Origin of the sequence: Desertihabitans brevis (assembly GCF_003327535.1) — a bacterium.
Lineage (GTDB): Bacteria > Actinomycetota > Actinomycetes > Propionibacteriales > Propionibacteriaceae > Desertihabitans > Desertihabitans brevis.
In genome coordinates this window covers 1-111,753 of sequence record NZ_QOUI01000009.1, presented here as the reverse complement: position 1 = coordinate 111,753, position 111,753 = coordinate 1, and the positions used below count along the sequence as shown (strand labels likewise).

Genomic DNA, 111,753 nt, shown 5'->3' with positions numbered 1-111,753 from the left:
GAGCCTGCGGGACGCCGTCCAGCCAGAGCGTGTTCTCGATGTGGGGGAGGGTGTCGTTGAGGCCCACGATGAGGCTCCAGGCCGCCAGCCGCCCGTCGGTCAGCCGCCCGGTGCCACCCGACCACCACCAGCGGGTCAGCCGCGGGTGGTAGCCGGCGTTGTCGTCGATGAGCGCCACCCCGTCGACGGCCAGCCGGCGGCCGTCCAGCCGGATCGACCCGTGTCCGCGGACCACCTGCTTGCGGGTCCAGGTCCAGGCCCGACCGACGGGGGTGACGACCTCCACGGCGGTGCGCGGGTCCTCCTCCAGGACCAGGTCGAGCTCGGCCCGGCGGGCGGCGTCGCGGACGCGGACCCGGCCGGGGGAGACGTCGACCCGCCCGGCCAGCAGCCGGGTGTGCTCGGTCATCCGCCCTTCGGCGCGGTGCCAGACGCCCCAGAACTCCTGGCGCAGCGGACCGACGGCGACGCTGGCCGCGCAGACCGAGACCGCGGGGCTCCAGATCCCGACGTAGCGCCAGGTCTTGCGCAGCCGCAGCCCCCGCACCATCGGCGCGCGGGCCGGCGGAAGGGGCAGGTGGGCCGGACGTCCGGTGCCGTCGCCGCGGTAGGCCACCGGCGGCGGCGCGCTCACGCCCGCCCCCGGTAGGCGGGCTGGCAGCGCGGGCACCAGTAGAGGTTGCGCCCGACCAGCTCCTCGGTGAGCACCGTGCGCCCGCACAGCCGGCACGGCTCGCCGGCGCGGCGGTAGACGTAGGCGGGACGCTCACCGGGGCCGACCAGGTGCAGGTGCTCGGGCCGCACGGTCTCGATCCGGCCCACCCGGACGCCGTCGGCCATCAGCTCCGCCAGGTCGACCCACAGCGCCAGGAACTGGCCGCGGCGCACCGCGAGCCCGGGCCGCAGCGGGTGCAGCCCGTGGCGGAAGAGGATCTCGGCGCGGTAGACGTTGCCGATCCCGGCGATGACCGACTGGTCCATCAGCAGCGCACCGACCGGCGTGCGGCTGCGCCGGATCCGCTCCCAGGCCCGCAGCGGGTCGGCGTCGGGGCGCAGCGGGTCGGGCCCGAGCCGGGCCAGCAGCTCGACCTTCTGCTCCGGGGTGTAGAGCTCGCAGGCGGTGGGCCCGCGCAGGTCGGCCCAGGCGTCCTCGCTCACCAGACGCAGCCGCACCTGCCCGACCGGCGGGGTGACCGGCGGGCGGTGCACCAGGAACGTGCCGTAGAGCCCGAGGTGGACGTGCAGCAGCCGGTCGCCCTCGAAGTCGACCAGCAGGTGCTTGCCGGCGGCGTCCGCGCGCAGCAACCGGGTGCCGTCGAGCAGCGCCGCCGACCCGGCGAAGCGGCCCTGCGGGCTGGACGTCCGCACCGCCGAGCCGGCGAAGGTGGCGTCCAGCTCGTCGGCCAGCCGGCGCAGCGAATGTCCCTCGGGCATGCAGAGATCCTGCCAGCGCGCTCCAGCGCGGCTCCGCAGCGGCCCGACCGGCGTAGGCTCGCTCCCGTGGCAGCGCAGCCCGCCGACCCACCGACCCCGGTGCTGGAGGCCGTCGACCGGCTCGGGTTGGACGCCGCCACGCTGCGTCCCACCGAGGGCCGCTCCGGTCTGACCTGGTACTGCGGGGAGGACGTCCTGCGGGTGCTGCCGACCGCCCACGCCGACGCCGAGATCGACGCCCGGGGCGCCGCGGGCCGGGTGCTGCCGGTGCCGCGGATCCGGCGGCAGGTCCGGCTGGGCGGGCACGTGGCGTTGCTCGAGGAACGGCTGCCGGGTCGGCCCGGCCTCCTCGCCGGCCCGGGTCCGGTGGTCGACCCGGGAAGGGCCCGACGCCGGGGGCTGACCTGCGGGCGGGTGCACGGCGTCCTCGCCCGGGTCGCCGCCCCGGCCGGGGTGCGGGGCGTCGAGCGGGCCCCGACGACCGGCCGGACGGCGCTGCTGCACCTCGACCTGCACCCCCTCAACGTGCTGGTCGGTGACGACGACGAGGTCAGCGCGGTGCTCGACTGGGCCAACGCCCGGGCCGGCGACCCCGCCCTGGACGTCGCCCGCACCTGGGCGCTGCTCGCCGCCCACCCGGCCGTCGCCGGGTGGCGCGGGTCTCCCGTGGGGGCGGCCTTCCTCGACGGCTGGGCCGAGGCGGCCGGGTTCTCCGCACTCGACGACGACGCCCGACGCTGGGGGCTCGAGTTCTTCCTCACCGACCAGGCGGGAGCGCTGTCCGAGCAGGAGCTGGGGTCGGCCCGACGGCTGCTGGCCGACCTGGGGGCCGACGGGGACGCAGCCGGCTGACCACGTCCGCGGCCGTCAGCGCAGCACCGAGCTGAGCAGCAGGCTCGTCTCGGTGTTGCGCACCCCCGGCACCCGCCGGATCCGGCCGAGCACCCGGTCGAACTCGCCGAGGTCGGCCACCTGCAGCTCGGCGACCAGGTCCCAGCCGCCGTTGGTGGTGTGCAGCGAGGTGATCTCGGGCCAGCCGCGGATCACCTTGATCACCGCGTCGGTGTCGCGACCGATCACCTCGATCAGCGAGATCGCCCGGACGCTCAGCGGGTCGGTCTCGTCGCGCACCCGGGCGGTGAACCCGATCACGGTGCCGTCGGCGACCAGCCGGTCGAGCCGGGCGGTCACGGTGGAGCGGGTCACCCCGAGCTCGCGGGCCAGCGCGGCCACCGGAGCCCGTCCGTCGGCCCGCAGCAGCGAGAGCAGCCGACGGTCGAGGTCGTCCAGCGTCGCCATGCGCAGATCGTACGCTGGACTTGCGCAGATCGACCACTGCGGCGACGGAAGTCAGGCAGGACGCTCATTGAGTGACCACATCGCCCGTTCCTAGGCTCGCTCGCATGGTGATGTTCCTGGACGTGACGCAGACGGCGCGGTGGATCCGGACCCGGGGTGCGGAGCCGCTGCTGCGCGGGCTGGTCGACTACCTCGAGCACGACCTCGGGCGCTGGGAGCACTTCGACAAGACGCCGCGGGTGGCCAGCCACACCCCGTTCGGGGTGATCGAGCTGATGCCCACCTCCGACGGCACCGAGTACGCCTACAAGTACGTCAACGGCCACCCCTCCAACCCGGCCCGCGGCTACCAGACCGTCACCGCCTACGGCGCGCTGGCCGACGTGCACAACGGCTACCCCACCTTCCTCTCGGAGATGACGCTGCTCACCGCGCTGCGGACCGCCGCCACCTCCGCGCTCGCCGCCCGGCTGCTGGCCCGTCCGGACGCCGAGGTGCTGGCCCTCGTCGGCGCCGGCAGCCAGGCGGAGTTCCAGGCGCTGGGGATGCGGGCGGTGCTCGGCATCGAACGCCTGCGCGTGTTCGACGTCGACCCCCTCGCGGTGGCCAAGGTCGTCCGCAACCTCGTCCCGCTCGGCTTCGAGGTCGAGGTGTGCCCCGATGCGGCCACCGCCGCCCGTGGCGCCGACGTCATCACCACCTGCACCGCCGACAAGACGCTGGCCACCGTGCTCCGCGACGCCGACGTCGGTCCCGGCGTCCACCTCAACGCCATCGGCGGGGACTGCCCGGGCAAGACCGAGCTCGACCCGGCGATCCTCGACCGCGCCGCCGTCTTCGTGGAGTACCCGCCGCAGACCCGGGTGGAGGGCGAGATCCAGGCCCGCCCGGCCGACTTCCCGGTCACCGAGCTGGCCGCGGTGGTGGCCGGTACCGCGCCGGGACGCACGTCGGCGGAGCAGATCACCGTGTTCGACTCGGTCGGCTTCGCCGTCGAGGACTTCTCCGCGCTGCGCTTCGCCCGCGACCAGGTGCGCGGCACCGACCTCGTCACCGAGCTCGACCTGGTCGCCGCCCCGGCCGACCCGAAGGACCTCTTCGCCCTCGTCGCCCCGGTGCCGGACGCGGCCACCGGCTCGGCCCGCGTGCTGGCGGGCTGACCCGTGACCCTCCTCGCCGAGCCGACGCTCGGCCCGTCCGGCGACCCCACCTCCGTCCGGGCCCCCGGCGCCGTGGTGATGATCCGGCCGCACCACTTCCGGCCGAACCCGCAGACAGCCGCCGACAACGCCTTCCAGCTGCCGGTCCCCGGCCACCCCGAGCTCGCCGCCCGCGCCTTCGCCGAGGTGACGGCCGTGGCCGGGCGGCTGACCGCGGCCGGCGTCCGGGTGCACCTCTTCGACGACCCGGACACCCGGCGTCCCGACAGCGTCTTCTGCAACAACTGGATCACCACCCACGCCGACGGACGGGTGGTGCTGCACTCCATGCACGCGCCCAACCGCCGCCGCGAGCCCCGCGCCGACGTGGTCGACGCGCTGCGGGCGGCCTACCGGGTCACCGAGGTGATCGACCTCACGGCCGGCCCGCCGCTGGAGGGCACCGGTGCGATGGTCCTCGACCCCGACCGCCGGACGGCCTACGTCTCCCGTTCGCTGCGCGCCGACGACACCGCGCTGGCGACGTTCTGCGCCCGCCTCGGCTACCGGGCGCACGCCTTCGACACCGCCGACCGGACCGGCCGGGCGGTCTACCACACCAACGTCATGCTGTGCCTCGCCACCGGGCTCTCCCTGGTCGGGCTCGACCTGGTGCCCGACCCCCGGCAGCGCCGCCGGCTGGCCGAGGCCCTGGCGCAGCGCGGGGAGGTCGTCGCCCTCAGCACCGCCCAGGTGGCCGAGTTCGCGGGCAACGCCCTCGAGCTCACGGGCACCGCGGGCCGGCTGCTGGCGATGTCGTCACGGGGCTGGCGCAGCCTCACCTCCCGGCAGCGCCGGGCGGTCGAGCGGCACCTGCCGGTGCTGGCCCTGGACGTCCCCACGCTCGAGCTGGCCGGCGGGTCGGTGCGCTGCATGCTGGCCGGGGTGCACCTGCCGGCCCGCTAACGTCCGGCGGTGCCCGCGCTCGACCTCAGGCCGCTCTCCCGTCCCTCCCCGCCGGACCTGCGCGCCCGGGTGCTGCGCGACCCCCGGCGCCACCCGACCGCGCACCGGGCCCGGAGCAGGGCCCGACGGCTCGGCGCCCTGCTGGTCGTCGGCGACGTCGTGATGGCGGGCGTGGTGGTGCTCTCGCTGCGCGAGGAGATCGGCCTGCCGCCGGCCCTCGGGGTGGCGGCCGTGGTGCTGGTGGGGATGCTGGTCGGCGCGCGCTCGATCACCCGCCGGCTCGGCACCGGGACGGTCGAGCAGTGGGCCCGGCTGGAGGCGCTGGCCCGCGCCAACGACCTGCAGCTGGCCGACGAGCCGCGCCGGTCCGACGTCGGCGGCCGCGTGCTGGACCACGCGGGGGCCACGATCACCCACCGGCTGCGCAGCGAGACGTCGCTGGACCGGGAGGTCGGGGTGGTCCGGCACGACCTCGGCGCCGGGGCGCCGCGGCTGACCCGCTACGTCGCCCTCCGGGTGCCGCCGGGCACGCCGCACCTCCTGGTGTCGGCCGCCGAACACCGGCAGGGACGTCCCGGCACGGTGCCGTACCGCGAGGTGCTGGCCGGGCGTCTCGCGAGGGTCTGACCCGGGGCCGGTCCCGACCTCCGGAGGCCACCCTCGGGGTCCCTGGTCGCGGGATGGCCCCGACCTACACTGTCGGCGTGTGGTCCCAGCGCCAGTACGTCGACTACGCCCTCCAGCGTCGCGCCACCCTGGAGGCGCTGAAGCGACCCCAGCGCACGCTGACGCGGGCCGACGCCTGCGACGCCGACCCGATGCTCATCCGCGCCGCGATGCACCACGGCGAGCGCAGCGACGTCGACTGCCCCATCTGCGGCTCCTCGGTCCTGGTCAACCTCAGCTACGTCTTCGGTGAGCAGCTGGGCCAGTACTCCGGCCGGATCAAGGCCCGCAAGGAGCTGGAGGAGATGCAGGACGAGTTCGGCGAGTTCAAGGTCTGCGTGGTCGAGGTGTGCACCGGCTGCGGGTGGAACCACATGATCCACTCCTTCGTTCTGGGCGACGGCAAGAAGCGGCGCCCGCCCAGGCGTCAACCGACCGTCGAGGACATCTATGGCTGAGCCCCCCACCCGCGGCACCCGATCCCGCAGCAGCACCCGGAAGAGGAAGACCCCCCAGACCCGGGGCCGGCGGATCGCCAGGCGCCTCGGTCTGGGCGTCGTGCTCACCCTGCTGCTCGCGATGATCGCCGGTCTCACCGCGGTGGGCGTCGCCTACGCCAACACCGAGCTGCCCGACCCGAACGCCGAGTTCAGCACCAACACCACCTTCGTCTACTACGACGACGGCAAGACGAAGCTCGGCAACCTCGCGGTGCAGAACCGGCAGTCGCTGGACTACGAGGAGATGCCGCAGGTCATCAAGGACGCGGTCGTCGCCGCGGAGAACCGCTCCTTCTGGGAGGACCCGGGCATCTCCATCCCCGGCATGGCCCGGGCCGCCTGGTCGATCGCCACCGGTGGTGAGCTGCAGGGCGGGTCGACGATCACCCAGCAGTACATCAAGATCACCTACCTGACGTCGGACCGCACGCTGACCCGCAAGCTCAAGGAGCTGATGCTGGCGGTGAAGATCAGCCGCGAGCAGTCCAAGGAGGAGATCCTCCAGGGCTACCTCAACGCGATCTACTTCGGCCGCGGCGCCTACGGGGTGCAGGCGGCGAGCCGCTCCTACTTCAACATCGACGCGAAGGACCTCAGCGTCCCGCAGGCGGCGGTGCTGGCCAGCGTGCTCAACAACGCGAGCCTCTACGACCCGTCGGTCGACCCCGGCAACGAGGAACGGCTGCTCGAGCGCTACCGCTACGTGATCGACGGGATGGCCGAGTCCGGGTCGATCACCGCCGCCGAGGCGGCCGAGTACCGCCAGGCGCTGCCGGAGCTGCCCGAGATCCCGGTCAACAACCGCTACGCGGGCCCGAACGGGTTCCTCATGAAGATGGTGGAGCAGGAGCTGGCCGCGGTCGGCTTCACCGAGGCCGAGATCAACGGCGGCGGGCTGCAGGTCACCACCACCTTCGACAAGGCGGCCCAGGACGCGGCGGTCGAGTCCGCCCAGGAGAACACCGAGGAGGCGGCGGAGGCGGCGGGGGAGGACCCGGACGACCTGCACGCCGCGATCGCCTCGGTGGACACCGAGACCGGTGGCGTCCTCGCCCTCTACGGCGGGCCCGACTTCATCGAGGACTCCCGCAACTGGGCCACCACGGCCCGCTCGACGGCGTCCACCTTCAAGACCTTCGCCCTCGTCGCCGGGCTGCAGGACGGGTTCAGCCTCAGCTCGACGTTCCGGGGCAACACCTTCACCCCGCCGGGTGACCCGGTGCCGGTGCGCAACGAGTTCAGCTACCAGTACGGGGCGGTCAACCTCATCCGCGCGACCGCGCAGTCGATCAACACCGCCTTCGTCGACCTCACCGCCCAGCTCACCGACGGCCCGCAGGCGGTGGCCGACGCCGCGGAGGCCGCCGGGGCCCCGCGCGGACCGGGCTGGGACCTCAACAACCGGATCGCCCTCGGCACCGCCGAGGTCAGCCCGCTCGACATGGCCGGCGCCTACAGCACCCTGGCCCGCGGCGGCGTCCAGGTCGGCCACCACGTGGTGAAGGAGGTCCGCGACGCCGACGGCGAGGTGCTCTTCACCGCCGACACCAAGGGCAAGCGGGTCTTCGAGGAGGACGTGACCCGCGACGCGGTCTACGCCCTGTCGAACGTGGTCGAGCAGGGCACCGGGGCGACCGTGCAGACGCTGGGCCGTCCGGTCGCCGGCAAGACCGGCACCGCCGGCATCGAGGACGACATCGTCTCGGCCTGGTTCGTCGCGTTCACCCCGCAGGTGTCGACCGCGGTGATGTACGTCGCCGGGGACGAGGGCAACTCCGACCTCGACCCCTACGCGCGTCCCGGTGACCAGACCTTCTTCGGTGGCACCTACCCGGCCCGCACCTGGACCGACTTCATGGAGGTCGTGGTCGAGGACATGGAGGTGGAGGACTTCCCCGATCCGGCCTGGAAGCCCGCCGACCGGCAGAGCGAGTACGTGCCGCCGCGGCGCACGGGCGGCTCCGGCTCGGGATCCGGCGGCGGCTCCGGCTCCGGTGGCGGGTCCGGGTCGGGCAGCGGCTCCTCCCGCGACGACTCCGACCGCTCCGACGAGGACTCCGACGACGAGGACTCCCAGGACGGCGACGACGGCGGCTCCGACGACGGCGACGGCTCGGGCTCGGACAGCGACGGATCGGACGGCGACGGCTCCGACGGCGACGGCTCGGAGGGGGGCTCGGGCTCCGACGGCGGCTCGGACGACGGCGACGGCTCGGGCGGTTCGGGCGGCTCCGACGACGGCAGCTCGGGAGGCTCCGGCGACGACGGCGGATCCGGCTCCGGCGGTTCCGGCAGCGGGTCGGGCGGCTCGGGCGACTCCGACGGCGGCTCCGGCTCCGGCGGGTCGGGCTCCGGCGGGTCGGGCTCCGACGGGTCGGGCTCCGGCGGCGACGACGGCGGCTCCGGCAGCTCGGGCTCGGGCGGATCCGGCTCGAGCGGCTCGAGCGGGTCGGGTGACTCGGGCTCGAGCGGGTCCAGCTCGAGCCGATCGGGCGGCTCGGGCTCGAGCGGGTCCGGGTCGAGGAGCTCCTCGGGCGACAGCTCGCAGGACGACTGAGCGAGCGGTGCCCCCGCCGGTCGTCAGCTCCCGGCCGACCGGCGGCGTCCCGGTCGAGCAGGACGCCCCCACCCGCGCCGACCCGGTGGCCCGCGCCACCAGCGGCTGGCTGGGCGGTCCCCTCGGACGGCACGCGAGGGCGGCGGCGTCCCCGACCACCGTCCGGGTGGTCGTGCTCGCCCTGGCCGTCGCGTCCTGGGTGGTGCTGGTGCTGCGCCAGCTGCCCTGCCGCCGGCTGCCCGGGGTGGAGGCGGCTGACCGCTACCAGGCGATGTGCTACTCCGACATCCCGCTGCTGTACACCGCCCGCGGGTTGGCCGACGGCTACCGGCCCTACCTCGACGCCGGCCCGCACCCGGTGCTGGAGTACCCGGTCCTCACCGGTGCGCTGCTCGAGCTCGAACGCCGGGTGGCCGTGCTGCTCGGGGCCCCGGTCGGCCCGGGGCTGAGCGGCGACGAGACGCTGCGCGCCACCGACCTCTTCCTCGGCGTCAACGTGGTGGTGCTCGGGGCGCTGTTCCTGCTCGTCGTGCTGGCCCAGCTCGGCACCGTCCGCGGCCGGCCCTGGGACGCGCTGATGGTGGCGGTCTCGCCGACGGTGATGGCGGCCGGGCTGATCAACTGGGACCTGCTCGCGGTCGCCTGCACCGCGCTCGCCGTGCTGGCCTGGAGTCGGTCCCGCCCCGGCTGGGCCGGGGTGCTGATCGGGCTGGGTGCGGCGGCCAAGCTCTACCCGCTGCTGCTGCTCGGGCCGCTGGTGCTGCTCTGCCTGCGGGCCCGCCGCCCGCGGGCCGCGGCGCTGCTCGTCGCGGGCGCGACGGCGTCCTGGCTGGCGGTCAACCTGCCGGTGGCGGTGCTGGCTCCGGACGCCTGGCTCGCCTTCTGGCAGTTCAACGCCGACCGTGGCGCGGAGTTCGGCTCGTTCTGGTACGTGCTCGCCCTCGCCGGCATCGAGGTGCCCGGGCTCAACCTCGTCAGCTTCGGCCTGCTGGCCCTGCTCTGCGCCGGCATCGCCGCCCTGGTCTGGCTGGCGCCCCGGCGTCCGCGGGTGGGACAGCTGGCCTACCTGGTGGTGCTGGCCTTCCTCGTCACCGGCAAGGTGTACTCCCCGCAGTACGTGCTGTGGCTGCTGCCGCTGCTGGTGCTGGCCCGGCCGCGGTGGCGGGAGTGGCTGGTGTTCACCACCGGCGAGCTGGTCTACTTCGCCGCGGTCTGGCTGCACCTCGGCGGCTGGCTCGCCCCCGGCAGCGGCGGCCCGGACGTCGGCTACTGGCTGGCCGTGCTGCTGCGGATCGGGGCCGAGCTGTGGGTGGCCGGGGTGGTGGTGCGCGACGTGCTGCACCCCGAGCACGACCCGGTCCGCGGGCCCGGCGTCGACGACCCGTCCGGTGGTGTGCTGGACGGATCGCAGCCCGCTACCCTCACCGCCGGCGGCCGGGGTGACGGGCCGCGCAGCGACGGGGTGCCGGAGGGAGAGGGAGTGCCGATCGAGCAGGTGCTGGCCCGGATCGAGGCCCGCCGCCACCACCCGGACCGGCCGGAGGGCTCCCGGTGAGCACCGCGACGTCGACCCGCCGCCGGCGGAAGCTCCCCGGGGCGCTGCCGGGGGTGGAGCACCTGGCCCGCTGGGACACCGAGTCGCTGCGCTGGGTGCTGCAGGCCTGGCTAGGCAGCCGCGGGCTGATCCTGCTGGTCGGCATCGCCGTCGGCATCACCACCGGCCGCGGGTTCGAGGACCTGGTCGCCAACTGGGACGTCCAGCACTTCCTCGGCGTGGCCCGCGACGGCTACCTGGCCGACCCCAAGACGATGGCCTTCTTCCCCGGCTGGCCGCTGCTGCTGCGCGGGGTCGCGCTGCTGGGCGTACCACCCGTGGTGGCCGGGGTGGCGCTGTCCTGCCTGTTCAGCCTGGTGGCCGCGGCGGCGCTGGTGCGGATGGGCGGGCCGTGGGCGGCGATCGGCTGGCTGTTCGCCCCGGTCGCCGTGTTCACCGCCGTCCCCTACACCGAGTCCGCCTTCTGCGCGGCCGCGTTCTGGGCCTGGCAGCGGGCCTCGGCCGACCGCTGGGGGAGCGCGGCCCTGCTCACCGCGCTGGCCTGCACCACCCGGGTCAGCGGGCTGTTCCTGGTCGGCGCGCTCGGGGTGATGGTGCTGACCTGGCCGCGGCTGCGGGTGGCCGAGCGGGTCCGCCGGGCGGCCTGGCTGCTGCTGCCGGTCGCGGTGCTGGCCGGCTACGTCGTCTACCTGTGGACGTTGACCGGCTCCTGGACGGCCTGGACCGAGGCGCAGGCCGCCGGCTGGGCCCGCGGCTTCCACTGGCCGTGGGAGTCCGCGCTCAACACGTGGCCGGTGATCCGCGGCGACTACGTCGACCACCCGGACTGGACCTGGGTGTTCCGCGGCGAGGCGGTCTCGATGCTGGTCGGCGTGGTCGTCACCGGCTGGTGCCTGAGCCGGCGGATGTGGGCCGAGGCCAGCTGGGTCGGCGTCCAGGTGCTGGCCTTCTCGATGTCCTACTGGTGGTTCTCGGTGAACCGGGCGGTGCTGCTGTGGTTCCCGCTCTGGCTGATGTTCGCGCACCTGGTCAGCCGCCGGCCCAAGCACCCGGTGGCCCAGGCGCTGCGGCACACCGTGATCGTCGGCTGGCTGCTGCTCTCGGCGGTGGCGATGCTCATCTGGACCTGGCTGTTCACCAACGGCCTGTGGGCCAGCTGACCGGCCCGCTCAGCGCTCGCGGCGCAGCCGCTCCTTCTCCTCGACCACCCCGGCCTGGGTGTGCCGCTCCCGGATCAGCCACTCCGGCGGGTCGGCCAGCAGCGCGCCGATCTGCTCGGCGTCCAGCGCATCGTCCACCCCGGCCCGGGCCAGCCCGGAGCGGGAGATGCCGAGCTTGGCCGCCACCACGTCACGCGGGAAGGGTCCGTTGCGACGCAGCTCCACCAGCCACTGCGGCGGGTCGGCCCGCAGCGCGTCGAGGTCCTCGCGGGTCAGTCCGCCCTGCTGGAACTCCGGCGGCGTCGCGGGCAGGTAGACGCCGAGCTTGGCCGCGGCGGTGATGGGCTTGAGGGTCTGGCTCACCGAGCCACGGTACTGCGCGTAGCCTGCCGGGGTGGACGATCGGGCCGGCACGAGCGCCGAGGACGCGCGCGGGCTGCGGATCGGCTTCGTGCCCGGGGTGACGCTGACCAAGTGGCGGCGGGTGTGGGCCGAGCGCTACCCGCGCACCCCGCTCGAGGTCGTCGAGGTGGCCGAGCGCGAGCAGCGCCGGGTGCTCGACGACGGCGCCGTCGACCTCTGCTTCGCCCGGCTGCCGCTGACGACCGACGGTCTGCACGTCATCCGCCTCTACGAGGAGGTGCCCGTGGTGCTCGTCCCCCGCGACCACCCGGTGACCGCCTACCCCGAGGTCGTGCGCGCCGACGTCGACGACGAGGAGGCGATCGAGCGCGAGGACGGCGAGGAGGTGGCCGACCTGGTGGCCGGTGGGGCCGGGGTGGCCTTCCTGCCGATGTCGGTGGCCCGTTCCCACAGCCGGCGTGACCTGGCCTACCGCCCGGTGGCCGACGCCGAGCCCACCACCATCGCGCTGTGCTGGCGGCGCGACGTCGAGGACACCCTGTTCGACGACTTCATCGGGGTCGTCCGCGGACGCACGGTCAACAGCTCCCGCACCGTCCAGGCCGGGGGAACGGCCCCCCGGGCCAAGACCACCCGGACGCCGCGAGCGCCGCGCACCACCCGCCGCCAGAAGCGCCGTCGCTAGCGTGCGGCTCAGGGTTCGATCAGCCCGGCCCGGATGGCGTAGCGGGTGAGCTGGGTGCGGTCGTGCAGCCCCAGCTTGGTGAGCACGTTGGCGCGGTGGCGCTCCACGGTCTTCACGCTGATCACCAGCGCCCGCGCGATCTCGCGGGAGGTGTGGCCCTCCGCGATCAGCTTGACCACCTCCTCCTCCCGCTCGGTCAGCGGCGTGCGCGGCACCCGTTCGCCGCGCCGCACCCGCTCCAGCACGTCGCGGACCAGCGCCCCGGCCACGCCGGCGTAGAGGAAGGACTCCCCGCGGATCGCCGCCCGGCAGGCCGCGACCAGGTCCTCATCGGCCGCCGACTTCAGCACGTAGCCCGAGGCGCCGGCCTGCAGCGCGGCGAAGAAGTACTGGTCGTCGTCGTACATCGACAGCATCAGCATCCGCACCGCGGGGCTGCGCCGGGCGATCTGGCGGGCGGCCTGCAACCCGGTCATCCGCGGCATCGACACGTCCAGCACGGCCAGGTCGGGGGTCAGGGTGCGGGTCAGCTCGACCGCCTCCACCCCGTCCCCGGCCTCGCCGACCACCGCCAGGTCCGGCTCGGCCTCGAGGATCCGGCGCAGCCCGGTGCGGACCAGCTGGTGGTCGTCGGCCAGCAGCACCCGCACGCTCACGACGTCCTCCCCACCGGCACCTCCAGCAGCACCTCGGTGCCGCCGCCGCCGCGGGGGCGCAGCTCCAGCGTCCCGCCGACGGTCTCCGCGCGTTCCCGCATCCCCTGGACGCCGGCGCCCGCCGCCTCACCCGCGCCCAGGCCGTCGTCGGCCACCCGCAGCACCAGCAGCCCGCCGCGGCGGGTCAGCCCGACCTCCACCGTGGACGCCCGGGCGTGCCGGGCCACGTTCGTCAGCGCCTCCTGCGCCACCCGGTAGACCACCAGCTCGACCTCCGGTGACAGCGCCGGCAGCCCGGGCAGGAAGCCACGCCGCACCGTCACCCCGGTCCGGGCGGCCAGGTCGCTGGCCAGGCTGGACAGCGCGTTGAGCAGCCCCAGGTCGGCGAGCACGCCGGGGCGCAGCCGCTGGGCGATCCGGCGCACCTCCTCCAGGCTGGTCCGGGTCGTCTCGCGCACCAGCTCCAGCTCGCGGGCCACCTCCGGGGAGGCGTCCCGCATCGCCTGGGTGAGCCCGAGCAGCACCGCGGTGAGGCTCTGGCCCACCTCGTCGTGCAGCTCCTGGGCGATCCGCTGCCGCTCGGCCTCCTGGGCCTGCAGGATCCGGGCGGTGCTGGCCGAGCGCTCCTGCTCGAGCCGGTCGAGCATCGCGTTGAACCCGGCGACCAGGGCGTGCGCCGGCTCCGACCCGGCCGCGGCGTGGCGGCGTCCGGGGTGCCGCAGGTCGACCGCGGCCATCACCGACCGCAGCTCGTCCAGCGGGCGCAGCACCGCACGCAGCAGCATCCCGTTGAGCACCACGATGACCACCAGCCCGACCGCGAGCACGAGCATCTCCGAGCCGAGCGTGCGGGCCGAGACGGTGGCCGGGGAGAGCACCAGGGCGAGCGTGCCCAGCGTGAACACGGCGCCGTTGATCGCGCACACCCGCCAGAACAGCGGCAACGAGAGCACCCGGTCCATGGTCGACAGCCTCCCAGAACGGCCCGCCGGCGACGCCGGCCCGCGGCCCAGGATGGGGTGCGGACTCCATGGTGGGGACGGTGCCGGCCGACCAGGATGGCGCGGTGGTCACCCAGGTCTCGCGCGCTGCCGGGCGCCGTCGCGTCCCCACCGGCGAGCGCGCGTGACCCCGGCCGAGCTCAACGTGGTGGTGCTGGCCGCCACCACGGTGGTGCTGCTCGGGGTGGCGGCGATCCGGATCTCGACCGGGGCGGGGCTGCCGAGTCTGCTGCTCTACCTGGTGATCGGCCTGGTGATCGGCGAGGCCGGGCTCGGGGTGGGCTTCGACGACGCCGCCCTCACCCAGACCCTCGGCACCCTGGCGCTGGCGGTGATCCTGGCCGAGGGCGGGCTGAGCACCCGGCTGTCGGTGCTGCGTCCGGTGGCGGCCCGGGCGGCGGTGCTGGCCACCGTCGGGGTGGCGGTCAGCGTGACCGTCACCTCCGCGCTGGCCTGGTGGCTGCTCGACGTCGACCCGCGCACCGCGGTCCTGCTCGGTGCGGTGGTCTCCTCCACCGACGCCGCCGCCGTCTTCGCCGTGCTCCGCACGCTGCGGCTGCGTCCCCGCACCCGGGCCACCCTGGAGGCGGAGTCGGGGTTCAACGACCCGCCGGTGATCATCCTCGTCACCCTGGTGGTCTCCGACCTGTGGCACGAGCTCGACGTCTGGACCGCCGTCCTCGGCTTCGCCCAGCAGATGGTGGTGGGGGCGGTCGCCGGGGTGGCGGTGGCCGTCGCCGGCCGCTGGATGCTGCGGCGGGTGGCGCTGCCGTCAGCCGGCCTCTACCCGCTGGCCACGCTGGCGTTCGCGCTGATGGCCTTCGGCGCGGCCGGGACCGTCGGCGGCAGCCCGTTCGTCGCGGTCTACCTGGGCGGGCTGCTGCTCGGCGGGGCCGACCTGCCGCACCGGCGGGCGACGCTGGGCTTCGCCGAGGGGCTGGCCTGGCTGTCCCAGATCGGGTTGTTCGTGCTGCTCGGGCTGCTGGCCTCCCCGGCCCGGCTGGTGGACGCCGTGCTGCCCGCGCTGGTCGTCGGGGTGGTGCTCACCCTGGTCGCGCGTCCGGTGTCGGTGTGGCTGAGCACGGTGCCGTTCCGCGTCCCGCTGCGCGAGCAGGCGTTCATCTCCTGGGCCGGGCTGCGCGGCGCCGTGCCGATCGTGCTGGCCACGTTCCCGATCACCGCCGGCCTGGCCGGGGCGGAGCGGATCTTCGACGTCACCTTCCTGCTGGTGGTCGTCTTCACCCTGGTGCAGGGCCCGACGCTGCCCTGGGCCGCTCGCCGGCTCGGCGTGCTCGAACCCGCCCAGACCGAGGAGCTGACCATCGAGCACGCCCCGCTGGAGGACCTCGGCGCCAGCATGCTGAGCTTCGACATCCCGGCGGGGTCGCGGCTGGCCGGGCTCAAGGTCGCCGAGCTGCGGCTGCCGGGGAACGCCGTGCTGGCGCTGGTGCTGCGCGACGGCCGTCTGTCCGCCCCGCCCCCGGACGCAGCCCTGCACGTCGGGGACCAGCTGCTGCTCGCCGGGCCCACCACGCACCGGGCGGCGGTGGAGCGACGACTCCGGGCGCTCAGCCGGGCGGGCCGGCTCGCCACCTGGTTCGGCGAGCGCGGGGACCAGCCGCGACGCTGAGCCGGGCACCGGTCTGCCGACGGGCGCCCGGCTCGGCGCCGGTGGGCGTCACTGCTGGGCCAGCAGCACGTCGATCTGGGCGATCGCCTCCCGGGCGCCCTCCTCCATGCCCATCTCCAGCACCTGCTGCAGCGCCTCGGCGGTGGCGTAGGTGGTGACGTAGGTGGCCCGGGTGCCGCCGTCGTGCTCGGCGAAGGCGTAGCTGTTCTGCGACACCGGCATCTCCGGGTTGGCGGTGAAGGTGTCGTCGGTGAAGGCGTCGTCGAAGCGGAACCCACGGGGCTCGGAGACCTCGGTGACGTCCCACCGGCCGTAGTACTTCTCGCCCTCCGGCGAGGTCATGTAGTAGGTCATCGCCCCGCCGGGGGTGAGCTCGTGCTCGACCACGGTGGCCGGGTACCCGGGCGGGCCCCACACCTTCTCCAGCTGGCGCGGGTCGGCGTAGACCTGCCAGACCCGCTCCAGCGGGGCGGCGAAGTCGGCCGTGATGGTCAGGGTGCGGCTGTCGAGGTCCTTGATGACGTCGGTGACGGGCATGGTCAGTCCTTTCGAGGGCCGTCCGGGTGGGACGGAAGAGGTTGGGTCGGGTGGTCGGCGGCGATCAGCGCGTCGATCCGGGCGATGCGGCCGCGCCAGACACCCTCGAGCTCGGTGAGCATCGAGGCGACGGACCGGACCGCGTCCACGTCCCCGCTGGCCAGCTGCTCGCGCCCCTGGCGGCGCTTGCTGAGCAGTCCGGCCTTCTCCAGCACGGCGACGTGCTTCTGCACGGCGGCGAAGCTCATGTCGTACTTCGCCGCGAGTGCGGAGACCGAGTGCTCCCCGGCCAGCACCCGGCGCACGATGTCGCGCCGGGTCCGGTCGGCGAGCGCGTGGAAGAGGGCGTCCGCCCTGTCCTCGTCGTCCTCGGCCATGACCCAAACCTACAACCATCTGGTTGTATGTCAACCCCCATTCCTCCCTCTCGTCGAGCGCGAGTGTGGCCTAGGCGTCGGGATCGGCAGCGGCTGAGCGACGATCAGCCCACACCCGCGGCGGGGATGGGGCCGGCGGGGGGAAGGGGTCGGCGACGAGCACGTCCCGTCGCTACACGTCCTCGCCGTCGAGCAGGCCGTTGCGCTGGGCCCAGAGGGCGGCCGAGGTCCGGTCGTAGACCCCGAGGGTGGCGAAGATCCGGGTGAGGTGGGCCTTGACGGTCTTCTCGCTGAGCTGGAGCCGGCGGGCGATGCTCTTGTTCGGCAACCCGACGGCGACCAGCGCCAGCACCTCCCGCTCCCGGGGGCTGAGCTCCTCCCCGCGACGAGGTCGGTCCCGCCCGCGCTGGGGCAGCAGGGCCAGCGCCGCGCGGGGCGAGATCGGGGCATGCCCTGCGACGGCCTCCCGGACTGCGTGGACGAGGTCGTCCGGCTCGGAGTCCTTGAGCAGGTAGCCCACCGCCCCGGCCTCCAACGCGGCCAGGACCCGCGCCTGCTCGGCGAAGGAGGTGAGCACGACGACGCGGGCGTCGGGGCAGCGGGTCACCACCTCGCCGGTGGCCTCCACACCGTCCATGCCGGGCATGGACAGGTCCATCAGCACGATGTCGGCCTGCCCGTCGGCCGCCGCGTCCGCGGCGAGGGCCCCGTCGGCCACCGCGCCGACGACCTCGATGTCGGGGACGCTGGCGAGCACGCCCGCCAGGCCCTGGCGGATCAGCGGGTGGTCGTCGACGATCAGGATCCGGATCACCGCAGCACCTCGGCCGTCGAGCGCTCGTCGCCGGCGTCGGGCGCGGCCTGCTCGGGGAGGAGGAGGGTGACGGTGGTGCCGTCGCCGACGGCTGACTCCACCGTCAGCCTGCCGCCGCGCTGGTGCACCAGGGCGGCCAGCAGGGTGAGACCGACGCTGCCGCGCCGCCGCGCCGACTCCGCAGACGGGTCGAAGCCCTGCCCGTCGTCGGTGAGCTGCAGCTGCAGCCAGCCGTCCTGCTCGGCCACGAGCAGCCGGACCCGCGAGGCGCCCGAGTGCCGGATGACGTTGCGGATCGCCTCCTGGGCGGCGCGGTAGACGAGCGACTCGCTGGTCTCGCTCAGCGTGTCACCCACCTCCACGTCCAGCTCGACGTCGATCCCGCGCGCCTCGAGCGTGGCGGTGAGGTCGGTCAGGGTGGCCCGCAGTCCCTCGCTGTGCAGGGCGGGCGGTGTCACGGTGACGATCAGGCTGCGCAGCTCGCGCACCCACCGGCGCAGGTTGCGGGCGGTCTCGGTGATGGTGTCGGCCAGCTCCGGCTGGCCTGCTGACCGGGTGCGGTTCGCCGCGTCGGTCAGGGTGTAGCTGGCGCCGGTGAGCCCCTGCACCACGCCGTCGTGGAGGTCGGAGGCGATCAGCGTGCGCTCCCGGTCCGCTGCCGCGAGCGCCGTGACGAGCAGCTGCTCGCGCTCCTCCTGGACGCCGTACAGGCTGCGGGTCAGGCGGTAGGCGAACCCGATCTTGGCCAGGTAGAGCAGGGTCAGGGCGAGCACGAAGCTGGGCAGCAGGGTCAGCCAGACCGTCCGGCCGGTGAACCAGACCGCCTCGTACGGCTGGCGGGTCTGCAGCAGGAGCGCCTGGTCCGAGGGCGAGCGGACCCCGACGCCGACCACCAGGGACTGACCCTCGCGGTCACCGAGCAGACGGGTGGGGTCGGAACCCTCGTCACCGTCGGCGGTGGCGACCGCGGTGCCGTCGTGCAGGGCGTCGAGCTCGCCCACGGTGAGCGGCTGCCGCTGGCCGAGGGAGGAGCTGTCGGTCGCGTAGACCACGATCCCCTCCTCGTCGACGATCCGCACCTGGTCGATCGGCGCCACGAGCACCCGCTCGCGGATGACCTGGTCCAGGGTCTCGTCGACGTCGGCCGGGTCCAGCGGGGTACGGGGGAGGGTGGGCTGCACGACCCGCGAGGCGAGCAACGTCGTCGTCACCTCGGCGTCCCGCACCGCCTCCTGGAGGGCGGCGTGGCGCTGGGCCAGCGCCAACCCCACCCCGCACAGGACGAAGGCGCCGAGAGCCACCAGCATGTACAGCACCACCACACGCGCGATGGAGCCCGGCCGCGACGACTCCCGTCGACCACCGAGGGCGCGGCGGGGACGTCGACGGGGCGGTCGAGGGAGCCCGGGCCGCTGCGTCGTCGTCGACGAGGTGGCGGCCGGGTCCCGGTCGCTCCCGTCCGCACCGGTCGTCATCGGCGAAGAGGTCGGTGTCGAGCAGGCGGTTCTGAGTTGAACACGATGGCCTCCGTCCAGTGGGGAGTCTACGAGGTCCGGCACCTGGGGACGGTGCGGTGCCGAGGGGCACGGAACATCGGCCGACGTGGGCGGCCGGTGGTCCTAGGACCACCACGACGTCGCCGTGCGAGCGAGGGAGGGTCGCGGACCGCGCATGCTGCCGGGGCGGCGGACGTCGCGGACGACGACCCGCTCGCCCCAGGTCCTAGGACCGTCGGGCCCAGATGGGTGGATCCAGCGTGGTGGCCCGGAAACACCTCCTCGGCCGGTCCCGATGGTCCAGTCGACCTGGGGGCCCCGCCCCTGTCACCTTCGATACAGGTCCCCGCTGCTGACAGCAGTCGGGAACCTCATGGCGAAGAAGTCGGGCACCGGCTCCGCCACCACCGCGACAGCAGTCGCGGTCTAGCAGAGGAGACCCCATGAGCACGCCCAACGCACCCCGCGGTCAGATGGACCTCGGCGTCGACCAGCCCCGCCGGCTGACGACCGAGACCAAGGCCGCCTTCAAGACCACCGAGTTCATCTTCTACGTCCTCGTCTCCGCGGCCGTGCTCATCGCCGCTGCGGTCACCGACAACGGCGACGGCGGCCAGGGCTTCGGCGTGGAGCAGGCGTGGCTGTACGTCACCCTGCTCACCATCGGCTACATGGTCAGCCGCGGTCTGGCCAAGTCGGGCAGCCGCGAGCGCTACGACTCCTGACCTCACGCAGCGCCTCCCCGCAGACAGCTGCGGGGAGGCGCTCCGTCGTCCGTGAGCGGCTCCGGATGCCGGAGGTCCAGCCGGTCGGTCAGCGGGTGACGCGCTCCCAGCCGTCGTCGGCCACCAGCCGCCAGGGGGCGTCCTCGGTGCCGACCTGGGCCTGTCCGCGGCCCAGGGTGAGCCGGATGTCGTCGAGGTGGACGCCGCGGCCGGAGAGCGAGGCGTCGGTGGTCTGGCGCCAGCGCACCTGCACCCGACCGCTCGGCAGCGCGGCCTCCGCGTGCTGCCACTGCCGCAGCCCGCTGGCCGCGTACGGGCCTGTCACCGGTGTCCCGTCCAGGGTCCACGGCAGCGGTGCCCAGGTCTCGCCGGAGTCGGTCGAGAGCTCCAGGTGCAGCGGGTCGGTGGACTCGACGTCGACCAGCGTCTCGAACTCCATCGGGCGCGAGTGTGGCCAAGACGTCGCAATGGGCAGCGGCTGAGCGACGATCAGGCCACACTCGCGGCGGGCTGCGGGGCTGCGGGGCTGCGGGGCTGCGGGGCTGCGGGGGCGCGGGCTCAGCGGGGGAAGAGGTCGGCGACGGCGGCGTCCAGCTCGGGCCAGCGGAAGGTGAAACCGGCCGCGGTGAGCCTCGCCGGGACGGCCCAGCGGCTCTTCAGCACCAGCTCGGACTCCTGGCGCAGCACGAACATCCCCGGTTCCAGCAGCCAGCGCGGGGCTGGCAGCCCGAACGGGACGCCGACGCTGCGTCGGAGCGCGGCCATGAAGGCCGCGTTGGTGCTGGCCCCCGGCGCGGCGAGGTTGACCGGACCCTCGACGTCGTGCTCGTCGAGGAAGGCGACCGCGGCGACCAGGTCGTCGACGTGGATCCAGCTGAACCGCTGCTGTCCGCGGGTGCGGGTGTCGTGCACGGCTGCCGGGGTGGGTGCGGACCCGGTCCCGCGGTAGCGGCGGTGGGGGAACCAGGGGCCGTCCAGCTGCGAGCCGCCGAGGCCGAACCGGGCGGCCCGGCGCAGCATGGTCAGGGCCGGGCCGTCCCCGAGCACGATGGCCATCCGCAGGGCCACCCGCCGGGTCCGGGGAAGCTCCCCGGCGAAGAGGGTCCGCTCCCATTCGCGGGCCACGTCGACGCTGAAACCCGAGCCGAGCTCACCGTCGTCCTCGGTCTGCGGCCGGTCGGTGGCGTGGCGGTAGATGGTGGCCGTGCTGGCATTGAGCCACACCCGCGGCGGCTCGGCGGCGCCCGCCACCGCCTCGTGCAGCAGCCGGGTGGTCTCGACCCGGGAGCGGAGGATCTCCTCGCGGTTGCGGTCGGTGTAGCGGCAGCCGACGCTGCGCCCGGCCAGGTTGAGCACCAGGTCGGCGCCGTCCACCAGCCGCCGGACGGCTGCCGGGTCGGCCCAGCTCGCGTCCGGTCCGCGCCGACCGATGCCGACCACCCGGTAGCCCCGGCCCTCGAGGTCGCGGCGCAGGTGCGGGCCGAGGAAGCCGGAGCCACCGGCGAGGACGGCGCGGGGTGCGGTCACGGCGCCCACCCTGGCGGGTCGGCGCGACGGGCGTCCACCCGGCCGGTCAGCGGGTGACGCGCTCCCAGCCGTCCTCGGCCACCAGCCGCCAGGGGGCGTCCTCGGTGCCGACCTGGGCCTGCCCGCGACCCAGCGTGAGCCGGATGTCGTCGAGGTGGACGCCCCGGCCGGAGAGCGAGGCGTCGGTGGTCTGGCGCCAGCGCACCTGCACCCGACCGCTGGGCAGCGCCGCCTCCCCGTGCTGCCACTGCCGCAGCCCGCTGGCCGCGTACGGGCCCGACACCGGTGCGCCGTCCAGGGTCCACGGCAGCGGCGCCCAGGTCTCGCCGGAGTCGGTCGAGACCTCCAGGTGCAGCGGGTCGGTGGACTCGACGTCGACCAGCGTCTCGAACTCCAGCTGCCCGCCGGTCCGCGGCACGACGAGCGACCAGGTCAGCGCGGCATCGGTGCGGGGCTCGGTGCCGGTGTGCCAGAAGTCCTCCCCGCGCTGCGGCCGGACGGCCATCGCCTCGGCCAGGCCCTGGGCCGCCGCGACGCGCACCGGGTTGGGGCTGCCCCAGCTGCGGCTGGGGTGCACCCGGTTGGTGAGCAGGATGACGAAGGAGCGGGACTGGAAGTCGAGCACCAGCGACGTCCCGGTGTAGCCGGTGTGGCCGGCGGTGCGGGGCGAGGCCAGCCCGCCCATGTACCAGCGCTGGTCGAGCTCGAAGCCCAACCCGTGGGCGTCCTCGGGGAACTCGGTGTTCTCGTTGGTGATCATCTGCTGCACCGACTGCTCGCTGAGCACCCGCTGGCCGTCGTAGCTGCCGCCGTTGAGCATCGCCTGGGCAAGCCGGGAGAGGTCGTCGGCGGTGGAGAACACCCCGGCGTGGCCGGCGACGCCGCCCAGGGACCAGGCGTTCTCGTCGTGCACCTCACCCCACACCACACCGCGGTCGGGGGTGGCCTGGAACTCGGTGGCGGCGATCCGCGGGCGCAGCGACGGGTCGGGGTTGTAGCCCGTGTCGTCCATGCCGAGCGGGTCGGTGATCCCGGTGCGGACCAGCTCGTCCAGCGGCTGCCCGCTGACCCGGCTGGCCACCTCGGCCAGGGTGATGAGGTTGAGGTCGCTGTAGGTGTAGGTGGTGCCCGGCTCGTCCACCAGTGCAGCGGTGAGCGCGGCGTGCAGCCGCGACTGCGGGTCGGGCTGGGTGCTCCACAGCGGCACCCAGGCGGGGAACCCGGAGGTGTGGGTGAGCAGCTGGCGGATGGTGATGCCCGACTTGTCGTGCTCGGCCGGCTCGTCGGGGTCGGCGCCGGGCGCGGGGTCGGTGAACTCGGGGATGTAGGTGGTGACCGGCTCGTCGAGCGCGACCCGGCCGGCCTCCACCTGCTGCATGACGACCACCGAGGTGAACAGCTTCGACACCGAGGCCAGGTCGTAGATGGTGTCGGTGGTGGTCGCGATCTGCTCGGCCTCCGGCAGCTCGGTGCCCTGGCCGTCGGCGAACAGCCGGGAGTGCCCGGTCGCCTCCTGCATCACCACGTGGCCGTCGTGGCCGTAGGTGAGCACCGCGCCGGGGAACAGCGGGTGGTCCCGCTCGCCCTCCGGGCCGGTGGCTGCCACCACCCGCTGCCACGCCTCCTGCAGTGGGGCCGGGTCGAGCCCGACGTCGGCGGGGGTGGCCTCGGTGAGGACGGTGCCGGCGGGGGCGAACCCGGGCTGCGGGTCGTCGAAGGCCAGGCCCGCGTCGTCGGCGGACGCCGAGACCGTCGCGGTGCTGACCATGGTGAGGGCGGCACCGCAGATCACGGCCGTCCGGAGGATGCGCTTCATCGGGTCTCCCGGGTGGGGGTGTCGGGGTTCCCGACGCTACCCCAGCGCCGACGAATGGACTAGACCTCGACGTGGGCCGGTGCGGGTGGCCTCAGGCGAGGTCGACCGAGTCGAGCCGGGCGCTGCCGCGGACGTGCTCCAGGTGCAGCGTGTGGGCGCCCACGGACAGCTCGAGGTCGACCGCCAGCTCCTGCCAGCCGCCGGCGTCGCGGGCCGGCAGCCCGACGGCCCGCGCCGGTCCGTCGTCGACGGCCAGGCCCTGCGCCACGGCGCCGTCGGCGGCGTAGCCGAGCCGCAGCGTGTAGCCACCGTCGGCCGGGGCGAACACCCGTACCGACACGCGGTCGCCCTCGGCGTCCAGCCCGGTCACCGCGGCACCGCCGGAGGCCGTGGCGTCGTCGACGGGCTGCACGCCGTGCAGCGTCGCGTCCTCGGCCTCGACGCGGACCGTGCTGCCGCGCACCACCGGGTGGTCGGCGTCCCAGCCGAGGTCGGCGGTGTACATGCCGCGACCGCCGGCGGGCAGGTGGCCGTGGAAGACGATGGTGTCGTCCAGGACGTCCTGCCCGCCCGGGCCGTCGACGGCGCCGCCGAGGCTGTCGGTGGTCATCAGCGGCTCCGGCGCCCGGGTCCAGGGCCCGTCCAGGCTGGGGGCGGTGGCGTAGCCGGTGTAGTAGCCGCCGCCGGTGTAGACGCCGGCGGAGAAGAACAGCACGTAGTGGGACGGACGCTTCACCAGCACCGGCGCCTCGATCACGCCCTGGTCGGCCGGCTGGTCGTTGCGTAGCAGCTCCCTCCGCTCGCCGAGCAGCGTGGTGCCGGCGGCGTCGGTGCGCTGCAGCCAGAGGATGCTCGGCTGGCCGATGGCGTTGCCGTCGTTCTTGTAGAGCAGGTAGTGCGTGCCGTCGGTGTCGACGAAGCTGGAGGCGTCGATGTTGCCGCCCTCCTCGGGGTTGCACACCAGCGGGTCGTCCTGCGGCACGAACGGTCCGGCCGGGTCGTCGGCGGTCGCGGCACCGAGGCACATTCGCCCGTTGTCGTCGTTGCGCGCGGTGAAGTACATGAGGAAGGTGCCGTCGGGGCGCTCGGAGACGTCGGGGGCCCAGAAGCCGTGGGTGGTGCGGATCCAGTCCGGCCAGGTCTCCTTGCCGACGAAGACGTCGCTCTGCACCGTCCACGGGCCGCGGACGTCCGGGGCGGTCGCGTGCGGTACCTGGCCCTTGCCGGGGCTGGACGTCGAGTAGGCGTGGTAGGTGCCGTCGACCTCGATCACGTCGGGGTCGGGGAAGTCGGAGTCGATCACCAGCTGGGGCGCCTGGGTGCCGGTGGTGGGCTCGGCGGTGGCGGCGGAGCCGGTGAAGAGGCCGAGCGCCAGCGCGAGGGGGAGGGTGAGCAGCAGGGTGCGGGTCCGCGTCATCGGGGACACCTTCCAGGGGTGGGGTCGGGGTCGCCCAGCAGTATGCCGCAGGTCGTTACAACGCTGTACCCCTGAAGTGCACCTTCTCGGCGCGGGTACCGCTCAGCCCAGCAGCCCCTGGCGGCGTGCCTTGGCCGCTGCCTCGCCGCGGGAGGACGCCTTGAGCTTGGCGAGGATGTTGGAGACGTGCACGCTGGCCGTCTTCACGCTGATGAACAGGTCGGCGCCGATCTCGGCGTTGGAGCGGCCCTCGGCCACCAGCCGCAGCACCTCGCTCTCGCGCGGGGTGAGCGGGCCGACCCCGCCCGCGCCGTCGGTGCCGGTGCGCCGGCGCAGCTCGCGCTGCCGGTCGAGCAGCGGGGCCAGCGCGAGCGCGCTGGCCGTGGCCACCCCCGCGTCCAGGCTCGCCGCCGCCGCGTGCCGCTGCCCGGCGGCGAGCTGGTGCTGGGCCAGCCGCCAGCGGGCGTAGGGCCGTAGCCAGGCCGGGCCGCGCTCCAGCGCCTCCACCGCCGGCTCCCAGGCCGGCACGGTGTCGGTCAGCTCGGCCTCCAGCAGGGGACCGGCCCAGCGGGCGACGGCGACGTCGGTGGGCAGGGCGGCGGCCCGTTCCCGCAGCAGCCGGGCCGCGGCAGCCGGGTCGGGAGCGCCGGACGCGCTGCGGGCGGCCTGGGCCAGCAGCTGCCAGCAGTCCTGCACCTTGAGCATCGCGTGGCGCTCGAGCAGCGGCTGCAGCTCGCGCCAGGCCAGCGCCGGGTCGCCGTCGCACCAGGCCCGGTCGGAGCGGGCGGTCCACCACAAGCGGGTGTACTGCGGCAACCGGCCCGCCGGGGTGCTCGACCCGGTGAGCTCCAGCGCGTCCCGGGCGGCCTCGCCCCGGCCCTGCCAGACGTCCATCCAGGCGCTGACCAGGGTGAGGTGCAGTGCGTGGTGGCCGATCGGCAGCAGCTCCTCACCGGTGCGGCGCAGCTGGGCGGCGCGCGTCCACTCGCCGACCTCGAGCAGCGCCTCCATCGCGTTGCCGATGAGCATGGCGCCGGTGGAGCGGGCGATGCCCTCCTGCCGCGCCCGCTCGATGCCCGCGACCGCCAGCTCGGCGGACTCGGCCGCGCGGTCAGCGCTGAGCAGGGCGTCGGACATGTTGATCGAGTAGCGCAGCTCCAGCCACGGGTTGCCGGCTGCCAGCGGGGCGCTGCGGCGCAGGAGCTCCAGCCCCGCCTCCTCCTCACCGCGGGAGACGAGCACGCAGCCCTGGGTGTTCATCGCGCTCGAGCGCAGGTGGTCCAGCCCGACCGCGACAGCCACCGACTCGGCCTCTCGGGCGGTCTGCAGCGCCTCGGCCAGGTTGCCGGTGAGCATCAGCTGGGTGGACAGCGCGTCCAGGGCGCGGGCCCGTTCCTCGGTGTCGCCGTGGCCGTCGGTCAGCTCGACCGCCCGGGTGGCGGTGCTGATCGCGTCGGTGTAGCTCTTGGTGAGGTCGTCCACCGACAACCCCTCGAGCAGGGCCTTGGTGACCATCCGGCGAGCCGCGACCAGTGGCTCGTCCTCGATGTCGGTCTCGGCCAGCGCGGCGGCGATGAGCGGCAGCCCGCGGCGGGAGTCGCCGGTGCGCCGGGCGGCGAAGGCGGCCGCCTCGAGGACGTCGGCGCGGCTGCGTCCGCCGTGCCGCTCGGGGTCGACCCGCTCCCACAGCTCGAGCACCCGGTCGTACATCTTCAGCCGCTCGTAGGGGCTGGCGGTGGACTCGGCCGCGGTGAGGGCGGCGGTGAAGGCGCGGTCGAGCTGGTGCCCGGCGTACCAGTGGTGGGCCAGCTCGGTGGCCGCCTCGGCGCACTGCAGCTCGGGGTGGGCGGTGAGCGCCTCGGCGAAGCGGACGTGGGCGCGGGCGTGCTCGCCGGGCAGCAGCTCCTCGTGCAGCACCTCGCGCAGCAGGGCGTGGCGGAAGGCGTAGCCGTCCTCGGTGGGCACCAGGACGCCGGCGTCGACCGCCTCCCGCAGCAGGTCGTCGGTGCCGGCCTCGCTGCCGTCACCGACCTCGCGGAGCAGGGCGTGGCTGATCGAGGTGCCGGCGGTCGACATCAGCCGGACCAGGGCCTGGGCGTCCTCGCTCATCCGCCCCGCGCGCACCAGCAGCGCGTCGCGCAAGGTGTCGGGCAGGTTGAGGCAGTCGCCGGTGACCGCCTGGGCCAGCTCGGCGACGAAGTAGGGGATGCCCTCGCTGCGCTCGTGCACCTGCCGGACCAGCTCGGGCGACGGCGGACGGTCGAGCCGGCTGGCCACCATCGCCGTCACCTGCGCCTGGTCCAGCCGCGGCAGCTCGACCCGGCTGACCATCGGCAGCCGCACCAGCTCGCCGAGGTAGGGCCGCAGCGGGTGGCGCCGGTGCAGCTCGTCGTTGCGGTAGGAGGCCAGCAGCAGCACCGGGGCGGACTGCAGGGCGTGCAGGGCGAAGCGCAGCAGGTGCCGGGTGCCCTCGTCCGACCAGTGCACGTCCTCCAGCACCACCAGCAGGGGTCGCTCGGCGGCGGCCTGCTCGAGCACCCGGGTGACCGCCTCGAACAGCCGCAGCCGGTCCGGCTCGGGCGGGTGCCGCCGAGCGAGGGCAGCAGCACGGTCAGCTCGTCCACACCCGCACCGGCCCAGCAGCGGATCGTGTCGACGTCGACGGAGGCGGCCAGCTGGCGCAGCACCCCCTGCACGGGCACGAACGCCAGGCCTTCGTCGCCCAGCGGCACCGACTGCCCGACGAGCACCAGCGGCCGCGTCGGCTCGGCGGCGATCCGGCGGCAGAGCTCCTGGATCACCGTCGTCTTGCCACCGCCGGCCTCGGCGGCGAGCAGGGTCAGCCGCGCCCCGGCCGCCGCCTCGCGCCAGTGCCCGAGCAGCAGCCCGAGCTCGGCGTCCCTGCCGACCAGGGGGGTCTCGATGGCCACGACGTCATCGTGGCACGGCCCACCGACAAGAGCCGCGGGATCGACCGGCGCCCGCTCGACCAGGTCGGCCGAGCTCACCAGTGGATGCCCAGCAGCAGCCGCTGGACGGCCAGCGGGCGCCGTCCGGCGCGCTCCCGTCGACGCAGCTCGCGCCGGGCGCGGCGTTCGGCGCGCTGCTGCTGCACCACCTCCTTCGCCAGGGCCGCCTCGGCCGCGCGGGCCAGCCGCTCGGCCTGCTCGTACTGCCAGGTCTTCTCGGTCCAGTAGCTGTTCATGACTCCACCGTCGGTCTGAGGCGGCGGCCGCCACATCGGTCGAACTCCCGGGATCTGGGTGTGGATGGTCTGAGGTGGCGTCTGAGGTACCTCAGACCGGCTCGGGAGGTCGGACGTCCGGGCTAGCGTGGCCCCGTCCCAGGGGAGGAGGTCGTGGTGGAGGGCTGCGTGTGCGGCAGCGGACGGCCGTCCGCGCGCTGCTGCGACCCGCTGCTGGCCGGACGCCCGGCGCCGACGGCGGAGCGGCTGATGCGCTCGCGCTACACCGCCTTCGTCCGCGGTGACGTCGACCACCTGCGCGCCAGCTGGCACCCGAGCACCCGCCCGGCGACGCTCAGCCTGGACTCCCACGTCGTGTGGGAGGGGCTGACCGTGCTGCGCACCGAGCGCGGCGGGCTGCTCGACGACGACGGCGTGGTCGAGTTCCGGGCCCGCTGCCGACGCGCGTCCGGACCGGAGGTGCTGCACGAGGTCAGCCGGTTCCGGCGTGAGGGCCGGGACTGGTTCTACCTCGACGGCGTGCACCCCTGAACGGCTGGGTGCCCCGGCGTGGGCGACCGGCAGCGGGGCGGCGGCCCGGGCTCCACTAGCGTGACGGCCCGTGAGGCACCTGCGCTGGATCGTCCCCGCGGTCATCGGGGTGGTGCTGTTCGTCGTTCCGCTGGCGGTCGCGGTCCGGCTCAACTCGGGTCCGGAGATGTCCTCGGACGAGTCGTTGCTGTTCCTCGGGATGGGGATCGTGTGGTTCGTGGGACCGCTGGTCTGCCTGATCGTCACCATCGTCCAGGCGGTCACGGTGCAGGCGGAGACCCGTCGGCGCCGGGCCTGGCAGCAGGAGCAGCAGACGCTGGGGCAGACGCCGGAGGGGATCGCGCACTGGCGCCGGGTGGCTGCCGACCTCCGCGCGCAGCTGCTCGCCGGACAGGCGCCGCCGTCCGTCGCGGTGTGGCCGGTCACGCTGCGTCCCGGCGAGAACGCCTGCTACGACGTCATCCTCCGCTACGCCCGCTTCTACGGCACCGACGTCAGCTACCAGCACGGCTCGACCTTCGCCTTCGGCCGTCCGGGATTCGTGGCGGCCGCGGTCGCCGCGACCGCGATCGGCAACCACCGCCGTCGCGCGGCGGCCCAGCGGATGGCGGCCGCGCAGTGGCGCGAGACCCAGCTCACCCGGGTGGTGGTCACCGACCAGCGGGTGGTGTGCGACCTGGGCGGGCGCTGGCTGACCTTCGACTACACGGCGATGAGCGCGGTCTGGCCGGACGTCTCCGGCGACGCCTTCGTGGCCGCCTTCCACGCGACGGAGCCGCTGCTGCTCGACGGGCCCGCGTCCGACGTCGTCTCGGTGCTGGCCCTCGCCGCCCTGCACGGGCCGCAGGGGTTGCGCGAGCACCCGGGGCTGCGCGAGCTGGACGTGGTGGGTTCCGCACCCGAGCTGGACCCGGGACCTGAGGCGGCTGGGGGACGGGGTGGAGGTCGTCCCGCGGGCCCGAGGGACGGTCAGGGCGGGACGCACCCGTCGATCTTCGACGCCTGAGGGGCGTCAGGCGACCGGTGCTGGTGTGCGGAGCAGCACGGTCGAGTCACTGCCGCCAGCAGAAGGGCGAGCTCGGTGCTCGTGCGCCTCGAGTGCGTGCTGCCGGCGCCGGGCGGGCGCGAGTTGTCCACAGCGGCGGGCGATCTGGAGCGTTGTGCACAGATGCCGATGCTCCGGTTCTCGAGGGACGCACCGCTTCCTAGAATCGAACACATGAGCGAAATGGTGGCCGGCTGGAGTGGCTCCGAGGTGGTGGCACCCGATGTGGTCGCGGGCTGGGTGCGGGCGCTGGCGACGGTGCCGGCCGAGCGCCTGCCCGGGGTGGCCGACGTCGAGCTGGTGGACCTGCTGCGCACGCTGGAAGAGCTGAAGGCCGCCGCGGAAGGTCTCCAGGCGGTGGCCGCGGTGGCGCTGAACCGGAGCGTGCGGGCCGCGGAGGGGCGTCGCGGTCTGCCCCGGGCACGGTGCGGTCGCGGAGTGGCGGCGCAGGTGGCGCTGGCGCGACGGGAGTCCCATGCGCGGGGTCGGCGTCACCTCGGGCTGGCGATGGTCCTGGATGCGGAGATGCCGGGCACCTTGGCGGCGCTGCGCGCGGGTCGGATCACCGAGTGGCGGGCGATGCTGCTCGCACGGGAGACGGCCTGCCTGTCCCGGGAGGACCGCGGGTCGGTCGATGCCGAGCTGGCGGGTGACCCGAAGCGGTTGGCGGGCATGGGTGACGCCGAGGCGGCAGCGGCCGCCCGGCGGCTGGCGCAGGAGCGGGATCCGGCATCGGTGGTGGCGAGGCGGTCGCGGGCGGAGTCGGAGCGGCGGGTGTCGCTGCGACCGGCGCCGGACGTGATGAGCCAGCTCTCGGTGCTGCTGCCGGTGCGGGACGGGGTGGCGGTGCTCGCCACGCTCGACCGGGTCGCGGACACGCTGGTCGCGGCCGGTGACGGCCGCAGCCGCGACCAGATCCGGGCGGACACGTTGGTGGACCGGGTGCTGGGCCGTGATCGGGGTCTCGCGGGCGCGGTGCCCACGCCGCTGACGTGGGCCGCTGTGCAAGCGGGACCGGCAGATGTGGCCCGAGGGACCGAGACCTTCCGAGCCGGCGCGGCGCAGACCGGCGGCGCGGGGAGGATGGCTGGTGGCGGTCGAGCGGCGGTCCCGCGGCCGGGTCCGGTCGAGGTGGGGTCGGATGGCTACGCACCCGCACCCTCCGTCCTTCCGCGTGAGCCAGCGGGGGAGACGGCGAGCGGGCTGGGCCCAGCGTGCTGCTCCGGTCCTCCGGAGCTCACTGCGTCGCTTCCGCCTCCACCCGATGGCAGCGGGGAGGTGGCGGTGTCGGCGTTGCCGGTGCTGCTGCACGTCGTGGTTGCCGACCGCGTGCTGCTGGGCGCGTCCGACGAGGCAGGGCACCTCGACGGGTACGGGCCGGTACCGGCTGACCTGGTGCGCGAGCTGGCCGCGGAGCGGGCGTGGGTGCGCCGGCTGTACGCCCGACCCGGGACGGGGGAGCTGGTGGCGGCGGACTCGTGGGCCCGTCGGTTCCCGGCCCGGCTGGCCCAGCTCGTGCGGCTGCGCGACCAGCGGTGCCGGATGCCGTGGTGCGGCGCGCCGGTGCGCCACGTCGACCACGTGGTGGCCGTCGAGCGCGGCGGGGCGACCGGTCTGGCCAACGGGCAGGGGCTGTGCGAGGCCTGCAACTACGCCAAGCAGGCGCCCGGCTGGGCGGCCAGATCGGTGCCGGGGCCGCGGCACACGGTCCGCACGGTCACCCCGACCGGCCACACCTACAGCTCGACGGCGCCGACGGCCTCGGGTGCACCGCGGCTCGCGGTGGCGACGCCATGACCACCGACCGCCCGCGAACCGCTCCGCCGCGCCGAGGGCGACGCGCTCCGCTCCGGCGCCCGTCCCAGCCCGCCGTGGCTACCGTGGAGGGGTGCGGCACCTGCGCTGGATCGTCCCCCTCGTCGTCGGGGCCGGTGTGGGCGCCGCCGGGTGGATCGCGCAGCTGCGGCTCGCCGAGCGCCCGGGCGACATCGGTGCGCCCGAGGTCCTGCTGCCGACCCTCCTCATGCTCACCGCCCTCTTCGGCGGACCGGTGGTCGGGGTCGCTCTCGCGGTCCACCAGGGCGGCCGGATGCTGCTGGAGCGGCGGCGGGCCCGGGCGGCCGAGCGGCGGGCGGTCTCGCCGGCCTTCCAGCCCCTCGACGGCTCAGCTCCCTCGCCGACGGTCCACGACACCGCCCCGGCGACGCCCGAGCCCGCCGACCCGCCGCAGGCCTCCGCGCCCCGCCACCCGTCGATCTTCGACGCCTGACGACCCCGGGTCAGCGCTCCGGCAGGTGCTGGCGCCGGGCGTCCACGAGCAGCCCGCGCAGCGCCGCCATCATCCGCTCCTTCAGGGTGTCGCGGACGTCGGTGCCGTGCAGCACCCCCTCGAGCAGGGTCGACTCGAACACCGCACCCAGCAGTCCGAGCTGGCCGGGCTCCAGCCGCAGCGGCAGCCCCTTGACCTCCAGCCCCGCCGAGAGCAGCCGGGCGAAGGTCGCCTTCTGCTGGTCCTCCAGCTCGGTGTAGTCGGCACGCAGCTCCGGCGTGCGGACGGCGTGCAGCCGCAGCTCGGCTGCCGCCACCACCGCCGCCGGGTCCGTGTCCTGCGCGCGGACGAACAGCTCGACCCCCTGCTCGATCAGCTCGTCCATGCTGAGATCGCCCACCGAGACCTGGCTGATCGTCTGCTCGGCCGCCGCCGCGTGCTCCTCGTGCCGGCGCCGGATCACCGCCAGGCAGAGGTCCTCCTTGGAGGTGAAGTTGGAGTAGAACGCGCCCCGCGTGAAGCCGGCCCGCTCGCAGATCTCCTCCACGCTCGCGCCGTTCACCCCGCGCTCGGCGAACACCTGGACGGCGGCGTCCAGCAGGCGCAGCCGCGTCCGCTCGCGCCGCGCGGTCGGTGCGCCGTCGCCGCGCGTCGTCGCCGTCGACGTCCCCTCGGTGGGGGTGAGAGCCATGTCACGTCCTCCCCGGTTGCTGCCTGCACCCTATCGGATACAGTTCCGTATCGGATGCACGACTGTATCGAGCTGGTCAGGGGTTCCGATGTCCTCGTTCCTGCACGCCCTGGGGCGCGCCGCCTACCGCCACAAGTGGCGCACCATCCTGGTCTGGGCGCTGGTGATGGGCGTCCTCGGCGGCACCGCCGGGCTGATCAGCCGGTCCTTCGACAACGAGTTCACGATCCCCGGCGCGCCGGCCCAGGTCGCGCTCGACCAGCTCAGCCGCACCTTCCCCGAGGTGGGTGGGACGTCGGCCAGCATGATCGTGATCGCCCCCGAGGGCAGCGACGTGGAGTCGCCCGACGTCCGTGAGGCGGTCGAGGCGCGGCTGGACGACTTCGAGGCCCTCGACTTCGTCGACACCGCCGCCAACCCCTACGACGACCTGGTCGAGGGCACCATCAGCGACGACGGCCGCGCCGTCATCGTCCAGGTGCAGATCCCCGGCGACGCCCAGGCGGTCACCGACGCCCAGCGCGAGCAGCTGGTCGCCGTCGCCGAGGAGCTGCAGGCCGACCTGCCCGGCTCGACGGCGAGCATGGGCGGGGAGATCTTCAACATGAGCGTCCCCGGCTTCAGCATCGTCGAGGTGATCGGCGTCGTGGTGGCGCTGGTCGTGCTCATCATCACCCTCGGCTCGCTGGTCGCCGCCGGCATGCCGCTGCTCACCGCGCTGCTCGGCGTCGGCGTCACCATGACGATCCTGCTCGGCTCCACCGCCTTCGCCGCCATCAACTCCACCACGCCCATGCTGGCGGTGATGCTCGGTCTGGCGGTCGGCATCGACTACGCCCTGTTCATCCTGTCCCGGCACCGCGAGCTGCTGGCCGACGGCCTGGACGCCGAGGAGTCCGCCGCCCGCTCGGTGGCCACCGCCGGCTCGGCCGTCGTCTTCGCCGGCGTCACCGTCATCATCGCCCTGGTCGGGCTGGCCATCGCCCAGATCCCCTTCCTCACCGTGATGGGCCTCTTCGCCGCCCTCGGCGTCGCGGTCGCGGTGGTGGTCGCCCTCACCCTGCTGCCGGCGCTGATGGCGCTGGCCGGGGAGCGGATGCGGCCCCGCAAGCCCAAGCCCGCCGCCGAGCGCGGACGTCCGTTCCGCGGCTGGGTCCGCCTGGTCACCCGGGTGCCGGCGCTCACCGTCGCCGTCGTGGTGGTCGGCTCGGTCCTGCTCAGCCTGCCCGCCCGCGACCTCACCCTCGCCCTGCCCAACGCCGGCGAGAACGAGATCGGCACCCCCGCCCGTACCACCTACGACCTGCAGAGCGAGTACTTCGGCCCCGGCTTCAACGGCCCGCTGATCGTCACCGCCGGCATCATCGGCAGCGACGACCCGCTGGGTGTGATGGACGGGCTGAAGGCCGACATCGAGGCCATGCCCGGCGTCCAGAGCGTCCCGCTCGCCACCCCCAACCAGAACGCCGACACCGGCATCGTCCAGATCGTCCCCACCACCGGGCCCTCCGACCCCGCCACCGCCGACCTGGTCGAGCGGCTGCGTGAGATGGAGGACGACTGGCTCGACGAGTACGACGTCCCGACCGCCGTCACCGGCGCCACCGCCATCCAGATCGACGTCTCCGACCGGCTCGGCGGCGCGCTGCTGCCCTTCGGCATCTTCGTGGTCGGCCTGTCGCTGGTGCTGCTGACCATGGTGTTCCGCTCCATCGCGGTGCCCATCAAGGCGACCCTGGGCTACCTGCTGAGCATCGGCGTCGCGTTCGGGCTCACCACGCTGGTGTTCAACGGCGGCCACGGGGCCGAGCTGATCGGCCTGGAGCGTCCCGGCCCGATCATCAGCTTCCTGCCGATCCTGCTGATGGGCATCCTCTTCGGCCTGGCGATGGACTACGAGGTCTTCCTCGTCTCCCGGATGCGGGAGGACCACGTCCACGGCCGTCCGGCCCGCGAGGCCGTGCAGAGCGGGTTCGTCGGCTCCGCGCCGGTGGTCACCGCCGCCGCGGTCATCATGTTCGCCGTCTTCGCCTTCTTCGTCCCCGAGGGCGAGGGCGCCATCAAGCCGATCGCCTTCGCGCTGGCCGTCGGCGTGGCCTTCGACGCCTTCGTCGTGCGGATGACGCTGGTGCCGGCGGTGATGGCCCTGCTCGGTGAGCGCGCCTGGTGGCTGCCGGGCTGGCTGGAACGCCGGCTGCCGGCCCTCGACGTCGAGGGCGAGCAGCTGCACCGCCAGCTCGAGCTCGCCGACTGGCCCGGCCCGGACGCCGGCCAGGTCGCCCACGTCGAGGGACTGGCCGTGGAGGGGCTGCTCGGACCGGTCGACCTCGACCTCGACCCCGGTGAGGTGCTGGTGGTGCAGGGCGCCCCGGCCCAGCGGGCGGCGCTGCTGATGGGCCTGGCCGGACGGCTGGCCCCCGACGCCGGTCGCGCCCGGATCGCCGGTGAGCTGCTGCCCGGAGCGGGCGGCGCGATCCGCCGGCGCAGCGGGTACGTCGACGCCACCCTGCAGCCGGATGTCGAGCGCGGGCTGGAGACGCTCTCGCGCCGACGCCCGCCGCTGGCCCTGGTCGACGGGGCGGATGCGCTCAGCACCCCCGGCGCCCGGCAGGCCCTGGACCGGCTGATCCGCTCCGCTCAGGAGCGACGCGACCAGGCGGTCGTCCTCGGCGTCGCGACCGCCTCGGTGGTGGCCGACCTGATCGCCGGACCGCACCAGTACCTCGAGCTCGATCCCGAACCCGCCCCCGCCCTGGCGACCGCGCCGGAGCAGACCACCAGCGACGCGCTGGCCACCCGGAAGGACCCCCGCTGATGCTCAGCTTCGAACGCGCCGACCGCTCCCGCGGCGTCACCTGGTGGTCGCTGGTCGGCCTGGTCCTGGTGCCGGTGATCGTCGCCGCCGGCTTCCTCTGGGCCACCTGGGGCTCCGACGACCGGCTCGACCGGGTGCAGGCCGCCGTCGTCAACCTCGACGAGGGCACCGAGGTGAACGGCCAGCGGGTGCCGCTCGGGCGCCAGCTCGCCGCCGGACTGGTCGACTCGGAGGAGGAGAACTTCACCTGGACCCTGACCGACAGCGAGGACGCCGAGAGCGGGCTCGCGTCCGGACGCTACGCCGCGGTGGTCACCATCCCGGAGAACTTCTCCGAGGCCGCCACCTCCTACGGTGGTGAGGCGGCCGAGGCCGAGCAGGCAGAGATCGACGTCCGGACCTCCGAGATCACCGGGATCGCCGACGGCGCCATCGGCCAGACCGTCGGCAACGTCGCCGTGGCCACCCTCAACACCGAGCTGACCAAGACCTACCTGGACAACATCTACCTCGGCTTCAACGACATCGCCGACCAGTTCGGCACCGTGGCCGACGGCGCCGGCGACCTTGCCGACGGTGCGGAACAGCTCGCCGAAGGCACCGAGCAGTCCGCGGAGGGCGCCGGGCAGCTCAGTGACGGGCTGTCCCAGCTCGGCACCGCCGGCGGCGAGCTGGCCACCGGCGGCCAGGAGCTGGCCAGCGGCGCGGCCCAGCTGGCGGCGGGTGGTCCCGCCCTGGCTGACGGTGCCAGCCAGCTCGCCGACGGCACCGGTCAGCTGGCCGCGGGCGGGCCGGCGCTGAGCGAGGGGGCGACCCAGCTGGCTGGCGGGGTGTCCCAGCTCGCCGGCGGCGGTCCGGCGCTGGCCGACGGCGCCACCCAGCTGGCCGGTGGCGTGTCCCGGCTGGCGGAGAACGGTCCGGCGCTGGCCGACGGCGCCACCCAGCTGGCCGACGGCGTCTCCCAGCTCGCCGAGAACGGCCCGGCGCTGAGCGACGGGGCGACCCAGCTCGCCGACGGCACCGGACAGCTGGCCGAGGGCGTCCCCGCGCTGACCGAGGGCGCCGCCCAGCTCGGCGAGGGTGCCACCGCCTACGCCCAGGGTGTCGAGCAGTACACCGACGGGGTCGGCCAGGCCGCGGCCGGGGTCGGCGAGCTCAACGACCAGCTCCAGGCCGGGCTCGGCGGGGCCGACGTGTCCGGCCCGAGCGAGGAGGAGCTGGAGCAGCTCACCGGCGGCGCGACCGAGATCGCCGAGGGGATCGGGGGGCTGGACGAGGGCCTGCGCCAGTACCAGTCCGGGTTCGCGGACCTGGCCGAGAACGGGCTGCCCGATGGCGCGGTCGAGTGCCCGGACCAGCTCGACGACGAGGCGTGCGAGGTCTTCCAGCAGGGGGTGCAGGCGGGTTCCCGGGCCACGGCCACCCAGGCCGTCGCCGGGCTGGGCGAGGCGGACGACCCGAGCAGCCTGCGGGGCGGTGTCGCCGCCCTCGCCGCCGGCTCCGACGAGTTCGCGGAAGGCATCGGCGAGCTGGGCACGCAGCTCGGCGCCCTCGGCGGCCTGGGCGAGCAGCTGCAGCAGCTCGTCGACGGCGTCGACCAGCTCAACCAGGGCCTGACCGAGCTCGACCAGAACGGAGCGCAGCTGGTGACCGGCGCCGAGGAGCTGGCCGGCGGGGCCACCGGCCTCAGCACGGGCATCGAGCAGCTCGGCACGGGCATCACCGAGCTGGACGCGGGTGCGGGTGAGCTGGCGTCGGGGATCACGCAGTACACCGACGGGGTGACCCAGCTGGACGCGGGTGCGGGTGAGCTGGCGTCGGGGATCACGCAGTACACCGACGGGATCACCCAGCTGGACGCGGGTGCGGGTCAGCTGGCCTCGGGGATCACGCAGTACACCGACGGGATCACCCAGCTCGACTCCGGTGCGGGTCAGCTGGCCTCGGGGATCACCCAGTACACCGACGGTGTCACCCAGCTCAGCACCGGCCTCGGCGGCTACGTGGCCGGCATCGTGCAGTACACCGACGGCGTCGCCCAGTCCGCGACCGGGGCGGGCCAGCTCGCCGAGGGCCTCGGCCAGCTCGACGACGGCGCCGGCCAGCTGGCCGACGGCTCCCGCGAGCTCGCCGACGGCCTGGCCGAGGGCGCCACCCAGATCCCCACCTACGACGACTCCGAGCGGGAGAACCTCGCCAGCGTGGTCGCCGAGCCGGTCACCACCGGCGACGAGTCGGTCGACCTGCTGCCGATCGCAGCCTCCACCAGCCTCCTCATGGTGCTGGCGCTGTGGCTCGGCGGGCTGGCCACCTTCCTGGTGGTGCAGGCGGTCTCGGCCCGCACCTGGATGTCCTCGCGGCCGTCCTGGCAGCTGGCGCTGCTGGCGATCGCCCCGGGCGCGGCGGTCGCCGCCGTGCAGGCGGTCGCGCTGACCATCGTCGGGCAGGTCGTCCTCGACCTCTCCGCAGGCCGGGTGGTGGGCCTGCTGCTCCTGCTGCTGCTCATCGGCTGGACCTTCGTCGGGCTCAACCACGCCCTGGTCGCCTGGCTCGGCGGCGTCGGCCGGGTCCTCTCGGTGACGGTGGCCGTGCTCACCGCGGCCGGCGCGATCACCTCGGCGGTGCCAGCGCTGTTCGACACCATCCGACCGCTGCTGCCGACGAGCCCCGCCCTGGACGCCATCCGGGCACTGCTCACCGACGGACCGGGGCTCGGCGGCAACGTGATGACGGTGGTGGTCTGGCTGCTCATCGCGGTCGCGGCCAGCGTGCTCGCGGTGCTGCGCCAGCGGACCGTCAAGCCGGTCACCCTGCTGCGGCCGCGGACGGCCTGAGCCGACCGGTCCGCCAGCGGCGCAGACCCCGGGTGGCAGCATGGCCGTCATGGACTGCGACGTGCTGGTGGTCGGCGCCGGCCTGGCCGGGCTGCGCGCCGCCGCCGGCCTGACCGACCGCCACACCGAGGTGCTGGAGGCCCGCCCCGAGGTCGGCGGGCGGGTGCGCACCGAGGTGGTCGACGGCTTCCGCTGCGACGTCGGGTTCCAGCTGGTCAACCCGTCCTACCCGCGGCTGCGCGCCGACGTCGACCTGGCCGCGCTGGGGCTGCAGCCCTTCGTCGCCGGCGTGTGCGCGCGCACCGAGGACGGCGACGTCACCGTGGCCGACCCGCGCCGCCACCCGGGCCTGCTGCCCACCACCCTGCGCTCGGGGTTCGTCCGCCCGGTCGAGCTGGCCCGGATCGCGCGCTGGGTGGCCCCGGTGCTCGTCGCGCCGCAGCGGATGCTCACCAGCCCGGACCGGGCCTGGGGCGAGGCGCTGGACCGGCTGGGCGCCACCGGGACGGTGCGCCACCGCCTGCTCGTGCGGTTCCTGGCGGGGGTGCTGCTGGAGGACGACGGGTCGAGCTCGGCCCACCTGGTCCGGCTGCTGCTGCGCTCCTTCGCCCTCGGCACGCCGTCGCTGCCGCGGGAGGGGGTGCAGGCGCTGCCGCGCCAGCTCGCCGACCGGCTGCCCCGGCCGGTCCGCTGCTCCGAGCCGGTCACCGCGATCACCCGGGCCGGCAGCGGCTGGCGGGTCACCACGGAGGCGGCCACGTGGACGGCCCGCGCCGTCGTGGTCGCCACCGACACCGCCGACGCCGGCGGCCTGCTCCCCGACCTGCCGCCGGCGCCGATGAAGGGCGTCACCACCTGGTGGTACGCCGTCGCGGCCGAGGAGGTCGCCGAGCTGGCCCTGCCCGACGCGTTGCGGGTGGACGGCCGGGAGCGCCGCGGCCCGCTGGTCAACGCCGCCGTCGTCAGCGCGGCCGCTCCCAGCTACGCCCCACCGGGTCGGGCGCTGCTGCAGGGCTCGGCGCTGCTCGGCCCCGGGCAGCGGGTCACCGACGAGGCCGCCCGCCGCCACCTCGAGGAGCTGTTGCAGCTCGCCCCCGGCCGGGCGGAGCTGCTGGTCCGCCACGACGTCGACCGCGGTCTGCCGGCCCAGCCACCACCGCTGCACGTCCGTCAGCCCCAGCAGCTGGCGCCGGGGCTGTTCGTCTGTGGTGACCACCGCGACACCGGCTCCCAGCAGGGCGCACTGGCCAGCGGCGCCCGGGTGGCCGAGCTGGTCCGGGCCCAGACGGCCTGAGCGGCGCGGCGACGGTGGCGCTCGCCCACCCGGAGCCGAGAGGTCACCCGCCGTCCACCGTCGTGTCGCCGGGACCGGCCTAGACTTCCCGCGTGCCGAACTGGATCGAGCTGGACGGACTGGTCAACGCGCGCGACCTCGGCGGGACGCCGGTCGCCGGAGGCGGAGAGGTGCTGCCCGGGCGGCTGCTGCGCTCGGACAACCTGCAGGACCTCACCCCCGCCGACATCGAGGAGCTGCGCCGCCGCGGGCTGACCGACGTCATCGACCTGCGCAGCGCCTACGAGGTGAACGCCACCGGCGACGGCCCGCTGCGGGCGCTGGAGGAGATCCGCCACCACCACTTCAGCTTCTTCGTCGAGGAGCACGGCGAGGCGACCTCCCCGGCCACCGGCGACGAGCTGCCCGAGAACGCGCTGCCCTGGGTCGAGAAGCAGATCGAGGAGCACCTCGACGACCACTTCGCCTCCACCTACTGGGGCTACCTGTCCGACCGACCCGACTCCGTCGTCGGCGCGCTGCGGGCGATCGCCCACGCCGACGGTGCGGCTCTGGTGCACTGCGCCGCCGGGAAGGACCGCACCGGGACCACGGTCGCCCTGGCGCTCTCCCTCGTCGGGGCCGAGCGGGACGCGGTGGTCGCCGACTACGCCGCCAGCGACGAGCGGGTCCCGCTGATCATGGAGCGGCTGATGGGGTCCCCGGTCTACGCCGCCAACCTGCGCGGACGCTCGCACGCCGCGCAGGCCACCAAGGCCGAGACCATGGACGCCTTCCTGCGCTACGTCGAGGAGTCCCACGGCGGGGTGGCCGCGATGCTGGGCCGTCTCGGCTGGACCGAGCGCGACACCGACGCGATGCGTCGCCACCTGCTCGGCTGAACCGGACGGCTCAGGGTCGCCGCTGACGGGCGGCGAGGATTGCCAGCTGGATCCGGTTGGCGACCCCCAGCGTCTCCAGCAGGGCCGACACCTCGGCCTTGACCGTGCCGAGCGACAGGTACAGCTCGGCGGCGATCTCGGCGTTGGACAACCCGCGCGCCACCGCCTCGGCGACCTGCCGCTCCCGCTCACCCAGGGACGCCCAGCGCTCGTCGGGCGCGTCGGCGTCGGCGGTGCTGTGCCGGATCAGGGTGCGCAGCACGCTGGCGCTGAACACCGGCTCCCCGGCCGCCGCCCGGTGCACGGCGTCGACGATCTGCTCCGGCGGGGCGTGCTTGAGCAGGTAGCCGTCGGCGCCGGCCCGCAGCGCCGAGAGCACCGTCTCGTCGGCGTCGAAGGTGGTCAGCATGATCACCGCGGGCGCGCGCGGCCCGGGCCGCCGGCGCAGCTCCGCCACCGCGGCCACCCCGTTCAGCCGCGGCATCCGGACGTCCACCAGGGCCACGTCGGGCCGGTGCTCGGCGACCGCCCGCCCCAGCTCGTCGCCGTCCTCGGCCTCGCCGACCACCACCACCCGGGCATCCCCGGCCAGCATCATCCGCAGCCCCGCCCGCACCAGCGGGTCGTCGTCGACCAGCAGCACCCGCACCACCGCGTCCGCGCTCATCCCCGCCACGGCAGCACCGCCCGCAGCCGGAAGTCGCCGTCGACCACCCCGTGCTGGAGGCGGCCGCCCTCCAGCCCGACCCGTTCGGCCAGCCCGGCCAGACCGGAGCCGGCGCCCGGGATCTGCGAGCCGGTGGTGCCCAGCGGCAGCGTGTTGCGCACCTCCACCTCCAGCGCCGGCCCGTCCACCCGGCGCAGCACCACCGTCACCGGCGCGCCCGGGCTGTGCTTGCGGGCGTTGGTCAGCCCCTCCTGCACGACCCGGTAGGCCGTCCGCTGGGTCTGCAGCCGCAGCCCGACCGGGCCCGCGATGTCGATCTCGGAGCGCAGCTCCACCGGCTGCCCGGACGCCGACACCTCCGCCACCAGGGCCGGCAGCGAGGGCAGGTCCACCGCCGGCCGCGCGGTGCCCAGCGCCGCCCCCTCCAGGCCGCGGCCCGGGCCGTCCTCGTCGTGCAGCACCGTCAGCACGTCGTGCAGCTCCTCCAGCGCGCGGTGGGCGGACTCGCGGATCACCGTCACCGCCGAGCGGAGCTCCTCCTCGGTCAGCGGGGCGCCCGGCCGACCGTCGGTCCCGGGCCGCACCCGGAACTCCAGGGCGCCGGCGTGCACCGACAGCAGCGAGATGCGGTGGGCCAGCACGTCGTGCATCTCGCGGGCGATCTGGGTGCGCTCGTCGCGGCGGGCCCGGCGCAGCTGCTCCTCGTGCTCGGCCCGGTCGCGCTCGGCGCTGGCCAGCAGCCCGTCCACCACCTGGCGGCGGGAGCGGACGGCCAGGCCCAGGCTGAGCGCGGTGGCGTACAGCATGAACATCAGCACGGTCCACACCGGCAGGGTCATCCCGCCCACCGGCACCACCAGGTAGTACGGCACCGCGATCGCCAGGTGCACCCCGGTGGCCAGCAGAGCCACCCACACCCGCGCCCGGACGGCCACCACGAACACCGACACCAGGGCCGGCAGCCCCGCGGTGAGGAACAGCCCGCCCACCGGCGCGAGGGCCAGCGCCAGCCCCACCGGGTGGCGGTGCCGCCACACCAGCGCCACCGCGGCCAGCACGCCGACCACCAGGTCGAGCCCGACCCACCACGTCGGCAGCAGCGCGAACAGCGCCCCGCTGGTCGCGACCGTGTAGGCCCAGTAGAGGAGCGCGGTCACCGGCAGCGCGACGTCGACCACCCGGGACGGGCGGGCCCGCGCCTGCGCCGCTGCCGGGGTCACCACGGCCGGGGTGCTCACCTGCCGGACTGTACGCGTCCGCGTGCTGGCCGACCGGCCAGGAGTTCTGGCCGGTCGGCGGGTGCCGCCGGCCGGTCCGTCCCGGCAGCCTGGACGCCGTGACGCAGACGGAGACGACGAGCCCGGCGCTGGAGCTGCGCGGGCTGCGCCGGCAGTTCGGGGACAAGGTGGCGGTCGACGACATCGACCTGGTGGTGCCACGGGGCAGCTTCTTCGGCCTCGTCGGGCCCAACGGGGCGGGCAAGACCACCAGCCTGTCGATGGCGGTCGGGCTGCTGCGCCCGACCGCTGGGCGGGCGATGGTGCTCGGCACCGACGTGTGGGCCGACCCGATCGGGGCCAAGACCGCGCTCGGCGTCCTGCCCGACGGGTTGGCGCTGCCCGAGCGGCTCACCGGCGGGGAGCTGCTCGACTACTGGGGACGCCTGCGCGGCATGCCGCGCGCCGTGGTCGAGGACCGGGCGGCGGAGCTGCTGCGCATCCTCGAGCTGGACGAGGCCGAACGGCTGGGCACGGTGGTGCTCGAGTACTCCACCGGCATGCGGAAGAAGATCGGGCTGGCCACCGCGCTGCTGCACTCGCCGCGGGTGCTGGTGCTGGACGAGCCCTACGAGGCGGTCGACCCGGTCTCGGCGCGGGTGCTCACCAGCATCCTGCGGCGGTTCGTCGCCGCCGGCGGCTCGGTGGTGATGTCCAGCCACGTGATGTCGCTGGTGGAGCAGCTGTGCGACCGGGTGGCGATCATCGCCCGCGGGCGGGTGCTGGCCGCCGGCACGCTGGCCGAGGTGCGCGGCGCCGGCACCCTGGAGGACCGGTTCGTCTCGCTGGTGGGTGAGCGCCGGCTCGAGGAGGAGGACCTGACGTGGTTGGGGTCCTGATCTCGCTGAAGCTGACCCTGCTGCGGCACTCCCCGAAGGGTCTGCGGCAGACCGGCTGGGTGCTCGGCGCGCTGCTGGTGCTCAGCACCTGGGCCGGGGTCCTGCTCGCCACCGCCGGTGCCGTCCGGGTGGAGGTGCAGGTGCTGACCGCGGTCGGGTGGGGGGTCGGTGCGGTGCTCGGTCCGGTGCTGATGTCGGGAGCCGGCGTGCTGCGCGCGGAGTACTTCACGCTGCTGCCCCTGGACCGCTCCCGGCTGGCGCTCGGGCTGCTCGCCGCCGTCTTCCCCTCGGTGGCCTCGGGCTACCTGCTGCTGGCCCTGCTGGCCGCGGTGGTGCCGGCGGTCGCGCTCGGCCCGCTCGCCGTGGCGGTCGCGGTGCTGGGCGCGCTGCTCGCCTGGGTGGTCGTCATCACGCTGGCCCGGCTGGTCTACGCCGCGCTCGGCTCGGCGATGCGGACCTGGCTCGGGGTGGAGATCGCCGGTCTGCAGTTCGGGCTGCTGATCGGGGCGATGCTGGCCGGCTGGATGGTGGTCGCGGCGGCGTTCCAGACCGTCCCGCTGCTGCTCGCCGAGGGCCTGCCCGATGACGTCACCGCCGTGCTCGCGGTGCTGCCCACCTCCTGGCCGGTGCGGGCGGCGGAGGCGGTCGGCACCGGACGCACCGGGACGGGGCTGGCCTGGCTGCTCGCACTGGCGCTGCTCGCCGCGCTGCTGCTCGCGCTGGCGGCGGTGCTGCTGCGCCCGAACCTGGACGGGCGCAGCCGGCGACGCAACCGTCGACCGCTCGGCTCGCGGCGGGGCCGCCGGCTGCTGCCCGACACCGCGCTCGGTGCGGTGCTCGGCAAGGAGCTGCGCCAGTGGTGGCGCGACCCGTGGCGGGCGCTGGAGCTGCGCAGCGGGTTCTACACCGGGGTGGTGTTCGGGGTGTTCAGCGCCGTCTCCGGCGACTTCGCGGTGGTGGCCCCGCTCTCGGGGCTGGTGATCGCCCTGATGATCTGCCTGGCCGCCTGCAACCTCTACGGCCAGGACGGGTCGGCGGTGTGGGTGAGCATCGTCAACCAGCGGCCCGACACGGTCACCGCCGACGTCCGCGGACGCCAGCTGGCCGTGCTGCTGCTGGTGCTGCCGCCGGCCGCCGTCGTCTCGGTGGTGCTGGTGCTGGTCTCGGACGCGGCGTGGGCCTGGCCCGTGGTGGCCGCCGGTCTGCCGGCACTGGCCGGGGTGGCCTCGGGGATCGCGGTGCTGGTCTCGGCCGTCGGGGTCTCGCCCGGGGTCGACCCGCGGGCGCGGACCGGACCCAACGACGCCGGCGGCGACATGGGCCTGCAGGCGCAGGTGGCGCTGTGGGGCACCCTGCTGCTGGTGCTGCCGACGGCCGTCGCACTCGTCGTCGGCTTCGTCGCCCTGCCCGGCTGGGGGCCCTGGGCGGCGGTGGCGGTCGGCGTGCTCAACGGCGCGCTCGGCTACGGGCTGCTGGGACGGCTGACCACCGGCTACCTCGCCACCCGGCTGCCGACCGTCTACACCCGGATCCGCTACGGCCGCAACGACGACACCGGCGCCCGGGGCACCCTCGGCTGGTTCGAGACCTCCTCCCAGCAGGCGGAGGAGAAGGCGCGGGAGGCCAAGCTGGCCGAGCGCCGGGCCCGGGCGGAGAGGCGGATGACCCCTACCGGCCGGCCCTGATCAGGTCCCCTCGCGGGTTGCGGCGCAGGTCGACCGCCGGATCAGCCGAAGGTGTAGCCCACCTCCGCCGCCCGGCCCAGTGGCACCCGCAGCACGGACAGCCGGCGGGAGGCATCGGCGAAGTAGGTGCGCGTCGTCGGCGTCAGCCGGGCGTCGGCCTCGGTGCCCCAGTCGATCGTCAGGGTGACGCCGCCGCGTGACACCGTCACCCCCGTGGTGCGGGCGGAGGTGAGCTCCCCGACGGCGGCCTGGCGGCCACCCACCCAGGTGACCACGTCGTCGTGGCGCAGCACGAGCGGGACCTGCTCGGTGCCGTCCATCGTGGTCGTGACCTCCCGGACGAGTCCGGTGTCCTGCAGGAGGACCGATCCGGTGACGTTGCCGCCCGTGGTGGTCCACGAGATCCCGAGGTCGTCGTGCACCCGGCCCACCCGACCGGGCTCGACGACCCGACCGTCGGACACCGGCCCCTGGTGGTACCGCGGGGTGAGGTCGGAGGCGCCGTCGGTGCCGCCGTTGGGCAGCACGGTCGCCCAGCACTCCGTGTTCGAGCTCTGCCCGCCGTGGACGAACGTGCCCGCGCGGGGGTGCCACAGCAGGCCGAGCCCGGCGCGGACCACCGCGTTCGGCCGGACCCCGAAGAAGGCCTGCAGGTAGTAGCCCGGCCGGCGCACGAACAGGTAGTGCTGGTCCTGCGGATCGACGCGCAGCTCGCTGAACCGCTCGTGTCGGACGGCCGGCAGCCGGCGCAGCGCGACGTCGCGCCGCCGGCGCCTGGGGTAGCCCTCGCCGTAGGGGATGTTGGCCGGGATCCGGGGGTTGGTGTCCCCCGGCGCCAGGGCCGGCACGGGCTCCGGTGACGCGGCCCAGGCCTCCCGTCCGGCCTCGCGGTCCTCCCGTGCGGGGTAGAAGACCGCCAGGTCCGGCACCTCGGAGCAGAACACCGAGCCCAGGTCGCGCTGCTGGCGGTCGACGGTCACGGCGTCCAGGTAGTACATCGGGGTCCGGGCCGCGCCCGAGGCGAAGGACACCAGTCCGGCTCCGTCGGGCTCGGGCACCACGGTGTACCTCAGCCACTCCGCCAGCCGGCGCACCAGTGGCAGCAGCACCGGCGCCCCGAGCTCGGTGTGCAGCTCGTGGATCTCGGTCAGCGTGACGTTGAGGTTGTAGGCGATGTCCATCCCGCGCGGCTCGTAGAGGAAGCCGGCCGGGCTCTGCGCGGAGGCGGCGAAGTGGCGCACCCGATCCCGCAGCAGCGCGTCGAGCACGGGGTCGGGGTCCAGGGCGAGCGCCTTGGCGGCTCCGGCGAGCCCTGCCGCCGGCTGGTTCGCGAACTCGACGATCCCGCCCGTCCAGACCCCGTCGTTGTCGGGGTCGAGGAACCACGTCGTCGCCCGCCGCAGGGCGGCGCTGATCGCGGCGCACCGCTGCGGCAGGAGATCGGCCCCGCGCAGGCGCTCCAGCGTCTTGCTGAGGTAGCCGAGCGCGAACGCGGTGGCGGCCCGCGAGTGCTCGTCGGGGGCGTACTCGGGCCAGGACCCGTCCTCGTGCTGGAGCCGCAGGTAGTAGTCGACGGCGGCGTCGAGGCGGGCCGCGAGCGCCGGGTCGCCACGGTAGGGGTTCCAGGGCCGCTCGGCGGTCAGGAACCAGGCGAAGGTCGCGACGTGCTCGCAGGTGCGGGCGTTGAAGGGTTCGCTGGGGGTGCGCCACCAGCCGCCGGCCTGGAATCCGCGCAGCGCGGTGTCGGAGTCGTCGATGTCGTTCACCATCGCGGCGAGGGTGACGAGGTAGGAGGCGTAGCGCTGCTCCGCCGGGGCGAACAGCCTCCGGTCCGGCGGGACGGCGGGGGCGGCCACCCGTGGCAGCGGCCCGGAGCCGGGCGGCACCCGGGGCGGGGTCAGCGGGGCCGGGGTCGCTGCGGCCGGGGCGCCACTCAGGGCGAGGGCCCCGGCGGCGAGGCTGCCGGCGAGCACGGTACGTCGTCGGACGGTGCCTGACATGGGTCTCTCCTCAGTCGGTCGGTGGTGGTGCCTCGGCCAGCCGGCGGTGGCTCATCCCTTCAGCCCGCTGGCGAAACCGCGGATGATGTACTTCTGGAGCAGGAAGTAGACGAGGAGGATGGGCACGATCGCGATGCCCATCCCGGCGAAGATGATCTGCCACTGGCTGGCGAACTCGCCGCGGAAGGCGAAGATCGCCACCGGCAGGGTCTGCTGGGCGCTGCCACCCACGTAGAGCAGCGGGGTTAGGAAGTCGTTCCAGACGTTGATCGACGTCAGGATGACCACGGTGCCCGTGATCGGGCGCAGCAGCGGGAAGACGATCGAGCCGAAGGCCCGCAGGGTCCCCGCGCCGTCGACCCGGGCGGCCTCCTCGTAGTCGGCCGGCAGCGCCCGGAGGAAGCCGGCGTACAGGAAGACCACGAGGGGCAGCTGGTGCCCGACCTCGAAGATGATCAGCGAGGTGTAGGTCTGCAGCAGGTCGGCGTCGCGCATCAGCTGGTACAGCGGGACCATCCCGAGCTGCAGCGGGATCATCAGCCCGAGCAGGAACAGCAGGTACACGCCGTAGGAGAGGCGGGACGCCCGCCGTGCCAGCGCGTAGGCGGCGATCGACCCGGTGCCGACGAGCAGGGCGACCGCCAGGGCGGTCACGACGACGGAGTTGCCCATCGCCTGCCCGAGGTCACCCCGCTGCCACGCCTCGGCGAAGTTGCCGAGCGCCGGATCGGTCGGGAACGACAGCGGCGAGGCCGCCAGGTCGGCCGGGGTCTTCAGGGCGACGCTGAGGAAGACGTAGAACGGGAAGGCGAACACCAGGGCCGCGAGCAGCATGCCGAGCTCGGCGGAGAACCGGCCGGCCAGCTGAGCGGCGCTCCGCCGCCGGGCGCTCACGCGTCCACCTCGAACCGTCGCAGCCCCCGCAGCTGTACGAAGGCGAAGGCGAACACGATCATCGTGAGCACCAGCGCGATCGCCGTCGAGTACCCGTAGCGGCCCGACACGAAGGCCTCCTTGTACATGACCACCGACAGCGTCTCGGTGGCGTAGCCCGGTCCGCCGCCGGTCATCACGTAGACCTGGTCGAAGAGCTTGAGACTGCCGATCAGCGTCAGCGACATGGCGATCGTCGTCGCCGGCACCAGCAGCGGCAGGGTCACCCGCCGCAGCCGCTGCCACCGTCCCGCGCCGTCGATGGCGGCGGCCTCGAGCAGCTCCTCCGGCACGCCCTGCAGACCCGCCAGGTAGATGACCATGGTCAGGCCGGCGTTCTGCCAGATGATGACGCCGATCACGCTGGCCAGGGCGATCGAGGGGTCGCCGAGCCAGTTCTGGGTCAACGCCCCGAGACCGACCGCCGACAACGCGTCGTTCATCGGTCCGGACGGGGTGAGCACGTACTGCCACAGGAACCCGATGATCACCGGCGGGAGCAGCGCGGGTGCGAAGAACAGCGTCCGCAGCACGTTCCGGCTGACGAGCGAGGTGTGCAGCGCGAGCGCCAGGGCGAGCCCCAGCAGCGTCTGCAGGAGCGTGGTCGAGACGGCGATCAGCAGCGTGTTGGCCAGCGCCGAGCGGGGCGCCGGGTCGGTGCCGAGCTGGACGAAGTTGTCGAGCCCGACGAACGTGGCGGCGCGGCGACCGTTCCAGTCGGTGAAGGCGTAGACGCCTCCGGCCACCGTCGGGTAGAGCACCACCACGGCGTAGAACAGCAGCGCCGGGACGATGAGCGCGTACGGGACGACCGCCCGCCGTCCCCGCCGGCGCCGCGGGCCCGGGTCGTCGGCCCGGCTCGCCGTCGCCCGGTCGAGGACCGTCGTCACGAGGTCCCCCTCGCGTACTCGGCGTCCATCTGCTCCAGCAGCGCGGGCGTGTCGATCGTCCCGTCCAGCCACTCCTGCCCGGACTGCAGCATCGTCTGCTGCACGTCACCGTTGGGCCACAGGTAGTTCGCGTAACCCGCGGTCCGGCCGGAGTCGAACATCGGCATGATCGGTTCGAGCGCGTCCGAGCTCAGCTCGGCGTCGACGGCGAGACCGGGCAGCACGCCCATCTCGTCGGCGTAGGCCTCGACGTTCTCCGGACGGGCCAGGAAGTCGAGGAAGGCGCGAGCGCCCTCGGGGTTCTCGGCCTCGGCGTTGACGGCCAGGAAGTCCGGTGCGATCGCCACGTGGGTCGAGGAGGCGTCCTCGTTGGCCGGCAGGGCGAAGACGTCGAACGCCTCCTCCCCGCCCTCGGCGTACCCGTAGAGCTGTGGCAGACCGGCCGAGACCAGCAGCACCATCGCTGACTCACCGGTGGCGACCGACTGCAGACCCTGGTCCGGCGGGATCCCGAGCATGCCGTCGGAGAAGTACCCGGCGTCGTTCAGCTGGGCGATCCGGGCGAAGGTCTCGTTCCAGCGGGCGTCACTGACGAAGGAGGTCTCGCCGGCGGCCATCTGGGCGTCGATCTCGGGGTTCTCGGCGTACACCAGGGTGGCCGCCAGCGCGTAGACCCAGAACTGGAGGTAGATGCCGCCCTGGAAGGGGGTGGAGATCGGGGTGACGCCGGCGGCGGAGAGCTGCTCGCACGCGGTCAGCAGCTCCGACCAGGTGGTCGGGACCTCGACCCCCGCCCGTTCGAAGACCTCGCGGTTGTACGCCATGACGATCGCGTTGCGGCTCACCGGGAACGCGACGACCTCGCCCTCGACCTCGGCGAGGGAGCGGGTGTCCTCGGAGAGCTCGGCCACCCACCCGGCGTCGGACAGGTCGGCGAGCTCGTCGGCCCGCCCGAGCACGCCGGCGGCGACCGGGCTGGAGCTCCCCGGGGAGACGCGGATCAGATCGGCCGCGGTGCCGGAGGTCAGCTGCACCCGCAGCTGCTGGTTGAGCTCGTCGGTGGTGGCCGACGAGACGTCCACGGTGGAGCCGGTCTCCTGCTCGAAGGCCTCCACCAGCGGCGCCAGGCCGGCGCTCTGCTCGGTGTTGACGTAGGCCGTCACGGTGCCGCTCGTGCCGTTCGTGCCGCCGTCGGAGCCGTCACCACCGCCGGTGTTGACGAATCCGCAACCGGCGAGCGTCGTGGCCAGGACCAGTGTGGCGGCCGCCGTGCGGGCAGTGCGGGTGCCCCGCGTCGGGTTCTCGCTGTGCTTGCTCATCTCGGGTCTCCTTCGACTCGGCTCATGCGGGGGAGGCGGTGCGCCTCGGGTGGTCCTGCTCCAGCGGCGGGACGACGACGTCGCCCGGGACGATGGCGCCGTGCCGGCGCAGCTGGGCCCAGACGTCCTCCAGCGGCACCTCGAGGACGTCCGCCCCGGTGGCCGCCGCGCGGGCGGCGAGTGCGCCGGCGGCCTGCCCCATGGCCATCGACGACGCCTGCACCCGGAACGCCGAGGCCGCCTCCTGGTCGCCGCTGATGGCCCGTCCGGCCACCAGCAGGCGCTGGCTCCCGCGGGGCACCAGCGCCCGCCGCGGGATCGTCGGGAGGGTGCCGTAGGGGAGCGGTCGGATGTCGATGCCGGCGCCGTCGGGGCGGTGCACGTCGATCGGGTAGAAGCTGTGGCTCAGCGCGTCGGGCCAGCGGCGACCGGTGACGTAGTCGTGGGAGGTGATGGTGACGTGGCCGTCGATCGACCAGCTCTCGCGGACACCTGTCTCGGTCGCCCACGCCGCCAGCCCCACCTCCTCCAGCCCGGGCTGGGCGCGGAGGAAGCGCAGCACCCGGAGCAGCAGCCGACGTCCGGCGAGCTCGGTGGCGGTGCGGTCGGCACTGGTGCCGCCCTGCACCCCGACCACGTGGGTGGCGTTCTCCCCGTGCGCCCGCAGGAACGCGGCGACGCTCTTGTGCGCCAGGTCGGCCGGCAGCAGGTCGCCCCGGGCCACCGCGGCGTCGTGGGCCCGCTGCAGGGCGTCGGTGTCGAGTGCGGCGAGGTCGTAGCCCTCGAGCCGGAACATGATCGTGCCGGGCTGACGGTGCTCGTTGGTGCGCCGCGGCACACCCGCCAGCGCGACGACGTCGGCCTCGCCGGTGCAGTCGACGACCACGTCGGCCGTCAGTGGCCGCAGGCCCTCCTTCGTGGCGAGGGTGAGGCGCCAGACCGAGCCGTCCCAGTGTGCCGCCCCGACCATCGTGTGCAGCAGGAGGTCGGCGCCCGACCCCACGACGGCGTCGTCGATCAGCGCGGCGAGGACCCCCGGCACGACCGGGACCTGGAGCCGCCAGTGGCGCTGCCGCCAGTCGGAGAAGTCGGGGAGCGCTCCACCGGCCTCCTGGACCGAACGGAGGACGACCTGCCAGCCGATGCCGCCGATGATCTGCCGGCCCCAGGCGTGGAAGAGACCCGGCAGCGCGACACCCGCCACCGTCGTGGTGCCGCCGAGCGCGCCGTTCTTCTCGACCAGGAGCGTGCTCGCCCCGAGCAGGGCCGCCTGGATCGCCGCCGGCCAGCCCGCCGGTCCGCCGCCGACGACGACGACGTCGTAGTGCTGCCTCATCCGCGGGCCCCTCCGTCACCACCGAGCAGCAGGGTCAGCTCGGCGGCGGCGCCCACCGCCTCCTCCCGCAGCCAGGTCGCGTGGGCGTCGGTGTGCCGGACGGCGGGGTAGCCGAGGCAGACGGCTGCGACGGTGCGTCCGGCCTGGTCCTGGACCGGGGCCGCGACACCGCACACACCGGCCATCTCCTCCTCGACGTTGGTGGCGTAGCCCTGGGCCGCGACATCGTCCATCGCGGCCATCAGCTCGTCCTCGCCGGGCCGGCCGCGTGAGTCCCAGGGGGCCTCGGCCAGCATCGCGAGCCGGCTGGCCCGGTCGAGCCCGGAGAACAGCATCTTGCCGGCAGCCGTGCGGTAGAGGGGCGTGCTGGTGGCGTCGGTGAAGCGGGCCGACGTCGGGCTGACCGTGAGCAGCTGCGGCCCGACCAGGACGGCGATGTCGACGCGTCGCAGGCCCTGCAGCACCGCGAGGTGCACGGTCTCCTCCGTGCGCTCCCACAGGGCCCGCAGTACCGGCGCCGCGACCGCGGAGAGGTCGGTCTGGGTGACGAAGCGGCGGTTGAGCTCGAAGAACCGGGCACCCAGCAGGTAGCGCCGTCGACCGCCCTGGGCCACCAGCCCGTGCTCCACGAGCGAGGAGAGCAGGGTGCGCGCCGTGGAGGTGGCCAACCCGGTCGTCTCGGCGAGCTCGCTGAGCGGGACCCCGGTCGGTCCGGCGTCGGCGATCGCGTCCAGCAGCGCGACGCTCCGGTCGATGGCCTGGATGGCGGTACGGGGCGTCGGGCTCTGGTGTGGTTCGGGCGTCATCGCTCGCGCTTCCTTGTTCGACAATGTCGAACACCGTTCGACTATATGACGAAGATTAGGCGGGTCGTCGGTCGCTGACAAGAGGTCGGACGGTGCGACCCACGGACCGGACGACGACTTGAGCCTGTCCCGAGGGCACGGTGTGCAGTGGATCCATGACCGGGAGCACGACTGACGTCACCACCTCGCGACCCCAGACCAAACCGTCCCGACCGCTCGGCTGGGCCGACCTCGGCATCGGCGTCGCCGCCGCCGTCGTCCTGCTCGGCCTCGGGATCCTGCTCCTGCGGGCGCTCCCGGAGGACCAGAGCATCCTCGTCGGCCTGGCCTCCTACGCGGTCTCCGGCCTGGGCCCGCTCGGGGCCGTCGCCGTCGTCACGCTGCTGCGGAGGCGGCGGTGGAGCGACTTCGGGATCCGTCGGGTGGCCGGGCGGTGGCTGGCCGTCGCGGTCGGCGTCGGCGTGGTGGTGATCGGGCTCAACGTCCTCGTCACCGCGGTCGTGGTGACCTACACCCAGCCCGAGAACATCCAGACCGACTACCAGGCCGCCGCCACCGGTGGGCTGGCCAGCTTCCTCGGCGCCATCCTGCTCGGCGCGCTGCTCACCCCGTTCGGGGAGGAGATGTTCTTCCGCGGGCTGGTGGCGAACGTCCTCGGCCGCTGGGGCTGGTGGTCCGGGGTGCTGCTCAGCTCGGCGGTCTTCGCCGTCGCCCACGGCATCAACGTGGTGACGCCGGTGGCCTTCCTCGTCGGTGTGGCGGCGGCCCTGCTGCTGCGCCGGACCGGGTCGATCTGGCCGGCGGTGGTCGTGCACGTGTGCAACAACGTGTTCTCCGTCGTGGTGCCCGCCGTCATCGCGCTCACCGCCTGAGGGTGCGGCCCGACTAGGCTGCGCCGACGTGAGCGGACTGACCCTGACGATCCAGACCGAGCGCTGGCGCGAGCACCTGGCCACCATGGTGGCGGCCGGCCCGGACGTGGTGCCGGTGGCCAAGGGCAACGGCTACGGGTTCGGCCTGCGCCAGCTGGCGGCCGAGGCCGAGCGGCTGGACGTCCCGGTGCTGGCGGTCGGCACCGCGGCCGAGGTGGGCGAGGTCCGCGAGACCTTCCACGGCGACCTGGTGGTGCTGCAGCCCTGGCGCCCCGCCGACCCCGACGCGGTGGCGCTGACCGGCGACCCGCGGGTGATCAGCACCGTCACCCGGGTCGAGGACGTGCCGGCGGTGGCCGCGGCCGGCGAGCGGCCCCGGGTGGTGCTGGAGCTGCGGACGTCCATGCGCCGCCACGGCCTGGACGTCGCCGAGGCGCGGGCCGCGGTCGAGGCCGCCGACGGCGCCGAGGTCGAGGGCTGGACCATCCACCTGCCGCTGCTCACCGAGGGCCGGATGGAGGAGGCCCGCGAGCTGGCCGCGCTGGCCCAGTCGGTGCGGCCCGGACCGCTGTGGATCTCCCACCTCACCCCGACCGAGGCCGGCACTCTGGCCTCCGAGCTCGACGTGCCGGTGCGGCTGCGGCTCGGGACCTCGCTGTGGCTGGGACGTCCCGGGCTGCTCACCACCACCGCGACCGTGCTCGACGTGCACCGCGTCCGCCGCGGCGAGCGCGTCGGCTACCGCCAGCGCCGGGTGCTCAAGGACGGCTGGGTGCTGGTGCTGGCCGGCGGGACCGCGCACGGGGTCGGGCTGGAGGCGCCGACCTCGGCCGCCAGCCCGCGGGCCCGCGCCGTCTCGCTCGCCACCGGCGGGCTGGCCGCGGTCGGCCGCGCGCTCTCGCCCTACACCGTGGCCGGGCGCAAGCGCTGGTTCCTCGAGCCCCCGCACATGCAGTCCTCGATGGTGCTGCTGCCCGCCGACGCCCAGCCGCCCGCGGTCGGTGACACGGTGCCGGTGCAGCTGCGGCTGACCACCGCCGTCGTCGACCGGGTGGTCGACGCCTGAGCCCGGTTCAGCCTTCCAGCACCGCGCCCAGCGTGCGGGCCAGCCGCGACATCGCCGGGTTGGTGTCCTCGTAGTAGGCCAGGCAGCCGGCCGCCTGGACCAGCGCCCAGGCCCGACCGCCCTGCCACTCCTGCTCCCGGTCGGCCACCACCGCCAGCGGTTCCGGCACCGGGACGCCGGTCAGCGCGGCCAGCTGGACCGCGGCCGCGGCCTCGGCCCCGAGCTCGGTCCGCACCTCGGGCAGCGGGGCTGGCTGCAGCGGGAAGCGCGCCACCACCTCCTCCCCGACGCGGAGCAGGAGGTTGACGGTGCCGTCGGAGGGGAGCGACCGCACCGGCAGCGCGGCCCAGGTCGGGAACCGCCCGGCGACCACCACGCGCCTGCCCGAGTGTGGGGCTGAGCTGGCTCTCATGCATGGCGTGTCTGGTCATCGCGGGCAGTCCGGTCGCCGCCGGGTGCAGCGGGCGAGCCCATTTCGTGGTCCGCCGGTCCGGTCCGGCTGCCGGCGTCAGCGTCACGACGGCGGGTCGCAGCAACGGTCCGCGGGTTGCGCCCTCCCGCGCTGGGTACCCCTCTGCGTGGGAGCCACGCTCGAGCACACGGGCACACACCGCTCCCGTTCACAAAGGAGGACACATGTCCCACACCGACAACCCCTCGCGGGGCACCACGACCGCCACGCCGGCCCGGGCGCGCACGACGGGACTGGTGGTGGCCGCCATCGGCATCGTCATCTTCAACGTCGCACCGTTCATCGCCTGGGTCAGCACGAGCGACGAGGGCACCGAGCGCACCGAGGTCACCGGGTACGAGACCGACTCCCTCATCCCCTTCATCGCCTACCTCGGCATCGGGCTGCTGCTGTCCATGATCTACGCCACCCGCCGGGCCTCCCGGGGCCAGCACCGCGGCCTGAGCCTGGTCTCGATGGCGGTCGCGCTGGCTGCCGTGCTGCAGTGCCTGGTGTTCGCCATCGACTCGATGGGCGGCCTGGAGCGCGGCTACGACCTGGACATCCAGGCCGGTGTCTTCGTCGGCCTCGTCGGCGCGATCGTGTGGTCGGTCGGCTCCGGCCTGCTGGCCAAGGAGGTCGAGGGCGACGACCGCCTCGACGACGACCGCGGCACCGACCGCGCGCACTGATCTCCGGCCCGCGGACGTCGCGCCACGCGGCGGCCGCGGGCTCGCCGTCGGGCTCAGAGCAGGGCGAGTGCGGCGTCCAGCATCGGTTCGGTCAGCCGACCGGTGAAGGTGTTCTGCTGACTGACGTGGTAGGAACCGACCAGCCGCACCAGGCCCTCGGGGCCACCCAGCTCGGCGACGGCGGCGTGGCCGAACCTCGGCTTGGGCCGGGGTACTCCCACCCGACCCGGCGGGCAGCCGCGAGCACGGCGTCCCAGGCGATCGACCCGAGGGCCAGCACGGAGCGGACGGTGGGGGCGGCGAGCTCCAGGTCGCGGTCCAGCCAGTGCCCGCAGGTGCGGCGCTCCTCGACGCTCGGCTTGTTGCCCGGAGGCGCGCAGCGGACCGACGCGACGATCCGCACCCGCCGCAGCTCGAGCCCGTCACCGGCGTGCACGCTCTCGGCCTGGTTCGCGAACCCGGCCCGGTGCAGTGCGGCGAAGATCCAGTCCCCGCTCCGGTCACCGGTGAAGATCCGCCCGGTGCGGTTGCCGCCGTTGGCGGCCGGAGCCAGGCCGACCACGAGGATCGACGGCGCGGGGTCGCCGAAGCCCACGGTGGGACGACCCCAGTAGGGCTGGTCGGCGAAGGAGGCCCGGCGCCCGGTGGTGGCCACCGCCTCCCGCCAGGCGACCAGACGCGGGCACGCCCGGCACACCGCGACCGCGGCGTCCAGCGCGGCCAGGTCCTCCGCAGCCGCGGCCAGCGCCCGCACCGACGCCTCGTCGGCAGCCACCGGCGTGTCGGCGGTCGCCGGGTCACCGGGCCAGCCCGTGCCGGGCGGGACGGGGGAGTCGAAGGGCTGGCCGGTCAGCGGGTGCGGGTCCACCGGTGCCACCTCCTGGAACATCGTGCTGCGACCTCGCAGCGGTACGTTCCGGCACTCACCCGAGCAGCTCCTCGACCACCGGCAGGATCGCCCGCAGCTGGCTGGCGCCACCGCCCCTGGCCATCATCTGGTGCCAGTACAGCCCGTCGCCGACCAGCAGCACCAGCCGGGCCCGCGCCGGGTCGCCGATCTCCTCGGTGAGCACCTCCAGCCAGCGGGCCTCCAGCCGCCGCAGCTGCGCCCGGGCCCGGGTGCCGGCGTCCTGGGTGAGCCGCATGGCCGCCATCACCAGGTCGGAGAACTCGTCGGAGGAGCTGACGTCGGAGGTGCGCAGGTAGTACTGCACCGGGCCCTCCGGGGCCGACCGCATCGCGGCGACGTCCTCCCGGCCCAGCTCCTCCAGCCGCTCCAGCAGCCCGTCGACCAGCGCCTCGCGGCTGGCGAAGTGGTAGAGCAGCCCGCCCTTGGTCACCCCGGCCCGCGCGGCCACGGCGTCGATGGTGGCGCTGCGCTCGCCGTCCTCGATCAGCACCCGGGCGAAGGCGTCGAGCACCTTGGCCCGGGCGGCGGGTGGCCGGGCCATCAGCCCCGCCGGCGCAGGTACAGGTCGAAGGCGGTGTACAGCAGCCGGTTGAGCGGCAGGTCCCACTCGCCGAGGTTCTCGTACGCCTCCCCGCCGGTGCCCACCTTGAACTGGATCAGCCCCAGGTGCGGGTCGTCGCCGGCCACCGAGTCGGTGATCCCGCGCAGGTCGTAGACGTCGGCGCCGGCCTCCAGCGCGTCGGTCATCATCCGCCACTGGATGGCGTTCGAGCCGCGGACGTCCCGCTTCTCGGAGGTGGAGGCGCCGTAGGCGTACCAGACGTGCCCGCCGACCCGGGTCCAGATCGTCGCCGCGACCAGGTCACCCTCGTGCTCGGCCAGGTAGAGCCGGATGCGGTCCTCGGCCTCGGGCTGCAGCGCGGCGAACATCGTCTCGAAGTAGGACAGCGGTCGCGGGGTGAACCCGTCGCGGACGGCCGTCTCGGCGTACACCCGGTGAAAGGCGGGCAGGTCGGAGACGTCGCCGACCCGCACCGTCACGCCGGCCTTGTCGGCCTTCTTGATGTTGCGCCGCCACAGCTGGTTCATGCCCTTGAGCAGCGACTCCGGGGTCTGGCCGGTCAGCCGCACCCAGAACCGGAAGGTCGGCTGCCCGGCCGCGAACCCCTCGCCCTCGGGCTCGGGCGGCAGCCAGCCCAGTGAGCGCAGCTGGTTGTGGGTGCGGGTGCCGACCGGGTCGACGACGTCCGGCTTCACCTCGGTGAGGGAGCGGACGTCCTCGTCGGCCACCGCCGCCTTGATGGTGGCCGCGTGCCAGGTGCGCCACACCACCGGCGGACCGATCCGGACGCCGAACGCCCCGCGCCGCTTCAGGTGACGAGCCATCGGCCGGAGCAGGGCGCCGAGGTCGTCGGTGTCCCAGTCCAGCACCGGGCCCTCCGGCAGGTAGGCCAGGTAGCGCCGCACCTTCGGCAGCTGGCGGTAGAGCACCAGCCCGGCCCCCACCAGCTGGTCGCCGTCGAACCACCCCAGCGACTCGCTCGTCCACTCCGGCTTGGCCCGGGCCCAGGCCGGGGTCTGCAGGTAGCTCGCCGAGGGCCGGCTGGCCAGGAAGGCCAGGTGCTCGGCCTCGGTGATGGTCCGCACGGTGGTGGTCACGAGCGACGAGGCTACCGGCCCCCGACCTCCGGCCGTCCCCGCTCGAGCGGGAGGGGCCACTGCGGTCCCGGTGGGCGCGGGCCCGGGTCAGAGGGTGGTGTCGGGCTGGCCCTGCAGGGCGGCGAGCACCGCGGCCAGCGCCTCGTCCGCGGTGGCGTCGGGGATGCCGCTGCCCGGGGTGAAGTAGCTCTCCAGCAGCCGGGCGGGGGACACCGCCGCCGGGTGGCCGAGGGTGCCGGAGGAGCCGGCCAGCTGGTGGGCCAGCCGGCGCGCCCGCTCGACCTGCTCCGGCTCCAGCCCGCCGTCCTGCACCCGGTCCAGGGCGTGGCGCAGCTGCTCGGCGCGGGAGAGGTTGGAGTGCCGGGCCGCCGCGGCGATCCGCGCCAGCTCGACGGAGAAGGCGTCCTGGCCGCTCACGAGCGCCACCCCAGCAGCGCCTCGACGTCACTCATCAGCCGGATCGGGTCGAACGGCTTGAGGATCATCCCGCGCACGATCGGCGGGCTCTGCTGCAGCACGCTGTCGGACTTCGCGGTGAGGTAGATGATCGGGATGTCGGAGGTGCGCTCGTCGTCGGACAGCAGCCGCTGGGTCGCCGGGCCGTCGGTGCCCGGCATCATCACGTCGAGCAGGATGACGTCGGGACGTTCCTCGGCGGCGGTCCGGCGGCACTCCTCGCCGGAGCCGGCGGTGAGCACCGTGCAGCCGCCGACCAGCTCCAGCGCCGCCTGCGCCACCTCGCGGATGGACGCGTCGTCGTCGACCACCAGCACGAGCGGCTCCGACGGCCGGGACGCGTCGGGACCAGGACGGTTCCCCACCTGCCCTCCCTCCGCCGGCACACCGGCGGCCGCCGGCCGTCCCAGGGTAGTGTGCGCGGGCCCCGCCGTGCCTCCCCGTCCCGGCGTCCGGCGCGCTCCGAGCCCGGGCCGGGGCGGCGGCCCGGTGGTAGCGTCTGGCCATGTCCGCGATGGCACCCTGGAGCTGGCGGCTCCGGACCGGTGTCATCCTCGGCACCACCGCCGTGGTGGTGCTGGTCGTGGTTGGGGTGCTGCTCAGCGACCTGCCGCTCGCCGTCCGCTCGGTGGTCTCCCAGGTCGCGCTCGTGCTCGGCGGGCTGCTGGCCGGGTTCACCGGGGCGCTGCGGGCGACCTGGACCCGCAACCACCGCCGTCGCCGCGCCTGGGTGCTGCTCTCGGCCGCCGGACCGACCGCCGCCGTCGGCAACCTCGTCGCCCTGGTCGCGGGCCCCGAGCCGCCGGCCCTGGCCACCCTGCTGGTCAACGTGCTGCTGCTGATCGCCATGGTCTTCGGGGTGGTGGGCCTGTCCACCTTCCCCTCCGCCCGCCACACCAGCGTGCAGCTGGCCCGGATGATGCTCGACGGCGTGGTGGTGGGCGGTGCCATCCTCTTCACCGTCAGCGTCGTGGTGCGCTCGAGGGTTAGCGGCGCGCAGTCCCTCGAGGTCGACCCCGCCCTGCTGCTGCTCCCGCTGCTGGACACCGTGGTGGCCACGGTGGCCGTGCTGCTCATCCTGCGCAGCAGCCCCGCCGACCGCCCCCGGCTCGCCCTGCTGGGGCTGGGTTTCGGGCTGTACGCCGTCTCCGACCTGCACTTCGTCACCGACCTCGCCCAGGGCGGCCACCAGTTCGGCACGGCCGGCGACCTGGGCTGGATCACCGGCTACCTGGTGCTGGCCGCCACCGCGCTGGTGCCCGACCGCGGGGCCGAGCGCGACCCCGCGGCCGTCCGCGTCAGCAGCCCGCTGGCCGGCACCATCCTGATGTTCAGCCTGTTCATCCTCGGCGCCGTGCTGGCCAACATCGCCGGTGCACAGGGCAGGCTCGACCTCGCCTCCCGGGTGATCTGGATGCTCACCCTGGTCGCGGTGGTGGCCCGCCAGATCCTGCTGGTGATCGACAACGACCGGCTGCGCGAGCGGCTGGCCCGCCGGGTCGACGAGCGCACCACCGCGCTCCGCCAGACCACCCAGCGCACCAGCCTCATGCTCAGCTCGGTCGACGACGGCATCTACGGGGTCGACCGGGACGGTGTCGTGGTCTCGGTGAACCCGGCCGCCACCCGGCTGCTGGGCTACCCGGCCGAGCAGCTGGTGGGCAGCCGTGCCCACGACACCTTCCACGCCTGGCAGGACGACGGTTCGCCGTTCCCGGACGAGCAGTGCTACATCACCGAGGCGATCCGCGACGGCCTGGTCACCACCGCCGAGCAGGACGTCTACGTCCGCTCCGACGGGCAGCGGATCCCGGTGGAGGTGACCGCCAGCCCGTTGCGCGACTCGGGCACCATCGAGGGCGCGGTGGTGGTCTTCCGCGACATGACCGAGCGGCAGGCCATCGACCGCATGAAGAACGAGTTCGTCTCGGTCGTCAGCCACGAGCTGCGCACCCCGCTCACCTCGATCCGCGGCACGCTCGGTCTGCTGGCCTCCGGGGCCCTCGGCGCGCTGCACCCGCGCGCTCAGCGGATGACCGGGACGGCGCTGGAGAGCAGCGAGCGGCTGACCCGGCTGATCAACGACATCCTCGACCTGGAGCGGCTCGGTACGGGCACCGTGCCGATGGAGCTGTCCGACGTCGAGGTTGCCGGCCTGCTCCGCGACGCCGCCGACCAGGTCGGCGTGCTGGCCGCCGAGGCCGGGCTGACGATCCGGGTGGGGGAGGCCTCGAGCGTGGTGCGGGGCGACCGCGACCGGCTCCTGCAGACCCTGCTCAACCTGCTGAGCAACGCCATCAAGTACTCCCCGCCCGGGGCGGCGATCGACGTGGACGCGGTCGAGGTGGGCTCCCTCGTCGAGTTCCGGGTGACCGACCGCGGCCGCGGCATCCCGGCCGACCGGCTCGAGCAGGTCTTCGACCGCTTCCAGCAGGTCGACTCCTCCGACGCCCGGGAGAAGGGGGGCACCGGCCTGGGGCTGGCGATCTCCAAGACCATCATCGAACGCCTGGGCGGGCGGATCTGGGCCGAGAGCGACCCGGGACGACGCACCAGCTTCCACTTCACCGTCCCGCTGGCCGAGGTCACGGAGCCGGCTGCCGGGCAGGAGCCGGTGGTGCTGCTGACCACCGACGAGTACCTCACCCAGACCGTCGTCGACGCGCTCCGGCTGCGGGGCCACCGGGTGCTGCCGGCTCCCGACCGGGGGGCCGCGCTGGAGCTGCTGCGCACCGAGCGCCCGGCCGCCCTGCTGGTCGACGCCGAGGTCGGCACCCGCACCGCCGTGGAGCTGCTCGACCAGCTGCGTCGCCGGGGCGGTGTCGAGGCCGCCCCGGTGCTCGTGCTGGCCGAGCGCTCCGCCGCCGACCCCGAGCTGGTGCGGCGGGCCGACGCCTGGCTGCCCCGGGGGTTCGACGAGGCCCTCCTCGCGCGGACGCTCTCCTCGGTGGTGCGGCGCCACACCGACCGTCGCACGGTGCTGGTGGTCGAGGGCGAGGCCGCACTGACGCCGCTCGTCGTCGCCGCGCTGGCCGGGCTCGGCCTGCCGGTGCGCCGGGTGGAGAGCCCGGCCCGCGCCATGGAGGAGCTCGACCGGACCACGCCGGCCGCGGTCGCGGTCGACATCGGCGGCACGGACCCGCTCGGCCGGGTGGCCGCCCGGCTGCGTCGGGAGTCCCGGCTGTCCGCGGTGCCGCTGGTCCTCTTCCGGCCTGACGACCCCGACGCCGACCCGCAGCGGTGCGCCGAGCTGGTCCGCGCGCGGGTGTTGGAGCGGTGGTCGGAGGCCGCTCCCGCGGAGCCGGTCGGGGGGACCCGGGCTGCGGTAGCGTCCGCGGTGACCGTCCCGGCGCCTGGAGAGAACGGCTGAATGACTGCATCGCACCCCGCCTCCGCTCTCGAACGTCCCCGCCTGCAGGCCCTCGAGATCCGCGTCAGCCGCGGCACCGGGAGTGGCCGCACGCGGCTGTCGGCCTTCGACGCCGCGTTGCGCGACGCGGGGGTGGCCAACTTCAACCTGGTCCGGCTGAGCTCGGTGGTGCCCCCGGGCAGCCACGTGCGTGAGGTGGGACGCGAGCACCAGCTGCAGGGCGGGCACGGCGACGTCCTCTTCTGCGTCTACGCCGACGCCTACGCCAGCATCCCCGGCACCTCGGCCTGGGCCGGGGTGGCGTGGTCGGAGCACCACGACGGTTCCCGCTCCGGGCTGTTCGTCGAGCACGGCTCGCACGACGAGCACGTCCTGCGCCACCACCTCGAGTCGAGCCTGGCCGACCTGTCGGAGGGCCGCGGGGGTGACTTCCGGCCCGCGGGGCAGGTGGTCGCCTCGCGCCGGTGCGTGGACGAGGACCGTCCGGTCTGCGCGGTGGTGGTCGCCAGCTACGCCACGCGCAGCTGGGACTGGGCCCATGTCTGAGGGCCGGCGCTGGACGGTCGGGGTCGAGCTCGTGGTGCCCGAGCACGAGGTCGAGGTGTTCTGGCGCCTCTACGAGCAGGCCTTCGCACCGCTGCGTCCGCTGGCGGCGGCCCGGCAGGTGCTCACCCGCGAGGAGTTCGGCCACGAGCTGGTCGACCACCGGGTGGAGAAGCACGTGGCCCGGGACGGCTCCGGCCGTCCGATCGGGATGACCACGCTGACCCGCGACCTGTCCACCGTGCCGTGGATCAGCCCGGAGTTCTTCGCCGCCCGGTTCCCCGAGCACGCGGCGCGGGACGCGATCTTCTACCTCGGGTTCAGCCTGGTCCATCCCGACTACCAGGGCAGCGCGGTGTTCGGCGACCTGCTGAGCAGCTGCCTGGTGGAGTTCACCCGGGCGCACGGGGTGTGCGGCTACGACGTGTGCGGATACAACGACGACGTGCTGCGGATGGACACCATGATCAGACGCACCATGGCCGCCCGCTCCTCCGTGACCCACGAGAAGCTGGACCGCCAGACCTACTACTGCGTCGTCTCGCCGTGAGCGGTGAGGAGAGGAGGCCTCGATGACGAGCGCCGAGGACGTGCGCCGACGCACGGCCGTGATCGTCGAGGACGACGCGGACATCAGCGAGCTGCTGCGGGCGATCCTGCAGCAGGCCGGTTTCGACTGCCACCTCGCCGCCACCGGCGGCGAGGGGGTGCGGCTGGTGCGCGAGCAGGCACCGGTGCTGACCACCCTCGACGTCAGCCTGCCCGACTACGACGGGCTGGAGGTGGTGCGCCAGATCCGTTCGTTCAGCGACACCTACGTGATCATCCTGTCGGGCAAGGACGAGGAGACCGACATCCTGATGGGTCTGGGGGCGGGGGCCGACGACTACGTCAGCAAGCCGTTCCGGCCGCGGGAGGTGCGGGCCCGGGTGGAGGCGATGCTGCGGCGGCGCGACCTGTGGCTCGCCCAGCTGGGTGCCCCGTCCTCGCCGGCCGCGGTGCCGTCGCCGGTGCCGGCGCCGGCTCCGACCGTGGCACCGGTCACCACCGACGCGGGGGCCGGCGCGGACGAGGTCGAGGGTTCGGCCTGGCTGGGTCGCAACGGGATGCGGGTGCACCCGGAGATGCGGCTCTGCGAGGTGGACGGGCGTCCGGTGGAGCTGACCCGCAGCGAGTTCGACCTGCTGCTGGCGATCGTCCGCCGGGACCGCCGCGTCGCCTCCAAGGAGGTGCTGGTGCAGGAGCTGCGGCACGAGGTCGAGGGCTCCTGGGTGAGCGAGTCCGACCGGCGCTCGGTCGAGGTGCACCTGGCCAACCTGCGGCGCAAGCTCGGTGACTCCGCCGGTCAGCCCCGGTTCATCGAGACCGTGCGCGGGGTGGGCTACCGGCTGGCTGCGCGCCGGGCCTGAGCCCGCGTCACGGATCCCACTCACCCAGGGCGCGGGCGGCGTCCCCGACGTCGCGGGTCAGCCGGGGCAGGTCGGCGCGGACGACCGTCCAGCGCAGCTCGCGGACCTGCTCCAGCAGCCAGCCGCAGCGGTGCGCGACCTGCTGGGCCCCCACCATCGCGCTCGCGTTCTGCAGGCTGAGCAGGGCGACCACGGCGTTCTCGGGCTCCTCGGCCCGGACGGCGTCCTGCAGCCGGCTCTGCCGGGGCCCGATCAGCCCGAGGTAGCCGCCCACGAAGTCGCGGGCCACCTGCGGGTCGCCGTCGAACAGCTCCACCAGGTCGTCGAGGGCGGACACGTCGAGGACGACGACCGGTACGAGGTTGTGCACGGGGTCGTCACCGCCCTCCGTCATCCGTACTCCTCTGGTCCACCCCGACCGGCCGGACGGGGTGTGGCACCACGCCGGACGTGATGACGACGACGCCGACCTCCACACGTTCCCCCGACCGTGTGGCTGTCGGCGTCGTCGAGGACGACTGTGCTGCGCCGATGTCAGGGGGGCCTCGGGCTTGCGCCTCGACGGCCTCAAGAGATCCTCAGTTCTGCCTCTGGAAGCCGGCGCGGACCGGACGCCACGCCGCCGACCCCTTGTCGGAGGGTCCGTGCAGGCGGTAGAGCGGTGCCAGCAGCCCGGGTCAACGGAGACCCGGCTAGTCCTCGGGGGGATCACATGCCAGCTCTCGTACCTGACCCTGCGACGGTCCGCCGTCACGTCCTGCCCGGTGCCCTGCGCGCCGGGGCCGTCGGCCTCGCCGTCGCCGCACTCACCCTGGCCTCGGCCCCGGTCCCGGCCAGCGCCGACCGCGGGCCCCGCCACAGCGACCCGGTCACCGTGGTGGCCGAGGGCCTGGACGGGCCGCGCCAGATCTCGCCCTGGGGCGGGCGGCTCCTCGTCGCCGAGTCCGACAGCGGCGAGGTCAGCCTGGTCAACCCGAGCAACGGGAGGAGCCGGGTGGTGGTCGACGGGCTGGCCACCCCGCAGGGGGTGGTCGAGCACCGCGGCCGGGTCTACGTCGCCACCGGCGAGGCGGGTCCGGAGGCCGGGGACGCCGAAGGGTCCTCGGCGGTGCTGGTCGCCCGCCCGGGCCGTGAGCCGCGGGTGTTCGCCGACCTGCTGGAGCACGAGCTGGAGGAGAACCCGGACGGCCAGACCCAGTTCGGCCCCGACGGCGCCCCGCTCGACGCCCTGTCCAACCCGTACTTCCTGCTGGAGGACCGGCGCCGGCACGGGTTCCTGCTGGTGGCTGACGCCGGGGCGAACGCGGTCCTCGCCGTGGACGGGCGCGGGCGCGTCAGCACCTTCTTCGTGCCGCCGACCGTGACCACCGGGCCGTGCGCGGAGCTGCCGAACAACAACGCCACCGGCGTCGGCTGCGACTCGGTGCCCACCGGGCTGGCCTACGGCCCCGACGGCCTGCTGCACGTGTCCGCGCTGACCGCCGAGGCGCCCGGTGAGGGACGGGTCTGGGTGGTCGACTCCCGGGGCCGGGTGGTGCGCAGCCACACCGGGTTCACCGCCCCGACCGGGGTGGCGGTCGACCATGACGGCACCGTCTACGTCTCCGAGCTGCTCGAGGGCGCGCCGGCCGGACCGCCTCCGCCGGAGGCCGACCCGGCCGACATCGGCCGGATCGTCGCACTGGCCCCCGACGGCACCCGCTCGGTGGCCGAGGTGACCATGCCCAGCGGTCTGCTGCACCACCGGGGGACGCTGTGGTCGGCCGCCTGGGCCATCGGCGGGTTCCTCGGCAGGCCGGGCGCCGGGCAGGTCGTGAAGGTGTCCGACGACGCCTTCACGCCGCTCGCAGACTGATCGGCGCCGGTAGGGTCGCGGGAGGGCCGGTCCGCCTGGCCCTCCCCGCCCGACCGAGGAGGACACCCGTGCCGAAGGACGTCCGTCGCGTCTGCTTCCAGCTGCAGGTCAAGCCGGACCGGATCGAGGAGTACCGGCGTCGCCACGACCCGATCTGGGCCGAGATGGCCGAGGCGCTGGACGCCGCCGGGTGGCACAACTACTCGCTGTTCCTGCGCGCGGACGGCCTGCTGATCGGCTACTTCGAGACCGACTCGCTGGAGCGCGCCCAGGCCGCCATGGCCGCGACCGAGGTGAACGCGCGCTGGCAGGCCGAGATGGCCGAGTTCTTCGTCGACCTCGAGGGGGCACCCGACACCGGGTTCCTCGAGCTGACCGAGGTGTTCAACCTCGAGGAGCAGCTGGCCCGCCACCGCGGCTGACCGTCCGCAGCCTCCGCTGCTCGCACCTCTTCGTTGATCCATACCCCATAGGGGTATACGGTGTCGGTATCCGACGGAGAGGATGACGACCCATGACCACCCAGACCTACCTGGTGAGCGGGATGAGCTGCGGGCACTGCGAGACGGCGGTGCGCAGCGAGCTGGGCGCCGTGCCCGGTGTGCAGCAGGTGGAGGTCAGTGCGGCCACCGGCCGGCTGACGGTGACCACCGACGGCTCGGTGGACGACGCCACGGTGATCGCCGCCGTCGACGAGGCCGGCTACCAGGCGCAGCGGGGCTGACGTGCGCGCGCCGGTGCGGCTCGGGGCCTACGGGGCGCTGCTCGCCGTCGTGCTCGCCGCCTCGCTCAGCCTGGGCAGCTCGCTCGCTCCGGTGCTCGGCCCGCCGCAGCCCGCCGCGTCCGACCAGGCCGGCCCCGGGCAGACCGGCGCCGGACCGGAGAGTGCCGGGGAGGGCGAGCCCGCCGGGCACGGCGACGGGCACACCGGCGGACCCGCGACCGAGCCGGCGGCTGGTGACGACCACGCCGCCGACGGGCTGGCCCGGGCCGCCGACGGCTACCGCCTGGACGCGGTCAGCGCACCCGACGTGGTCGGACGTGAGGGCGTCCTCGGCCTCACCGTGCGCGGCCCCGACGGACGCCCGGTGACCGGCTACCGGGTCTCCCACGAGAAGGAGCTGCACCTGGTGGTGGTGCGCACCGACGGCGCCTTCTTCCGCCACGTGCACCCGGTGCGGGACGCCGAGGGGCGGTGGTCCCTGCCGTGGCGGTGGGAGGCCGCCGGCAGCTACCGGCTCTACGCCGACTTCGTCCCCGGGGAGGGCGGCGGGCTCACCCTGTCCACCCTGGTCCAGGTCGGTGGCAGCTACGACCCGCGGGTGGCCGACGGACCGGTCCGCACCGCGGAGGTCGACGGCTACCAGGTGCGTCTCGACGGCACGCTGAGCCCGGGCACGGCCAGCACGCTGACCGCGACGGTGACCCGCGACGGGTCCCCGGTGACCCGGCTCGAGCCGTACCTGGGCGCCTTCGGCCACCTGGTCGCGCTGCGCGACGGCGACCTGGCCTACCTGCACGTGCACCCGCACGGGGACGTCCCCGCCCCGGGTGACCGGTCCGGGCCCGAGATCGCCTTCGAGGCCACCGCGCCCACGCCCGGGCGCTACCTGCTCTACCTCGACCTCAAGATCGACGGACGGGTCCGCACCGCGGCCTTCGTCCTCGACACCGACGGCTCGACCGGGAGCGAGCAGGGCGAGCAGCAGGAGCAGGACGAGCAGACCGGGCACGACGAGGAGGAGGGAGCCGACCATGGCCACGACGGATGAGCAGGCGCTGGTCGACCTGCAGCTGCAGATCGGCGGCATGACCTGCGCCTCCTGCGCCGCCCGGGTCGAGAAGCGGCTCAACCGGCTCGACGGCGTCCGCGCCACCGTCAACTACGCCACCGAGACCGCCAGCGTCAGCCTGCCCGCCGGCCTCGACCCGCAGACGCTGGTCGAGGAGGTGCAGAAGACCGGCTACACCGCCGCGCTGCCCGTCGCCCCGCAGGACCGTGACGACGAGCGGCCGGCCGGGGACGACGAGCTGGCCTCGCTGCGCCGGCGGGTGCTGGTCTCGGCGCTGCTGAGCGTGCCGGTGGTCGCCCTGGCGATGGTGCCGGCCTGGCAGTTCGACTACTGGGGGTTCGCGTCCCTGGTGCTGGCCGCGCCGGTGGTGGTGTGGGGCGCCTGGCCCTTCCACCGGGCCGCCGCGCTCAACCTGCGGCACGGTGCGGCCACCATGGACACCCTGATCTCGGTCGGCACGCTGGCGGCGCTGCTGTGGTCGGTGGTCGCGCTCTTCCTCGGCAGCGCCGGAGAACCCGGGATGGTGCACCCGTTCCGGCTGACCGTCGAGCGCGGCGACGCCGCCAGCCAGATCTACCTCGAGGTCGCCGCCGGCGTCACCACCTTCGTCCTGCTCGGCCGCTACCTGGAGAAGCGGTCGAAGCGGCGGGCCGGCGACGCGCTGCGGGCGCTGCTCGAGCTCGGGGCCCGGACGGTCGCGGTGCTGCGGGACGGCCGCGAGCAGCAGGTGGCCGTCGAGCAGCTCGCGGTGGGCGAGGAGTTCGTCGTCCGGCCCGGGGAGAAGATCGCCACCGACGGCGTCGTCGTCTCCGGGCGCAGCGCGGTCGACGCCTCCCTGCTCACCGGCGAGTCGGTGCCGGTCGAGGTCGGCGAGGGCGACCCGGTCACCGGCGGCTGCGTCAACGCCGGCGGCCGGCTGGTGGTGCGGGCCACCCGGGTCGGGGCCGACACCCAGCTGGCCCAGATGGCGCGGCTGGTCCGCGACGCCCAGTCCGGCAAGGCGGAGGTGCAGCGGCTGGCCGACCGGGTGTCGGGGGTCTTCGTGCCGGTCGTCATCGCCGTCGCGGTCGGCGTCCTCGGCGTGTGGACCGGGGCCGGCCACCCGCTGAGCGCCGGCTTCAGCGCGGCGGTGGCCGTGCTGATCATCGCCTGCCCCTGCGCCCTCGGGCTGGCCACACCGACCGCGCTGCTGGTCGGCACCGGCCGCGGCGCCCAGCTGGGTGTGCTCATCAAGGGCCCGGAGGTGCTGGAGTCCTCCCGCCGGGTCGACACCGTCGTGCTCGACAAGACCGGCACGGTCACCACCGGCACCATGACCCTGCTCGAGGTGGTGCCGGCGGCAGGTGTCGGGCGCGTGGAGCTGCTCCGGCTGGCCGGCGCGCTCGAGGACGCCTCGGAGCACCCGGTCGGTCGCGCGGTCGCGGCGGGGGCCCGGGCCGAGCTCGGGACGCTGCCCGCGGTGGACGGGTTCGAGAACCTCGAGGGCCGCGGGGTGCAGGGGCTGGTTGACGGGCATGCGGCGCTGGCCGGGCGGGAGTCGCTGCTGGTGGAGCGCTCGCTGCCCCTGGGCGAGGAGCTGGCGCAGGCCAAGCGGGCCTTCGAGGAGGAGGGCCGGACCGTGGTGGCGGTGGCCTGGGACGGTGCAGCCCGCGGTCTGCTCGTGGTGGCCGACGAGGTCCGGCCGACCAGCGCGGAGGCGGTCCGCGGTTTGCGGGAGCTGGGGCTGACGCCGGTGCTGCTCACCGGTGATCACCGTGCGGTGGCCGAGCAGGTGGCCGCCGAGGTCGGCATCGACCGGGTGGTCGCGGAGGTGCTGCCGCAGGAGAAGGTCGACGTGGTCGCGCGGCTGCAGGCCGAGGGCCGGGTGGTGGCGGTGGTCGGCGACGGCGTGAACGACGCCCCCGCGCTGGCCCGGGCCGACCTGGGGCTGGCGATGGGCGGCGGCACCGACGTCGCGATCCAGGCCGCCGACATCACGCTGGTGCGGGGCGACCTGCGCTCGGTGGTGGACGCGCTGCGGCTCGCCCGGCGCACGCTGGGCACGATCCGGGCGAACCTCTTCTGGGCGTTCGCCTACAACGCGGCGGCGATCCCGCTGGCGGCCTCCGGCCTGCTCAACCCGATGCTCGCCGGCGCGGCGATGGCGCTGTCGAGCGTCTTCGTCGTCACCAACAGCCTGCGGCTGCGGGGTTTCCGGTCCACCGCGACCGCGCCCGGAGGTCGGTCTCAGGCATCATCGACCCGACGCAGCAGCGAACAGGAGCAGCGAGCATGAGCACCACCGAGGCAGCAGCCACCCACGGCTACATCAGCGACAAGGACCGCTACCTGGCCCGGCTCAAGCGGATCGAGGGGCAGGCCCGCGGCATCCACCGGATGGTCGAGGAGGACACCTACTGCATCGACATCCTCACCCAGATCAGCGCGCTCACCAGCGCCCTGGAGAAGGTGGCGCTGGGTCTGCTCGACGACCACCTCAAGCACTGCGTGGTCGGCGCCGCCCAGGCCGGCGGACCGGAGGCCGACGCGAAGATCAAGGAGGCCTCGGCCGCCATCGCCCGCCTCGTCCGCTCCTGAGCGCGTGCCGGGCGCCGCTCTGCTCTGAGCAGAACCGGCAGCGGCGGACCGTGGTCGCGGCGTAGCGTCGCCGCCATGGGTGACGTGGTGCCGCTGGGTCGGGGACGCGCTGAGCCGCCGGGACGCCGCGGGCGCGACGACGTCGAGCCGCTGTGGCGCGACCTGGTCGGACGCCGGCTGCGCCGGGAGCGGCAGCGCCAGGGGCGTACGCTGGCCGAGACCGCCGAGCGCGCCGGCATCTCCACCCAGTACCTCTCCGAGGTCGAGCGCGGGCGCAAGGAGCCGTCCTCGGAGATCCTCTCCGCCGCCGCCGGCGCGGTCGGCCTCACCCTGCTCGACCTCACCACCGCCGTCGCGCACGACCTCCGCGTCTCCCGCACCTCCCTGCGCGGCCCGGTCGCCCTCGCCGCCTGAGCCGACGCTCATCCGGGAGAGACGGCCGTGGCTAGTGAGCGGACGGCATCCGCGCGGTCGTCAGAAGGGTGGCGGCTCGTCACCCGCTGATGGCGGTGAGCCGCTGGCAGTCGGTGCCGGACCGGCGCGGTGCGGTGATGCTCCGAGGATCTGTCGTCGTCGGCGGGCCGAGGGCGGGCGTCCGGGCACCAGGGCCGGTGGAGGTGGCGGGGGTGCGATCTGGTCGGGGTGCCGCAGCGGGGGAGCTGGCTGGTCGAGGGCGGCGGTGCCGCCGTTCCGGCCGCGTCGGTACCGGCGGCCGTGGGGGCTGGTCCACAGGTACACCCCGGGCTCCGTCACCACGGACGACCAGCGCTCGAAGGTCTTGCCGAGGTGGTGGGCCAGGCACAGCGGGGCGAGGTTGGCCGCGGAGGTCGGGCCGCCGAGCCGGTGGGGCCGGACGTGGTCGTACTCGACCTGCGCGCGGGCGCGGTCGTGCAGGGGTCGGGGGTGCGCGGGTCGGTGGCACCACGGGAAGACGCAGGTGCGGTCACGCAGCGCGACCTGCTCCTTGAGCCAGTCCGGGACCTCATAGCCCTCGACACCGGCCTCGGCGCCGAGGTCGACCACCGGCTTGACCGTCACGGTGGCACCCGGGCGCCCGCACCAGTCGCGGTTCTGCCCGGCGGTGACCGGGACGCCGGTGTTGCCGACCCGGCCGACCTGCGCGTGGTCGGGCTGGGCCGAGGCGGTGCGGCCGAGGGCCTCGGCCGACAGGTGCAGGCACAGGGTGATCCGCGGAGCCCGTGCCGCACCGCGACGGTCCGCGCCCGGGCCGGCGTCGTCGCTGGTGAGGTCGAGGGCGGGCTGGCGACGGGCGAGCTCGCCGAGGGCCAGGGCGCGGCGCACGTCCGCCGACTCCGTGCAGCCCGCCCCGGCCAGCGCGCGGGCACCCTCCTCGACGGCCAGGTCGAGGTCGAGGGCGTCGGCCAGGTCGAGGGTGCCCCGCACCTCCGACAGGCCGTGCCCGGCTCCGGTGGTGTCGTGGAACACCCGGAAGCAGCGGCCGTCCTCGGCGGCCAGCCTGCGGCGTTCGGCCTCGGCCGGCATGAACTCGGCGACCGCGGCGAGGACCAGCCGCTCCAGCTGCACCGGACCGACCTGGCCCACCACCGCCGACACCTGGGCGTCGACGAAGGAGGCCGCCTCCTGGCTGAGCCCCATCGTGCGCTCCGCCACCTGGCGAGCCCGCCACGCCGGCACCCGCTCGGCGTGCACCAACGCCCACAGCCGGGGCAACCGGTGGCGGAGCTCCAGCGCGTGCCCGACCAGCCGCTGGCCCGCCCCGGTCGAGAGCCCGAGCACCGCGGCGAGCTCGGCCAGGCACGAGGCGTCCACCAGCGGCGTGCCCTCTCCGGCGAGCGGGCACCCGGTGTCGCGGCCACGCTCGAAGAGGGTCGCGGCCAGCTCCGGGCACGGGGCCGGGTGCAGGTCGGCCCAGCGCGCGGCCTGCCGCAGCACCGCCGCCGCGGCCGCCTGCTCCAGGGCACGGAGCTCGGCCAGGTCGCTGAGCACCGACGCGGCGTCGGTCCGGGGTTCCTCCATGACGAGAACGCTACGGACTCCCGCCGACACTTTTCGTCCGTGTGTGCGAATCTGTGGACAACTCCCACCGCCCGCGAGAGGAGCGGAGGACGGTCAGCGGTCGAGGGAGCGGAGCGAGATGACGTGGTCGGCCAGGCCGTAGGCGACCGCGTCCGGGGCGGTGAAGATGCGGTCGCGGTCGGTGTCGCGGCGCAGCGTCTCGGCCGACTGGCCGGTGTGGGCGGCCAGCACCTGCTCCATCTCCCCGCGCAGCCGCAGGATCTCGTCGGCGGCCAGGATGAGGTCGGGGATGGTGCCCCGGCCCTGGGTGGACGGCTGGTGCAGCAGCACCCGCGAGTGCGGCAGCACCGCGCGGCGTCCCGGCGTCCCGGCCGCCAGCAGCACCGCCGCGGTGGAGCACGCCTGCCCGACGCAGGTGGTGGCCACCGGCGCCCGGGTGTACTGCAGGGTGTCGTAGAGGGCGAACATCGCCGTCACCGAGCCGCCGGGGGAGTTGATGTAGAGGCTGATCTCCCCGTCGGGGTCCTCGGCGTCCAGGTGCAGCAGCTGGGCGATCAGCGCGTTGGCCACGCCGTCGTCGAGCTCGGTGCCAAGGTAGATGATCCGGCCCTCCATCAGCCGGCTGTAGACGTCCATCACCCGTTCCCCGCGCGAGCTGCGGGTGATGACGTTGGGGATCGTGTAGGAACTCATCGGGCACCTCCGGAGGGGTCGAAGCCGGTGCGCCCGAGGACGGTGCCGGGCCGTACCTCGTCCAGGGACCGGGCGATGTGGTCGACGAAGCCGTACTCGCGGGCCTCCTCGGCGTCGTACCAGTGGTCGCGCAGCGAGTCGGCGAAGATCCGCTCCGGTGTCTGGCCGGTGTGCTCGGCGGTCAGCCCGAGCACGGTGTCGCGGATCGCCCGCAGGTCCTCGGCCTGCAGCTCGATGTCGACCGCGGAGCCGCCGATACCGGCCGAGCCCTGGTGCAGCAGCACCTTGCTGTGCGGCAGCACGTAGCGGCGTCCGGGGGTCCCGGCGCTGAGCAGGAACTGCCCGGCGCTGGCGGCCATCCCGAGGGCGAGGGTGGTGACCGGGTTGGGCACCATCCGCATGGTGTCCATGATCGCGAGCATGGCGGGGACGGAGCCGCCGGGGGAGTTGATCCACAGCGCGATGTCGGCGGTGGGGTTGCGGGCGGCCAGCAGCACCATCCGGGCGCACAGCTGGGTGCCGCCGGTGTCGTCGAGCTCGCCGTCGAGCAGCAGGATGCGCTGGTCGAGGAGCTCCTCGACCGTGCGTTCGGCCAGGGTCGGTGTGGTCATGGGCCAAGCCTGACCGGGAGCCGGCCGCGGGCCGAGCTCCTGCTGCCCGCAGCGGATCCGCCGTCGGCAGACCGGGCGAACCCTAAGAAAGGCCGAGGATCGTCTGAGGATCCGGGAGAAGGCGGTGATCAGCAGGTAGCGTCCGGGCCGCGGTAGGGAGTCCACCGCGATCCGGGCCGGTCGGCCCGGTCCAGTCGTCGGGGGATGACGCGAAGGCGACACGTATGAACAAGACCACCAAGGGAACCCTCGCGGCCGTCGCGGCGGCGGTCCTGCTCGTCGGCGGCGGCGGCTCGCTGGCCTACTGGCAGGCCACCGAGGACGTCGCCGGCGGCACCATCACCGCCGGTGAGCTGACGCTCGACGCGGCGGCCTGCGACGCCGCGGGCTGGACGGTCACCAACGCCGTGGAGGGCGTCACCGGCGTCGCGTTCGACCCGGCCACCGAGACCGTCGTCCCCGGTGACGTGCTGACCAAGGAGTGCGCGGTGACCATCGGTGCCGAGGGCACCAACCTGCGGGCCACCCTGGACGTCACCGCGGCCGAGGTCGGCGACGGCGCCCCGGCCATGGACCCGGCCGACTACGACGTCACCGGCACCTTCCTCGTCGGTGGCGAGGCCGTCACCGAGATCACCGACGCGAACGACGGCGACACCATCGACGCCACGATCGTCGTGGACGTGCCGATCGGCACCGCTGTCGACAACGGCTCGCAGAACACCGTGATCGACCTCGAGGCCTTCACCATCACGGCCACCCAGGCCACCGCCTGATCCGGGTGCCCTCCTCCGCCCCGGCGCCGTCGGCGGGGCACCTCGGCCGGGTCCGCGCCGCCTCGGCGTGGCTCTGGCGGGTGCTCTGCTGGGTGGTGCTCCTCACGCTGGGGGCTGTGCTGACGGTGGCGGTGGTGGTGCCCCGGGTGACCGGCTCCACCACCTACACCGTGCTCAGCTCCTCGATGGAGCCGGCCCACCCGGTCGGCAGCCTGATCGTGGTGCGCCCGCGCCCGGTCGAGGCGATCCGGCTCGGCGACGTGATCACCTACCAGCTGCGCTCCGGCGAGCCGACCACGGTGACCCACCGGGTGGTGGCCAGCCGCGTGCTCGACGGCGAACGGGCCTTCCTCACCCAGGGCGACGCGAACACCCGTCCCGATGCCGCACTGGTGCGGGCGGTGCAGGTGCGCGGGACCGTCTGGTACTCGGTGCCGCACCTCGGCCACCTCAACAGCCTGCTCAGCGGCTCCCAGCGCGCGCTGCTGGCCCAGCTGGTGGCCCTCGGCCTGGTGGTCTACGCGGTGGTGATGTTCGGCGGCGCGCTGCGGGGGCGGTTGCGCGCCCGGCCGCAGCCGCGCCGGGCGGCGGGCGGAGGGGGACCCTCGTGACGACCGGACGCGCCCTGGTGCTGGTCGGAGCGGCGCTGCTGCTCGCCAGCACGACGGTGCCCGCGGCAGCCGACCCGCGGATCGGGCTCAGCAGCGACGGCCGCAGCTTCCGCCAGACGCTGGCCGAGCCGCTCTTCGACCCCCGGACCCGCTGGGTGCCCGGGGACGTCCGCAGCGAGACCCTGTGGGTGCGCAACGACGCGGGAGGCGTCGCCGACCTCGCGGTGGCCCTGGACGCCCCCGAGCTCGCCGGCCCGGTCGGCTCGGGCGACCTCGTCGTGACCGGCCGGGCCGCGGGCGCGAGCGTCCGCGCCGTCACCACCGACGCCGTGCTGGCCGAGGTGGACGGGCTGGCACCCGGCGACGAGGTGGCGGTCGAGATCGAGGTGGAGCTGGTGGCCGGGGCCGGGGAGGACGTGATGCGGCTGAGCCGGCCCCTCGGCTTCACCGTCACCCTCACCGACGACGCAGCGGTCTCCGACGGCCAGCAGGGCGGTGGGGACGACCACGCTGCACCAGGACCGGCTCGCCCGGACGGCGGCGACCCCGGCACCGGGTCGCCGGGCCACGACCGCCCCGGCGGAGGGCTGGCCGCCACCGGCACCGCCCTGCCGGCCTGGTCGGCGGCGGTCGCCGTCGCCGCCCTGCTGGCCGGTGGCGGCCTGCTCACCCGTACCCGCAGGAGGACCTCATGAGCCCCGCAGCCCGTCGTGCCGTCGACGGGCCCCGGCCGTCGCAGCTGTGGAAGCCGGTGCTCGCGCTGGCGCTGGCCGTCCTGCTCGGCATGACCGGCTACACCTCGTGGGCCTACTGGCAGGACACCGCGGAGGTGCGGACCGGGTCGTTCACCGCCGGTGGGCTCGACCTGCAGCTCGACACCGGCGGCGCCGTCGGGCTGGGCACCGAGTACCCCAAGACCTCCATCGCCGCCGACGACCTGCTGCCGGGCGAGACGCTCGCCCATTCGCTGACGGTGCACAACGTCAGCAGCGCCGCCGCGACCTACGGCGCCACCGTGCAGCGCGGCAGCACCTGGGGCTACGACGGGAGCTCGATCACGTTCCGGCTGTTCGCCGGCTCGCCGGACACCTCCGACACCAGCTACCCCCGGCAGCAGACCTGCTCGGGCAGCCCGCTGGGAGCGCAGACGTTCGTGCCGGCGTCGGCCACCTCGGTGATCGGCACCCCCCGCGCGCTGGCGCCCGGCGGCAGCGAGGCGCTCTGCGTGCTGGTCGGGCTGGACGCCGCCTCGGCGGACGTCAACCAGGGGGCGCAGGGCACCCTCACCCTCGTCCTCACCGCCACCCAGGCGGTCGGATGAGGAGGCGCGCGTCGGTGGCCGCGGCCGTCGCCGTCGCCGTCCTCCTGCTCGGACTGCTGCTCACCCCGGGCCGCACCTGGGCCCTGTTCAGCGACACCGCGACGGTGAGCACGGGCTCCTTCAGCGGGACGTTGGCGTCCCCGGCGACGCTGACCTGCCAGACGGAGGGGTCGGGTGTCCGGATCGGCTGGGCCACACCGACCAACCGGCAGTTCCGCGTCCGGGTGCTGGGGTCCACCGGCACCCAGGTGTACGCCACCACCACGACGGACAACAGCATCCTGCTGACGCCGTCGCTGCTGTCGGCCGTGCTCGGAGCCCGCTACACCATCGAGGTCCGCACGATCGCCGGCACCGCCTGGCAGTCGCCGCAGGCCAGCAGCCGGTCGTTCGGCGTGGCCCTGCTGGGGCTGTGGCTGGTCTGCTGATCGCCGGCTACCGCCGCCAGAACAGGTGGTGCACCACCCCGCTGGAGCTGGGCACCACGTCGCAGTGGTAGCGGTCGAGCAGCTCCTCCGGCGACTCCCACAACCGCGACCCGCCCCCGATCTCGACCGGGGCGACGGCCACGTGCAGGGTGTCGACCAGTCCGGCGTCGAGGAACGCCCGGATCGAGCTGGCGCCCCCGCCGAGGCGGACGTCCAGGCCGCCGGCCGCCGCCCGTGCCTGCTCGAGCACCTCGGCCGGCTCGCCCCCGACGAAGTGGAAGGTGGTGTCGGCGAGGGTGAACGAGGGCCGCTCGTGGTGGGTCAGCACGAACACCGGGGTGTGGAACGGCGGTTCGTCGCCCCACCAGCCGCGCCACTCGTGGTCCGGCCACGGGCCGCGCACCGGGCCGAACTTGTTGCGGCCCATGATCTCCGCGCCGATGCCGTGGCTGAAGTCGCGGACGAGGTAGTCGTCCAGCCCACGGCTGCCACCCCCGTCGGTGCGGCCGGGCCAGCTCGCGGTCTCCACCGCCCATCCGTGCAACGCGTCGGGGTCGGCGTGGCCGAACGGCCGTTCCAGGCTCTGGCCCTCCCCGGCCCCGTAGCCGTCCCGCGAGACGGCGAAGTTCTGCACCCGCAGCAGCTGTCCCATGATGTCCTCCTCGGTCGGTGTCGAGGAGGTCGACCCGGCAGGTGGCCCGGACTCATCGGCCCGACCGGGGCGGGCTGTCGGTCCGGTCCGGCAGACTACGGCGCGAGCTGACGACGACGTCGAGGAGAGGACCGCCGTGACCACGTCTGGACCCGCCCTGAGCTACCGCACGCCCGCGGCCACCTGGAACGAGGGCCTGCCGCTGGGCAACGGGCGGATCGGGCTGATGGTGCACGGGGACGCCGCCGCCACCCGGTGGGAGCTCAACGACGACACCTGCTGGTCGGGCTGGCCGGGCAGCACCGCGGGCACGCCCGCCTCCGACGAGCCGGCCCCGGAGGTCGTCGAGCGGGTCCGCCGGGCCCTCTTCGACGGCGACGTGGAGACCGCCGAGCGTGAGATCCGCAAGGTGCAGTTCGGGCACAGCCAGTCCTACCAGCCGCTCGCCGCGCTCACCGTGCTCACCGACGCGCCCACCCGGCTGGAGCAGCGACGCCTCGACCTGTCCACCGCGGTCGCCAGCTGGCGCACCGACGGCCCGACCGGGCCCGGGCAGGTGGACGCCTTCGTCAGCGCCCCGGCCGGTGCGGTGGTCGGCGAGCACCGCTGGGAGCGGCCCACCGACCTCCGCGTGCGGCTGGAGGCGGCCCACGCCGGGTTCGGGTACTGCCGGCTGCAGGTCGACGAGGACGGGCTGGGCCTGCTCACCCGGATGCCCAGCGACGCCTACCCCAGCCACGAGCGGAGCGACGAGGCGCTGGTCTTCGACCCCACCCCGGGGCACGCGGTGACCGCCGCCGTCGCCGTCGGAGTGGTCACTGACGGCACCGTCGCCGCCGTGCCGGGCGACGGCCCGGAGGCCCCGGTCGAGCTGGCCGTCACCGGCGCCACCCGCCTGGTGCTGGTGGTCACCACCAGCACCGACTTCGTCGACGCCGCCACCCCGCCGCACGGGCGGGTCGAGGAGCTGCTGCCCGACGCCCGGGCGCGCGCCACCGCGCTGGCCGGGCGCGACGTGGCCGGGCTGCGGGCGGAGCACGAGGCCGACCACGCCGCGCTGTTCGACCGCTTCGCCCTCGCCCTCGGCGACGGCACCGACCGGCCCGACGACGACACCGACGCCCTGCTGGAGCGCGCCGCCCGGGGCGACGTCAGCCCGGCGCTGGTCGCGCTGGCCGTCCAGTACGGCCGCTACCTGCTGATCGCCTCCTCCCGACCCGGGACGCGCGCCGCGCACCTGCAGGGCCTCTGGAACCGGCTGCTGCAGCCGCCGTGGAGCAGCAACTACACGGTCAACATCAACACCGAGATGAACTACTGGCTGGCGGCCCCGGTGAACCTGCTGGAGTGCGCCGAGCCGTACTACGAGCTGGTCGAGGAGCTCGCCCGCACCGGCCGGGACACCGCCCGCCGGGTCTACGACCGTCCGGGGTGGGCGGCGCACCACAACGCCGACGTCTGGGGCTTCTCGCTGCCGGTCGGCGACGGGACGTCCGACCCGTGCTGGGCCGCCTGGCCGATGGCCGGCCCGTGGCTGCTGCGCCACCTGGCCGAGCACCACCGCTTCACCGGCGACGCCGGGCTGCTGCTCGACCGCGGCTGGCCGCTGGTCGACGGCGCGGTGCGGTTCCTGCTGTCCTGGCTGGTCACCCTGCCCGACGGCACGCTGGGCACCGCCCCCTCCACCTCACCGGAGAACCGCTACCTCACCGGCTCCGGCCGGGCCGCGGTCACCGTGTCCTCCACCATGGACCTCGCACTGGCCCGCGACCTGCTGCGTACCTGGCTCACCTGCGCCGACCTGCTGGAGGGCACCGACGGCTCCGTCGACGGCGACCGGCCCGACCCGGCCCGGCGCGAGCAGGTGGAGGCGGCGCTGGCCCGGCTGCCGCTGCCCGGGCCGACCACCCGCGGCAGCTACCCCGAGTGGCACCTCGACCTGCCCGAGGCCGAGCCGACGCACCGGCACCAGTCCCACCTCTACGACCTGTTCCCCGGCGACGCCGTGCAGCGCCACGACCCGGCGCACACCGAGCGGCTGGCCGCGATGGCGGAGACCCTGCGGCTGCGCGGCAGCCACTCCACCGGCTGGTCGATCGCCTGGCGGGTGGCCCTGCACGCCCGGCTCGGCAGCGTCGAGGGCGCCGTCGCCAGCCTGGGCCACTACCTGACCCCGGTCGACGAGTCCAGCGACGACCGGCGCGGCCGGGTGGATGTCCCCGGCGGGGTGTACCGCAACCTGCTCTGCGCCCACCCGCCGTTCCAGATCGACGGCAACTTCGGGGTGGCCGCCGGGGTGGTGGAGATGCTGCTGCAGTCCCACCGGCTCGACGCGGGACGTCCGGTGCTCGACCTGCTGCCCTGCCTGCCGCCGCAGTGGTCGACCGGCTCGCTCACCGGTGTCCGGGCCCGCGGCGGGCTGGTGGTCGACCTGCACTGGGAGGCCGGCCGGGTGCGCGAGCTGCGGGTCCGCGCCGAGCAGGACCGGGAGGTGCTGGTGGTGGCCCCGGACGCCGGACCGGCAGTTCTGTCGGTGCGCGGCGGCGAGCCGGCGTCCTGGTCGCCGTCGGCTCAGCCCAGCGCGAGCCGCATCCGCAGCTCCTGACCGCCCGGCGGCAGCGGGTAGGGCGTCCGCTCCCCGGTGTCGACGAACCCGTAGCGGCGGTAGAACGCGATCGCCCGCGGGTTGTCCTCGTGCACCTCCAGGTACAGCTCGGGCATGCCCAGGGTGAGCCGGACGTGGGCGGCCAGGTCGTCCAGCATCAGCTCGGCCACCCCGGCGCCGCGGACGTCGGGGTGCACCCACACCGACATCAGCAGCGCCTGCCCGTCGACCACGTCGACCCGCATCTGGCCCCACCAGCGGCCGTCGGCGTCCACCGCGGCGACGTGGCGCGAGGCCGGTCCGGCCAGCCGGGTGCGCTGCCGCTCGCGCCACTCCTCGTCGCTGCGCCGGCGCGCGGTCTCCAGCGTCTCGGTGAAGGCGAGCGGGGTGTCGGCCAGCATCTCCAGCCGGACGTCGCGGGCCTCGCGCCAGTGCTCGGGTGTCTGCACCAGCAGCCGCAGCGCCTGCCGCGCGTTCACCGGCCGGCACCCCTGACGAGGACCCTCACTCCGACAGGATCGAGACACCGGGCTCGCCGGTGTGCACGACCTTGCCCGGGTTGAGGTTGCGGCCCGGGTCGGTGCCGTCGAACAGCCGTCCGATCATCTTCGCCCCGGCCGGGGACACGTCGTCCTCCAGCCACGGCGAGTGCTCCACCCCGACGCCGTGGTGGTGGCTGAGGGTGCCGCCGGAGCGGATGAACTCGCCCTGGATGGCCCGCTTGACCACGTCGTAGCGCGCCAGCACGTCCTCGCCCTCGTAGGCGATCGCGAAGGTGAAGTACAGGCAGGCGCCGGAGTGGTAGTTGTGGGAGAGGTGGCACATGATGTAGCCCTGGCAGCCGATGTCGGCGAAGGCCTTCTCCGCGGTGGCGATGACGTTGTCGTACAGCGGCTTGAGCCGCGACCAGGGGGCTGCGGTCTCCGACACGTCTGCGGTGGCGCCCCGGTCGAGCAGGAAGTCGCGGATGTAGGGCGTGTCGAACTTCTTCTGGTCGTACAGCACGCCCGGGCCCTTGCCGACCACGATGCCGCCGTGCTTCCCGACGATCTCGCGGACCAGCCGCTGCTGCAGCGCGACGTGGCTCTTCGATCCCTCGTAGCCGATGAAGCTCATCGACAGCTTGTCCAGGTCCCAGCCCTTGCGGACCAGGTAGGCCATCAGCGCCTTGGTGACGTACTTGCTCAGGCCCTTGCTGCGCTTGGACGTCGCCAGCGAGAACTGGGTCTCCCGCTCGTCGGAGATCCGGGCCACCAGGGTGGAGGCGTCGGAGGTGTTGATCTCGTGCAGCGCGGCCAGCCCGGTGGCGAAGTCGGGGAAGAAGTAGCCGAGCACCACGCGCTCCTCGGCGACCCGCTTGACGTTCACCCAGGCCTCGGTGATGACGCCGAGGCGTCCCTCGCTGCCCAGCACCATCTCGCGCACCGACGGACCGGTGGAGGTGCTCGGCAGCGGACGCAGGGTGAGCACCTCACCCTTCTCCTGGCCAGGAGCAGGGGGCATCGCCATCGTCAGCCCGCGGGTGATGTCGGCGATGTCGCCGTAGCGGTCGGACTGCATGCCCGAGGAGCGGGTGGCGATCCAGCCGCCGAGGGTGGAGTGGCTGAAGGAGTCGGGGAAGTGCCCGATCGTCCAGCCGCGCTTGTTCAGCTGCTCCTCCAGGTCCGGGCCCTGGGCGCCGGCCTCGATCAGCGCCAGCCCGGACTCCTCGTCGATCTGCAGCACCTTGCGCATCCGGCCGAGGTCGACCGAGACGACCGTGCGGGTCTCACCGGCCGGCGCCTCCAGCGAGCCGGCGATGTTGCTGCCGCCGCCGAAGGGGATGAGCACCGCGTCGGCCTGCACCACGGCGTCCACCACCGCCGCGGTCTCCTCGGTGCTGCTGGGGTAGACGACGACGTCGGGCATCCGGCCCAGCTGGCCGCGGCGGATCCGCACCAGGTCGCGGACGCTCTTGCCGTAGGTGTGCACCAGCCGCTCCATCGGGTCGGTGGTGACGTTGCCGGCACCGACCGCCCGGGTCAGCCGGTCGCCCAGGGCGTCGGGCAGCTGGGGCTCGGGGATGTCGAGGTCCTCGAACCGCAGCGGTGCGCTGGCGGCCGGAGTGGTGATGTCGATGCCGACCTTGTCGCGCACGAAGGGAGCCAGCCTCGGCTTGTCCTCGTGGTGGAACGAGACGCCCTCGACGCCCCAGCCCCACCACTTCATGTGCTTGACACCCTTCACGACGTCTCCTCCTGGGTCGTCTTCCTCATCCGTCGGGCGAGCCTGGCCGGCAGCCCGGCCCGCCGCCGTCGGTGCGGGAGCGCGTCGCGCTCCGCCCGGTGGCCGTTGCGCCCCTCGTCCTCCCGCTGCCCCGACGGGTCGTCCGGGCTCGCCGGGCTCCGGCCGCTGGACGGGCTCTCGGGGCTGTCGGGGCTGGACGCGCTGGCGGCCACGGCGAGCTGCGCCCGGTCCTCCAGCAGATCGGGGTCGTCCTCGGCGGCGCGGGCGAGCATCGCCTCGCGCGCCTCCTTCTCCGCCGCCCGGCTGGCGTAGTCGATGAGCCGGGGCAGACCGACCGCGGTCGCGGTCTGGTCGTGCATGTCGGCGATGACCTTGGAGATGCGCTCGGAGAAGCTGGTCGACATCTCCCCGGGACGGGCCCACATCGGGCTGCCGATGACCACGTGCACCGGCGGACGCCCGCGGCGGACCCAGCCGTGGCCGTGCGGCATCGCCTCGTGCGCACCCACCAGCGCGACCGGGATGCAGGGCACGTTCCGGCTGATGCACAGCGCGGCCGCACCGGGCTTGAAGGGGGCCATCTGACCGGTCCGCGACCGGGTCCCCTCGGGGTAGAGCAGCAGCGGGACGCCGTCGGACAGCAGCTTGCCGGCCAGTCCCTTGCGGTTGCGGGTGCCGGTGCGCTCCACCGGGAAGGCGTTGAAGAACAGCGCGGTCGGCCAGGCCCGCCACCAGCTGCGGAAGAAGTAGTCGGCGGCCGCGCCGGCGGAGAGGTAGCGCGACAGCCGCCGCGGCAGCGCGCCCATGATGAGCGGCGTGTCGAGGTGGCTGTTGTGGTTGGACACCACCACGTAGGGGCCGCTGAAGTTGTCGAGGTTGTGCCGGCCGTGCACCGTCACCTCGGTGATCGCGGAGACCACCGGCTTGAGGAGCACCCGCTGGGCCACGGATCGGGCCACTGCATGCGCCCGGGACGTGTAGCGCGCTCTCTCTCGCACCCGCTCAGACTAGGCCAGCCACCCAGCCGATCGCACAACGGCGAGCGCGACCCCGGCCGCCGGGCCCAACGCCTCGAGCCTGTCGACGGGCGGCGCGGGAATCCGAGGGACGGCGCCGCCCCCGGTGCCCGAGCCTCCGTGCTGATGAGCGAGGTGGACGAGGGCGCGCTGGGAGCCGGGCTGGAGCGGGTGGCCGCCCGCTGCCGGGACGAGCCGGAGCTGGCGGCGACGAGCACGCTGCTGGCGGCGGTCGGCAACCGGGAGGTGACCGCGGTCGACCTGCACGGCGACGGGCTGGACACCCCGGTGCCGACGATCGCCAGCGTGACGAAGTCGCTGCTGTCCACCGTGACCGGGTGGGCGCTGGCCGACGGTCTGGTCGACCTCACCACCACCCTGCACGAGCTGCTCGGCGACCCGGTGCCGCCGCCGCGGCGTCCGGCCACCGTGCACCACCTGCTGTCGATGACCAGCGGCGCCGACGGCGGCCTGCTGCCGATCGACGACGTGATGGCGCTGCCGTCCGGGTGGGTGCCGGCGCTGCTGGAGTTCGCCCAGCTCGACGCCCCCGGCCGCCGCTTCCGCTACGACAACGGGGCCTGGCACCTGCTGGCCGCCGGCCTGCAGCGGGCCGTCGGCGGAGACCTGCTCGGCTACGCCCGCCGGGTGCTGGAGCCGAGCGGCTGCGCAGACGTGGACTGGCCCCGCGACCTTGAGGGCGTCCCGTACGGGTTCGGCGACGCCCGGCTCAGCCCGCGCCAGCTGTTGGCGTTCGGACGGGCCTGGGCCGACGGGCGCGCCGTGCCGGACCGCTACCGCGAGCGGGCCTGGCGGGCCTGCAGCCCGGGTGGGCCGCCCGAGCAGCGGCCCTACGGCTACGGCTGGTGGCTCTCGCCCGACGACGCCGGGGTCCGGACGTGCCTGGCCGCCGGCTGGGCCGGGCAGGCGGTGCTCATCGCCCCCGACCACGGGCTGGTGCTGGTCGCCACCGGCAGCCCCGAGCGGTGGCGCAACGACGCGTCCCGCCCGGTGCTGCCGCTGCTGGAGGAGCTCGCGCGGGACGTCCTCAGCGCGGCTCGCCCGGGAAGCTGACGCCCACCTGGCGGCGGGCCTCGTCCAGCACCGCCATCACGTCGAGGGTGTGCTGCCAGCTCATCCGCGGGCTCTGCTGCTCACCGGCGGTGATCCGGCGGGCCGCCTCGGCGACCTGGTACTGGAAGCCGCCGTCCACCCGGCCGTCGAAGGTCACCCGGTCGCCCTGGCGCGGCACCAGGGTGAGCGTGGTCGGGGTGAAGAACGTCCCGGCCACCTCGATCCGGCCCTCGGTGCCGCAGACCACCGCGGTGTTCGGCGTGGCCGACCACAGCGTGGTGTGGGCGACCCCCTGGGCCCGTCCGGGGGTGTCGAGCAGGACGCCGACCTGGCCGTCCACGCCCGTCTCGGTCAGCGTCCCGCTGGCGGTCACCGAGGCCGGTGCGCCGAGGAGGTCGAGGACGAAGGCCAGCGGGTACACACCGAGGTCGAGCAGGGCGCCCCCGGCCAGCGCCGGGTCGTACATCCGGTGCGCGGGGTCGAAGGCGAAGAACTGGCCGTGGTCGGCCCGGACCGCCACCACCTCACCGATCGCGCCCTCGGCGAGCAGCTGGTGCAGCTGCAGCACGTGCGGCAGGTGGCGGGTCCACATCGCCTCCATCGCGAACAGACCCGCCGAGCCGGCGGCGTCGAAGACCTGCTGCGCCTCGGCCCGGTTGCGGGTGAACGCCTTCTCCACCAGCACCGGCTTGCCGGCCTCCAGTGCGAGCAGCGCCTGGGCGGCGTGCTCGGAGTGCGGCGAGGCGACGTAGACCGCGTCCACCTCCTCGTCGGCGACCAGCTCGGCGTAGCTGCCGTAGCCGCGCGGGACGTCGAACTCGGCGGCGAACGCGTCGGCCCGCTCCTGGCTGCGCGAGCCGACCGCGACCACGCTCGAGCGGGTGTGCTCGGTGACGGCGCGGACGAAGGTGCGCCCGATCCCGCCCGGGGCCAGCACCCCCCAGCGCAGCGGCGGGGCCTCGCGCGGGTCCTCGGCGGCGTCCAGGCAGCTCGTGGTCATCGTCGTCCTCCGGGTCGTGCGGGCGGGCTCGGGTGGCGGTGGGGGGCTCGGGTCGGGCGGGTCAGTGCCGGCGCGAGGACTGCAGCAGCGAGGAGACCTTGCGGATCACCGGGCGCGGCAGGTGCTGGGCGAGCCAGATCGCGGCCTTCCAGCGCTTGGTCGGGATGCTGATCACCCGACCCCGCTCGACGTCGTCCAGGCACTCGGTGACCAGCCGGTCGACGTCGACCCAGACCACGTCGGGCAGCTTGGAGGCGCGGATGCCGGCCCGGTCGTGGAACTCGGTGTGCACCCAGCCGGGGTTGAGGGCGGTGGCGCTGACGCCGGTGCCGGCCAGCTCGACCGCCAGGCTCTCGGTGTAGACCGTCACCCACGACTTGATCGCCGAGTAGTGGCCCAGGGTCACCCAGCCGGCGGTGCTGGCGACGTTGACGATCCGGCCGCTGCCGCGGTCGCGCATCGCGCGGGCGGCGGCGCCGCTGATCATCAGCACCGCCCGGCACATCACGTCCAGCGCCCGCTCGTGCACGGAGGTGTCGGGGTCGAGCAGGGTGCTCTGCAGACCGAACCCCGCGTTGTTGATCACCAGCTCGACGGGTGCATCGGCGTCGGCGACCCGCTCGGCGACCCGCACCGTGTCGGCCCGGGAGGCCAGGTCGGCGCGCAGCACCTCGACGTCCACGCCGTACACCCGGGACAGCTCCGCCGCCGACGTCCGCAGCCGCTGCTCGTCGCGGGCCACCAGCACCAGGTCGTTCCCGCGGGAGGCGAGGTGACGTGCGAACGTCGCCCCGATGCCCGCCGTGGCCCCGGTCACCAGCGCAGTCGTCATGGCGGTCAGCGTAGTGGGCGGCACCGGGCCGGGGCGGCGGGACCAGTCCCCCGGCCGCGGGGCCGGCTGACCGGCGTCCGGGCTCAGCCGACCAGGTCGACCGCCTGCCGGGCGATGGCCAGCTCCTCGTTGGTGGGGACGACCGCGATGGTGACGGGGGAGTCGGGGGTGGAGACCACCCGGCCGCCGACGACCCGTCCGGCGGTGTTGGCCGACTCGTCCAGCACGAAGCCGAGCGGCTCCAGCCGCTTCGCCACCGCCGCCCGCAGCGCGGGGTTGTTCTCCCCGACGCCGGCGGTGAAGACCAGCAGGTCGGTGCCGCCGAGCAGGGCGTGGTAGGCGCCGACGTACTTCACCAGCCGGTGCACGTAGACGTCGAGGGCCAGCCGGGCGTCGGCGTCGCCGGCGTCGACCCGCTGCTGCAGCTCGCGGAAGTCGTTGACGCCGCTGAGCCCGAGCAGGCCGGAGCGCTGGTTGAGCAGCCGGTCGATCTCGTCGGTGCTGGCGCCGGCGCGGGCCAGGGTGAGCACCACGGCCGGGTCGAGGTCGCCGCTGCGGGTGCCCATCACCAGGCCCTCCAGCGGGGTCAGGCCCATCGAGGTGTCGACCGGGCGGCCGCCGTCGACCGCGGAGGCCGATGCCCCGTTGCCCAGGTGCAGCACGACCTGCTTGAGCTGTTCGTAGGGACGCTCGACCAGCTCGGCCGCCTGCCGGGAGACCCAGGCGTGGGAGGTGCCGTGGAAGCCGTAGCGGCGCAGCCGGTGCCGCGCGGCCACCTCCCGGTCGAGCGCGTAGGTGGCGGCCTCGGCGGGCAGCCCGGCGAAGAAGGCGGTGTCGAAGACGGCCACGTGCGGGACGTCGGGCCGGATGGCCTGGGCCGCGCGGATGCCCATCGCCGCGGCCCGGTTGTGCAGCGGCGCCAGCACCTGCAGGGCCTCGATCTCCTCCAGCACGTCCTCGGTGACCACCTGCGGCTCGCTGTGCCCGCCGCCGTGCACCACCCGGTGCCCGATCGCCACCAACCCGGTCTCGTCCAGGTCCGGCCCGTGCCGGTCGAAGGCCTCCATGAGGATCGCCAGCGCGTCGCCGTGGGAGGAGACCCGGTCGTCGGAGCGGGTGGTCTGCTCGCCGGCGGTGTGGCTGGCCGCGGAGCCGGACTCCCCGATCCGCTCCACGCTGCCGCGGGCCAGCACCTGCTCGGAGTCGACGTCGACCAGCTGGTACTTCAGCGAGGACGAGCCGCTGTTGAGGACGAGCACGCTGCGCTGGTCCTGGGCGGGGGCACTGCCTGGTTCGGTGGCCACGTCGCAGACGCTACCGACCGGTCGGGCCGGATCGGGGTGCGGGCGGCTGGCTGAGGTCGTCCAGGGCTCAGAGGTTCTGCGCCTGCACGCAGGTGATCGCGACGGTGTTGACGATGTCGTCGACCAGGGCACCGCGGGAGAGGTCGTTGACCGGCTTGTTGAGGCCCTGCAGCACCGGGCCCACCGCGACCGCGCCGGCGCTGCGCTGGACCGCCTTGTAGGTGTTGTTGCCCGTGTTGAGGTCGGGGAAGACGAACACGGTGGCCCGTCCGGCCACGGGGGAGTCGGGCAGCTTGGTGCGGGCCACGTCGGGGTCGATGGCGGCGTCGTACTGGATCGGGCCCTCCAGCGGCAGCTCCGGCGCGCGCTCGCGCACCAGCGCGGTGGCCTCGCGGACCTTCTCCACCTCCGCCCCCGAGCCGCTGCTGCCGGTGGAGTAGGAGAGCATCGCCACCCGCGGCTCGATCCCGAACGCCCGCGCGGTGTCGGCGGAGGAGACCGCGATGTCGGCCAGCTGCTCGGCGGTCGGGTCGGGGATCACCGCGCAGTCGCCGTAGGCCAGCACCCGGTCGCTGAGCAGCATGAGGAAGACGCTGGAGACGCTGCGCACCCCGGGCCGGGTCTTCACGAACTCCAGCGCGGGGCGGATGGTGTGGGCGGTGGTGTGTGCGGCGCCGGAGACCATCCCGTCGGCCATCCCGAGCTGAACCATCATCGTGGCGAAGTAGGAGATGTCGACGACCTTCTCCCGCGCCTGCTCGATCGTCACCCCCTTGTGCGCCCGCAGCCGGGCGTACTCGGCGGCGAACCGCTCGACCAGCTCCGGGTCGCGCGGGGAGAGCACCCGGGCGGCGTCCAGGTCGAGCCCGAGCGTGGACGCCCGCGCCCGCACCTCGGTCTCCTCCCCGAGCAGCGTCAGCTCGGCCACCCCGCGGCGCAGCAGCACGTCGGCGGCGCGCAGGATCCGGTCGTCGGAGGCCTCGGGCAGGACGATGTGCTTCCGGTCCGCGCGGGCCCGCTCGAGCAGCTGGTACTCGAACATCAGCGGCGTGCGGACCCCGGACGGCTGGACGTCCAGCGCCCGCTGCACCGCCTCGGCGTCCACCCCCTCGGCCCACAGCCGCCGGGCCTCCTCCACCTTGCGTCCGGAGCCGACGATCATCGGCCCGTGCAGCCGGGAGAGCCGCTCGGCGGTGCGGTAGGTGCCCAGGGAGGTGATGGCGATCGGCAGGTCGTGCTCGACGCCCTCGACCAGCCGCAGCACGGTCTCGGGCACCTCGTAGCCGCCGACCAGGATGATCCCGGCCAGCGGGGGGAAGGTGCCCGAGCGGTGGGCCAGCACCAGCCCGGCGAGGATCTCGGGACGGTCGCCGGCGGCGATCACCGTGGTCTCGGGGGTGAGCCGGGCCAGCACGTTGGGCAGCGTCATCCCCGCCACCAGCAGGTCGAGGGACTCCCGGTCCAGCCAGTCCTGGTTGCCCCGCACCAGCTGGGCGTCCACCGCCTCCAGCTGCCGGCGCACCGACGGCGCCGCCAGGACCCGGCTCTCACCGATCGCGGAGGAGCAGAGGTCGGGGAAGTGCTCGGCCAGCCGGGTGCGGGTCTCGGCCAGCACGTCGGGGTGCACCCGGTTCGCGATCACCATCGAGACCGCCGCGTGCTCGGCGGCGAACACCCGGCGGGCCTGCTCGGCGGTGGTGATGACCTCCTCGGCGTCGCGGTCCACGCCGCTGACCACCAGCACCACGCCGGCGGCCAGGTTGGAGGCGATCCGGGCGTTGAGCACCAGCTCGTCGGGGGTGGAGGTGTCGGTGTAGTCCGAGCCGAGGACCAGCACCGCCGGGAACCGTTCGGCCAGCTCGCCGTGCTTCTCGACGATGGCGGTGAGGGCGGCGTCGCGGTCGGCGTGGGCGTCGTCGTAGGTGACCCCGACCGCCTCGGCGTAGGCCACGTCCACCCCGGGCTGGTCGACCAGCAGCTCGACCAGGGTGTCGCGGCCCCCGGCGTGCACGAGTGGCCGGAAGACCGCCACCGTGCCCACGTCGCGGATCAGCTGGTCGAGCAGTCCGAGCGCGACCGTCGACTTGCCGGTCAGGCCCTCGGGGGAGGCGATGTAGACGCTGCGGGTCACGCGCCGAGGCTAACGGCACTCCCGTGCGCCTCCGACGTCGGCGTGGTGTCGCGGAGGTGAACCCCGTCTGCGCCGTGGCGCACCTGGGTCCCGGCGCCAAGCCCGCCCACTCGCGGCGCCCGTCGGACCCGGACGCGCCGCCGGGCCCGACGAGCGCCCGGTCGCGGCATCCATCGGCCGGCCGCCCCGTTCCCGCGAGCAACGCCCACTCGACGCGCTCCTCGTGCGCCCCGGGCGTCCGCCGGCCCGAGCAGCGCCCACTCGCGGCACCTGTCGGGCCCGCCCACCTGGTGGACGCGAGCACCGCCCGCTCGACGCACCGCTCCCGTTCCCGGCAGGACGAAGGCGTCAAGAAAGATTGACGGACGCCAGCCGTCAAGTTAGGTTGACGACCATGGCGGATGCGACGGGAGTGGCGGCAGCGGCCTCCAGCAAGGACCCGGCCGAGGGGCTGGCCGCGGTGGCGGCGCTGCGAGCCCTGCAGGAGTCCCTGGAGGAGCTGCAGGTGGTCAACGCGCGCCAGCACGGCTGGTCGTGGCAGCAGATCGCGGCGGTGCTGCAGGTGAGCAAGCAGGCCGTGCACCAGAAGTACCGACGGCTCGGCTACTGAGCACGGCGCGGAGGAGGAGAGGGATGTTCGAGAAGTTCACCGCGGAGGCGCGGCGCACGGTCGTGCTGGCCCAGGAGGACGCCCGGTCCCGGCACCAGGGCCAGGTCCGCACCGAGAACCTGCTGATCTGCCTGTACGACCCACCGGGGGCGGAGTCGGTGGGCGCGGAGGTGCTCACCCGGGCCGGTCTGCCCCGGTCGGAGGCCGCGGCCGCCGTGCAGGCGATCGCCCGCACCGACCCCTCCGGCCCCGACGCCCAGAAGCTGTGGCGGCTGGGGATCGACCTGGACGCGGTCCGCTCCCAGGCGGAGGAGGCCTTCGGGCCCGGTGCGCTGGAGCGCACCCGTGCCGGTCGCCGGCGCGCCAGGGAGGGGCACATCCCCTTCGACGCCGCCGCTCGCACGGCGCTGGAGCTGACCCTGCGCGAGGCCCTCGACCTCGGTCACCGTCACCTCGGCACCGAGCACCTGGTGCTCGGGCTGGTGCGCGCCGAGGCCGGCGCGGCCGCCCACATCATGGCCGCGGCCGGCCTCACCCTGGACGGCCTGCGCGCCGCCGTCGCCGAGCTGGCCCCGCGCCGCTGAGCCTCACCCCGCTGCCCGCCGCCGGCACACACCTTCGCGCGACGGCACCCATGCTGCAGCGTGTGTGCGGTGCCGCGAGGGTGTGTGCCGTGACGGGAGCGGGTGGGCGCCACACACCGTCGCGCGACGGCACCCATGCTGCAGCGTGTGTGCGGTGCGGCGAAGGTGTGTGAAGCGCAGCGGGGATGGGCGTGGTGCGGCGGCGTCCACGACCGGCAGCAGCGGTCTGAGAGGGTGGGGCGGTCGTCCCAGCCGGGGACGCGACCGAGGAGGAGCAGCGATGGCGGGACGTCCGCTGGCGGTGGTGACCGGAGCGAGCAGCGGGATCGGGGCGGCCAGCGCCCGCGCCCTGGCCGCGGCCGGGTTCGACCTGGTGGTCGGGGCCCGCAGGGTCGAGCGGATGCAGCCGCTGGCCGACGAGCTCGGCGCCGACGTCCGCCCCCTCGACGTCACCGACGCCGGCTCGGTGCGCGACTTCTGCGCCGGGATCGAGCGCTGCGAGGTGCTGGTCAACAACGCCGGCGGCGCGATCGGCACCGAGCCGGTCGCCGAGGCCGACCCCGAGGACTGGCGCACCATGTACGAGACCAACGTGCTCGGCACCCTGCACGTCACCCAGGCGCTGCTGCCGGCGCTGGTCGCCTCCGGTGACGGTCGCGTCATCACCATCGGCTCGATCGCCGGCCGCGAGCCCTACCCGGGCGGGGCGGGCTACAACGCGGCCAAGCACGCGGTGTCGGCGTTCAGCCGGGTGCTGCGGATGGAGCTGCTCGGCCAACCGGTCCGGGTCTCCCAGATCGACCCCGGCATGGTGGAGACCGAGTTCAGCGTGACCCGTTTCCGCGGGGACGCCGACGCGGCCGCGAAGGTCTACGAGGGCATGACGCCGCTGAGCGCCGACGACGTCGCCGACGCCGTGGTCTGGGTCGCGACCCGGCCCAAGCACGTCAACATCGACCAGATCCTCATGCTGGCCACCGACCAGAGCTCGGCCCGGGTGGTGCACCGCCGCTGAGCGCGGCGCGGGCGCTCAGCGCTGGGCGAGGCTCTTGAGCAGCAGCCCGCCGCCGGCCGCCAGCAGGAAGGACAGACCCCCGAGCAGCAGCGCCGCCCCGAAGGGGTCGTCGGCGCGCGGGGCCAGCAGCAGCGTGCCCAGCAGCAGGGCGACCTCGACCGCGACCAGCGCGACGTGGCCGGCGACGTGGCGCCGCGAGCCGCGCAGCCGCGACGCCGTCCACACCGTCGGCGGCAGCAGCGCCACCAGGTAGGCCACCACCAGCACCGGGGCGGCGGTCGCGTCGGGCAGCACCAGCCACGCGCAGGTGCCGACGAAGGTCAGCACGCCGGCCAGGAAGGCCAGCGCGGCGTACCACTGCCGGTCCCGTAGCCGGTCGCGGGCCGGGGCCGCGGCCCCCCGCTCCGCCGTCTGCCGTCCATGCTGCGCCACGGCCCCGACCGTAGCGCGACGACCCGGCACCGGCCGGGCACGACCCGGGCCGACGGCTCAGGCGAACGCGGTCGCCAGGAAGGCCAGGTCGTCGCGGTGCCCCTCGCCGGGGGTCTCCACCACGACCGGGGCGCCGGCCTCTCGCACCACCTCCAGCACGCCCTCGGGGTCGAGCGATCCCTGGCCGAAGTTGGTGTGCCGGTCGGCGCCGGAGTCGAAGGCGTCGCGGGAGTCGTTGGCGTGCACCAGGTCGATCCGCCCGGTGATCGCGCGCACCCGGTCGACCAGCCCGGCCAGCTCCTCACCACCGGCGTGGAAGTGGCAGGTGTCGAGGCAGAAGCCCACCCGGTCACCGCCCTCGGCCGACTGCACCGCCTCCCACAGCCGGGCGATCCGGTCGAGCCGACGCGCCATCGCGTTCGCCCCACCGGCGGTGTTCTCGATCAGCACCGGCACCGGGGCGTCCAGCTGGTCGATCGCCTTGCGCCAGTTGTCGAAGCCCTTGGCCGGGTCGTCGGCGGCGCCGACGTGGCCGCCGTGCACGATGACGCCCTTCGCCCCGATCGCGGCGGCGGCCGTCACCGTCTGCTGCAGCAGCTTGCGGCTGGGGATCCGGATCCGGTTGTTCGTGGTCGCCACGTTGAGCACGTACGGGGCGTGCACGTACAGCGCGACACCTGCCGCCTCGGCATCGGCCCGCAACGCCTCCGCTCCGCCGGCGTAGTGCACCACCGGGCCCTTCCACCCCTGCGGGTCACCGAGGAAGAACTGCGACAGCTGGGCGTCCCTGGCCCTCGCCTGGGCGACCGGGTCGAGCTGGTCGACGTGCGCGCCCATCGGAGGTGTCTGCATGGGCCCGAGGGTAGTGGCCGGCTCCGACGTCAGTGGCCCTCGGCGACGCAGAACTGGTTGCCCTGCGGGTCGGCCAGCGTGACCCAGCGGAAACCCTCCGCCTCGTGCCTCCCGACCTCCGTGGCGCCCGCCCGCACCAGCCGCTCGGCCTCGGCCTCGACCGAGGTGTCGGCGGTGAGGTCGAGGTGGATCCGGTTCTTGCCCGGGGTCGGGTCGTCCACCTTCTGGAAGGCCAGCGCGGGCTGGCCGTCGGGCAGCCCGACCATCACGTAGCCACCGTCGAAGTCCTGCACCACCTGACCGCCCACCTGCTCGGCCCACCACCGGGCCAGCGGGCCCGGATCGTCGCTGTCCACCGTCACCATCGCCAGCTGCATCGTCATGGCCCGGACGCTACGCCGGGCCACTGACAGGACGACCGCGCGGCGATCGGCACCTCCTCCGGCCTCGTGATGACCACGCTGCCGGACGGCTCCGCCCGTCCTGATCCCAGCCCGTGCAGGGAGAGCAACACCTGACCAGGGTCGGGCAACTCCTGCCCTGGAGCGACCGGCCGACCGCTCCTAGCGTCGGAGGGGTCCGGCACCATCGGGGTGCCGGTCCAGCAGCAGGGAGAGACATGCAGACCTGGTTCATCACCGGCACCTCCTCCGGCTTCGGCCGTTCGCTCACCGAGCAGCTGCTCCGCCGAGGCGACCGGGTGGCGGCCACGCTACGCCGGCCGGCGGCGCTGGACGACCTCCGCGCCGAGCACGGCGACCGGCTCTGGGTGGCCAGGCTCGACGTCACGGACGCGGCCGAGGTCCGCCGGGTGATCGACGCCGCGGTGGCGGAGCTGGGGACGCTCGACGTGGTGGTCAACAACGCCGGTTACGGACTGTTCTGCTCGGTGGAGGAGGCCAGCGACGAGCAGGTGCGGCGGGTGGTCGACACCAACCTGGTCGGCTCCATGCAGGTGATCCGGGCGGTGTTGCCGCACCTGCGGGCCCAGGGCCGTGGGCACATCCTCCAGGTCTCCACCGCCGGCGGGCAGACCACCTACCCCAACTTCAGCTACTACCACGCCTCGAAGTGGGGCATCGAGGGCTTCTGCCAGACCGTGGCCGCCGAGGTGGCCCCGTTCGGGATCGCGGTCACGATCGTCGAGCCGGGCGCCACCGCGACCGGCTTCGGCGACGGGCTCGATACCGCCCCACCGATGCCGGAGTACGAGGCGACCCCAGCCGGAGAGGTCCGCCGGGCGCTCGCCTCGAATGCCTTCCCGCTGCCCAACGACCCCGAGAAGATCGTCCGCGCGATGCTCGACGTGGTCGAGCGCGAGCACCCGCCGCTGCGGCTGCCCCTGGGCGTCGACACCGCCGACCACGTCCGTGCCGCCCTGCAGGCCCGGCTGGCCGAGCACGATGCGGAGCGCGCGACGGCCCTGTGGGTGGCGATCCACCCGGGAGGTCCGGAGGACGATCAGCCGACCGCTGCCGCTCGGTAGGCGCTCGGCGCGACGCCGACCGCCCGCCGGAACGTCTTGGAGAAGTGCGAGGCGTCGACGAACCCGCAGCGCACGGCCACCTGGCCCACCGGCAGCCCGGTCTCGCGCAGGAGCCGCCGGGCCTGCTCCAGACGCAGCGCGAGCAGGTACTCATGCGGGGTGCGCCCGGTGTGGCGGCGGAACAGGCGCAACAGGTGGTAGCGGCTCAACCCCACCTGCTCGGCCAGGGTGGCCAGCGAGACGGGCTGGGCCAGCGAGGCGTGCAGCACCTCGACCGCCCGGCGGACGCGGGGCTCGTCCGGCGGCGGCGGGTCGGGGGTGGGTGAACCGCCGTGGACGGTGAGCAGGTGCACCGCCACGAGCTCGGCCACCGCCGCGGCGTAGAGGTCGGGGGCGCCCTCGCGGGCGGCCGTCCAGGCGCCGTGCACCACCTGCCGGAGCACCGCGTCGTCGAATCGCAGGGCGTCCGCGGCGGGACGCCGCCGCCCGCCGAGCTCGGCCCCCACCCGCTCGAGGACCGTCCCGGGCAGCAGCAGCCGGAGCTGGGCGATGTGGCCGCCTCCGCCGGGCCGCCAGGAGAGGTGGCTGGGCTTGCCCGGCGGGGTGGTCGACAGCGAGCCGGGGCCGAGCCGGGCGCTCACCCTGCCCCGGCCGTCCCGGCTCAGCACCACCCGCTCGCCGCCGGTCTGGAGGTCGACCAGCTGGTCGGTGATCGGGTCCAGCCGTACGTCGGGCACCGACGACGGGAGGGTCTGCCGCAGCAGCCGCAGCGAGGTCCAGCCGGCGTCCGCGCTGTCGAACGAGCGCTGCGCGTAGCGGTCCGGTCCAGGAGCCTCCACGCCGCCAGCCTAGGTCGCCGCCCTGAGTGGATCCCTGATCAGACGCCGGGCTCGGCCAGCGCCAGCGGCTCCTCGGCCGGCGGGGCGGACGGCCCCCGCCGCCAGACGCCGGTGCCGCCCTGCTGGTGGGGCAGCGGCCCGGTCTCGGGGCGGTGGTTGATCCCCAGCGCGTCGAGCCGGGCGACGTGGCCGGCCAGCCGCTGGCCGAACTCCTCGAAGGAGCGCCCGGCGGGGTCGGACCAGGCGACCTCGGCGTGCGCGCAGGCCCGCGGCCACAGCAGGTACTCCGCCCGACGCAGGTCGGGCACGTACTCGGTCCACAGCTGGCACTGGGTGCCGAGCACCCGGGCGGCGCTGTCGGCGTCCAGGTCGGCCAGCGGGTCGAAGGCGTAGGCCTCGGCGGTGGTGGTGAGCCCGAAGATGCAGCGCCGCTCCTCGGGGAGCTCTGAGGGGTAGTAGTCGAAGTAGGTGGCGGTCACCGGGGCCATCACCACGTCCAACCCGGCCCGGGCCGCGGCCACGCCCTTCTCCGGGCCGCGCCAGGCCATCGCCACCGCGCCCGCCAGCGGACCCTCGTCGCAGATCTCGTCCCAGCCCACCAGCCGGCGTCCCCGCTCGGCCAGCCAGTCGCGCAGCTGCTCGGTGAACCAGCGCTGCAGGTGCCCGGCGTCGGGCAGCCCGCGCTGCTCGGCCAGCGCCGCGCTGTCGGGGCTGGCCAGCCACCGGGTGCGGGGGGCCTCGTCGCCGCCGACGTGGACGAAGGTCGAGGGGAAGACGTCCAGCACCTCGGTGAAGACGTCGAGGACGAAGGCCAGCGAGGCGTCGTCGGTGCTGATGACGTAGTCGGAGATGCCCGGGGCGCTGCGCACCCGGTCCACCGCGTGACCGGGCACGGCCAGCTCGGGGTAGGCGGTCAGCGCGGCCTCGACGTGCCCGGGGAACTCGATCTCGGGGACGACGGTGATCCCGCGCTCGGCGGCGAAGGCCACCAGCGAGCGCAGCTGGTCCTGGGTGTACCAGCCGCCGTGCGGGGTGCCGTCGACCGGGCCGTCGGGGCCCACCATCGACTCCGGACGGGTGCCGCCCACGGTGTGCAGCCGCGGGTGGGCGCGGCACTCGAAGCGCCAGCCCTGGTCGTCGGTCAGGTGCAGGTGCAGCACGTTGTACTTGTGCAGCGACAGCTGCTCCACCAACGCGTACAGGTCGCGCAGCGGCATGAAGTGGCGGACCACGTCGATCATCACGCCGCGCCAGCCGAACCGGGGGCCGTCCTCGACCCGCAGGCAGGGCAGCTCCCACTCCGTGCGGGTCGCCCCGGCACTGAGCGCCTCCGGCGGCAGCAGCTGGCGCAGGGTCTGGGTGGCCCAGACGGCGGCGGCCGGGTCGGCGCAGGTGAGCGTGACCTGCTCGGGGGTGATCTCGACGACGTGGTGCTCCGCCGGAAGCCCGGGGTCGTGCACCACCCGCAGCGTGGCCGCCTCCGAGCGCTCCAGCGCCAGGCCGGTGCCCGGACCGAGCAGCCGGCGCAGCGGGGCCACCAGCTCGGCCGGTCCGGCGACGGTGGTGGTGGCGTCCAGGCGGTGGGTGCCCGTGGCGGGGGTGAGCGACCGCGGCTTCGGGATGATCACCCGAGCACCGTACTGGCGGTGGTGCGGCGACGAGGCCGATTTCCCACCCGGCGGGTCGTCGCCTACCGTCGCCCGAGGCTCCCGCCGCGGGCGGGCACCGCTGCCCGACGACGAGGAGGCGTGAGGTTGCTGGATCTCGGACCGTGGCTGGACAGCGTCCAGGACCCCCGGGCCGGTCGGCCGCGCTCCCGACCGCGACGCGACGCCGGCGGCCACCCGGGATCCCCAACCGGCACGGTGACGCTGCAGCAGGCCGTCGACCGGGCCGGACTCCTGCTGGGCCGCGGACGCCGTCTGCTCGGCATCGCCGGCGCCCCCGGGGCGGGCAAGAGCGTGCTCGCCGAGGCCCTGGTCGCCGCCCTCGGGCCGCGGGCGGTGCTGGTGGCGATGGACGGCTTCCACCTCGACGACCGGGTGCTCCGCGCCCACGGCAGCTGGGAGCGCAAGGGCGCACCCGAGACCTTCGACGCCGACGGCTACCTGGCCCTGCTGCAGCGGCTGCGGACCGCCGACCGTCCCGTCTACGCCCCGCTCTTCGACCGCGGCAGTGAGCAGTCGGTGGCCGGGGCGATCGAGGTCGGCCCCGAGATCGAGCTGGTGGTCACCGAGGGCAACTACCTGCTGCTCGACCGCGAGCCCTGGTCGCAGGTCGCCGGGCTGCTCGACGAGTGCTGGTTCCTGGCCCCGCCCGAGGACGTCCGCACCGCCCGGCTGGTCGAGCGGCACCGCCGCCACGGCCGCAGCGAGGACGGGGCCCGCGACCGGGCGTCGGGGCCGGACCAGCGCAACGCCGAGCTGGTGCTGCCCACCGCCGCCCGGGCCGACTGGCGGCTGGCCGTCGCCGACCTCGGCGCGGCCACCGGCCCCGGCTGAGGGGCCCGGGACCGGGCCGTCGCCTCAGGCCGCGTCGAGGGCGGCCAGCTGCTCCTCGTCGAGGTGCACCTCCACCGCGCCGAGGGCCTCCTCCAGCTGCTCGACCGAGCTCGCCCCGATCACCGGGAGCATGGCCGCCCGCAGCACCGGCAGCTGGTCCTCCGGGGTGCTGGACGACCCGGCGGCGAGCGCGAGCCGCCGCCGCGGCCCGGCCAGGTGCCAGGCCAGCACGACCTGGTTGGCGGTGGCGCCCAGGTCGTGGGCGATGCGGTGCACCAGCCGCAGCCGGTCGTGGCTGCCGGGGTGGTCGTAGGGGTCGCGGAAGTCCATCCACGGCCGGACCAGCTGGCCCGCCTGCTGCGGGGAGTAGCTGACGATCGTCAGCCCGGGGTGCTCGGCGGCGTAGTCGATGCCGTCCTGGTCGACCACCGTGCTGGTGTCGACCCCGGGGGCCGGCCAGTAGGCCGAGTGCTGCTGCTGCCAGACGCCGAACGCCGGCCGCCCGTGGTCGGCGCTGTGCCGGCGGGCCACCGCGAGCCGCCAGGTCGTCGTGTTCGACAGGCCGGGGACGGTCACCAGACCCTCCTCGACGAGGGCGGAGAAGGTGTCGGCGATCTCGGTGACGTCGCGGGTGCGGTCGTCGACGTGGCCGTAGTAGACGCCGACCCGGTCCAGCCCGAGCCGCTCGAGGCTGCCGGTCAGCTCGCGCCGCACCACCTCCGGGGCCAGGCCCTCGTAGTTGGTGGGGGCGGTGGTCGACAGCGGCTGGTCGGGCCGGACCTTGCCGGCGCCGCACTTGGTGGCGACGACGACCTGGTCGGCCACCCCGCGGCGGGCGATCCAGGCGCCGAGGGTGCGCTCGCTGAGACCCGCGGTGGCCGGGTCGTCGCCCCACGAGCCGTAGTTGTTGGAGGTGTCGAAGAAGCGGCCACCCGCCTCGAAGAACCGGTCGAGGATCGCGAAGGAGGTCGCCTCGTCCTCTCGGACGCCGAGGAGCATGACGCCGAGGCAGAGCTCGCTGACCTCGAGCTCGGTGGTGCCGCTGTGCAGCTTCCGTGTGTGCATGTGGGCGATGCTAGGAAGAGAGTGGCCCGGGCACCCGGGCCAATCCGAGACGGAAAGAGCAGACCGATGAGCACCATCGTGGTCGGCGGCGTGCTGCTGCCGACCGACCCGGGCGAGCGGTCGTCCTCGCGCCGGCTCGCCACCGCGCTGCGCCGCGGCATCCAGGACGGGCTGCTCCCCGACGGGTCGGTGCTGCCGCCGAGCCGGGCGCTGGCCGCCGAGCTGGGCTGCTCGCGCTGGCTGGTCACCGAGGTGTACGGCCAGCTGGTCGCCGAGGGCTACCTGGTCGCGACCGTCGGCTCGGGCACCCGCGTCCGCACACCGGCCCCGGCCGCGACCGGGGCGAGGCAGGGCGGGCCCGTGCGCACCCCCGGCCGGCCGCGGTTCGACCTCTCGCCGGGGGTGGCCGACCTGCGGGCCTTCCCCCGGACGCAGTGGGCCGCCGCCTACCGGCGCGCGGTGCTCGAGCTGCCGACCGACAGCCTGGCCGGGCAGACGCTCAGCGACAGCATCCCCGCCCGGACCGTCATCACCGGCTACCTCGAGCGCACCCGGCAGGTGCGCGAGACGCCGGCGCAGCTGGTGATGACCACGGGGGCCTCGGCGGCGGTCGGCTGGCTGGCCCGGCTGCTGGCCACGCTCGGGCACCGCACCGTGGCCGTGGAGGACCCCTCCTGGCCGGGGCTGCGGGAGGCGGCGGCCCGCAACGGTCTGCGACCGGTCCCGGTGGGCGTCGACGAGGAGGGGTTGCGGGTGGAGGAGCTGTCGGGCCGGCGGCTGCGCGGCACCCGGGCGGTGATCGCCACCCCCGCCCACCAGTTCCCGGTCGGGGTGGCCCTGTCGCCGGAGCGCCGGCGGGCGCTGGTGGAGTGGGCCGAGCGGGTCGACGGCGTGGTGGTCGAGGACGACTACGACGCGGAGTTCCGTTACGACCGGCGACCGGTCTCCAGCCTGCAGGGGATGGCGCCGGACCGGGTGGTGCTGGTCGGCTCGCTGTCGAAGTCGCTGGGGCCGGTGGTGGCGCTGGGCTGGGCCGTCGTGCCGCAGTGGCTGCTGGGGCGGATGCTCCTCGACGACCTGGCCCGCAGCGTCTGGCCGGGGCCGTTCACCATCGAGGCCTTCGCCGGTCTGGTCGACGGCGGGGCCTACGAACGCCACCTGCGGACGTCCCGGCTGCGGCTGCGCCGGCGCCGCGCCGCGCTGCTCGAGGCCGTCGCCGAGCTGCTGCCGGGGTGCGTGCCCGGAGGTGTGGCCGCCGGGATGCACGTCCCGCTGACGCTGCCCGCGGGCACCGACGCCGCCGCGGTGGTGGCCCGGGCGCGCGAGTCCGGGGTGGGGGTGGCCGACCTGGCGCGCTACCGCGTCCGGCCGGCCTCCGGGGCCGGGCTGGTGCTCGGCTTCGGCAACCTCCGCGACGGCCGGGAGCGGGAGGCCGTGGCCCGCCTCGCCGGGGCGCTGCGCGGCTGAGCCGCGACCGTCGCGCCCTCCCCGGCGCTGCTGGTAGGGTGGTCTGCTGGTCGACCCGTCGACCACGTCCCCGCCGCGATCCCGCGGCCGGGGCACGCATTCGCCCTCCTGCCACGGGGACGTCCCGTGGCCGCCGAGACCAGAGGAGGTGGAGTTCGCGATGCGCAAGTACGAGGTGATGGTCATCATCGACCCCGACACCGACGACCGCCAGGTGAGCCCGCTGCTGGAGCAGTACACCAAGGTGATCACCGACGCCGGTGGTTCGATCGAGAACGTGGACGTGTGGGGCAAGCGCCGCCTCGCCTACGAGATCCAGAAGAAGACCGAGGGCATCTACGCCGTCATCAACCTGACCGCGACCCCCGAGGCCGTGCAGGAGATGGACCGGCTCTTCGGCATCAACGAGCAGGTCATGCGCACCAAGGTGCTGCGTCCCGACGCGCACTGAGGTCGGCGGCTCCCGGTCCCCGGGAGCTGTCCACAGCCACCGGGTCGAGGCCTCGAAAGCCGTCGGACCCGCGTGGCACAGTGATCGCAGACACGACGTCCAGGCCTCCTGAGGCCCTCGAACAACGGAGCGAACATGGCTGGCGAAACCGTCATCACCCTGGTCGGCAACCTGACCGCCGACCCCGAGCTGCGGTTCACCCCGTCCGGAGCGGCGGTGGCCAACTTCACGGTGGCCTCGACCCCTCGCACCTTCGACCGCCAGAGCGGTGAGTGGAAGGACGGCGACGCCATGTTCCTCAACTGCGCGGTCTGGCGACAGGCGGCCGAGAACGTGGCCGAGTCCCTGCAGAAGGGGATGCGGGTCATCGTCCAGGGCCGGCTGAAGTCGCGCAGCTACGAGACCCGCGAGGGTGAGCGTCGCACCGTGTTCGAGGTGGACGTCGACGAGATCGGCCCGGCGCTGCGCTACGCCACGGCCAAGGTCACCCGCACCAGCTCGGGCGGTGGCCAGGGCGGTGGCGGCGGCTTCGGCGGTGGCAGCGGCGGCTACGGCGGTGGCGGCGGCAACGGCGGCGGCCAGGACTCCTGGTCCGGCGGCGGCAACCGCGGCGGCGGCCAGCCCCAGCAGGATCCCTGGGCCCAGGCCCAGAGCGACGAGCCCCCGTTCTGATCGATCTGCGAGCACCGACCCGCTCGAAGGCCGAGGCGACTCGGTCCGGCAACTGAACACACACACCGCCCCCGCCCGTCGGGGAGCGACAGGCACATTCCGGCTCCGGCCGGGCTCAGATGAAGGAGCACCACAATGGCCCCACGTGGCAAGCCGCCCGTGAAGAAGGGGAAGGGCGGCGCACCGGCCAAGACCGTGCGCATCGCCCACGTCGACTACAAGGACACCGCCCAGCTGCGGAAGTTCATCTCCGAGCGCGGCAAGATCCGCGCCCGCCGGGTGACCGGGCTGTCGGTGCAGGACCAGCGCAAGGTCGCCATCGCGATCAAGAACGCGCGCGAGATGGCCCTGCTGCCCTACGCCTCCACGGCGCGCTGAGAAGGAGGACCACGATGAAGCTCATCCTCACGCGCGAGGTCAGCAACCTCGGCAACCCCGGCGACGTCGTCGAGGTGAAGGACGGCTACGGCCGCAACTACCTGCTGCCGCAGGGCCACGCCATCAAGTGGACCCGCGGCGCCGAGAAGCAGATCGCCGACATCAAGCGGGTGCGTGACGCCCGTGAGATCCGCGGTCTGGAGCACGCCCAGGAGGTGCGCGACCAGATCGAGCAGCTCTCGGTGCAGCTCTCGGTCCGGGTGCACGACTCCGGCCGGCTGTTCGGTGCCGTGACCGCGGCCGATGTCGCCACCGCCATCAAGAAGGCCGGCGGCCCCTCGGTCGACAAGCGCAGCGTCGAGATCGCCAAGCCGATCAAGCAGACCGGCAAGCACACCGTCGGCGTCAAGCTGCACGACGGCGTCACCGCCCACCTCCCCGTGGAGGTCGTCGGCGCCGCCTGAGCGCACGCCGCACCACGCACCACACCGCAGGCCCGTCGGACCCGTTCCGGCGGGCTTGCGGCGTCCCCGGGAGGCGCCGGCGCGTGGCAGGGTGTCCGGGTGCCGATCCCCGACTTCATCCTCGAGCTGCGCGCGATGGTGGGCCACCACCCGCTCTGGCTGCCCGGCGTCACGGGGGTGGTGCTCGACGACGGCGGCCGGGTGCTGCTCGGCCGGCGGGCCGACACCGGCGAGTGGGCGGTGCCGGCCGGCATCCTCGAGCCGGGGGAGCAGCCGGTGGACGGGCTGCTGCGCGAGATCACCGAGGAGACCGGCGTCACCGCCGAGGTGGAGCGGCTGGTCAGCGTGCACAGCGACGACGTGGTGCACTACCCCAACGGCGACGTCTGCCGCTTCCTCAGCCTGGTCTTCCGCTGCCGCCACGTCGCCGGCGAGCCCCGGGTGGCCGACGACGAGTCGCTGGAGGTCGGCTGGTTCGCAGTGGACGCGCTGCCGCCGATGACCCCGCGCTACCGCAGCCGGATCGACGCCGCGCTCGACCCGCCGGCCCAGCCCTGGCTCTGAGCGCTCAGAGCGCGTCGGCGCCGAGCCGCATCCACCGCTCGCCGCGCGCCCGCAGACCCAGCGTGACGGCCCGGGCCAGCATCCACACGCACATCGCCCCCCACAGCCACACCAGCCCGGCGTCGGTCCAGCCGACCAGCACCGCCAGCGGCACGTAGACCACGGTGGTGACCATGCTGGCGACCGCGAGGTAGCGGGCGTCGCCGGCGCCGATGAGGACGCCGTCGAGGACGAACACCAGACCGCTCACCGGGGTGATCAGCGCGACCACCACGAGCACCCGCAGCACCTGCTGCTGGACCGCCTCGTCGGGGGAGAACAGCGGCACGTACAGCGGGCTGGCCGCCCACACCACGAAGCCGAACACCACCCCCGCCAGCATCCCCCAGCCGACCATCCGACGGGTGAGGCTGCGCACCAGAGTGCCCTCTCCGGCGCCGAGGTACCGCCCGATGATCGCCTGGGCGGCGATCGCGATGGCGTCCAGGGCGAAGGCCAGCAGCGACCACAGGCTTTGCACCACCTGCTGGGAGGCGAGCACGACCGCGCCCATCCCGGTGGCGACCGCGGTGGTGGTGAGGGCGGTGACCTGCATGGACGCCGTCCGCAGCACCAGCCAGACCCCGGTCCGGGCCGCGGCCAGCACGCCGGCCGGGTGCCAGCGCCACCGCACCCCCTCGGCCCGGGCCCCGCGCAGCACCACCCGGGCCAGCACCACCGCGCCGGTGGTCTGGGCCAGCACGGTGCCCAGCGCGGCGCCGCGGATCCCCAGCCCGAGGCCGTAGACCAGGGTGACGTTGAGGACGATGTTGGTCAGGTTGATCCCGATCGCCACGATCAGCGGGGTGCGGGTGTCCTGCAGCCCGCGCAGCACCCCGGTCGCGGCCAGCACCACCAGCACCGACGGCAGCGCCACCGCCACCACCTGCAGGTAGGCCACGGCCTCGGCCGCCACCGCCGGGTCGGGACGGTACAGCCCGACCAGCGGCTCGGCCGCCAGCCCGACCGCCAGCGCTGCCAGCACCCCGATCCCCACCCCGAGGGTGATGCCGTCTAGACCGCCGGCCAGCGCGCCGGCCCGGTCGCCGGCACCGAGCCGCCGCGCCACCGTCGCCGTCGTGCCGTAGGCGAGGAAGATCGAGAGCCCGACGACCACGCTGAACACGCTCATCGCCACCCCGAGGCCGGCCAGCGAGGTGGTGCTGACGTGGCCGATCACCGCGCTGTCGACGATGAGCAGCATCGGCTCGGAGACCAGCGTGGCGAAGGTGGGGACGGCGAGGGCGAAGATCTCCTTGTCCAGCGCGCGCCGGTCCGGCTGCTGCGGGGCGGGGGAGGTCACCGGTCGAGGGTAGTGCCCGCCGGCACCGGTCGGCCCGGTTCGCCCCGGGCCGATCGGGTAGTCGAGCAGGTCCGAGGACGCCCCGAGCGAGGAGGACCGACCGTGACCGAGCAGCAGCAGCCGGACGACCCGCGCGCCACCGACCAGCCGGACGACCTGCCCGGCGCGACCGCCGCACCGCAGGAGGACGACGCGGTGGTCGAGGACGAGTACGCCGAGGGCAGCACCACCGACCCCGACGGCGCCGAGCGCGACGCCCCCGCCGGGGAGGACTACGCCGGCAGCGGGTTCTGAGCGGGCGTCTGGCGCCCGTCGCCGTGGCGTAGCCTCGCCGCTCGTGCGCGCCCTCAGCTACACCCGACCCGGCGGCCCCTTGGAGCTGGGTGAGGTGCCCGACCCGGTCTGCCCGCCTGACGGGGTGGTGGTCCGGGTCCGGGCCACCGGTGTCTGCCGCTCGGACTGGCACGCCTGGCAGGGGCACGACCCGGTGCCGCTGCCGATGGTGCCCGGCCACGAGTTCGCCGGCACTGTCGTCGAGGTCGGCCCGCAGGTCAGCGGCTGGTCGACCGGGGACCGTGTCACCGCGCCCTTCGTCCAGGGCTGCGGACGCTGCCGCTGGTGCGCCGACGGCGACGCCCAGGTCTGCCCCGACCAGGTCCAGCCCGGCTTCACCCAGCCGGGCTCCTTCGCCGAGCTGGTCACGGTGCGCGCCGCCGCGCTCAACCTCGTCGCCCTGCCCGACGCGGTCGACGACGTGTCCGCCGCCGCGCTGGGCTGCCGGCTGGCGACCGCCTACCGCGCGCTCACCGAGCACGGCCGGCTGCGGCCCGGCCAGTGGCTCGCCGTGCACGGCTGCGGCGGGGTGGGCCTGTCGGCGGTGCTGGTCGGGCGCGCGCTGGGCGCCCGGGTGGTCGGCGTGGACGTCTCCCCGGCCGCCCGCCAGCGGGCCGCCGAGCTCGGCGCCACCGTGCTGGCGCCGGGGGAGGGCGTGGCGCTGCTCGACCTCACCGACGGCGGCGCCCACGTCGCGGTGGACGCCGTGGGGTCTGCCGGGACGCTGGAGGCCTCGGTGCGCTCGCTGCGCCGCCGCGGCCGGCACGTCCAGATCGGGCTGCTGCTGGGGGAGCGGGCGGCCCCGCCGGTGCCGATGGACCTGGTGGTGGCGCACGAGCTGTCGCTGCTCGGCTCCCACGGGATGGCCGCCGCCGGCTACCCGGAGCTGCTGGCGCTGGTGGCGGAGGGGTCGCTGCGACCGGCCGAGCTGGTGGGCCGGGTGGTCGGGCTGGACGAGGCGGCCGACGCCCTGGCCGCGATGAGCGGGCCGACGACCGCGGCGGGGACCACCGTCGTCCGGCTCGGCTGAGCCGGGCCGCCCGCGCTGCTCACCCCAGACGCCGTTCTCCCCAGGGTTGTCCACAGCCCTGGGGAGAACGACACCCGTGTAGTTCGCCGGTCAGGCCTTGGTGTCCGCCCCCACCGGGCCCGGGACGTCCTCCCGTCCGGGCACCTCGGGCTTGGCCGGCGGCCGCGCCGGCAGCTGGACCGCCAGTGCGAGGGCCACCACGGCGAGCCCGGCGGCCACCACGAAGGCCAGCTGGATGCCGCCCATCCGGGCGTCCAGCTCGGCCAGCCCGGACCCGGCCAGCCCGGTCGCACGCGCCGACATCACCGTCACCAGCAGGGCCGCGCCCGCCGCCCCCGCGACCTGCTGCAGCGTGCCCACCCAGGCCGAGCCGTGGGAGTAGGTCTGCGGCGACAGGCTGTTCAGCCCCGAGGTCATGGTCGGGGTGAAGGTCAGGCCGAGGGCGAAGGACAACCCGGTGTAGAGCAGCACCAGCAGCCAGATCGGGGTGTCGAGACCGGACCGGCTGAACAGGAACAGCGTCGTCGACAGGACCAGCACCCCGGGCACCACCAGCACCCGCGGGCCGACCCGGTCGTACAGCCGTCCGACCAGCGGACCCATCACGCCCATCAGCACCCCGCCGGGCAGCACCAGCAGGCCGGACTGGGCGGGGGTGAGCCCGCGCAGCTCCTGCAGGTAGAGCGGCAGCAGCACGATGACCCCGAACAGGCTGCCGAAGCTGACCATCATCACCCCGAGCGCGATGGCGAAGGTGCGGTTGCGCCAGGTGCGCAGGTCGAGCAGCGGCCGGTCGACCTTCTGCAGGGCGCGCTGGCGCAGCAGGAACGCCACGATGGCCACCACCCCGATGCCCAGCGGGACGAGCAGGTTGCCGAGGTGGCCGCCGGCCTCGCCGAGCTGGGTGAGGGCGTAGACCAGACCGCCGAAGCCGAGCGCCGACAGCGGCACCGACACCACGTCGACCGGGGCGCGGCGCGGTTCGCCGAAGTTCTTCAGCCGCAGCGCGCCGGCGACGAGCATGGCCGCGCCGATCGGCAGCATCAGCCCGAACACCGCCCGCCAGGAGAAGTGCTCGAGGATGAAGCCGGAGACGGTGGGGCCGAGCGCCGGGGCGACCGAGATGACGATCGAGACGTTGCCCATCACCCGTCCGCGCCGCTCCAGCGGCACCAGCGTGAGGATGGTCGTCATCAGCAGCGGCATCATCACCGCGGTGCCGCTGGCCTGCACCACCCGGCCGAGCAGCAGCACCGGGAAGGTGGGGGCGGTGAGGCAGAGCAGGGTGCCGAGGTTGAACAGCCCGAGGGAGAGGAAGAACACCGTCCGGGTGCGCAGCCGCTGCAGGATGAACCCGCTCAGCGGGATCACCGTGGCCATGGTCAGCAGGAAGGCCGTCAGCAGCCACTGGGCGGTGGTGGCCTCGACCCCCATCGCCTCGCGGATCGGTGGGATGGCCACCGACATGGTGGTCTCGTTGAGGATGAGCACGAACGCCGACAGCAGCAGGATCGGGATGATCCCGCGGGTGTCCTGCCGGGTGCCCTGCGCCGGGGTCTGGGCCGGTGCGGAGTCGTGCATGGGCGTGTCCTTCCGTTCGGATCCGCTGAGGCAGACCCGTGGGAGCTGGGAAACTCGTCGTCGAGCGGGATCCCGCCGCGAGAACCGCTGGCGGACGGCCTCGAGGCTAGTCGAGTCAAGCAGGGGTGTCAGACACTTATTCCCCCGCTCCGGACGGGATGCGAGCCGACTTGCCCCGACGGGCGGCGAGGGCATAGGGATCTGCCATGTCCGCAGCCCCCGCCCCCGCCGCGACCGCCCCGCTGCTCGTCCGCGGCCTCCGGCGGGTGGGCCTGCCCGGGTGGCCTGACGACGCGGCCCCGCTCGACGTGCGGCTGGCCGGCGGCCGGGTGGTCGAGGTCGGTCCGCGTCTGCCCGCCCGCGGAGAGGCGGTGCTCGACGCCGGCGGCGCCTGGGCCGTCCCGGGCCTGTGGGACCACCACGTCCACCTGGGTCAGTGGGGCTCCACCTTCCGTCGACTCGACACGGCCAGCAGCGAGCAGCCCGCCGACGTGCTCGCGCTGGTCGCCGCCCGGGTGGCCCGGCTGGCCGCCGAGGGCGCGTCCCCGACCGAGGTGGTCACCGGCTACGGCCACCGCACCGGGTCGTGGTGGCAGCTGCCCCGGGTCGCCGACCTCGACGCCGTCAGCGGCGACCACCCGGTGGTGCTGGTCAGCGGCGACGTGCACAGCGGCTGGCTCAACACCGCCGCGCTGCGGATGCTGGGGCTGCCGCCGCGGGAGCACCCGGTGGAGGAGCGGGAGTGGTTCGAGCTGCAGCCGCGGCTGCTGGAGCTGCCCGGCGCGGCCGAGGAGTGGGAACGCGGGATCGTCCAGGCCGCCGCGGCCGCGACCGCCCGCGGGGTGGTGGGCGTCACCGACCTCGAGTTCGCCCCGAACCACCGGGTCTGGCCCGCCCGGCTGGCCGACGGGCTGCGGCTGCGGGTCCGCGCCGGGGTCTACCCGGGGCTGCTGGAGGAGGTGGTCGCCGCGGGGCTGCGCACCGGGCAGGTGCTCGACCCCGGGCACGACCCGGACGGGCTGATCACCATGGGGCCGCTGAAGATCATCTCCGACGGCTCGCTCAACACCCGCACCGCCTGGTGCTGCCAGCCCTACGCCGTCACCTCCGCCGAGCTCGTCGAGCAGGTCGGCCCGACCGGCAGCGAGCACCACGGCGGGCCCAACTACTCCGCCGACGAGCTGGAGCGGCTGCTGAGCACGGCCCGCGGAGCCGGGCTGGAGGTGGCCGTGCACGCCATCGGTGACGCCGCCGTGCAGGCGGCGGTGGCCTGCTTCGAGCGGACCGGGGCGGTCGGCAGCATCGAGCACGCCCAGCTGGTCCGGGTCGAGGACGTGGCCGCGATGGCCCGGCTCGGGCTGGTGGCCAGCGTGCAGCCGGCGCACCTGTGGGACGACCGCGACGTCACCGAGCTGAACTGGCCCGGCCGCTCCGACCGCTGCTTCATGTTCCGGGCGATGCTGGACGCCGGGGTGGAGCTGCGGCTGGGCTCCGACGCCCCGGTCTCCCCACTCGACCCCTGGCGCTCGATGGCCGCCGCCGTGCACCGCTCGGGTGACGACCGGGCGCCCTGGCACCGGGAGCAGGCGCTCACCGCGGCCGAGGCGCTGGCGGCGTCCACCGACGGCGTGCACGCCCTGACGGTCGGCGCACCGGCCGACCTGGTGCTGCTCGACCGGCACCCGCTGCTCGCCGTCCCGGACTCGGCCGAGGTCGCCGCGCACCTGCAGGCGGTGCGGGTGCACGCGACGGTGGTCGCCGGCGCCCTGGCCGGCTGAAACGGGCTGTCCGCTCAGCGCACCCGCTCGCCCCGGGCGGCGGCCTCGGCGACGCCGAGCACGCGCCGGACCCGGGTCTCCTCCCGGCGCGCCTCGGCCAGCCAGGACAGGGCCACCTTGCGGGCCGAGGGCGGGAAGGCGTCCCAGTGCTCCCGGGCCCCCGGTCGCGCCGCCAGCGCGGCCGCCAGGTCGTCGGGGAGGACGAGCCGCTCCGCGTCGTCGTAGAGCGTCCAGGCGCCGTTCTCCCGGGCGAGGTCGATCGCCCGCTGCCCGGGCGGTTGCATCCGCCCCTCCGCGAGCAGCCGCTCCACCCGGCGCTTGTTCGGCGCCGACCAGCCGCTCCGCGGACGACGCGGGGCGTACCAGAGCCGGGTGCGGTCGGCGTCCACGGTGCCGGCGGTGCTGTCGATCCAGCCCCAGGCCAGCGCCTCGCAGACCGCGTCCTCGTACTCCAGGGCGGGACGTCCGGTGTGCCGGCGCCACTGCACCAGCCAGACGCCCTCGCGGCGCGTGTGGTGCTCGGCCAGCCAGTCGCGCCACTGTGCCAGCGTCTCGGCGTGCACGGAGTTCTCCGCCGTCAGGACCACCTCCGCCATGACCGCACGATAGGGCCGACGCCGGCCCTCCGGCACCCGGAGCCCGGCGGCACCGGGCCGGGCCGGCTCACTCCTCGTGCACGCGGGCCCCGCCGCGGCGGGCCAGCAGCGCCCCGATCCGGGCCACCACCAGCAGCGGCACCACGTCGGAGAACCCGGTGGTGGTCAGCGTGGTGACGCTGAGGAAGAGCAGCTCCATCCAGGTGCGCGGCTCCTCCGGGTCGACGCCGGCGGTGAACGCCCCCGCCCTTCGCCAGCGTGTCGAGTCGTCTGACGTCCAAGACGTCGGTGCGGGCGTCGACGCGCGACGTCCTGCCCGGAGCGGGCATGATGTCCTCGTCGTTCACCGCTCGCACCCACCGCCACAGGATGGAGATCCGCCGTGCCCGTCACCTCTTCCGCCGCCGAACCCGCGCCGTCCGACCGCGCCGAGCAGAGATCGGATGACCTGGACGTCGTCTTCGGTGGCTCGCTGGTCGGCGCCGACGCCTACACCACCACCGGCGGAGAGCGGATGCGGGGTCGGGTGCACCGGGTCGAGGGCGGGGAGCAGCAGCAGGCGGCCGGCGGCGTCCGGCTGGGCGGGGGGCGGCAGGGGCTGCGGTTCGAGGCCGCCGACCTCGTCCTCGGCCGTACCAGCGCCACCACCTCCTTCGTGGCCGAGCTCGAGCTGGTGCCGAGCGCCGACGACATCCCCGCCACCGGGGCGGTGCCGCCGGCCACCTGGTTCTCCGCCGGCGGGCACCTGCGGGTCGAGCTGGTCGACGGGCGGCTGCGCTACGGCTTCGACGGCGACGACGAGACCCGCACCTCGCACCTCGCCTCGGTGGCCGCCCCGGAGGTCGGCGTGCCGCACCGGCTGTCGCTGCACCACGTCTTCGCCGGCGACCGCGCCGTGCTGGAGGTCCGGCTCGACGGGGAGACGCTGCCGCCGGTCGTCTCCGCCGCCCCGATGGCCCTGCACCCCGGGCTGGAGAGCACCTTCGGCATCGGCTGCGACGTCCACCCCGAGCGCGGCGGCCACGGGGCGGCCGCGCTCGTCACCCGCGTGCGGGTCCGCGGCGGGGTCCCGCTCGACGACCCCGACCGGTTCCGGCTCCAGCCGGCCACCGGCGACGCACCCGAGGAGCCCGAGCCGTTCTGGGTGACCGACCCCGTGCCGGCCCCGCCGGCAGGTCTCCTCCCTGGGCCGCACCTGGCCCTCGACCCGGACGACGAGCCGGGGGAGGTGCTGGCCAAGGCCGCCCTGCTGCGTCCCAGCCCGACCCAGCTCGCCTGGCAGGAGCTCGGGCTCACCGCCTTCCTGCACGTGGGGATGAACACCTTCTACGACCAGGAGTGGGGCCACGGCACCGAGGACCCGGCCCGCTTCGCCCCGACCGGCGAGCTCGACGTCGACGGCTGGGTGCGCACCCTGCGCGACACCGGGCACCGGCTGGCGGTGCTCGTCGTCAAGCACCACGACGGCTTCCTGCTCTACCCCTCCCGCTACACCCGCCACACCGTCGCCGCCGCCGGCTGGCGCGACGGCGCCGGCGACGTGGTCGCGGAGTTCACCGCAGCCTGCCGCCGCTACGGGATGCGGGTCGGGTTCTACCTGTCCCCGGCCGACTCGCACCAGGAGCGGGAGGGGGTGTTCGGCAACGGCAGCCCCCGCTCCGAGCGGACCATCCCGACGCTGGTCGAGGGCGACGACCGCGCCGGCGCCGACCTGCCCGTCCTCGGCTACCCCGCCACCGACTACGGCGCCTACTTCCTCAACACGCTGTACGAGGTGCTGACCGGCTACGGCCGCGTCGACGAGGTCTGGTTCGACGGCGCGCAGGGCCACACCGAGCACGAGGAGCACTACGACTACCCGGCCTTCTACGACCTCATCGGACGCCTGCAGCCCGGGGCGGTGATCGCCGTCGGCGGCCGCGACGTGCGCTGGGTCGGCAACGAGGCGGGGCTGGCCCGCCAGGACGAGTGGGCGCCGGTGCCGGTGGTCGACGCCGGCGACGGCGGCAAGCTCGAGCTGGCCGGCCGGGCCGCCTTCGAGGACGTCGGCTCGCGCGTCCACCTGGTCCGGGCGGCCGGGGAGGACGCCACCGCGCTGCACTGGTGGCCCACCGAGTCCGACATGAAGCTCACCCCGGGCTGGTTCGCCCACCCCGACGACGTGCCGCTCAGCGGCCCGCAGCTGCTCGAGCACCACGAGGCGACGGTGGGGCGCGGCTCGGTGATGCTGCTCAACACCCCGCCGACGACCACCGGCGCGCTGGCCCCGGCCTCGGTCCGGGCGCTGGAGGACTTCGCCGCCGAGCGCCGCCGCGCCTTCACCCTCGACCACGCCCTCGGCCTGCCGGTGGCCGTCCCCGGCGGCACCACCGACCGGGTCACCGACGACAGCGCCCGCAGCAGCTGGGCCAGCCGCACCGCCGAGCCGGGAGCGGTCGAGATCGACCTCGGACGGGTCCGCCGGGTCGACCGGGTCGTGCTGGCCGAGGGGGTGGGCGAGCACGGGCAGGTCGTCGAGCGCCACGTCGTGGAGGCCGAGCTCGACGGCGGCTGGACCGAGGTCGCGGCCGCCGGGACGATCGGCGTCCACCGGGTGCACCGGCTGCCCGCCCCCGTGCACGCCCGCCGGTTCCGGGTGCGGGTCGAGCGGGCCCGGGCCGCCTGGTCGCTGGCCCGGCTCGGGCTGTACGAGCAGCTGGCCGACGACCCGGGCCGGCCGACCGAGGTGCACCTGGACTGCGCCGCCCCGGTGGCCGGCGACGGGTCGCCTGGGCGTCCGTTCCGCTCGCTGGAGCAGCTGCGCGACGTCGAGCTCGCCCCCGGCGCGACCCTGCACGTGGCGGCCTCGGACGGCGAGGACTCCGACACCCCGTTCTGGGGCTACGGGACGCCAGAGGCCCCGGTCACCGTCGTGGTCGACGCCCCGTCCGGACCGCTGTTCGGCACGCGCACCGTCGAGGAGGTGTTCGCCCCCCTCGCCGAGCAGGGCTGGGTCGTCACCCGCCGCTGACGGCCCGGCGTCGGCCCCTTCTTCCCGCGGTTCGAGGTATTCGCGCGTGCTCGGGGCATGGCGGATTCAAGGGGTGTGCGCAACAGTGAGTAGTTCGTTGAGTTTCTCAGCCGGGGTGGCGTAGTCCAAGACCTT

The 111,753-nt window shown here is 74.6% G+C and carries 108 protein-coding genes and 2 pseudogenes (1 of these 110 only partly in view); 57 read left to right on the top strand and 53 right to left on the bottom strand.

Annotated elements, in window-relative coordinates; genetic code table 11:
- Both DT076_RS14525 and DT076_RS14520 read right to left on the bottom strand, forming a co-directional pair.
- Positions 1-634, bottom strand: the 5' portion of a protein-coding gene (locus DT076_RS14525) for a DUF2804 family protein (protein WP_147264156.1). Its footprint begins 221 nt before the window's first position; 634 of the gene's 855 nt are visible here — the first part of the coding sequence; it begins with the start codon at positions 632-634; its stop codon lies beyond the left edge, outside the window.
- Positions 631-1,434 carry an Fpg/Nei family DNA glycosylase gene (locus tag DT076_RS14520; protein ID WP_114127412.1) on the bottom strand — a complete coding sequence of 268 codons (804 nt, stop codon included), beginning with the start codon at positions 1,432-1,434 and terminating at the stop codon, positions 631-633. The genes DT076_RS14525 and DT076_RS14520 overlap by 4 nt, the downstream gene beginning before the upstream one ends.
- A 66-nt stretch (positions 1,435-1,500) precedes the next feature.
- Between DT076_RS14520 and DT076_RS14515 the strand changes: the two genes are divergently transcribed.
- Positions 1,501-2,286: a phosphotransferase gene (locus tag DT076_RS14515; RefSeq protein ID WP_199539199.1), complete on the top strand. Its 786-nt coding sequence runs from the start codon at positions 1,501-1,503 to the stop codon at positions 2,284-2,286.
- 15 nt (positions 2,287-2,301) lie between these two features.
- On the opposite strand, the gene DT076_RS14510 is transcribed toward DT076_RS14515, so the two are convergent.
- Positions 2,302-2,733: an Lrp/AsnC family transcriptional regulator gene (locus DT076_RS14510; protein WP_114127411.1), complete on the bottom strand. Its 432-nt coding sequence runs from the start codon at positions 2,731-2,733 to the stop codon at positions 2,302-2,304.
- A gap of 104 nt (positions 2,734-2,837) precedes the next feature.
- Between DT076_RS14510 and DT076_RS14505 the strand changes: the two genes are divergently transcribed.
- From DT076_RS14505 to DT076_RS14475, 7 genes are all read left to right on the top strand, one after another.
- Entirely contained in the window at positions 2,838-3,893 is a 1,056-nt protein-coding gene (locus DT076_RS14505; protein WP_114127410.1) for an ornithine cyclodeaminase, read from the top strand.
- 3 nt (positions 3,894-3,896) lie between these two features.
- Positions 3,897-4,838, top strand: coding sequence for an arginine deiminase-related protein (locus DT076_RS14500; protein WP_199539198.1), 942 nt, complete (start codon positions 3,897-3,899; stop codon positions 4,836-4,838).
- A gap of 9 nt (positions 4,839-4,847) precedes the next feature.
- On the top strand, positions 4,848-5,465 hold the full coding sequence (locus tag DT076_RS14495) for a hypothetical protein (RefSeq protein ID WP_114127409.1): 618 nt from the start codon (positions 4,848-4,850) through the stop codon (positions 5,463-5,465).
- Positions 5,466-5,542: 77 nt separating this feature from the next.
- Complete coding sequence (locus DT076_RS14490; RefSeq protein ID WP_114127471.1) at positions 5,543-5,962, top strand: DUF5318 family protein; 420 nt, start codon at positions 5,543-5,545, stop codon at positions 5,960-5,962.
- Positions 5,955-8,561, top strand: a complete 2,607-nt coding sequence (locus DT076_RS14485; RefSeq protein WP_114127408.1) for a transglycosylase domain-containing protein — start codon at positions 5,955-5,957, stop codon at positions 8,559-8,561. Before DT076_RS14490 ends, DT076_RS14485 begins: the two co-directional genes overlap by 8 nt.
- A gap of 7 nt (positions 8,562-8,568) precedes the next feature.
- A complete protein-coding gene (locus DT076_RS14480) occupies positions 8,569-10,116 on the top strand; it encodes a glycosyltransferase family 87 protein (protein ID WP_114127407.1) in 1,548 nt (515 codons plus the stop codon).
- A gap of 44 nt (positions 10,117-10,160) precedes the next feature.
- Positions 10,161-11,276 carry a glycosyltransferase family protein gene (locus DT076_RS14475; protein ID WP_114127470.1) on the top strand — a complete coding sequence of 372 codons (1,116 nt, stop codon included), beginning with the start codon at positions 10,161-10,163 and terminating at the stop codon, positions 11,274-11,276.
- Positions 11,277-11,285: 9 nt separating this feature from the next.
- On the opposite strand, the gene DT076_RS14470 is transcribed toward DT076_RS14475, so the two are convergent.
- Positions 11,286-11,639: a DUF5997 family protein gene (locus tag DT076_RS14470; protein WP_114127406.1), complete on the bottom strand. Its 354-nt coding sequence runs from the start codon at positions 11,637-11,639 to the stop codon at positions 11,286-11,288.
- Between the two features lie 31 nt (positions 11,640-11,670).
- Here DT076_RS14470 and DT076_RS14465 point away from each other — a divergent pair, with 31 nt between their 5' ends.
- Entirely contained in the window at positions 11,671-12,324 is a 654-nt protein-coding gene (locus DT076_RS14465; protein WP_114127405.1) for a LysR family substrate-binding domain-containing protein, read from the top strand.
- An 8-nt stretch (positions 12,325-12,332) separates the two neighbouring features.
- Here the strand turns inward: DT076_RS14465 and DT076_RS14460 are convergent, their stop codons facing one another.
- Together DT076_RS14460 and DT076_RS14455 are read right to left on the bottom strand one after the other, a co-directional pair.
- Positions 12,333-12,980: a response regulator gene (locus DT076_RS14460; protein WP_199539197.1), complete on the bottom strand. Its 648-nt coding sequence runs from the start codon at positions 12,978-12,980 to the stop codon at positions 12,333-12,335.
- On the bottom strand, positions 12,977-13,942 hold the full coding sequence (locus DT076_RS14455; protein WP_114127404.1) for a sensor histidine kinase: 966 nt from the start codon (positions 13,940-13,942) through the stop codon (positions 12,977-12,979). The genes DT076_RS14460 and DT076_RS14455 overlap by 4 nt, the downstream gene beginning before the upstream one ends.
- 163 nt (positions 13,943-14,105) lie before the next feature.
- Between DT076_RS14455 and DT076_RS14450 the strand changes: the two genes are divergently transcribed.
- Positions 14,106-15,611 (top strand): potassium/proton antiporter, encoded by a 1,506-nt coding sequence (locus tag DT076_RS14450; RefSeq protein ID WP_114127403.1) that lies wholly within the window; start codon positions 14,106-14,108, stop codon positions 15,609-15,611.
- Positions 15,612-15,659: 48 nt separating this feature from the next.
- Here DT076_RS14450 and DT076_RS14445 read toward each other — a convergent pair whose 3' ends face one another.
- The 4 genes from DT076_RS14445 to DT076_RS14430 all read right to left on the bottom strand — a co-directional run bounded on the left by DT076_RS14445 (position 15,660) and on the right by DT076_RS14430 (position 18,646).
- Positions 15,660-16,148 carry an SRPBCC family protein gene (locus tag DT076_RS14445; RefSeq protein ID WP_114127402.1) on the bottom strand — a complete coding sequence of 163 codons (489 nt, stop codon included), beginning with the start codon at positions 16,146-16,148 and terminating at the stop codon, positions 15,660-15,662.
- Between the two features lie 2 nt (positions 16,149-16,150).
- Entirely contained in the window at positions 16,151-16,525 is a 375-nt protein-coding gene (locus DT076_RS14440) for an ArsR/SmtB family transcription factor (RefSeq protein WP_114127401.1), read from the bottom strand.
- Between the two features lie 172 nt (positions 16,526-16,697).
- Entirely contained in the window at positions 16,698-17,339 is a 642-nt protein-coding gene (locus DT076_RS14435) for a response regulator (protein WP_114127400.1), read from the bottom strand.
- Positions 17,336-18,646, bottom strand: a complete 1,311-nt coding sequence (locus tag DT076_RS14430) for a sensor histidine kinase (RefSeq protein ID WP_158548155.1) — start codon at positions 18,644-18,646, stop codon at positions 17,336-17,338. Before DT076_RS14430 ends, DT076_RS14435 begins: the two co-directional genes overlap by 4 nt.
- A 632-nt stretch (positions 18,647-19,278) precedes the next feature.
- Here DT076_RS14430 and DT076_RS14425 point away from each other — a divergent pair.
- Entirely contained in the window at positions 19,279-19,560 is a 282-nt protein-coding gene (locus DT076_RS14425) for a hypothetical protein (protein ID WP_114127398.1), read from the top strand.
- A gap of 88 nt (positions 19,561-19,648) precedes the next feature.
- Here the strand turns inward: DT076_RS14425 and DT076_RS14420 are convergent, their stop codons facing one another.
- The 6 genes from DT076_RS14420 to DT076_RS19440 form a co-directional block, all read right to left on the bottom strand.
- The gene (locus DT076_RS14420; RefSeq protein ID WP_114127397.1) at positions 19,649-19,999 is read right to left on the bottom strand and encodes a hypothetical protein; all 351 of its coding nucleotides are present in this window, start codon (positions 19,997-19,999) and stop codon (positions 19,649-19,651) included.
- 119 nt (positions 20,000-20,118) lie between these two features.
- Positions 20,119-21,087, bottom strand: coding sequence for an epimerase (locus tag DT076_RS14415; RefSeq protein ID WP_114127468.1), 969 nt, complete (start codon positions 21,085-21,087; stop codon positions 20,119-20,121).
- Positions 21,088-21,133: 46 nt separating this feature from the next.
- Positions 21,134-22,903, bottom strand: a complete 1,770-nt coding sequence (locus DT076_RS14410) for a serine hydrolase domain-containing protein (protein WP_114127396.1) — start codon at positions 22,901-22,903, stop codon at positions 21,134-21,136.
- Between the two features lie 91 nt (positions 22,904-22,994).
- The gene (locus DT076_RS14405) at positions 22,995-24,320 is read right to left on the bottom strand and encodes a family 43 glycosylhydrolase (protein ID WP_114127395.1); all 1,326 of its coding nucleotides are present in this window, start codon (positions 24,318-24,320) and stop codon (positions 22,995-22,997) included.
- A gap of 102 nt (positions 24,321-24,422) precedes the next feature.
- Positions 24,423-26,960: a helix-turn-helix transcriptional regulator gene (locus DT076_RS20370; protein WP_325048375.1), complete on the bottom strand. Its 2,538-nt coding sequence runs from the start codon at positions 26,958-26,960 to the stop codon at positions 24,423-24,425.
- A gap of 364 nt (positions 26,961-27,324) precedes the next feature.
- Complete coding sequence (locus DT076_RS19440) at positions 27,325-27,525, bottom strand: hypothetical protein (protein ID WP_158548153.1); 201 nt, start codon at positions 27,523-27,525, stop codon at positions 27,325-27,327.
- Positions 27,526-27,678: 153 nt separating this feature from the next.
- Here DT076_RS19440 and DT076_RS14390 point away from each other — a divergent pair, with 153 nt between their 5' ends.
- The 4 genes from DT076_RS14390 (at position 27,679) to DT076_RS14375 (ending at position 31,370) form a co-directional block, all read left to right on the top strand.
- Positions 27,679-28,056 (top strand): YchJ family protein, encoded by a 378-nt coding sequence (locus DT076_RS14390; protein ID WP_114127392.1) that lies wholly within the window; start codon positions 27,679-27,681, stop codon positions 28,054-28,056.
- Between the two features lie 70 nt (positions 28,057-28,126).
- On the top strand, positions 28,127-29,062 hold the full coding sequence (locus DT076_RS14385; protein ID WP_114127391.1) for a hypothetical protein: 936 nt from the start codon (positions 28,127-28,129) through the stop codon (positions 29,060-29,062).
- 213 nt (positions 29,063-29,275) lie between these two features.
- Complete coding sequence (locus tag DT076_RS14380) at positions 29,276-30,898, top strand: HNH endonuclease (protein ID WP_158548152.1); 1,623 nt, start codon at positions 29,276-29,278, stop codon at positions 30,896-30,898.
- Between the two features lie 91 nt (positions 30,899-30,989).
- The gene (locus tag DT076_RS14375) at positions 30,990-31,370 is read left to right on the top strand and encodes a hypothetical protein (protein WP_114127389.1); all 381 of its coding nucleotides are present in this window, start codon (positions 30,990-30,992) and stop codon (positions 31,368-31,370) included.
- Positions 31,371-31,380: 10 nt separating this feature from the next.
- On the opposite strand, the gene DT076_RS14370 is transcribed toward DT076_RS14375, so the two are convergent.
- Positions 31,381-32,061, bottom strand: coding sequence for a TetR/AcrR family transcriptional regulator (locus DT076_RS14370; RefSeq protein WP_114127388.1), 681 nt, complete (start codon positions 32,059-32,061; stop codon positions 31,381-31,383).
- 88 nt (positions 32,062-32,149) lie between these two features.
- Here DT076_RS14370 and DT076_RS14365 point away from each other — a divergent pair, with 88 nt between their 5' ends.
- The 4 genes from DT076_RS14365 (at position 32,150) to DT076_RS14350 (ending at position 39,885) form a co-directional block, all read left to right on the top strand.
- Positions 32,150-34,876 (top strand): MMPL family transporter, encoded by a 2,727-nt coding sequence (locus DT076_RS14365; RefSeq protein ID WP_114127387.1) that lies wholly within the window; start codon positions 32,150-32,152, stop codon positions 34,874-34,876.
- Entirely contained in the window at positions 34,876-37,710 is a 2,835-nt protein-coding gene (locus tag DT076_RS14360; RefSeq protein WP_114127386.1) for a YhgE/Pip domain-containing protein, read from the top strand. Before DT076_RS14365 ends, DT076_RS14360 begins: the two co-directional genes overlap by 1 nt.
- A gap of 40 nt (positions 37,711-37,750) precedes the next feature.
- Entirely contained in the window at positions 37,751-39,004 is a 1,254-nt protein-coding gene (locus tag DT076_RS14355; RefSeq protein ID WP_114127385.1) for an FAD-dependent oxidoreductase, read from the top strand.
- A 92-nt stretch (positions 39,005-39,096) separates the two neighbouring features.
- Entirely contained in the window at positions 39,097-39,885 is a 789-nt protein-coding gene (locus tag DT076_RS14350; protein ID WP_114127384.1) for a tyrosine-protein phosphatase, read from the top strand.
- Between the two features lie 10 nt (positions 39,886-39,895).
- On the opposite strand, the gene DT076_RS14345 is transcribed toward DT076_RS14350, so the two are convergent.
- Both DT076_RS14345 and DT076_RS14340 read right to left on the bottom strand, forming a co-directional pair.
- Complete coding sequence (locus tag DT076_RS14345; protein WP_114127467.1) at positions 39,896-40,552, bottom strand: response regulator; 657 nt, start codon at positions 40,550-40,552, stop codon at positions 39,896-39,898.
- The gene (locus tag DT076_RS14340; protein WP_114127383.1) at positions 40,549-41,790 is read right to left on the bottom strand and encodes a sensor histidine kinase; all 1,242 of its coding nucleotides are present in this window, start codon (positions 41,788-41,790) and stop codon (positions 40,549-40,551) included. Before DT076_RS14340 ends, DT076_RS14345 begins: the two co-directional genes overlap by 4 nt.
- Before the next feature lie 98 nt (positions 41,791-41,888).
- On the opposite strand from DT076_RS14340, the gene DT076_RS14335 reads away from it, so the two are divergent.
- Both DT076_RS14335 and DT076_RS14330 read left to right on the top strand, forming a co-directional pair.
- Positions 41,889-42,668 carry an ABC transporter ATP-binding protein gene (locus DT076_RS14335; RefSeq protein WP_114127382.1) on the top strand — a complete coding sequence of 260 codons (780 nt, stop codon included), beginning with the start codon at positions 41,889-41,891 and terminating at the stop codon, positions 42,666-42,668.
- Complete coding sequence (locus tag DT076_RS14330; protein WP_114127381.1) at positions 42,653-44,353, top strand: hypothetical protein; 1,701 nt, start codon at positions 42,653-42,655, stop codon at positions 44,351-44,353. The genes DT076_RS14335 and DT076_RS14330 overlap by 16 nt, the downstream gene beginning before the upstream one ends.
- 41 nt (positions 44,354-44,394) lie before the next feature.
- On the opposite strand, the gene DT076_RS14325 is transcribed toward DT076_RS14330, so the two are convergent.
- From DT076_RS14325 to DT076_RS14300, 6 genes are read right to left on the bottom strand one after another with little or no spacing between them, the layout of a single operon-like run.
- Entirely contained in the window at positions 44,395-46,353 is a 1,959-nt protein-coding gene (locus tag DT076_RS14325) for a hypothetical protein (RefSeq protein ID WP_147264154.1), read from the bottom strand.
- Positions 46,354-46,404: 51 nt separating this feature from the next.
- Complete coding sequence (locus tag DT076_RS14320; RefSeq protein WP_232821977.1) at positions 46,405-47,247, bottom strand: carbohydrate ABC transporter permease; 843 nt, start codon at positions 47,245-47,247, stop codon at positions 46,405-46,407.
- Positions 47,244-48,176: a carbohydrate ABC transporter permease gene (locus tag DT076_RS14315; RefSeq protein ID WP_114127379.1), complete on the bottom strand. Its 933-nt coding sequence runs from the start codon at positions 48,174-48,176 to the stop codon at positions 47,244-47,246. Before DT076_RS14315 ends, DT076_RS14320 begins: the two co-directional genes overlap by 4 nt.
- A complete protein-coding gene (locus DT076_RS14310) occupies positions 48,173-49,495 on the bottom strand; it encodes an ABC transporter substrate-binding protein (protein WP_114127378.1) in 1,323 nt (440 codons plus the stop codon). Before DT076_RS14310 ends, DT076_RS14315 begins: the two co-directional genes overlap by 4 nt.
- A 22-nt stretch (positions 49,496-49,517) precedes the next feature.
- Complete coding sequence (locus DT076_RS14305; RefSeq protein WP_114127377.1) at positions 49,518-50,831, bottom strand: FAD-dependent oxidoreductase; 1,314 nt, start codon at positions 50,829-50,831, stop codon at positions 49,518-49,520.
- Positions 50,828-51,637 carry an IclR family transcriptional regulator gene (locus tag DT076_RS14300; protein ID WP_114127376.1) on the bottom strand — a complete coding sequence of 270 codons (810 nt, stop codon included), beginning with the start codon at positions 51,635-51,637 and terminating at the stop codon, positions 50,828-50,830. The genes DT076_RS14305 and DT076_RS14300 overlap by 4 nt, the downstream gene beginning before the upstream one ends.
- A 155-nt stretch (positions 51,638-51,792) precedes the next feature.
- On the opposite strand from DT076_RS14300, the gene DT076_RS14295 reads away from it, so the two are divergent.
- Together DT076_RS14295 and DT076_RS14290 are read left to right on the top strand one after the other, a co-directional pair.
- Complete coding sequence (locus DT076_RS14295) at positions 51,793-52,509, top strand: CPBP family intramembrane glutamic endopeptidase (RefSeq protein WP_114127375.1); 717 nt, start codon at positions 51,793-51,795, stop codon at positions 52,507-52,509.
- Between the two features lie 28 nt (positions 52,510-52,537).
- Positions 52,538-53,575 carry an alanine racemase gene (locus DT076_RS14290; protein WP_233493973.1) on the top strand — a complete coding sequence of 346 codons (1,038 nt, stop codon included), beginning with the start codon at positions 52,538-52,540 and terminating at the stop codon, positions 53,573-53,575.
- Positions 53,576-53,582: 7 nt separating this feature from the next.
- Here the strand turns inward: DT076_RS14290 and DT076_RS14285 are convergent, their stop codons facing one another.
- Positions 53,583-53,951, bottom strand: coding sequence for a phosphotransferase (locus tag DT076_RS14285; RefSeq protein ID WP_114127374.1), 369 nt, complete (start codon positions 53,949-53,951; stop codon positions 53,583-53,585).
- Positions 53,952-54,211: 260 nt separating this feature from the next.
- On the opposite strand from DT076_RS14285, the gene DT076_RS14280 reads away from it, so the two are divergent.
- Positions 54,212-54,718, top strand: a complete 507-nt coding sequence (locus DT076_RS14280) for a hypothetical protein (protein ID WP_114127373.1) — start codon at positions 54,212-54,214, stop codon at positions 54,716-54,718.
- Between the two features lie 53 nt (positions 54,719-54,771).
- Here DT076_RS14280 and DT076_RS14275 read toward each other — a convergent pair.
- The 5 genes and pseudogenes from DT076_RS14275 to DT076_RS14255 form a co-directional block, all read right to left on the bottom strand.
- A pseudogene (locus DT076_RS14275) lies at positions 54,772-55,595 on the bottom strand (uracil-DNA glycosylase).
- Between the two features lie 46 nt (positions 55,596-55,641).
- Complete coding sequence (locus DT076_RS14270) at positions 55,642-56,169, bottom strand: TetR/AcrR family transcriptional regulator (RefSeq protein WP_114127372.1); 528 nt, start codon at positions 56,167-56,169, stop codon at positions 55,642-55,644.
- Positions 56,169-57,287, bottom strand: a complete 1,119-nt coding sequence (locus DT076_RS14265) for a lipid II:glycine glycyltransferase FemX (RefSeq protein ID WP_114127371.1) — start codon at positions 57,285-57,287, stop codon at positions 56,169-56,171. Before DT076_RS14265 ends, DT076_RS14270 begins: the two co-directional genes overlap by 1 nt.
- 87 nt (positions 57,288-57,374) lie before the next feature.
- Positions 57,375-57,704 carry an Hpt domain-containing protein gene (locus tag DT076_RS14260; RefSeq protein WP_158548151.1) on the bottom strand — a complete coding sequence of 110 codons (330 nt, stop codon included), beginning with the start codon at positions 57,702-57,704 and terminating at the stop codon, positions 57,375-57,377.
- A complete protein-coding gene (locus DT076_RS14255) occupies positions 57,701-58,108 on the bottom strand; it encodes a response regulator (protein ID WP_233493972.1) in 408 nt (135 codons plus the stop codon). Before DT076_RS14255 ends, DT076_RS14260 begins: the two co-directional genes overlap by 4 nt.
- A 140-nt stretch (positions 58,109-58,248) precedes the next feature.
- Between DT076_RS14255 and DT076_RS14250 the strand changes: the two genes are divergently transcribed.
- From DT076_RS14250 to DT076_RS14235, 4 genes are read left to right on the top strand one after another with little or no spacing between them, the layout of a single operon-like run.
- Positions 58,249-61,113, top strand: coding sequence for an ATP-binding protein (locus DT076_RS14250; protein WP_147264153.1), 2,865 nt, complete (start codon positions 58,249-58,251; stop codon positions 61,111-61,113).
- Positions 61,114-61,659, top strand: coding sequence for a pyruvoyl-dependent arginine decarboxylase (locus tag DT076_RS14245; RefSeq protein ID WP_114127368.1), 546 nt, complete (start codon positions 61,114-61,116; stop codon positions 61,657-61,659).
- A complete protein-coding gene (locus DT076_RS14240; RefSeq protein WP_114127367.1) occupies positions 61,652-62,206 on the top strand; it encodes a hypothetical protein in 555 nt (184 codons plus the stop codon). Before DT076_RS14245 ends, DT076_RS14240 begins: the two co-directional genes overlap by 8 nt.
- Positions 62,207-62,228: 22 nt before the next feature.
- Positions 62,229-63,065, top strand: coding sequence for a response regulator transcription factor (locus DT076_RS14235; RefSeq protein ID WP_114127366.1), 837 nt, complete (start codon positions 62,229-62,231; stop codon positions 63,063-63,065).
- A 7-nt stretch (positions 63,066-63,072) separates the two neighbouring features.
- Here DT076_RS14235 and DT076_RS14230 read toward each other — a convergent pair whose 3' ends face one another.
- The gene (locus DT076_RS14230) at positions 63,073-63,459 is read right to left on the bottom strand and encodes a hypothetical protein (protein WP_114127365.1); all 387 of its coding nucleotides are present in this window, start codon (positions 63,457-63,459) and stop codon (positions 63,073-63,075) included.
- 318 nt (positions 63,460-63,777) lie between these two features.
- On the opposite strand from DT076_RS14230, the gene DT076_RS14225 reads away from it, so the two are divergent.
- The 7 genes from DT076_RS14225 to DT076_RS14195 all read left to right on the top strand — a co-directional run bounded on the left by DT076_RS14225 (position 63,778) and on the right by DT076_RS14195 (position 69,704).
- Positions 63,778-64,920 (top strand): ScyD/ScyE family protein, encoded by a 1,143-nt coding sequence (locus tag DT076_RS14225; protein WP_114127364.1) that lies wholly within the window; start codon positions 63,778-63,780, stop codon positions 64,918-64,920.
- 68 nt (positions 64,921-64,988) lie between these two features.
- Complete coding sequence (locus tag DT076_RS14220; RefSeq protein ID WP_114127363.1) at positions 64,989-65,342, top strand: L-rhamnose mutarotase; 354 nt, start codon at positions 64,989-64,991, stop codon at positions 65,340-65,342.
- Positions 65,343-65,434: 92 nt separating this feature from the next.
- Complete coding sequence (locus tag DT076_RS14215) at positions 65,435-65,644, top strand: heavy-metal-associated domain-containing protein (RefSeq protein WP_114127362.1); 210 nt, start codon at positions 65,435-65,437, stop codon at positions 65,642-65,644.
- A gap of 1 nt (position 65,645) precedes the next feature.
- On the top strand, positions 65,646-66,692 hold the full coding sequence (locus DT076_RS14210) for a heavy-metal-associated domain-containing protein (protein WP_114127361.1): 1,047 nt from the start codon (positions 65,646-65,648) through the stop codon (positions 66,690-66,692).
- Entirely contained in the window at positions 66,676-68,988 is a 2,313-nt protein-coding gene (locus DT076_RS14205) for a heavy metal translocating P-type ATPase (protein ID WP_199539195.1), read from the top strand. The genes DT076_RS14210 and DT076_RS14205 overlap by 17 nt, the downstream gene beginning before the upstream one ends.
- A complete protein-coding gene (locus tag DT076_RS14200) occupies positions 68,985-69,290 on the top strand; it encodes a metal-sensitive transcriptional regulator (RefSeq protein WP_114127360.1) in 306 nt (101 codons plus the stop codon). The genes DT076_RS14205 and DT076_RS14200 overlap by 4 nt, the downstream gene beginning before the upstream one ends.
- Positions 69,291-69,365: 75 nt before the next feature.
- Complete coding sequence (locus DT076_RS14195) at positions 69,366-69,704, top strand: helix-turn-helix domain-containing protein (RefSeq protein WP_114127359.1); 339 nt, start codon at positions 69,366-69,368, stop codon at positions 69,702-69,704.
- A gap of 60 nt (positions 69,705-69,764) precedes the next feature.
- Here the strand turns inward: DT076_RS14195 and DT076_RS14190 are convergent, their stop codons facing one another.
- The 3 genes from DT076_RS14190 to DT076_RS14180 all read right to left on the bottom strand — a co-directional run bounded on the left by DT076_RS14190 (position 69,765) and on the right by DT076_RS14180 (position 72,592).
- On the bottom strand, positions 69,765-71,288 hold the full coding sequence (locus DT076_RS14190; RefSeq protein ID WP_114127358.1) for an HNH endonuclease: 1,524 nt from the start codon (positions 71,286-71,288) through the stop codon (positions 69,765-69,767).
- 93 nt (positions 71,289-71,381) lie between these two features.
- A complete protein-coding gene (locus DT076_RS14185; protein WP_114127357.1) occupies positions 71,382-71,981 on the bottom strand; it encodes a ClpP family protease in 600 nt (199 codons plus the stop codon).
- Positions 71,978-72,592: a ClpP family protease gene (locus DT076_RS14180; RefSeq protein WP_114127356.1), complete on the bottom strand. Its 615-nt coding sequence runs from the start codon at positions 72,590-72,592 to the stop codon at positions 71,978-71,980. The genes DT076_RS14185 and DT076_RS14180 overlap by 4 nt, the downstream gene beginning before the upstream one ends.
- Before the next feature lie 224 nt (positions 72,593-72,816).
- On the opposite strand from DT076_RS14180, the gene DT076_RS14175 reads away from it, so the two are divergent.
- Genes DT076_RS14175 through DT076_RS14155 form a run of 5 tightly spaced genes read left to right on the top strand, consistent with a single transcriptional unit; the run spans position 72,817 to position 75,728 of the window.
- On the top strand, positions 72,817-73,368 hold the full coding sequence (locus DT076_RS14175; protein WP_114127355.1) for an alternate-type signal peptide domain-containing protein: 552 nt from the start codon (positions 72,817-72,819) through the stop codon (positions 73,366-73,368).
- A gap of 5 nt (positions 73,369-73,373) precedes the next feature.
- Positions 73,374-73,979 carry a signal peptidase I gene (locus DT076_RS14170; RefSeq protein WP_114127354.1) on the top strand — a complete coding sequence of 202 codons (606 nt, stop codon included), beginning with the start codon at positions 73,374-73,376 and terminating at the stop codon, positions 73,977-73,979.
- A complete protein-coding gene (locus DT076_RS14165; protein WP_114127353.1) occupies positions 73,976-74,674 on the top strand; it encodes a hypothetical protein in 699 nt (232 codons plus the stop codon). The genes DT076_RS14170 and DT076_RS14165 overlap by 4 nt, the downstream gene beginning before the upstream one ends.
- Positions 74,671-75,300, top strand: a complete 630-nt coding sequence (locus DT076_RS14160) for a TasA family protein (RefSeq protein WP_114127352.1) — start codon at positions 74,671-74,673, stop codon at positions 75,298-75,300. Before DT076_RS14165 ends, DT076_RS14160 begins: the two co-directional genes overlap by 4 nt.
- Complete coding sequence (locus DT076_RS14155; protein WP_147264152.1) at positions 75,297-75,728, top strand: hypothetical protein; 432 nt, start codon at positions 75,297-75,299, stop codon at positions 75,726-75,728. The genes DT076_RS14160 and DT076_RS14155 overlap by 4 nt, the downstream gene beginning before the upstream one ends.
- Before the next feature lie 7 nt (positions 75,729-75,735).
- On the opposite strand, the gene DT076_RS14150 is transcribed toward DT076_RS14155, so the two are convergent.
- Positions 75,736-76,380 carry a dihydrofolate reductase family protein gene (locus tag DT076_RS14150; RefSeq protein ID WP_114127350.1) on the bottom strand — a complete coding sequence of 215 codons (645 nt, stop codon included), beginning with the start codon at positions 76,378-76,380 and terminating at the stop codon, positions 75,736-75,738.
- 136 nt (positions 76,381-76,516) lie between these two features.
- Here DT076_RS14150 and DT076_RS14145 point away from each other — a divergent pair, with 136 nt between their 5' ends.
- Positions 76,517-78,985 (top strand): glycosyl hydrolase family 95 catalytic domain-containing protein, encoded by a 2,469-nt coding sequence (locus DT076_RS14145; RefSeq protein WP_158548150.1) that lies wholly within the window; start codon positions 76,517-76,519, stop codon positions 78,983-78,985.
- On the opposite strand, the gene DT076_RS14140 is transcribed toward DT076_RS14145, so the two are convergent.
- The 3 genes from DT076_RS14140 to DT076_RS14130 are packed head-to-tail and all read right to left on the bottom strand — an operon-like array spanning position 78,952 to position 82,209.
- Positions 78,952-79,464 (bottom strand): GNAT family N-acetyltransferase, encoded by a 513-nt coding sequence (locus DT076_RS14140; protein WP_199539194.1) that lies wholly within the window; start codon positions 79,462-79,464, stop codon positions 78,952-78,954. The genes DT076_RS14145 and DT076_RS14140 overlap by 34 nt on opposite strands.
- Positions 79,465-79,489: 25 nt before the next feature.
- The gene (locus DT076_RS14135; protein WP_233493971.1) at positions 79,490-81,211 is read right to left on the bottom strand and encodes an FAD-binding oxidoreductase; all 1,722 of its coding nucleotides are present in this window, start codon (positions 81,209-81,211) and stop codon (positions 79,490-79,492) included.
- A complete protein-coding gene (locus DT076_RS14130; protein WP_114127348.1) occupies positions 81,208-82,209 on the bottom strand; it encodes a lysophospholipid acyltransferase family protein in 1,002 nt (333 codons plus the stop codon). The genes DT076_RS14135 and DT076_RS14130 overlap by 4 nt, the downstream gene beginning before the upstream one ends.
- Positions 82,210-82,353: 144 nt before the next feature.
- Between DT076_RS14130 and DT076_RS14125 the strand changes: the two genes are divergently transcribed.
- Complete coding sequence (locus DT076_RS14125) at positions 82,354-83,301, top strand: serine hydrolase domain-containing protein (protein WP_158548149.1); 948 nt, start codon at positions 82,354-82,356, stop codon at positions 83,299-83,301.
- Here DT076_RS14125 and DT076_RS14120 read toward each other — a convergent pair.
- The 4 genes from DT076_RS14120 to pta form a co-directional block, all read right to left on the bottom strand.
- On the bottom strand, positions 83,276-84,301 hold the full coding sequence (locus DT076_RS14120) for a Gfo/Idh/MocA family protein (protein WP_199539193.1): 1,026 nt from the start codon (positions 84,299-84,301) through the stop codon (positions 83,276-83,278). The two genes, DT076_RS14125 and DT076_RS14120, sit on opposite strands and share 26 nt — an antisense overlap.
- A gap of 61 nt (positions 84,302-84,362) precedes the next feature.
- Entirely contained in the window at positions 84,363-85,133 is a 771-nt protein-coding gene (locus DT076_RS14115; RefSeq protein WP_114127346.1) for an SDR family NAD(P)-dependent oxidoreductase, read from the bottom strand.
- An 83-nt stretch (positions 85,134-85,216) separates the two neighbouring features.
- Positions 85,217-86,437, bottom strand: a complete 1,221-nt coding sequence (locus DT076_RS14110; RefSeq protein ID WP_114127345.1) for an acetate/propionate family kinase — start codon at positions 86,435-86,437, stop codon at positions 85,217-85,219.
- Positions 86,438-86,504: 67 nt separating this feature from the next.
- Positions 86,505-88,568: a phosphate acetyltransferase gene (gene pta, locus DT076_RS14105; protein ID WP_114127344.1), complete on the bottom strand. Its 2,064-nt coding sequence runs from the start codon at positions 88,566-88,568 to the stop codon at positions 86,505-86,507.
- 394 nt (positions 88,569-88,962) lie between these two features.
- Between pta and DT076_RS14100 the strand changes: the two genes are divergently transcribed.
- From DT076_RS14100 to DT076_RS14090, 3 genes are all read left to right on the top strand, one after another.
- On the top strand, positions 88,963-89,178 hold the full coding sequence (locus tag DT076_RS14100; protein WP_114127343.1) for an AsnC family protein: 216 nt from the start codon (positions 88,963-88,965) through the stop codon (positions 89,176-89,178).
- 23 nt (positions 89,179-89,201) lie between these two features.
- The gene (locus DT076_RS14095; protein ID WP_114127342.1) at positions 89,202-89,762 is read left to right on the top strand and encodes a Clp protease N-terminal domain-containing protein; all 561 of its coding nucleotides are present in this window, start codon (positions 89,202-89,204) and stop codon (positions 89,760-89,762) included.
- Between the two features lie 280 nt (positions 89,763-90,042).
- A complete protein-coding gene (locus tag DT076_RS14090; protein WP_114127341.1) occupies positions 90,043-90,777 on the top strand; it encodes an SDR family NAD(P)-dependent oxidoreductase in 735 nt (244 codons plus the stop codon).
- Positions 90,778-90,792: 15 nt separating this feature from the next.
- Here DT076_RS14090 and DT076_RS14085 read toward each other — a convergent pair whose 3' ends face one another.
- Genes DT076_RS14085 through DT076_RS14075 form a run of 3 tightly spaced genes read right to left on the bottom strand, consistent with a single transcriptional unit; the run spans position 90,793 to position 92,444 of the window.
- Entirely contained in the window at positions 90,793-91,209 is a 417-nt protein-coding gene (locus tag DT076_RS14085) for a hypothetical protein (protein WP_114127340.1), read from the bottom strand.
- A gap of 57 nt (positions 91,210-91,266) precedes the next feature.
- The gene (locus DT076_RS14080; protein ID WP_114127339.1) at positions 91,267-92,061 is read right to left on the bottom strand and encodes a deoxyribonuclease IV; all 795 of its coding nucleotides are present in this window, start codon (positions 92,059-92,061) and stop codon (positions 91,267-91,269) included.
- A gap of 29 nt (positions 92,062-92,090) precedes the next feature.
- The gene (locus tag DT076_RS14075; protein ID WP_114127338.1) at positions 92,091-92,444 is read right to left on the bottom strand and encodes a VOC family protein; all 354 of its coding nucleotides are present in this window, start codon (positions 92,442-92,444) and stop codon (positions 92,091-92,093) included.
- 236 nt (positions 92,445-92,680) lie between these two features.
- On the opposite strand from DT076_RS14075, the gene DT076_RS14070 reads away from it, so the two are divergent.
- Positions 92,681-93,547, top strand: a complete 867-nt coding sequence (locus DT076_RS14070; protein WP_114127337.1) for an SDR family oxidoreductase — start codon at positions 92,681-92,683, stop codon at positions 93,545-93,547.
- Here DT076_RS14070 and DT076_RS14065 read toward each other — a convergent pair.
- Complete coding sequence (locus tag DT076_RS14065; protein ID WP_114127336.1) at positions 93,523-94,386, bottom strand: helix-turn-helix domain-containing protein; 864 nt, start codon at positions 94,384-94,386, stop codon at positions 93,523-93,525. The two genes, DT076_RS14070 and DT076_RS14065, sit on opposite strands and share 25 nt — an antisense overlap.
- Before the next feature lie 38 nt (positions 94,387-94,424).
- Entirely contained in the window at positions 94,425-96,014 is a 1,590-nt protein-coding gene (locus DT076_RS14060; protein WP_158548148.1) for a beta-N-acetylhexosaminidase, read from the bottom strand.
- A gap of 237 nt (positions 96,015-96,251) precedes the next feature.
- On the opposite strand from DT076_RS14060, the gene DT076_RS14055 reads away from it, so the two are divergent.
- Positions 96,252-96,887, top strand: coding sequence for a nucleoside/nucleotide kinase family protein (locus DT076_RS14055; protein WP_114127334.1), 636 nt, complete (start codon positions 96,252-96,254; stop codon positions 96,885-96,887).
- Positions 96,888-96,911: 24 nt separating this feature from the next.
- Here DT076_RS14055 and DT076_RS14050 read toward each other — a convergent pair whose 3' ends face one another.
- A complete protein-coding gene (locus DT076_RS14050; protein ID WP_114127333.1) occupies positions 96,912-97,952 on the bottom strand; it encodes an aldo/keto reductase in 1,041 nt (346 codons plus the stop codon).
- Positions 97,953-98,018: 66 nt separating this feature from the next.
- Between DT076_RS14050 and pdxR the strand changes: the two genes are divergently transcribed.
- The 6 genes from pdxR (at position 98,019) to DT076_RS14020 (ending at position 101,948) form a co-directional block, all read left to right on the top strand.
- On the top strand, positions 98,019-99,419 hold the full coding sequence (gene pdxR / locus DT076_RS14045; protein WP_114127332.1) for a MocR-like pyridoxine biosynthesis transcription factor PdxR: 1,401 nt from the start codon (positions 98,019-98,021) through the stop codon (positions 99,417-99,419).
- A 160-nt stretch (positions 99,420-99,579) separates the two neighbouring features.
- Positions 99,580-99,870, top strand: coding sequence for a 30S ribosomal protein S6 (gene rpsF / locus DT076_RS14040; protein WP_114127459.1), 291 nt, complete (start codon positions 99,580-99,582; stop codon positions 99,868-99,870).
- A gap of 135 nt (positions 99,871-100,005) precedes the next feature.
- Positions 100,006-100,542 (top strand): single-stranded DNA-binding protein, encoded by a 537-nt coding sequence (locus tag DT076_RS14035; protein ID WP_114127331.1) that lies wholly within the window; start codon positions 100,006-100,008, stop codon positions 100,540-100,542.
- 135 nt (positions 100,543-100,677) lie between these two features.
- A complete protein-coding gene (rpsR, locus tag DT076_RS14030) occupies positions 100,678-100,920 on the top strand; it encodes a 30S ribosomal protein S18 (RefSeq protein WP_114127330.1) in 243 nt (80 codons plus the stop codon).
- Positions 100,921-100,934: 14 nt separating this feature from the next.
- Positions 100,935-101,384 carry a 50S ribosomal protein L9 gene (gene rplI, locus DT076_RS14025; protein ID WP_114127329.1) on the top strand — a complete coding sequence of 150 codons (450 nt, stop codon included), beginning with the start codon at positions 100,935-100,937 and terminating at the stop codon, positions 101,382-101,384.
- Positions 101,385-101,519: 135 nt separating this feature from the next.
- Entirely contained in the window at positions 101,520-101,948 is a 429-nt protein-coding gene (locus DT076_RS14020) for an NUDIX hydrolase (protein WP_407642735.1), read from the top strand.
- A gap of 4 nt (positions 101,949-101,952) precedes the next feature.
- On the opposite strand, the gene DT076_RS14015 is transcribed toward DT076_RS14020, so the two are convergent.
- Positions 101,953-103,290: an MATE family efflux transporter gene (locus DT076_RS14015; RefSeq protein ID WP_114127327.1), complete on the bottom strand. Its 1,338-nt coding sequence runs from the start codon at positions 103,288-103,290 to the stop codon at positions 101,953-101,955.
- 102 nt (positions 103,291-103,392) lie between these two features.
- Here DT076_RS14015 and DT076_RS14010 point away from each other — a divergent pair, with 102 nt between their 5' ends.
- Together DT076_RS14010 and DT076_RS14005 are read left to right on the top strand one after the other, a co-directional pair.
- Complete coding sequence (locus DT076_RS14010; RefSeq protein WP_114127326.1) at positions 103,393-103,584, top strand: hypothetical protein; 192 nt, start codon at positions 103,393-103,395, stop codon at positions 103,582-103,584.
- 43 nt (positions 103,585-103,627) lie between these two features.
- Complete coding sequence (locus DT076_RS14005; RefSeq protein ID WP_114127325.1) at positions 103,628-104,653, top strand: alcohol dehydrogenase catalytic domain-containing protein; 1,026 nt, start codon at positions 103,628-103,630, stop codon at positions 104,651-104,653.
- Positions 104,654-104,743: 90 nt separating this feature from the next.
- Here DT076_RS14005 and DT076_RS14000 read toward each other — a convergent pair whose 3' ends face one another.
- A complete protein-coding gene (locus DT076_RS14000) occupies positions 104,744-106,234 on the bottom strand; it encodes an MDR family MFS transporter (protein ID WP_114127324.1) in 1,491 nt (496 codons plus the stop codon).
- Positions 106,235-106,440: 206 nt separating this feature from the next.
- On the opposite strand from DT076_RS14000, the gene DT076_RS13995 reads away from it, so the two are divergent.
- Positions 106,441-108,012 carry an amidohydrolase gene (locus DT076_RS13995; RefSeq protein ID WP_114127323.1) on the top strand — a complete coding sequence of 524 codons (1,572 nt, stop codon included), beginning with the start codon at positions 106,441-106,443 and terminating at the stop codon, positions 108,010-108,012.
- Between the two features lie 14 nt (positions 108,013-108,026).
- Here DT076_RS13995 and DT076_RS13990 read toward each other — a convergent pair whose 3' ends face one another.
- Together DT076_RS13990 and DT076_RS13985 are read right to left on the bottom strand one after the other, a co-directional pair.
- Positions 108,027-108,608, bottom strand: a complete 582-nt coding sequence (locus tag DT076_RS13990; RefSeq protein ID WP_114127322.1) for a YdeI/OmpD-associated family protein — start codon at positions 108,606-108,608, stop codon at positions 108,027-108,029.
- A gap of 67 nt (positions 108,609-108,675) precedes the next feature.
- Positions 108,676-108,810, bottom strand: a pseudogene (locus DT076_RS13985) (ion channel); the annotation flags it as partial.
- 180 nt (positions 108,811-108,990) lie between these two features.
- Between DT076_RS13985 and DT076_RS13980 the strand changes: the two are divergent.
- Positions 108,991-111,618: an alpha-L-fucosidase gene (locus tag DT076_RS13980; protein WP_114127320.1), complete on the top strand. Its 2,628-nt coding sequence runs from the start codon at positions 108,991-108,993 to the stop codon at positions 111,616-111,618.
- Positions 111,619-111,753: the final 135 nt, after the last annotated feature.

Coding starts and splice junctions, on each gene's coding strand:
- pdxR (WP_114127332.1), top strand. CDS start 98,019: ATGAGCACCATCGTGGTCGGCGGCGTGCTGCTGCCGACCGACCCGGGC.
- DT076_RS14095 (WP_114127342.1), top strand. CDS start 89,202: ATGTTCGAGAAGTTCACCGCGGAGGCGCGGCGCACGGTCGTGCTGGCC.
- rpsF (WP_114127459.1), top strand. CDS start 99,580: ATGCGCAAGTACGAGGTGATGGTCATCATCGACCCCGACACCGACGAC.
- DT076_RS14510 (WP_114127411.1), bottom strand. CDS start 2,733: ATGGCGACGCTGGACGACCTCGACCGTCGGCTGCTCTCGCTGCTGCGG.
- rpsR (WP_114127330.1), top strand. CDS start 100,678: ATGGCCCCACGTGGCAAGCCGCCCGTGAAGAAGGGGAAGGGCGGCGCA.
- DT076_RS14295 (WP_114127375.1), top strand. CDS start 51,793: ATGACCGGGAGCACGACTGACGTCACCACCTCGCGACCCCAGACCAAA.
- DT076_RS14345 (WP_114127467.1), bottom strand. CDS start 40,552: ATGAGCGCGGACGCGGTGGTGCGGGTGCTGCTGGTCGACGACGACCCG.
- DT076_RS14240 (WP_114127367.1), top strand. CDS start 61,652: ATGTCTGAGGGCCGGCGCTGGACGGTCGGGGTCGAGCTCGTGGTGCCC.
- DT076_RS14230 (WP_114127365.1), bottom strand. CDS start 63,459: ATGACGGAGGGCGGTGACGACCCCGTGCACAACCTCGTACCGGTCGTC.
- rplI (WP_114127329.1), top strand. CDS start 100,935: ATGAAGCTCATCCTCACGCGCGAGGTCAGCAACCTCGGCAACCCCGGC.
- DT076_RS13995 (WP_114127323.1), top strand. CDS start 106,441: ATGTCCGCAGCCCCCGCCCCCGCCGCGACCGCCCCGCTGCTCGTCCGC.
- DT076_RS14090 (WP_114127341.1), top strand. CDS start 90,043: ATGGCGGGACGTCCGCTGGCGGTGGTGACCGGAGCGAGCAGCGGGATC.
- DT076_RS14175 (WP_114127355.1), top strand. CDS start 72,817: ATGAACAAGACCACCAAGGGAACCCTCGCGGCCGTCGCGGCGGCGGTC.
- DT076_RS14205 (WP_199539195.1), top strand. CDS start 66,676: ATGGCCACGACGGATGAGCAGGCGCTGGTCGACCTGCAGCTGCAGATC.
- DT076_RS14050 (WP_114127333.1), bottom strand. CDS start 97,952: ATGCACACACGGAAGCTGCACAGCGGCACCACCGAGCTCGAGGTCAGC.
- DT076_RS14200 (WP_114127360.1), top strand. CDS start 68,985: ATGAGCACCACCGAGGCAGCAGCCACCCACGGCTACATCAGCGACAAG.
- DT076_RS14185 (WP_114127357.1), bottom strand. CDS start 71,981: ATGAGTTCCTACACGATCCCCAACGTCATCACCCGCAGCTCGCGCGGG.
- DT076_RS14365 (WP_114127387.1), top strand. CDS start 32,150: ATGTCCTCGTTCCTGCACGCCCTGGGGCGCGCCGCCTACCGCCACAAG.
- DT076_RS14160 (WP_114127352.1), top strand. CDS start 74,671: ATGAGCCCCGCAGCCCGTCGTGCCGTCGACGGGCCCCGGCCGTCGCAG.
- DT076_RS14360 (WP_114127386.1), top strand. CDS start 34,876: ATGCTCAGCTTCGAACGCGCCGACCGCTCCCGCGGCGTCACCTGGTGG.
- DT076_RS14035 (WP_114127331.1), top strand. CDS start 100,006: ATGGCTGGCGAAACCGTCATCACCCTGGTCGGCAACCTGACCGCCGAC.
- DT076_RS14250 (WP_147264153.1), top strand. CDS start 58,249: ATGTCCGCGATGGCACCCTGGAGCTGGCGGCTCCGGACCGGTGTCATC.
- DT076_RS14505 (WP_114127410.1), top strand. CDS start 2,838: ATGGTGATGTTCCTGGACGTGACGCAGACGGCGCGGTGGATCCGGACC.
- DT076_RS14150 (WP_114127350.1), bottom strand. CDS start 76,380: ATGGGACAGCTGCTGCGGGTGCAGAACTTCGCCGTCTCGCGGGACGGC.
- DT076_RS14300 (WP_114127376.1), bottom strand. CDS start 51,637: ATGACGCCCGAACCACACCAGAGCCCGACGCCCCGTACCGCCATCCAG.
- DT076_RS14425 (WP_114127398.1), top strand. CDS start 19,279: ATGAGCACGCCCAACGCACCCCGCGGTCAGATGGACCTCGGCGTCGAC.
- DT076_RS14405 (WP_114127395.1), bottom strand. CDS start 24,320: ATGACGCGGACCCGCACCCTGCTGCTCACCCTCCCCCTCGCGCTGGCG.
- DT076_RS14280 (WP_114127373.1), top strand. CDS start 54,212: ATGTCCCACACCGACAACCCCTCGCGGGGCACCACGACCGCCACGCCG.
- DT076_RS14380 (WP_158548152.1), top strand. CDS start 29,276: ATGAGCGAAATGGTGGCCGGCTGGAGTGGCTCCGAGGTGGTGGCACCC.
- DT076_RS14235 (WP_114127366.1), top strand. CDS start 62,229: ATGACGAGCGCCGAGGACGTGCGCCGACGCACGGCCGTGATCGTCGAG.
- DT076_RS14125 (WP_158548149.1), top strand. CDS start 82,354: ATGAGCGAGGTGGACGAGGGCGCGCTGGGAGCCGGGCTGGAGCGGGTG.
- DT076_RS14225 (WP_114127364.1), top strand. CDS start 63,778: ATGCCAGCTCTCGTACCTGACCCTGCGACGGTCCGCCGTCACGTCCTG.
- DT076_RS14155 (WP_147264152.1), top strand. CDS start 75,297: ATGAGGAGGCGCGCGTCGGTGGCCGCGGCCGTCGCCGTCGCCGTCCTC.
- DT076_RS14355 (WP_114127385.1), top strand. CDS start 37,751: ATGGCCGTCATGGACTGCGACGTGCTGGTGGTCGGCGCCGGCCTGGCC.
- DT076_RS14485 (WP_114127408.1), top strand. CDS start 5,955: ATGGCTGAGCCCCCCACCCGCGGCACCCGATCCCGCAGCAGCACCCGG.
- DT076_RS14305 (WP_114127377.1), bottom strand. CDS start 50,831: ATGAGGCAGCACTACGACGTCGTCGTCGTCGGCGGCGGACCGGCGGGC.
- DT076_RS14115 (WP_114127346.1), bottom strand. CDS start 85,133: ATGACGACTGCGCTGGTGACCGGGGCCACGGCGGGCATCGGGGCGACG.
- DT076_RS14190 (WP_114127358.1), bottom strand. CDS start 71,288: ATGGAGGAACCCCGGACCGACGCCGCGTCGGTGCTCAGCGACCTGGCC.
- DT076_RS14325 (WP_147264154.1), bottom strand. CDS start 46,353: ATGTCAGGCACCGTCCGACGACGTACCGTGCTCGCCGGCAGCCTCGCC.
- DT076_RS14000 (WP_114127324.1), bottom strand. CDS start 106,234: ATGCACGACTCCGCACCGGCCCAGACCCCGGCGCAGGGCACCCGGCAG.
- DT076_RS14410 (WP_114127396.1), bottom strand. CDS start 22,903: ATGAAGCGCATCCTCCGGACGGCCGTGATCTGCGGTGCCGCCCTCACC.
- DT076_RS14310 (WP_114127378.1), bottom strand. CDS start 49,495: ATGAGCAAGCACAGCGAGAACCCGACGCGGGGCACCCGCACTGCCCGC.
- DT076_RS14120 (WP_199539193.1), bottom strand. CDS start 84,301: ATGACCACGAGCTGCCTGGACGCCGCCGAGGACCCGCGCGAGGCCCCG.
- DT076_RS14420 (WP_114127397.1), bottom strand. CDS start 19,999: ATGGAGTTCGAGACGCTGGTCGACGTCGAGTCCACCGACCCGCTGCAC.
- DT076_RS14195 (WP_114127359.1), top strand. CDS start 69,366: ATGGGTGACGTGGTGCCGCTGGGTCGGGGACGCGCTGAGCCGCCGGGA.
- DT076_RS14245 (WP_114127368.1), top strand. CDS start 61,114: ATGACTGCATCGCACCCCGCCTCCGCTCTCGAACGTCCCCGCCTGCAG.
- DT076_RS14180 (WP_114127356.1), bottom strand. CDS start 72,592: ATGACCACACCGACCCTGGCCGAACGCACGGTCGAGGAGCTCCTCGAC.
- DT076_RS14080 (WP_114127339.1), bottom strand. CDS start 92,061: ATGCAGACACCTCCGATGGGCGCGCACGTCGACCAGCTCGACCCGGTC.
- DT076_RS19440 (WP_158548153.1), bottom strand. CDS start 27,525: ATGAACAGCTACTGGACCGAGAAGACCTGGCAGTACGAGCAGGCCGAG.
- DT076_RS14445 (WP_114127402.1), bottom strand. CDS start 16,148: ATGCCCGTCACCGACGTCATCAAGGACCTCGACAGCCGCACCCTGACC.
- DT076_RS14520 (WP_114127412.1), bottom strand. CDS start 1,434: ATGCCCGAGGGACATTCGCTGCGCCGGCTGGCCGACGAGCTGGACGCC.
- DT076_RS14370 (WP_114127388.1), bottom strand. CDS start 32,061: ATGGCTCTCACCCCCACCGAGGGGACGTCGACGGCGACGACGCGCGGC.
- DT076_RS14430 (WP_158548155.1), bottom strand. CDS start 18,646: ATGCTGGTGGCTCTCGGCGCCTTCGTCCTGTGCGGGGTGGGGTTGGCG.
- DT076_RS14020 (WP_407642735.1), top strand. CDS start 101,520: ATGGTGGGCCACCACCCGCTCTGGCTGCCCGGCGTCACGGGGGTGGTG.
- DT076_RS14075 (WP_114127338.1), bottom strand. CDS start 92,444: ATGACGATGCAGCTGGCGATGGTGACGGTGGACAGCGACGATCCGGGC.
- DT076_RS14100 (WP_114127343.1), top strand. CDS start 88,963: ATGGCGGATGCGACGGGAGTGGCGGCAGCGGCCTCCAGCAAGGACCCG.
- DT076_RS14215 (WP_114127362.1), top strand. CDS start 65,435: ATGACCACCCAGACCTACCTGGTGAGCGGGATGAGCTGCGGGCACTGC.
- DT076_RS14440 (WP_114127401.1), bottom strand. CDS start 16,525: ATGGCCGAGGACGACGAGGACAGGGCGGACGCCCTCTTCCACGCGCTC.
- DT076_RS14455 (WP_114127404.1), bottom strand. CDS start 13,942: ATGGACCGGGTGCTCTCGTTGCCGCTGTTCTGGCGGGTGTGCGCGATC.
- DT076_RS14070 (WP_114127337.1), top strand. CDS start 92,681: ATGCAGACCTGGTTCATCACCGGCACCTCCTCCGGCTTCGGCCGTTCG.
- DT076_RS14270 (WP_114127372.1), bottom strand. CDS start 56,169: ATGGCCCGGCCACCCGCCGCCCGGGCCAAGGTGCTCGACGCCTTCGCC.
- DT076_RS13990 (WP_114127322.1), bottom strand. CDS start 108,608: ATGGCGGAGGTGGTCCTGACGGCGGAGAACTCCGTGCACGCCGAGACG.